The 113,490-nt window shown below is 65.8% G+C and carries 104 protein-coding genes, 6 tRNA genes, 1 other RNA gene and 1 riboswitch (1 of these 112 only partly in view); of the genes, 75 read left to right on the top strand and 36 right to left on the bottom strand.

The window, feature by feature from the left end; genetic code table 11:
* Both cysK and msrA read right to left on the bottom strand, forming a co-directional pair.
* Window positions 1-702, bottom strand: the 5' portion of a protein-coding gene (gene cysK, locus BACI348_RS12400) for a cysteine synthase A (RefSeq protein WP_159826224.1). The gene continues 234 nt to the left of window position 1, outside the view; 702 of the gene's 936 nt are visible here — the first part of the coding sequence; the start codon lies at window positions 700-702; its stop codon lies beyond the left edge, outside the window.
* A 66-nt stretch (window positions 703-768) separates the two neighbouring features.
* Window positions 769-1,293: a peptide-methionine (S)-S-oxide reductase MsrA gene (gene msrA, locus BACI348_RS12395; RefSeq protein WP_159826222.1), complete on the bottom strand. Its 525-nt coding sequence runs from the start codon at window positions 1,291-1,293 to the stop codon at window positions 769-771.
* A gap of 100 nt (window positions 1,294-1,393) precedes the next feature.
* On the opposite strand from msrA, the gene BACI348_RS12390 reads away from it, so the two are divergent.
* Together BACI348_RS12390 and BACI348_RS12385 are read left to right on the top strand one after the other, a co-directional pair.
* Entirely contained in the window at window positions 1,394-2,332 is a 939-nt protein-coding gene (locus BACI348_RS12390; protein WP_442858499.1) for a Nif3-like dinuclear metal center hexameric protein, read from the top strand.
* A gap of 96 nt (window positions 2,333-2,428) precedes the next feature.
* Entirely contained in the window at window positions 2,429-3,166 is a 738-nt protein-coding gene (locus tag BACI348_RS12385) for a zinc ribbon domain-containing protein (protein WP_159826221.1), read from the top strand.
* Between the two features lie 70 nt (window positions 3,167-3,236).
* Here BACI348_RS12385 and BACI348_RS12380 read toward each other — a convergent pair whose 3' ends face one another.
* Window positions 3,237-4,001 (bottom strand): YaaA family protein, encoded by a 765-nt coding sequence (locus tag BACI348_RS12380; RefSeq protein ID WP_159826220.1) that lies wholly within the window; start codon window positions 3,999-4,001, stop codon window positions 3,237-3,239.
* 56 nt (window positions 4,002-4,057) lie between these two features.
* Here BACI348_RS12380 and rnpB point away from each other — a divergent pair.
* The 5 genes from rnpB to BACI348_RS12355 all read left to right on the top strand — a co-directional run bounded on the left by rnpB (window position 4,058) and on the right by BACI348_RS12355 (window position 7,970).
* Window positions 4,058-4,450: RNase P RNA component class A (gene rnpB, locus BACI348_RS12375), an RNA gene on the top strand.
* A 117-nt stretch (window positions 4,451-4,567) separates the two neighbouring features.
* A complete protein-coding gene (locus BACI348_RS12370; RefSeq protein WP_236557547.1) occupies window positions 4,568-5,038 on the top strand; it encodes a TspO/MBR family protein in 471 nt (156 codons plus the stop codon).
* Between the two features lie 254 nt (window positions 5,039-5,292).
* Window positions 5,293-6,771: a glyceraldehyde-3-phosphate dehydrogenase gene (locus BACI348_RS12365; RefSeq protein WP_159826218.1), complete on the top strand. Its 1,479-nt coding sequence runs from the start codon at window positions 5,293-5,295 to the stop codon at window positions 6,769-6,771.
* Window positions 6,772-6,847: 76 nt separating this feature from the next.
* Window positions 6,848-7,057, top strand: coding sequence for a hypothetical protein (locus BACI348_RS12360; protein WP_159826217.1), 210 nt, complete (start codon window positions 6,848-6,850; stop codon window positions 7,055-7,057).
* A gap of 115 nt (window positions 7,058-7,172) precedes the next feature.
* Window positions 7,173-7,970 (top strand): HNH endonuclease family protein, encoded by a 798-nt coding sequence (locus BACI348_RS12355; protein WP_159826216.1) that lies wholly within the window; start codon window positions 7,173-7,175, stop codon window positions 7,968-7,970.
* Between the two features lie 35 nt (window positions 7,971-8,005).
* Here BACI348_RS12355 and def read toward each other — a convergent pair whose 3' ends face one another.
* The 3 genes from def to orn all read right to left on the bottom strand — a co-directional run bounded on the left by def (window position 8,006) and on the right by orn (window position 9,505).
* Window positions 8,006-8,578, bottom strand: coding sequence for a peptide deformylase (gene def, locus BACI348_RS12350; RefSeq protein ID WP_159826215.1), 573 nt, complete (start codon window positions 8,576-8,578; stop codon window positions 8,006-8,008).
* A gap of 94 nt (window positions 8,579-8,672) precedes the next feature.
* Window positions 8,673-8,747, bottom strand: a tRNA-His gene (locus tag BACI348_RS12345).
* Window positions 8,748-8,875: 128 nt separating this feature from the next.
* Window positions 8,876-9,505 (bottom strand): oligoribonuclease, encoded by a 630-nt coding sequence (orn, locus tag BACI348_RS12340; RefSeq protein ID WP_159826214.1) that lies wholly within the window; start codon window positions 9,503-9,505, stop codon window positions 8,876-8,878.
* 154 nt (window positions 9,506-9,659) lie between these two features.
* Between orn and mptB the strand changes: the two genes are divergently transcribed.
* Window positions 9,660-11,216 (top strand): polyprenol phosphomannose-dependent alpha 1,6 mannosyltransferase MptB, encoded by a 1,557-nt coding sequence (gene mptB, locus BACI348_RS12335; RefSeq protein ID WP_201298418.1) that lies wholly within the window; start codon window positions 9,660-9,662, stop codon window positions 11,214-11,216.
* Here the strand turns inward: mptB and BACI348_RS12330 are convergent.
* The gene (locus tag BACI348_RS12330) at window positions 11,209-11,892 is read right to left on the bottom strand and encodes a DNA alkylation repair protein (protein WP_159826212.1); all 684 of its coding nucleotides are present in this window, start codon (window positions 11,890-11,892) and stop codon (window positions 11,209-11,211) included. The genes mptB and BACI348_RS12330 overlap by 8 nt on opposite strands.
* 115 nt (window positions 11,893-12,007) lie before the next feature.
* Here BACI348_RS12330 and BACI348_RS12325 point away from each other — a divergent pair, with 115 nt between their 5' ends.
* Window positions 12,008-12,910: an aldose 1-epimerase family protein gene (locus tag BACI348_RS12325; RefSeq protein WP_159826210.1), complete on the top strand. Its 903-nt coding sequence runs from the start codon at window positions 12,008-12,010 to the stop codon at window positions 12,908-12,910.
* Window positions 12,911-12,978: 68 nt separating this feature from the next.
* Here the strand turns inward: BACI348_RS12325 and BACI348_RS12320 are convergent, their stop codons facing one another.
* Together BACI348_RS12320 and BACI348_RS12315 are read right to left on the bottom strand one after the other, a co-directional pair.
* A complete protein-coding gene (locus tag BACI348_RS12320; RefSeq protein ID WP_236557546.1) occupies window positions 12,979-13,704 on the bottom strand; it encodes an alpha/beta hydrolase in 726 nt (241 codons plus the stop codon).
* Between the two features lie 8 nt (window positions 13,705-13,712).
* Window positions 13,713-14,840, bottom strand: a complete 1,128-nt coding sequence (locus BACI348_RS12315) for a LacI family DNA-binding transcriptional regulator (protein ID WP_159826208.1) — start codon at window positions 14,838-14,840, stop codon at window positions 13,713-13,715.
* Between the two features lie 174 nt (window positions 14,841-15,014).
* Between BACI348_RS12315 and BACI348_RS12310 the strand changes: the two genes are divergently transcribed.
* The 3 genes from BACI348_RS12310 to BACI348_RS12300 are packed head-to-tail and all read left to right on the top strand — an operon-like array spanning window position 15,015 to window position 18,234.
* Entirely contained in the window at window positions 15,015-16,184 is a 1,170-nt protein-coding gene (locus BACI348_RS12310) for a Gfo/Idh/MocA family protein (protein ID WP_159826206.1), read from the top strand.
* Entirely contained in the window at window positions 16,184-17,398 is a 1,215-nt protein-coding gene (locus tag BACI348_RS12305; RefSeq protein ID WP_159826204.1) for a dihydrodipicolinate synthase family protein, read from the top strand. The genes BACI348_RS12310 and BACI348_RS12305 overlap by 1 nt, the downstream gene beginning before the upstream one ends.
* Window positions 17,395-18,234, top strand: a complete 840-nt coding sequence (locus tag BACI348_RS12300; protein WP_159826202.1) for a sugar phosphate isomerase/epimerase family protein — start codon at window positions 17,395-17,397, stop codon at window positions 18,232-18,234. Before BACI348_RS12305 ends, BACI348_RS12300 begins: the two co-directional genes overlap by 4 nt.
* Before the next feature lie 134 nt (window positions 18,235-18,368).
* Here the strand turns inward: BACI348_RS12300 and xylB are convergent, their stop codons facing one another.
* Window positions 18,369-19,787 (bottom strand): xylulokinase, encoded by a 1,419-nt coding sequence (gene xylB, locus BACI348_RS12295; protein WP_159826200.1) that lies wholly within the window; start codon window positions 19,785-19,787, stop codon window positions 18,369-18,371.
* 2 nt (window positions 19,788-19,789) lie between these two features.
* The gene (gene xylA / locus BACI348_RS12290) at window positions 19,790-20,977 is read right to left on the bottom strand and encodes a xylose isomerase (protein WP_159826198.1); all 1,188 of its coding nucleotides are present in this window, start codon (window positions 20,975-20,977) and stop codon (window positions 19,790-19,792) included.
* A 134-nt stretch (window positions 20,978-21,111) separates the two neighbouring features.
* On the opposite strand from xylA, the gene BACI348_RS12285 reads away from it, so the two are divergent.
* Window positions 21,112-22,341: an ROK family protein gene (locus tag BACI348_RS12285; protein ID WP_159826196.1), complete on the top strand. Its 1,230-nt coding sequence runs from the start codon at window positions 21,112-21,114 to the stop codon at window positions 22,339-22,341.
* Between the two features lie 123 nt (window positions 22,342-22,464).
* On the opposite strand, the gene BACI348_RS12280 is transcribed toward BACI348_RS12285, so the two are convergent.
* Window positions 22,465-22,540: transfer RNA gene (locus BACI348_RS12280), tRNA-Arg, on the bottom strand.
* Window positions 22,541-22,751: 211 nt separating this feature from the next.
* On the opposite strand from BACI348_RS12280, the gene BACI348_RS12275 reads away from it, so the two are divergent.
* The 3 genes from BACI348_RS12275 (at window position 22,752) to ettA (ending at window position 25,859) form a co-directional block, all read left to right on the top strand.
* The gene (locus tag BACI348_RS12275; protein ID WP_159826194.1) at window positions 22,752-23,312 is read left to right on the top strand and encodes a single-stranded DNA-binding protein; all 561 of its coding nucleotides are present in this window, start codon (window positions 22,752-22,754) and stop codon (window positions 23,310-23,312) included.
* A gap of 320 nt (window positions 23,313-23,632) precedes the next feature.
* Window positions 23,633-24,124, top strand: coding sequence for a DUF6993 domain-containing protein (locus BACI348_RS20700; RefSeq protein ID WP_236557545.1), 492 nt, complete (start codon window positions 23,633-23,635; stop codon window positions 24,122-24,124).
* 52 nt (window positions 24,125-24,176) lie between these two features.
* Entirely contained in the window at window positions 24,177-25,859 is a 1,683-nt protein-coding gene (gene ettA / locus BACI348_RS12265) for an energy-dependent translational throttle protein EttA (protein WP_159826190.1), read from the top strand.
* 91 nt (window positions 25,860-25,950) lie between these two features.
* Here ettA and BACI348_RS12260 read toward each other — a convergent pair whose 3' ends face one another.
* The gene (locus BACI348_RS12260; RefSeq protein WP_159826188.1) at window positions 25,951-26,931 is read right to left on the bottom strand and encodes an acyl-CoA thioesterase; all 981 of its coding nucleotides are present in this window, start codon (window positions 26,929-26,931) and stop codon (window positions 25,951-25,953) included.
* Window positions 26,932-26,994: 63 nt separating this feature from the next.
* Here BACI348_RS12260 and BACI348_RS12255 point away from each other — a divergent pair, with 63 nt between their 5' ends.
* Window positions 26,995-27,654, top strand: coding sequence for a DUF8185 domain-containing protein (locus BACI348_RS12255; RefSeq protein ID WP_159826186.1), 660 nt, complete (start codon window positions 26,995-26,997; stop codon window positions 27,652-27,654).
* Between the two features lie 25 nt (window positions 27,655-27,679).
* Here the strand turns inward: BACI348_RS12255 and BACI348_RS12250 are convergent, their stop codons facing one another.
* Complete coding sequence (locus tag BACI348_RS12250; RefSeq protein ID WP_159826184.1) at window positions 27,680-28,132, bottom strand: globin; 453 nt, start codon at window positions 28,130-28,132, stop codon at window positions 27,680-27,682.
* A 2-nt stretch (window positions 28,133-28,134) separates the two neighbouring features.
* The gene (locus BACI348_RS12245) at window positions 28,135-28,821 is read right to left on the bottom strand and encodes a mechanosensitive ion channel family protein (protein WP_159826182.1); all 687 of its coding nucleotides are present in this window, start codon (window positions 28,819-28,821) and stop codon (window positions 28,135-28,137) included.
* Between the two features lie 120 nt (window positions 28,822-28,941).
* Here BACI348_RS12245 and BACI348_RS12240 point away from each other — a divergent pair, with 120 nt between their 5' ends.
* Entirely contained in the window at window positions 28,942-29,937 is a 996-nt protein-coding gene (locus tag BACI348_RS12240; protein ID WP_159826180.1) for an NAD-dependent epimerase/dehydratase family protein, read from the top strand.
* On the opposite strand, the gene BACI348_RS12235 is transcribed toward BACI348_RS12240, so the two are convergent.
* Both BACI348_RS12235 and pepN read right to left on the bottom strand, forming a co-directional pair.
* Entirely contained in the window at window positions 29,934-30,428 is a 495-nt protein-coding gene (locus tag BACI348_RS12235; RefSeq protein WP_159826178.1) for an OsmC family protein, read from the bottom strand. The two genes, BACI348_RS12240 and BACI348_RS12235, sit on opposite strands and share 4 nt — an antisense overlap.
* Window positions 30,428-33,004 carry an aminopeptidase N gene (gene pepN, locus BACI348_RS12230; RefSeq protein ID WP_159826176.1) on the bottom strand — a complete coding sequence of 859 codons (2,577 nt, stop codon included), beginning with the start codon at window positions 33,002-33,004 and terminating at the stop codon, window positions 30,428-30,430. The genes BACI348_RS12235 and pepN overlap by 1 nt, the downstream gene beginning before the upstream one ends.
* A gap of 168 nt (window positions 33,005-33,172) precedes the next feature.
* On the opposite strand from pepN, the gene BACI348_RS12225 reads away from it, so the two are divergent.
* From BACI348_RS12225 to BACI348_RS12215, 3 genes are all read left to right on the top strand, one after another.
* Window positions 33,173-34,189 carry a hypothetical protein gene (locus BACI348_RS12225; protein WP_159826174.1) on the top strand — a complete coding sequence of 339 codons (1,017 nt, stop codon included), beginning with the start codon at window positions 33,173-33,175 and terminating at the stop codon, window positions 34,187-34,189.
* Between the two features lie 78 nt (window positions 34,190-34,267).
* A complete protein-coding gene (locus BACI348_RS12220) occupies window positions 34,268-34,762 on the top strand; it encodes a ribose-5-phosphate isomerase (protein WP_159826172.1) in 495 nt (164 codons plus the stop codon).
* Entirely contained in the window at window positions 34,762-35,694 is a 933-nt protein-coding gene (locus BACI348_RS12215) for an Fpg/Nei family DNA glycosylase (RefSeq protein WP_159826170.1), read from the top strand. Before BACI348_RS12220 ends, BACI348_RS12215 begins: the two co-directional genes overlap by 1 nt.
* Window positions 35,695-35,805: 111 nt before the next feature.
* Here BACI348_RS12215 and BACI348_RS12210 read toward each other — a convergent pair.
* Window positions 35,806-35,879: transfer RNA gene (locus BACI348_RS12210), tRNA-Gly, on the bottom strand.
* A gap of 154 nt (window positions 35,880-36,033) precedes the next feature.
* Here BACI348_RS12210 and BACI348_RS12205 point away from each other — a divergent pair.
* The 6 genes from BACI348_RS12205 (at window position 36,034) to BACI348_RS12180 (ending at window position 41,316) form a co-directional block, all read left to right on the top strand.
* A tRNA-Pro gene (locus tag BACI348_RS12205) sits at window positions 36,034-36,108 on the top strand.
* Window positions 36,109-36,189: 81 nt separating this feature from the next.
* The gene (gene tig / locus BACI348_RS12200) at window positions 36,190-37,593 is read left to right on the top strand and encodes a trigger factor (RefSeq protein ID WP_159826168.1); all 1,404 of its coding nucleotides are present in this window, start codon (window positions 36,190-36,192) and stop codon (window positions 37,591-37,593) included.
* Between the two features lie 235 nt (window positions 37,594-37,828).
* A complete protein-coding gene (locus tag BACI348_RS12195) occupies window positions 37,829-38,458 on the top strand; it encodes an ATP-dependent Clp protease proteolytic subunit (protein ID WP_159830057.1) in 630 nt (209 codons plus the stop codon).
* Window positions 38,459-38,494: 36 nt separating this feature from the next.
* The gene (locus tag BACI348_RS12190) at window positions 38,495-39,154 is read left to right on the top strand and encodes an ATP-dependent Clp protease proteolytic subunit (protein WP_018769476.1); all 660 of its coding nucleotides are present in this window, start codon (window positions 38,495-38,497) and stop codon (window positions 39,152-39,154) included.
* 175 nt (window positions 39,155-39,329) lie between these two features.
* Window positions 39,330-40,610, top strand: a complete 1,281-nt coding sequence (clpX, locus tag BACI348_RS12185; RefSeq protein ID WP_159826166.1) for an ATP-dependent Clp protease ATP-binding subunit ClpX — start codon at window positions 39,330-39,332, stop codon at window positions 40,608-40,610.
* Window positions 40,611-40,698: 88 nt separating this feature from the next.
* A complete protein-coding gene (locus BACI348_RS12180) occupies window positions 40,699-41,316 on the top strand; it encodes a mycothiol-dependent nitroreductase Rv2466c family protein (RefSeq protein WP_159826164.1) in 618 nt (205 codons plus the stop codon).
* Window positions 41,317-41,680: 364 nt separating this feature from the next.
* Here the strand turns inward: BACI348_RS12180 and valS are convergent, their stop codons facing one another.
* Entirely contained in the window at window positions 41,681-44,302 is a 2,622-nt protein-coding gene (gene valS, locus BACI348_RS12175; protein WP_159826162.1) for a valine--tRNA ligase, read from the bottom strand.
* 118 nt (window positions 44,303-44,420) lie between these two features.
* On the opposite strand from valS, the gene BACI348_RS12170 reads away from it, so the two are divergent.
* On the top strand, window positions 44,421-45,179 hold the full coding sequence (locus BACI348_RS12170; RefSeq protein WP_159826161.1) for an SDR family oxidoreductase: 759 nt from the start codon (window positions 44,421-44,423) through the stop codon (window positions 45,177-45,179).
* A gap of 3 nt (window positions 45,180-45,182) precedes the next feature.
* On the opposite strand, the gene BACI348_RS12165 is transcribed toward BACI348_RS12170, so the two are convergent.
* The gene (locus BACI348_RS12165; RefSeq protein WP_159826160.1) at window positions 45,183-46,247 is read right to left on the bottom strand and encodes an endonuclease/exonuclease/phosphatase family protein; all 1,065 of its coding nucleotides are present in this window, start codon (window positions 46,245-46,247) and stop codon (window positions 45,183-45,185) included.
* 325 nt (window positions 46,248-46,572) lie between these two features.
* On the opposite strand from BACI348_RS12165, the gene ileS reads away from it, so the two are divergent.
* Genes ileS through ndk form a run of 4 tightly spaced genes read left to right on the top strand, consistent with a single transcriptional unit; the run spans window position 46,573 to window position 52,174 of the window.
* Window positions 46,573-49,881 carry an isoleucine--tRNA ligase gene (gene ileS / locus BACI348_RS12160; protein WP_159826159.1) on the top strand — a complete coding sequence of 1,103 codons (3,309 nt, stop codon included), beginning with the start codon at window positions 46,573-46,575 and terminating at the stop codon, window positions 49,879-49,881.
* Between the two features lie 4 nt (window positions 49,882-49,885).
* Window positions 49,886-51,244: a bifunctional folylpolyglutamate synthase/dihydrofolate synthase gene (locus BACI348_RS12155; protein ID WP_159826158.1), complete on the top strand. Its 1,359-nt coding sequence runs from the start codon at window positions 49,886-49,888 to the stop codon at window positions 51,242-51,244.
* 3 nt (window positions 51,245-51,247) lie between these two features.
* Window positions 51,248-51,715 (top strand): DUF4233 domain-containing protein, encoded by a 468-nt coding sequence (locus BACI348_RS12150; RefSeq protein ID WP_159826157.1) that lies wholly within the window; start codon window positions 51,248-51,250, stop codon window positions 51,713-51,715.
* Window positions 51,716-51,754: 39 nt separating this feature from the next.
* Window positions 51,755-52,174: a nucleoside-diphosphate kinase gene (gene ndk, locus BACI348_RS12145; protein WP_159826156.1), complete on the top strand. Its 420-nt coding sequence runs from the start codon at window positions 51,755-51,757 to the stop codon at window positions 52,172-52,174.
* 101 nt (window positions 52,175-52,275) lie between these two features.
* Here ndk and BACI348_RS12140 read toward each other — a convergent pair whose 3' ends face one another.
* Window positions 52,276-52,959 (bottom strand): vitamin K epoxide reductase family protein, encoded by a 684-nt coding sequence (locus BACI348_RS12140; RefSeq protein ID WP_159826155.1) that lies wholly within the window; start codon window positions 52,957-52,959, stop codon window positions 52,276-52,278.
* Window positions 52,960-53,409: 450 nt separating this feature from the next.
* Between BACI348_RS12140 and BACI348_RS12135 the strand changes: the two genes are divergently transcribed.
* The 13 genes from BACI348_RS12135 (at window position 53,410) to BACI348_RS12075 (ending at window position 67,069) form a co-directional block, all read left to right on the top strand.
* The gene (locus tag BACI348_RS12135; RefSeq protein WP_159826154.1) at window positions 53,410-56,790 is read left to right on the top strand and encodes a ribonuclease E/G; all 3,381 of its coding nucleotides are present in this window, start codon (window positions 53,410-53,412) and stop codon (window positions 56,788-56,790) included.
* A 174-nt stretch (window positions 56,791-56,964) separates the two neighbouring features.
* A riboswitch (TPP riboswitch) is annotated at window positions 56,965-57,062 on the top strand.
* Between the two features lie 7 nt (window positions 57,063-57,069).
* On the top strand, window positions 57,070-58,602 hold the full coding sequence (gene thiD, locus BACI348_RS12130) for a bifunctional hydroxymethylpyrimidine kinase/phosphomethylpyrimidine kinase (protein WP_159826152.1): 1,533 nt from the start codon (window positions 57,070-57,072) through the stop codon (window positions 58,600-58,602).
* A 263-nt stretch (window positions 58,603-58,865) separates the two neighbouring features.
* The gene (rplU, locus tag BACI348_RS12125) at window positions 58,866-59,174 is read left to right on the top strand and encodes a 50S ribosomal protein L21 (protein WP_159830045.1); all 309 of its coding nucleotides are present in this window, start codon (window positions 58,866-58,868) and stop codon (window positions 59,172-59,174) included.
* A gap of 60 nt (window positions 59,175-59,234) precedes the next feature.
* Window positions 59,235-59,498, top strand: a complete 264-nt coding sequence (rpmA, locus tag BACI348_RS12120) for a 50S ribosomal protein L27 (protein ID WP_009372867.1) — start codon at window positions 59,235-59,237, stop codon at window positions 59,496-59,498.
* Between the two features lie 117 nt (window positions 59,499-59,615).
* Complete coding sequence (gene obgE / locus BACI348_RS12115) at window positions 59,616-61,205, top strand: GTPase ObgE (protein WP_159826150.1); 1,590 nt, start codon at window positions 59,616-59,618, stop codon at window positions 61,203-61,205.
* On the top strand, window positions 61,195-62,346 hold the full coding sequence (gene proB, locus BACI348_RS12110; RefSeq protein WP_159826148.1) for a glutamate 5-kinase: 1,152 nt from the start codon (window positions 61,195-61,197) through the stop codon (window positions 62,344-62,346). The genes obgE and proB overlap by 11 nt, the downstream gene beginning before the upstream one ends.
* A gap of 26 nt (window positions 62,347-62,372) precedes the next feature.
* Complete coding sequence (locus BACI348_RS12105; RefSeq protein WP_159826146.1) at window positions 62,373-63,755, top strand: glutamate-5-semialdehyde dehydrogenase; 1,383 nt, start codon at window positions 62,373-62,375, stop codon at window positions 63,753-63,755.
* Between the two features lie 76 nt (window positions 63,756-63,831).
* The gene (locus BACI348_RS12100) at window positions 63,832-64,065 is read left to right on the top strand and encodes a hypothetical protein (RefSeq protein WP_159826144.1); all 234 of its coding nucleotides are present in this window, start codon (window positions 63,832-63,834) and stop codon (window positions 64,063-64,065) included.
* A gap of 13 nt (window positions 64,066-64,078) precedes the next feature.
* A complete protein-coding gene (gene nadD / locus BACI348_RS12095; RefSeq protein ID WP_442858528.1) occupies window positions 64,079-64,735 on the top strand; it encodes a nicotinate-nucleotide adenylyltransferase in 657 nt (218 codons plus the stop codon).
* Window positions 64,736-64,742: 7 nt separating this feature from the next.
* A complete protein-coding gene (locus BACI348_RS12090) occupies window positions 64,743-66,176 on the top strand; it encodes a hypothetical protein (protein WP_159826142.1) in 1,434 nt (477 codons plus the stop codon).
* Between the two features lie 44 nt (window positions 66,177-66,220).
* Entirely contained in the window at window positions 66,221-66,622 is a 402-nt protein-coding gene (gene rsfS, locus BACI348_RS12085) for a ribosome silencing factor (RefSeq protein WP_159826140.1), read from the top strand.
* Window positions 66,623-66,738: 116 nt separating this feature from the next.
* Window positions 66,739-66,811 (top strand) — tRNA-Ala (locus tag BACI348_RS12080).
* Between the two features lie 185 nt (window positions 66,812-66,996).
* Window positions 66,997-67,069: transfer RNA gene (locus BACI348_RS12075), tRNA-Ala, on the top strand.
* Between the two features lie 166 nt (window positions 67,070-67,235).
* On the opposite strand, the gene BACI348_RS12070 is transcribed toward BACI348_RS12075, so the two are convergent.
* Window positions 67,236-68,567: a class I SAM-dependent methyltransferase gene (locus tag BACI348_RS12070; protein WP_159826138.1), complete on the bottom strand. Its 1,332-nt coding sequence runs from the start codon at window positions 68,565-68,567 to the stop codon at window positions 67,236-67,238.
* A 68-nt stretch (window positions 68,568-68,635) separates the two neighbouring features.
* Between BACI348_RS12070 and BACI348_RS12065 the strand changes: the two genes are divergently transcribed.
* The 6 genes from BACI348_RS12065 (at window position 68,636) to BACI348_RS12040 (ending at window position 75,559) form a co-directional block, all read left to right on the top strand.
* Complete coding sequence (locus BACI348_RS12065) at window positions 68,636-69,718, top strand: FAD-dependent oxidoreductase (RefSeq protein ID WP_159826136.1); 1,083 nt, start codon at window positions 68,636-68,638, stop codon at window positions 69,716-69,718.
* A 52-nt stretch (window positions 69,719-69,770) separates the two neighbouring features.
* Window positions 69,771-70,916 (top strand): class I SAM-dependent methyltransferase, encoded by a 1,146-nt coding sequence (locus tag BACI348_RS12060; RefSeq protein ID WP_159826134.1) that lies wholly within the window; start codon window positions 69,771-69,773, stop codon window positions 70,914-70,916.
* A gap of 214 nt (window positions 70,917-71,130) precedes the next feature.
* Window positions 71,131-72,333 (top strand): ROK family transcriptional regulator, encoded by a 1,203-nt coding sequence (locus BACI348_RS12055; RefSeq protein WP_159830041.1) that lies wholly within the window; start codon window positions 71,131-71,133, stop codon window positions 72,331-72,333.
* Between the two features lie 110 nt (window positions 72,334-72,443).
* Window positions 72,444-73,796 carry an extracellular solute-binding protein gene (locus BACI348_RS12050; RefSeq protein ID WP_159826132.1) on the top strand — a complete coding sequence of 451 codons (1,353 nt, stop codon included), beginning with the start codon at window positions 72,444-72,446 and terminating at the stop codon, window positions 73,794-73,796.
* Window positions 73,797-73,799: 3 nt separating this feature from the next.
* A complete protein-coding gene (locus BACI348_RS12045; protein ID WP_236557543.1) occupies window positions 73,800-74,681 on the top strand; it encodes a carbohydrate ABC transporter permease in 882 nt (293 codons plus the stop codon).
* A gap of 23 nt (window positions 74,682-74,704) precedes the next feature.
* The gene (locus tag BACI348_RS12040) at window positions 74,705-75,559 is read left to right on the top strand and encodes a carbohydrate ABC transporter permease (protein WP_159826130.1); all 855 of its coding nucleotides are present in this window, start codon (window positions 74,705-74,707) and stop codon (window positions 75,557-75,559) included.
* 49 nt (window positions 75,560-75,608) lie between these two features.
* Here the strand turns inward: BACI348_RS12040 and BACI348_RS12035 are convergent, their stop codons facing one another.
* Window positions 75,609-75,812, bottom strand: coding sequence for a hypothetical protein (locus BACI348_RS12035; protein ID WP_159826128.1), 204 nt, complete (start codon window positions 75,810-75,812; stop codon window positions 75,609-75,611).
* Between the two features lie 141 nt (window positions 75,813-75,953).
* Here BACI348_RS12035 and BACI348_RS12030 point away from each other — a divergent pair, with 141 nt between their 5' ends.
* From BACI348_RS12030 to metE, 8 genes are all read left to right on the top strand, one after another.
* Window positions 75,954-76,961 (top strand): AAA family ATPase, encoded by a 1,008-nt coding sequence (locus BACI348_RS12030; protein ID WP_159826126.1) that lies wholly within the window; start codon window positions 75,954-75,956, stop codon window positions 76,959-76,961.
* A gap of 9 nt (window positions 76,962-76,970) precedes the next feature.
* Window positions 76,971-77,843 (top strand): DUF58 domain-containing protein, encoded by an 873-nt coding sequence (locus tag BACI348_RS12025; protein ID WP_159826124.1) that lies wholly within the window; start codon window positions 76,971-76,973, stop codon window positions 77,841-77,843.
* On the top strand, window positions 77,833-78,300 hold the full coding sequence (locus BACI348_RS12020; RefSeq protein ID WP_159826122.1) for a hypothetical protein: 468 nt from the start codon (window positions 77,833-77,835) through the stop codon (window positions 78,298-78,300). Before BACI348_RS12025 ends, BACI348_RS12020 begins: the two co-directional genes overlap by 11 nt.
* Window positions 78,300-79,274: a vWA domain-containing protein gene (locus BACI348_RS12015; RefSeq protein WP_159830037.1), complete on the top strand. Its 975-nt coding sequence runs from the start codon at window positions 78,300-78,302 to the stop codon at window positions 79,272-79,274. Before BACI348_RS12020 ends, BACI348_RS12015 begins: the two co-directional genes overlap by 1 nt.
* Window positions 79,271-80,317 carry a vWA domain-containing protein gene (locus tag BACI348_RS12010; RefSeq protein WP_159826120.1) on the top strand — a complete coding sequence of 349 codons (1,047 nt, stop codon included), beginning with the start codon at window positions 79,271-79,273 and terminating at the stop codon, window positions 80,315-80,317. The genes BACI348_RS12015 and BACI348_RS12010 overlap by 4 nt, the downstream gene beginning before the upstream one ends.
* A complete protein-coding gene (locus tag BACI348_RS12005; RefSeq protein ID WP_236557542.1) occupies window positions 80,314-81,132 on the top strand; it encodes a hypothetical protein in 819 nt (272 codons plus the stop codon). Before BACI348_RS12010 ends, BACI348_RS12005 begins: the two co-directional genes overlap by 4 nt.
* 354 nt (window positions 81,133-81,486) lie before the next feature.
* On the top strand, window positions 81,487-82,452 hold the full coding sequence (locus tag BACI348_RS12000; RefSeq protein ID WP_159826118.1) for a methylenetetrahydrofolate reductase: 966 nt from the start codon (window positions 81,487-81,489) through the stop codon (window positions 82,450-82,452).
* An 87-nt stretch (window positions 82,453-82,539) separates the two neighbouring features.
* Window positions 82,540-84,870: a 5-methyltetrahydropteroyltriglutamate--homocysteine S-methyltransferase gene (metE, locus tag BACI348_RS11995; RefSeq protein ID WP_159826116.1), complete on the top strand. Its 2,331-nt coding sequence runs from the start codon at window positions 82,540-82,542 to the stop codon at window positions 84,868-84,870.
* Between the two features lie 63 nt (window positions 84,871-84,933).
* Here metE and BACI348_RS11990 read toward each other — a convergent pair whose 3' ends face one another.
* Window positions 84,934-85,440, bottom strand: a complete 507-nt coding sequence (locus BACI348_RS11990; protein ID WP_159826114.1) for a DUF2004 domain-containing protein — start codon at window positions 85,438-85,440, stop codon at window positions 84,934-84,936.
* 45 nt (window positions 85,441-85,485) lie between these two features.
* Window positions 85,486-86,403, bottom strand: a complete 918-nt coding sequence (locus BACI348_RS11985; protein ID WP_159826112.1) for a LysR family transcriptional regulator — start codon at window positions 86,401-86,403, stop codon at window positions 85,486-85,488.
* A 125-nt stretch (window positions 86,404-86,528) separates the two neighbouring features.
* Here BACI348_RS11985 and BACI348_RS11980 point away from each other — a divergent pair, with 125 nt between their 5' ends.
* From BACI348_RS11980 to nrdF, 7 genes are all read left to right on the top strand, one after another.
* Window positions 86,529-87,929 (top strand): NAD(P)/FAD-dependent oxidoreductase, encoded by a 1,401-nt coding sequence (locus BACI348_RS11980; protein WP_159826109.1) that lies wholly within the window; start codon window positions 86,529-86,531, stop codon window positions 87,927-87,929.
* A complete protein-coding gene (locus BACI348_RS11975) occupies window positions 87,926-88,651 on the top strand; it encodes a DUF1365 domain-containing protein (RefSeq protein WP_159826107.1) in 726 nt (241 codons plus the stop codon). The genes BACI348_RS11980 and BACI348_RS11975 overlap by 4 nt, the downstream gene beginning before the upstream one ends.
* On the top strand, window positions 88,648-90,060 hold the full coding sequence (locus tag BACI348_RS11970) for a class I SAM-dependent methyltransferase (protein ID WP_201298415.1): 1,413 nt from the start codon (window positions 88,648-88,650) through the stop codon (window positions 90,058-90,060). Before BACI348_RS11975 ends, BACI348_RS11970 begins: the two co-directional genes overlap by 4 nt.
* Window positions 90,061-90,450: 390 nt before the next feature.
* Window positions 90,451-90,696, top strand: a complete 246-nt coding sequence (nrdH, locus tag BACI348_RS11965) for a glutaredoxin-like protein NrdH (protein WP_050054847.1) — start codon at window positions 90,451-90,453, stop codon at window positions 90,694-90,696.
* Between the two features lie 52 nt (window positions 90,697-90,748).
* Window positions 90,749-91,279 carry a class Ib ribonucleoside-diphosphate reductase assembly flavoprotein NrdI gene (nrdI, locus tag BACI348_RS11960; protein WP_268892336.1) on the top strand — a complete coding sequence of 177 codons (531 nt, stop codon included), beginning with the start codon at window positions 90,749-90,751 and terminating at the stop codon, window positions 91,277-91,279.
* Window positions 91,280-91,299: 20 nt separating this feature from the next.
* A complete protein-coding gene (nrdE, locus tag BACI348_RS11955; protein ID WP_159830029.1) occupies window positions 91,300-93,420 on the top strand; it encodes a class 1b ribonucleoside-diphosphate reductase subunit alpha in 2,121 nt (706 codons plus the stop codon).
* A gap of 592 nt (window positions 93,421-94,012) precedes the next feature.
* Window positions 94,013-94,987 carry a class 1b ribonucleoside-diphosphate reductase subunit beta gene (gene nrdF, locus BACI348_RS11950; RefSeq protein WP_159826105.1) on the top strand — a complete coding sequence of 325 codons (975 nt, stop codon included), beginning with the start codon at window positions 94,013-94,015 and terminating at the stop codon, window positions 94,985-94,987.
* A 489-nt stretch (window positions 94,988-95,476) separates the two neighbouring features.
* On the opposite strand, the gene BACI348_RS11945 is transcribed toward nrdF, so the two are convergent.
* On the bottom strand, window positions 95,477-95,683 hold the full coding sequence (locus tag BACI348_RS11945; RefSeq protein ID WP_159826103.1) for a hypothetical protein: 207 nt from the start codon (window positions 95,681-95,683) through the stop codon (window positions 95,477-95,479).
* Window positions 95,684-95,909: 226 nt separating this feature from the next.
* On the opposite strand from BACI348_RS11945, the gene BACI348_RS11940 reads away from it, so the two are divergent.
* On the top strand, window positions 95,910-96,083 hold the full coding sequence (locus BACI348_RS11940) for a hypothetical protein (RefSeq protein ID WP_159826101.1): 174 nt from the start codon (window positions 95,910-95,912) through the stop codon (window positions 96,081-96,083).
* 55 nt (window positions 96,084-96,138) lie between these two features.
* Here BACI348_RS11940 and BACI348_RS11935 read toward each other — a convergent pair whose 3' ends face one another.
* On the bottom strand, window positions 96,139-96,522 hold the full coding sequence (locus BACI348_RS11935) for a cupredoxin domain-containing protein (protein ID WP_159826099.1): 384 nt from the start codon (window positions 96,520-96,522) through the stop codon (window positions 96,139-96,141).
* 347 nt (window positions 96,523-96,869) lie between these two features.
* Between BACI348_RS11935 and BACI348_RS11930 the strand changes: the two genes are divergently transcribed.
* Window positions 96,870-97,922, top strand: coding sequence for an MsnO8 family LLM class oxidoreductase (locus BACI348_RS11930; RefSeq protein ID WP_159826097.1), 1,053 nt, complete (start codon window positions 96,870-96,872; stop codon window positions 97,920-97,922).
* A gap of 82 nt (window positions 97,923-98,004) precedes the next feature.
* On the opposite strand, the gene BACI348_RS11925 is transcribed toward BACI348_RS11930, so the two are convergent.
* A complete protein-coding gene (locus BACI348_RS11925) occupies window positions 98,005-98,298 on the bottom strand; it encodes a hypothetical protein (RefSeq protein ID WP_159826095.1) in 294 nt (97 codons plus the stop codon).
* A 233-nt stretch (window positions 98,299-98,531) separates the two neighbouring features.
* Here BACI348_RS11925 and BACI348_RS11920 point away from each other — a divergent pair, with 233 nt between their 5' ends.
* The 4 genes from BACI348_RS11920 to BACI348_RS11905 all read left to right on the top strand — a co-directional run bounded on the left by BACI348_RS11920 (window position 98,532) and on the right by BACI348_RS11905 (window position 101,974).
* Window positions 98,532-99,116 carry a hypothetical protein gene (locus BACI348_RS11920; protein ID WP_159826093.1) on the top strand — a complete coding sequence of 195 codons (585 nt, stop codon included), beginning with the start codon at window positions 98,532-98,534 and terminating at the stop codon, window positions 99,114-99,116.
* Window positions 99,117-99,374: 258 nt separating this feature from the next.
* Window positions 99,375-100,154 carry an SDR family NAD(P)-dependent oxidoreductase gene (locus BACI348_RS11915; RefSeq protein WP_159826091.1) on the top strand — a complete coding sequence of 260 codons (780 nt, stop codon included), beginning with the start codon at window positions 99,375-99,377 and terminating at the stop codon, window positions 100,152-100,154.
* 84 nt (window positions 100,155-100,238) lie between these two features.
* Window positions 100,239-100,895, top strand: coding sequence for an SDR family oxidoreductase (locus BACI348_RS11910; RefSeq protein ID WP_159826089.1), 657 nt, complete (start codon window positions 100,239-100,241; stop codon window positions 100,893-100,895).
* 245 nt (window positions 100,896-101,140) lie between these two features.
* On the top strand, window positions 101,141-101,974 hold the full coding sequence (locus tag BACI348_RS11905) for an aldo/keto reductase (RefSeq protein WP_159826087.1): 834 nt from the start codon (window positions 101,141-101,143) through the stop codon (window positions 101,972-101,974).
* Here the strand turns inward: BACI348_RS11905 and BACI348_RS11900 are convergent.
* From BACI348_RS11900 to BACI348_RS11885, 4 genes are all read right to left on the bottom strand, one after another.
* Window positions 101,971-102,825, bottom strand: a complete 855-nt coding sequence (locus BACI348_RS11900; protein ID WP_159826085.1) for an SDR family NAD(P)-dependent oxidoreductase — start codon at window positions 102,823-102,825, stop codon at window positions 101,971-101,973. The genes BACI348_RS11905 and BACI348_RS11900 overlap by 4 nt on opposite strands.
* A gap of 154 nt (window positions 102,826-102,979) precedes the next feature.
* On the bottom strand, window positions 102,980-103,747 hold the full coding sequence (locus BACI348_RS11895) for an SCO1664 family protein (RefSeq protein ID WP_159826083.1): 768 nt from the start codon (window positions 103,745-103,747) through the stop codon (window positions 102,980-102,982).
* On the bottom strand, window positions 103,747-104,301 hold the full coding sequence (locus BACI348_RS11890) for a DUF3090 domain-containing protein (RefSeq protein WP_159826081.1): 555 nt from the start codon (window positions 104,299-104,301) through the stop codon (window positions 103,747-103,749). Before BACI348_RS11890 ends, BACI348_RS11895 begins: the two co-directional genes overlap by 1 nt.
* A gap of 23 nt (window positions 104,302-104,324) precedes the next feature.
* Window positions 104,325-105,017, bottom strand: a complete 693-nt coding sequence (locus BACI348_RS11885) for an MSMEG_4193 family putative phosphomutase (protein WP_159826079.1) — start codon at window positions 105,015-105,017, stop codon at window positions 104,325-104,327.
* Window positions 105,018-105,327: 310 nt separating this feature from the next.
* Here BACI348_RS11885 and BACI348_RS11880 point away from each other — a divergent pair, with 310 nt between their 5' ends.
* From BACI348_RS11880 to BACI348_RS11870, 3 genes are all read left to right on the top strand, one after another.
* A complete protein-coding gene (locus tag BACI348_RS11880) occupies window positions 105,328-107,097 on the top strand; it encodes an NAD(P)/FAD-dependent oxidoreductase (protein ID WP_159826077.1) in 1,770 nt (589 codons plus the stop codon).
* Window positions 107,081-107,947 (top strand): hypothetical protein, encoded by an 867-nt coding sequence (locus BACI348_RS11875; RefSeq protein ID WP_159826075.1) that lies wholly within the window; start codon window positions 107,081-107,083, stop codon window positions 107,945-107,947. Before BACI348_RS11880 ends, BACI348_RS11875 begins: the two co-directional genes overlap by 17 nt.
* Window positions 107,948-108,127: 180 nt before the next feature.
* Complete coding sequence (locus tag BACI348_RS11870; protein ID WP_236557541.1) at window positions 108,128-108,949, top strand: nuclease-related domain-containing protein; 822 nt, start codon at window positions 108,128-108,130, stop codon at window positions 108,947-108,949.
* 525 nt (window positions 108,950-109,474) lie between these two features.
* Here the strand turns inward: BACI348_RS11870 and BACI348_RS11865 are convergent.
* From BACI348_RS11865 to BACI348_RS11850, 4 genes are all read right to left on the bottom strand, one after another.
* Window positions 109,475-110,086: an NADPH-dependent FMN reductase gene (locus BACI348_RS11865; protein WP_159826073.1), complete on the bottom strand. Its 612-nt coding sequence runs from the start codon at window positions 110,084-110,086 to the stop codon at window positions 109,475-109,477.
* A 73-nt stretch (window positions 110,087-110,159) separates the two neighbouring features.
* Window positions 110,160-111,671: a glycoside hydrolase family 32 protein gene (locus BACI348_RS11860; RefSeq protein WP_159826071.1), complete on the bottom strand. Its 1,512-nt coding sequence runs from the start codon at window positions 111,669-111,671 to the stop codon at window positions 110,160-110,162.
* A 2-nt stretch (window positions 111,672-111,673) separates the two neighbouring features.
* Window positions 111,674-112,552, bottom strand: coding sequence for a carbohydrate ABC transporter permease (locus BACI348_RS11855; RefSeq protein WP_159826069.1), 879 nt, complete (start codon window positions 112,550-112,552; stop codon window positions 111,674-111,676).
* A gap of 1 nt (window position 112,553) precedes the next feature.
* The coding region (locus BACI348_RS11850; protein ID WP_236557540.1) for a carbohydrate ABC transporter permease at window positions 112,554-113,490 on the bottom strand (937 nt) is incomplete at its 5' end.

Genomic DNA, 113,490 nt, shown 5'->3' with positions numbered 1-113,490 from the left:
GTCCAGGATTTCGGGCACGAAGTTCGCGCCGATGCCTTGGATCTTGTGCGGGCCGGGTGCGCCGCCGTTGAGGATGGCGGAGTCCTTGGGCTCGACGGCCACGATCTGCACGCCGGGCTTGCGTTCCTTCAAGACCTGTCCGACGCCGGTGACGGTTCCGCCGGTGCCGACGCCGGCAACGAAGATGTCCACGGCGCCGTCGGTGTCGGCCCAGATTTCCTCAGCCGTGGTGTTGCGGTGGATCTCCGGGTTGGCCTCGTTGGCGAACTGCTGGGCCCAGATGGAGTTCTCGGTGTTGGCCACAATTTCCTGGGCCTTCTCGACAGCGCCGCGCATTCCCTCGGAACCCGGGGTCAGGACGATCTCGGCACCAAAGGCGCGAAGCATCACACGGCGCTCCGTGGACATGGTCTCCGGCATGGTGAGGATGACTTTGTAGCCCCGGGCGGCGCCCACCATGGCCAGGGCGATGCCGGTGTTGCCGGACGTACCTTCAACGATGGTTCCGCCGGGCTTCAGGGCGCCGGACTTCTCAGCGGCGTCCACGATGGCCACGCCGATGCGGTCCTTCACGCTGTTGGCCGGGTTGTAGAACTCGAGCTTGACGGCCACGGTGGCCCCCAGGCCTTCGCTGAGCCGGTTGAGCTTAACCAGCGGGGTGCCGCCGACCAGCTGCGTCACATCGTCATAAATCCGTGCCATGTAGATACGCCTATCTAGTAAGGGGTGAATACTGAGGTCAGCCTAACGAGGCCGCGTAACACCCCGCTAAGCGTTAAGCCACGCAGAGTAATATTTCCTCGCCTTTGCGAGCTTGGGGTTGATGATCACCTGGCAGTACCCCTGTTCCGGATGCTTTGCGTAGTAGTTCTGGTGGAATTCCTCGGCGACATAAAACCGGGGGAGACGCACCACTTCGGTGACGATGGGATGAGCCCACAACGCCTGGTTCCGTTCGATGGCCTCCTCGAACAGGACCTTCTCCTCGGTGGTTTCGTAGAACATGGACGAGCGGTACTGCGTTCCCACGTCGTACCCCTGCCGGTTGAGCGTTGTGGGGTCGTGCAGGGCAAAGAACATGTCCAGGATGACCTCCGCCGGGATGACATCTTCATCGAAGGTTACAGCCACCACCTCGGCGTGTCCGGTGGTGCCGTTGCAGACAGAGTAGTAGTCCGGGTTCGGATCGTGGCCCCCGGTGTAGCCGGACACTACGGAGCTGACGCCCTTGGTCTTCTGGTAAACAGCGTCAAGGCACCAAAAGCAGCCTCCGCCTAAAACGAAAGTTTTCATGACCTCTTCAATGGTTTGCGGCGCCGGATGATTCCCGCCTGTCCTGCGGCAACGCTTCAAAGGCGCTTCCCGGACGGCGCGATGGGGTAAAACTAAGACTATGGAACCTGTGGACACCGACGTTACCGGCCCGGAGAAACACGACGGCGAAAATCACGACGACGGTGCCCCCTCCGGCGAGGAGGCAACGGTTGAGCAGCCCCAGGCTCCCACGCTGGGTGAGCTTCTCCTGGCGGTGGAGGAACTGTGGCCGGAATCCCTGGCGGAGGACTGGGACGTGGTGGGCCTGGTGGCAGGGCACCCCTCCACTCCGGTGACCCGGGTGATGTTTGCCGTGGATCCCACCCTCGAGGTCATCGACGAAGCCGTGGCATGGGGTGCCGAACTGCTGATCACCCACCATCCGCTGCTGCTTAAGGGTGTCACCACTGTGGCAGCCACCACTCCGAAGGGAAGGGCCGTCCACCGGCTCATCGAGTCGGGAACCGCCCTTCTGACCGTACACACCAACGGTGATTCCGCCGTCGGCGGTGTTTCCGATGTCCTCGCGGACGCCCTCGGCCTCCAGGACGTCGCCCCGCTCACCGTCGCCGCGAACGGGCTCCCGGAAGAGGGGATCGGCCGCGTCGGCGACCTCGCGGACGCCATGACGCTGGGTGACTTTGCCGCCCGTGTCTTTGGCATCCTGCCCTCTGTGGCCGGGGGAGTGCGTGTCTCCGGGGACAAAGACGGCCTGGTGCGGCGGATTGCCGTCTGCGGCGGCGCGGGAGATTCGCTGTTTGATCAGGTGCGCGCCAGCAACGCCGATGTCTACGTCACTGCGGACCTGCGCCACCACCCCGCCTCGGAGGCCCGGGAGGCGGCCCTAAACGGCCGTCCGTACTTGGTGGACGTCTCGCATTTCGCCAGCGAGTGGCTGTGGCTGCCCGCCGCGGCGGCGGCGCTGGGCAACGTCCTCGCCGACCAGGGCCACGAGGTGGAAATCCAGGTCAGCACCACCAACAGCGATCCCTGGGACTTCATTCTGACTCCGGGCTAGGGGAGGCAGAAGCAGGGGAGTGGGCCAGGCGCTAGAGTCTAGGAAGCGCCGGTACGGTGCCCGGCTCCTGCCGGCAGGGAACAATCGGAGGTAACAGTGGCGAAGGCAGCACCGGCGGAACAGTTGAAGTTGCTTGAGCTGCAGGCGCTGGACGCCCGGCTCAAGTCGCTTTCAAACCGCCGCCGCACACTGGAGAACGATCCCCGGATCAAGGATCTGGAAGCCGCCCTTTCCGTGGCCAACGGTGAGCTGGGCGCCGCCAAGGTGGCTGTGCACGACGCCGAGGCCGAACTGAAGCGAGCCGAGGCGGACGTGGAGCAGGTTGCCTCCCGGATCGAGCGGGACGAGGCCAGGCTCAACAGCGGCACTGGCTTGTCCAAGGACCTCGTTGCCCTGCAAAAGGACATCGCATCCCTTAACAAACGCCGCTCGGACCTTGAGGACGTGGAACTTGAAGTCCTTGAGCGGCTTGACTCACTGCGCGCCAAACGGGCGGCCCAGCAGGCCATCGTGGACGACATCCAGGGGTCCTTCGGGGGGATCCGGACTGAACTCGATGCTGAGCTGGCTGAGGTGGAGGCGGAAGCCGGAGGCCTGCGCACCCGTCGGGCCGAATTCGCCGCCGGAATCGACGCGGGAATGCTGGCCATCTACGAAAAGACCCTGGCCAAGCGTGGTGTTGGCGCTGCCCGGCTGTTCCACGGCACGTCCGAGGCTTCGGGAATGAAGCTGAGCCCCGGCGACCTCGCCGAGATCAAGGCCGCCGCGGCCGACGACATCGTCTTCTGCCCGGACTCCGGCGCCATCCTGGTCCGCTCGGAGGAATGGGGCTGACCCAACCGGGTAGCGCCAAGTGACCCTTTAGAGGGTCAAACGACACCTGGTGCTGCCTGCTTGGGAGCAGTCAGCCCGGCAGGATGATGTTCAGCGCGTGCGGCTTCCGCGCTGAACCTTCCACCAGTTCGGCTTCCCATTTGTCGCGGGCGGCCTTCAGCAGGTCCGACGGCGTCGCAGGCGTTTTGCCCCGCCGCGCCAGCAGGTGCCGGGCCAGCTCACCGCGTGTGTGCTTGGCAAAGTGGCTCACCACCTTCCGGACCCCGTTGGCCTCGGTAAAAACATTCACGGTGACGGTCTGTGCCGCCGGCGGAGCCCACGCGGCCGCGTAAGTACTGGAACGGCAGTCCACCAGCAGGTGCCCGGCCACAGACTCAGCCAGCGCCTCCGAAAGTTGCGGCTTCCAGAATGAGGCGAGGCGGCCGACGTCGGGCAGTCCAGTCCCCATGGACAGGCGGTAGGCGGGAACGCTGTCGCTGAAGCGCAGGGCGCCCCACAGCGCCGAAATCACCAGCACGGACTCGTCGGCCTTGCGCCGCTGCGCCGGCGTCAGCGTCCTGTAGCCCAAAGCGTCATAAAGTACCCCGGAATAGATCTGGTGCGCCGGGGCGGCAGGTTCCACATGCAGACGGGTGTTCCGGTCGACGTCGTCCTTCAACGACGCGCCGACGCCCAGCAGGGCGAGGGCATCCTCGTGTGCGCTCACAGTACCGAGGGCGTCGAGCACTTTGGCCCGGTAAGTATTGAGCTGGGGGAAGCTGAGGGAAGGCCAGTCGACGGCGGATCCCCGGACCGCGGGTGTCTTGCCTTCGGAAGGGGGCAGCAGAATCAGCACCGTCCGATCCTACCGGCGCAGGGAAAGCAATCCGTCGCCGGTAGACTGTAACCGGATGGGTTGACCAGGCGGCCGCGCGTCACGCAAGTGGCTCGAGGAACGTCCGGGCTCCGCAGGGCAGGGTGGTGGGTAACGCCCACTCGGGGTAACCCGCAGGCCAGTGCCACAGAAAACAGACCGCCTGGGTCGCGCCGGTTTTGAAAGCGGCACGAAACAGGTAAGGGTGAAACGGTGGTGTAAGAGACCACCAGCTTCCCGGGTGACCGGGAAGGCTAGGTAAACCCCACCCGGAGCAAGGCCAGACAGGACACGTTTGAGGGCTGCCCGCCCGAGTGTCCGGGTAGGCCGCTGGAGGGCGCCGGCAACGGCGTTCGTAGATGGATGGCCGCTACTCCCGCACCGGCAACGGGGCGGGAACACAGAACCCGGCGTATCGGTCAACCCATCCACCCAGTCCGGTTTGACCTTGGACGCTGTGTTGGGGATGCTGAACCGTGCCCGCGAATACTGATGGACAATCCGCCCCCCGGTCCACATGGCGGCGCCTCCCGTCAACTGGGAGGCAAGTGTCCGCCCTGGCCGGGTTTCTGGCCATTTCCTATGCCGTGTGCATGCTGGCCTCGATCCCGATCATCCTGCATTCAGGCGGCTGGTTTGCCACCGCGGCCCGGGCGCCGTGGATGCCGTCCGGGGTGGTGTTCCGGATGGTGTGGACAGCGCTGTATGCCTGCATTGGCGTATCGGCCTGGCTGGTGTGGCGCAGGGGAGCGCTGGGAGGCCGTGTCCTGGGGTACTACGGGCTGCAAATGATGCTGAACCTGGCGTGGCCGTTTGTGTTCTTCGCCATGTTCCCTGTGCTCGGGTCCGTTGCCCTGTGGCTGGGCTTCGCCATCATCTGCGCACTGGCTTGCATCCTGGCCGTGCTGATTCTCCGGGTCGGCCCGGTCCATGCCTTGGCCGGGCTGCTGGTGCTGCCCTACTTTTCCTGGCTCATCTTTTCCGCCAGCCTCAACCTTTATATGGCCCTTCACAACTGATCCGGCCGCGGCGCCTGCCCTGTGTGAGTGATTTCACGCAGTCCGGGCCTTTCCCGGACAGTGCGCCAAATTAGAATAGACACAGGACGTAGGAGTTCTTCCGCCGGAGTTGCGTTCGCAGCCGGCGGTTTTTCTTTGACCACGATCCAGGCGCCTGGGGGCCGAACCCCGCAGGCGCCGGCGCCCCTGGACACCATCAGGTGGCCGACATCCGTGTACGAGGACGTACGCGGTGAACCAAGGAAGGTATTTCTGTGAGCCAGACGTCAGATTCTTGTCTTGATACGTGGATGGGCCGGGAGGCCCTCGCCGAGGCCATGATTCCGGTGATCGGCCGGCTGTACCGCGAAAACAACGTGGTGACCAGCATCCATGGCCGGAGCCTGATCAACAAGTCCACCATGAACATCCTTAAGGCGCACCGCTTTGCGCGCAGGATGAGCAAGGACGAACTGCTGTTGGAGGAGACCGCTCCCCTCCTGAACACCCTGGCCCAGCTGGAGCTCGGCGCGGCGGCGATCGATATCGCCCGGCTGAACCAGAAGTTCAAGGAAGAGGGCGGCGGCGCCACCCTGGAGGAATTCCTCCGCGAAGAGCTGGCCGAGATCGTGGGCAAGCGCGGCGGCGATGACCGCACCAGCACCGACGTTGTGCTCTACGGCTTTGGCCGCATCGGCCGGCTCCTGGCCCGCCTCCTGATCGAAAAGGCAGGCGGCGGCCACGGACTGCGGCTGCGTGCCATCGTAGTGCGCAGGGGTTCGGACAACGACCTCTCCAAGCGTGCCAGCCTGCTGCGCCGCGACTCGGTCCACGGCTCCTTCGAGGGCACCATCCGCATCGATGAGGCCGCCAACACCATCACCGCCAACGGCGTCCAGGTGCAGGTCATCTACTCGAACGACCCCGCCACCATCGACTACACCGCCTACGGCATCAGCAACGCCCTGCTGGTGGACAACACCGGCCGCTGGCGCGACGCCGAAGGCCTGTCCCAGCACCTGCAGAGCAAGGGCGTGGCACGGGTGCTGCTGACCGCGCCGGGCAAGGGCGACCTGAAGAACATCGTCCACGGCATCAACCACCGCAGCATCGAGGACACGGACCAGATTGTGTCCGCGGCGTCCTGCACCACCAACGCCATCACTCCGGTCCTGAAGGCCATCAACGACAAGTTCGGTGTCATCCACGGCCACGTCGAGACCGTCCACTCCTTCACCAACGACCAGAACCTGATCGACAACTTCCACAAGGGCGACCGCCGCGGCCGCTCGGCAGCCCTGAACATGGTGATCACCGAGACAGGCGCAGCCAAGGCCGTTGCGAAGGCCCTGCCGGAACTGCTGGGCAAGCTCACCGGCAGCTCCATCCGCGTCCCCACCCCCGATGTTTCGCTGGCCATCCTGAACCTGAGCCTGGAGAACGGGACCACCAAGGACGAGGTCAACAACTACCTGCGGGAGATGTCCCTGCACTCGGACCTGCGCAAGCAGATCGATTACATCGACTCGCCCGAAGTGGTTTCCACCGACTTCGTCGGTTCCCGCCGCGCCGGCATCGTGGACGGCCTCGCCACCGTGTCCACCGACAAGAACCTGGTGCTCTACGTCTGGTACGACAACGAGTTCGGCTACAGCTGCCAGGTGGTCCGGGTCATGGAGGAAATGGCTGGCGTCAACCCGCCGTCTTTCCCCGCCAAGGAATCAGCAGCAGCCCTGGCAGCCATCTCCGTCTGATCCACCCGCCGGGGTTCCCCCGGAATTCCCGGCTGATTCGCTGGAATCAGCCGGGAATCGGGACCACACTTGTGCCATGGAAAAAGAAACCACGATCCAGCACGAAACCACCCTGGAACACGCCCTCGATGTGGCCAGGGCCAACCACAAGGAAGCCGTACGGCTGCTTGAAGCCGCCCGGGCGGCCCACGCATCCGGCGACGTCAGTGCGGACAGGGTGCGCCAGCTTGAGGAACTCCTGGCCATTGCCGAGGAGGATCTTCGGCGGGTGACGCGGGAACAATAGCCGCCGCCCCATGTAACTCTTCACTTGCCCTGCACAGTGTGGATATCGCGGGGGATGCCAGGCGGGTGCCCTAGGCTCGTCTGGTGCATGACGTTACCGGAGGGGCAGGAGCCCCGTGACCGTGAGCTGGTCCGCCTACCGGCGTGCCCGCCGCCGTTCCGGGCAAGCGTGGGCAGTCCTGGCCGTGGCGGCCGTCTCGGTCCTTGCTGCCCTGTTCTGGTTCTTTACCGACGGGCAGTTCGCCGCGGCGGAGCCCGCCGCCTCCGGGCCCACGGAGGCGCCGGTCTTCGATCCGGCCTGGATGAAACCGGTAGTGCCGGTGCACCCAGTGCCCGGGGGCACCGCCATCGCCGCACTGGACGGCCTGGCCGTGAAGGGACGGGCGGCCAAGGACAACTACAACCGGGAAGCCTTTGGCCAGGCCTGGAAGGACGTTGACCGGAACGGCTGCGACACACGCAATGACATCCTGCGGCGGGACCTGGCCGGCGTGCTGTTCGTCGAAGGCTCCAAGTGCCGGGTTGCGGCAGGCTCTTTCCAGGAGCCCTACACCGGGCAGTTCGTGGATTTTCAGCGCGGCTCCGAAAGCAGCCGTGCCGTCCAGATTGACCACGTGGTAGCGCTTGGGGACGCCTGGCAAAAGGGTGCCCAGGGGCTTACTGCCGCGCAGCGGCAAGGCCTCGCCAACGATCCGCTGAACCTCATCGCCGCCGACGGTCCGGCGAACCAGCAGAAAAGCGCGGGGGACGCCGCCACCTGGCTGCCCAAAAACAAGTCGATCCGCTGCCACTACGTGGCGCGCCAGATTTCCGTCAAGGCTGCCTACGGCCTCTGGGTCACGGAAGCGGAGAAGGACGCCATGGAACGCGTCCTGGGATCCTGCCCGGAGCAGCGGACGGTGTCAGCCAACTAAACCCAGGCGCCGGAGGCGACGCCCCGACGTCGGGCCTAATGGCCAAACGGGTCAGGGTCCACGCCCGGCATCCATGTCAGCCCGGGAACTCCCCAGCCGCTCTTCTTCGCCAGCTTCAGGGCCTTGCGCGCATAGCGGTCCATCAGGCGGTTGACGTACAGCTTCCCGTCAAGGTGGTCGTACTCATGCTGGATGACCCGGGCGAACCAGCCCGTGGCCTCAAACTTGACCGGCTGGCCAAAACCGTCAAAACCCTCCACCCGCGCCCACTCGGCACGCTTGAGCGGATAGACCCCGCCGGGGAAGGACAGGCAACCCTCCTCTTCCTCGTCGGGATCAGGGACGGCGCCGGAGACCTTTGACAGCGTCAGGACGGGATTTACCAGCACGCCCGTGGGGGGAGCGTCGTCGTCATTGGCGTACTTGTAGACGAAAATCCGCTTCCCGACCCCCACCTGCGGGGCAGCAAGGCCCACACCGTTGGCGGCGTCATTGGTTTCGAACATGTCAGCGATCAGTGTCCGCAGCTCGTCGTCGAAGACCTCAACTTCGGAAGCCCGGCGGTGCAGTACAGGCTCTCCCCAGATGGTGATTGGCAGAACAGTCATCTCGCGGTCCTTACGGCGGTATCGAAGTGCAGAAGCAATTTTATGCAAAACAAAGGAGGCCGCACCGGATATCCGATACGGCCTCCTTGATGGAGGGTGAGCTACGGGGGTTGAACCCGCGACCTCCTGGACCACAACCAGGCGCTCTGCCAACTGAGCTAAGCCCACCATGCGCCCTGCAGATCTACCGGCTGACCGGCTCTCTGGAAAGGCAACTCAAATAGCTTACCTGCTCTTCAGGGGTGCTTCGTCCACTTTTGCCCATTTCACCAAAATTTCCGGCAAACGTGGCGCAGATTACGTTTCCGGCTGCTGCCCGTCCGCGGAAGCGGTGATGCGTTTGGCGATCTGCTGGGCGGTGGCGCTGTCCGGGCCGGGTGAGGGCACAAAGACCGCTTCCCGGTAGTAGCGCAGTTCGTCGATGGAGTCCTTGATGTCCCCCAGGGCCCGGTGGCCGCCCTTTTTCGCCGGCGACTGGAAATAGGCCCGGGCGAACCAGCGGCGGGAGAGTTCCTTGATGGTGCTGACGTCGATCACCCGGTAGTGCAGGTGGTCCACCACGGCCGGCATGTCGCGCGACAGGAAGACGCGGTCCGTCCCCACGGAGTTGCCGCCCAAGGGGGCCTTGCGTGGGTCCGGAACCCACTTGGAGATGTATTCCATAACGGCCGCCTCGGCCTCCGCCATGGTGGTGCCGTGGGGGAGTTCCTTGAGCAGGCCGGATTTGGTGTGCATGTCCCGGACGAAGTCGTTCATCTGGGCGAGGGCAGCGTCATCCGGTTTGATCACGACGTCAACGCCGTCGCCGAGGATGTTCAGTTCCGAGTCGGTGACCAGTGCGGCGACCTCGATCAGGGCATCGTTCTTGATGTCCAGGCCGGTCATTTCACAGTCGATCCAGACGATTCGTTCGTTAGATATAGGCACCGGACAAGCCTACCGTTACACCCCCGGACCGCCTGCCGGTGCTAGGATTTCGGGTACGCGGCGGGACAACTTGCTGTCGTTGTAACCCGCCTGCGCCGGCCATCCCGCCCGCCGGGCAGAATCGCGCAAACGCAAGAGATTGGACCATCCTGAGATGACGGCGCCTGTGCCTGCAGCGGGGGAACTGGCGGCCGCGGACTCTGCTGCAGCAGCCGGGGCCGACGTCGATAATCCCCGCTCTCCGCTCCTGGCCGGATTCGCGGGCTCGCTGTTTATGCTCATCGGATCCCTCGGCGTGGGCTGGCTTGCCCCCGTTTCCGAGTTGCGCAGGATGCCGCTGTTCATCTGGATGCGGGCCGAGGCGGCCGGCGTTGCCCTGTCCATCATCCTGCTCGCGGTGGGCGGGATGCTCCTGGTCCGCGCCTGGCTGCGGCTGGGCCAGCACATCAGGGTCTGGGGAGACCAGGCCCGCCAGGCCACCTTGATGGCAGTGGTGGCCTGGGGCCTGCCCATGATGTTCAGCGTCCCGCTGTTCAGCCGGGACGTGTACGCCTACATCGGGCAGGGCCGCCTGATGGTGGAAGGCTTCAACCCTTACGAGAACGGTATTTCGGCGCTGTCGAACTACTTCCAGCTGGGTGCGGACAAGATGTGGACCGAGGCCCCCGTACCCTATGGCCAGCTGTTCCTGTGGATCGAACAGTTCGTGGTGTGGTCCACCAACGTCCAGCCGGAGGCCAGCGTGATGCTGTTCCGGCTGGTGGCGCTGGCCGGAGTGGTTCTGTGCGTGATTTATGTGCCCAAGCTCGCCGAACTGCACGGAGTGAACCCGAACCGGGCATTGTGGCTGACGGCGGCCAACCCGCTGTTCCTCACCAACTTCATCGCCAGCGTCCACAACGACGCCCTCATGATCGGACTGGCCCTGGCCGGCCTCTACTACTCGGCCACCCGGCGCGTGGTCCGGGGCATTGTCCTGGTGACGCTCTCCATCGCCGTCAAGCCCATCACCATTGTGTTCCTGCCCTTCATTGGTCTCCTCTGGGCAGGGAAGAACGCAGGATGGCTTCGGAAGTTTGCCTTCTGGGGCCTGACGGCAGGCTTGAGCCTGGGGCTCCTGGCGGTGATGAGCCTGGTGAACGGCTTCGGTTTTGGCTGGATCAACGGGCTCTCCGCTCCGGGCAGCATCTTCATCTGGTACGCGCCGGTGGGGCTGATCGGCATGGTGGTGGCCTCGCTGGCCAATGCGTTCGGGGTGGACGGGTGGGTCCTCGCCGATTGGGTGTTCGACGCCGGGAAGCTGCTGGCCGTGGGCATCGTCGCCTGGCAGATCTTCCGCGGTGAGCACGACCGCCTCATCCGGCGCCTCACCCTGGCGTTTGCGGCGATCGTGGTGCTGGCCCCCATGATCCAGTCCTGGTATGTGGTGTGGCTTATTCCACTGTTCGCCGTGACAGGCATCCGCAATGACTGGCAGGTCAAGGCCCTGTACTTCGTAGTCTCGTTCTTTATGATTTATGCCATTTCGGACCAGCTGGAAGTCTTCCCGTACCTCCAGACGGCGGACCTGGGGCTGGCCCTTGCCCTGGCGCGTGTTGCCGCTGCCGTCACGGGGCTGCTGTTTGGCCTTTACCTGATTTTCTGGGACCCCCGCACCCGCAGCCTCTTCCGTAAGACCGGTGAACCGGTCCTCGAGCGGCCGGTCATTTAGCCAGGTTTTTCAGTGCCTCGCGGCGGGACAGCGGGCTGATGCAGTCCTGGTGTGCGGCCACAAAGTCCGCCACCCAGTCCGGTGCCGTTTTGGCGTACTCCCGCAGCGACCAGCCAATGGCTTTCCGGATGAAGAATTCGCGGTCAGCCAGGTTCGCTTCGATGACGCGGCGGAGCAGCTCCGGATCGGTGTTGGCTTTAGCCTTGAGCTGTGCGGTGAGGGAAGCGCGCCGGATCCAGAAATCCGGATCCGTGCTCCAGGCCAGGATGACGGCGGTCATGTAGGGCCGGTGGGCCTGCAGCAACGTACAGATGCGGCCGGCAACACCATCGGCGAAGTCCCACCACGCACCCTGGCGGATGATTTCCTCGTAGACCGGGAGCATCTCCAGATCCGTGGCCACCAGCCTGCCTGCGGTCAGGTCGATGGCGGCATACCGTTCCTCCCGGAATCCCGCAGCGCGCCAGAGTTCCAGGGCGGTGGCCCGGACCTGCTCCGCCGAGCCGAAGGGATGGCGGGCAACCGCCGCCGCAGCCAGTCGGCGCACCTCGGGTACCCGGACCCCTAGCGAGGGGAGCGTGGATTTCATGTACGCCTGCGCCCCGGCCGCCCGGGCCGGATCCGCCAGTCCGTGGAGCCCGCTGCGGATGGCCTCAAGGAGTTCCCGGTTCACCATCCTGCAACTTTAGCCATGGGGCGACCGCGGGACGGCCCGCCGGCGAATAAAACGCAGCTTTTCGCGCTACGATGTTTAGCGCTAACAATTCGAGATAGTTCACTGGAGGATTTCCATGCCGGGTACTGAGTACAGCATCGCCAGCGGCCACTACACCGCGGTGATCACGGCGCGGGGAGGGGCCCTCCGGGAACTCCGCCACGAGGGCCGGGACCTGGTGGTGGGCTTTGGCGCGGACGGGGAGATTCCTGACTATCGCGGAGTCATCTGCGCGCCGTGGCCCAACCGCCTTGCCGACGGCACCTACACGTACGCCGGCCGTGCATTCGAGGCGGACATCAATGAACCGGAGCGGGGATCGGCGCTGCATGGCCTGGCGATCGGGCGCCTCTGGGAAGTGCAGCAGGTTTCCAGTGACGAGGTGGTCCTGGTTTGCCGGATAGCTGCCGGCCCGGGATATCCGGGGGAGCTGGACCTTTCCGTCGCGTACAGGCTGACGGAGGACGGCCTGACCAGCACGGTGCGGACTGTGAACACCGGTACCGCAACTGCGCCGTATGGTGTTTGTCCCCACCCCTACCTGGTGGCGGGTCCGTCCGGACTGGATGAATGGTCGCTGGAGCTGCCGGCTTCGGAGTTCCTTGAGGTGACGGAGGACCGGTTGCTTCCCGTGGGTATGCGGAGCGTTGACCGGCACGGGTTCGACTTCAGGAGCCCCCGCCGGCTGGGCCAGGTCAGGATCGACCACGCATTCACCGGCATCATCCGCGGGACGGACGGGCGGGCACGTGTCCGCGTCCAGGATCCTGTGGGAACCGGTGTTGAGCTGGAATGGGGCCGCGAGTGGCCCTGGGTCCAGATCCACACGGCGGACAAGCCGGTGGGGCCGGACCGGCTCGGCCTGGCAGTTGAGCCGATGACCTGCCCGCCGGACGCCTTCAACTCCGGAACTGACCTGGTCCACCTGCAGCCTGGCCAGGCGCACTGCGCTGAATGGACCATCCGGGCGCTTGGCTAGCCCAAGAGCCGTCCAGGCCAGGAAACCGTCCGGGCCAGGAAATCGTCCGGGACGGAAAGCCTTCCGGGTCAGGAAGCCGTCCAACCCGCCCGGTCAAGCCAGCCGGCACAGAGGGTGGGCCATTGGTCGGCACCGGGCTGTTCCCCGGCCAGCCCCAGCCCGTGCCGGCCCTCGGGAAAGACGTGGAGTTCGGCGGACACCCCGGCGTTGAGCAGGGCCGCGGTGTAGGCCAGGCTGTGGCTGACCGGAACGGCTGCATCGTCGGCCGTGTGCCAGACAAATGCCGGCGGGGTTTCCGCCGTGACCCGCAGCTCAGCGGACAGTTCGGCCAGGAGGTCCGCCGACGGCGACGGGCCAACAAGGTTGTCCACGGAGCCCTGGTGGACGGCCTGGGTATAGGACACTACCGGGTAGCACAGCACCGTCAGGTCCGGGACTGCGCCGGGGACGTCGAGTGCGGCGTTGCCGGTGGCCACTGCCGTGGCGAGGGTGGCCGCGAGGTGTCCGCCCGCGGAAAACCCGAGCGCGCCGACGCGACGGGGATCAACAGCCAGGCGGTGCGCGCCGCCGCGGACCTTAAGCATTGCCTGTTTTGCATCCTCGAGGGGCGCCGGGTGCCGGTCGGGGGCTACCCGGTACCGCAGCACGAAAGCGTGGATTCCCAGCCCGGCCAGCCATTCAGCCACGGGCTCGGCCTCATGGTCTGCCTGGTGGCCATAGCCGCCGCCGGGGAGCACCAGTATGGCGGGCCGCTCCCCGGAGCCCGCACGGGAGGGCACTCCGGTCAGCTGCAACGCCACCCTCAGGTGGCCGTTTCGGTACTGCGCCGCAGCGTGACCTCGCCGGAAATTCGCTGCTGCCGCCCGGCGTCGTGCCCTTCCTCGGCGGAACCGGCACTCTCTTCGCCGTCCCGGTCAGTGCCGGCCGCGCCGGGAGCCGTGGCGCGGGTGGCCAGGCGCCCGATTTCTTCCAGGGGCAGGCGAACCGTGGAGAGGGCGGGGCGGAAGTCCCGGAGCGTTTCGATGTCGTCAAAACCGGCGATGGTGGCATCGCGCGGAATCCGCAGCCCCTGTTCGCGGAGGGCGGCTGCGGCACCGATGGCCATCACGTCATTGACGGCGAAGATGCACAGCTTTGAGGCGGCAGGCTCATCAGCGGACTCTGCCTGGCCGGCCTTGACCCGGTGGGCGAGCGTGAGGCCTGCCTCGTACCCGCCCGCACGGTTGAAGGAGGTGCGCAGGACTTTGGCGGGTTTGCGCCCCGCGGACGCCAGGCCTTCCTGGAAGCCGCGGATCCGGTCGTCGGAGGTGAACAGTCCTTCCGGTCCGCCGATGATCACAAAATCGCCATCCCACCCGGAGGCGAGCTGGCGCGCCAGTGCCGCGGCGAGCTCCTCGTTGGGCACGGCCACCACATGGTAGCCCTCCGGTGCCGTCGCGCCCACCACCGCGTGGCCCACCACTGCTACCCGGCCGCCGTTGCGGCAGTACCTGTCCAGCTCGGCAGCCAGCTCAGCATTTCCCTCCTGGTTTTCCGGCTGGGCGGAGCGGGAGCCTGCGATCACTATGGAATCAGCGCGGCGCGCGGCGAAAGCGGCAACTGCTTCCTTTTCCTCCGCCGGCGCTCCACCCGTGGTGGCGAGCAGGACCATCCTGCGCTGCTCGCGTGCGGCCTCCTGCACGCCCCTGGCGATGGCGGCGAAGTAGGGGTCCGCGATGTCGTGGACGATCAGGCCGATCAGCCCCGAGCTGGACTTTGCGAGGCCCTGGGCCTGGGCATTGGGGATGTATCCGAGCGAGTCGGCGGCCTGGCGGACCCGGTCGGCAATGTCCGGCCCCGGTTTGCGGGCGGAACCATTGAGGACCCGGCTGGCGGTGGCCGGAGACACCCCGGCCAGCCGCGCCACCTCGGTAAGGGTACTTGCAGCCACAGCGTCTCCTGATCGGCTTTGTAGGGTCATTAAGCGTAACCACATTATGGCAGTTTTCGGGCGGTGCTGGAAAGCGCTTGCCAATATGTCCGGCGGGGTGCATCATGGAGGTAGTGGGAATGCGCTTTCCCGATTCAGCTTGAGTAGAACTGCTCAACTCACCGTGGAGGACTTATGAGCTTCGAGACAAAAACAATCCGCATTGCCATGAACGGCATCACCGGCCGCATGGGCTACCGCCAGCACCTGCTGCGCTCGATCCTTCCCATCCGGGACGCCGGTGGCTTCACCCTGGAGGACGGCACGCGCGTCCAGGTTGAGCCCATCCTGGTGGGCCGCAACGAAGCCAAGATCCGTGAACTCGCCGAAAAGCACAAGGTCTCGGAGTGGAGTACGGACCTGGATGCCGTGATCAACGACCCCACTGTCGTCGTCGTCTTTGATGCCTCCATGACCAGCCTCCGAGCCGCAACCCTGAAGAAGGCCATGCAGGCCGGCAAGCACATCTTCACTGAAAAGCCCACGGCCGAGACCCTCGAGGAAGCCATTGAGCTGGCCCGGATCGGCAAGGACGCCGGCGTCACCGCCGGCGTTGTCCACGACAAGCTCTACCTGCCCGGCCTGGTCAAGCTCCGCCGCCTGGTGGACGAAGGCTTCTTCGGCCGCATCCTCTCCATCCGCGGCGAGTTCGGCTACTGGGTCTTCGAAGGTGACATCCAGGCAGCCCAGCGCCCGTCCTGGAACTACCGCAAAGAAGACGGCGGCGGAATGACCACGGACATGTTCTGCCACTGGAACTACGTCCTCGAAGGCATCATCGGCAAAGTCAAGAGCGTCAACGCCAAGACCGCCACCCACATCCCCGCCCGCTGGGACGAAGCAGGCAAGGAATACAAGGCCACCGCCGACGACGCCTCCTACGGCATCTTCGAACTCGAGACCCCGGGCGGCGACGAAGTCATCGGCCAGATCAACTCCTCCTGGGCCGTCCGCGTCTACCGCGACGAACTGGTGGAATTCCAGATCGACGGCACGCACGGCTCCGCCGTCGCCGGCTTGAACAAGTGCGTCGCCCAGCAGCGGGCCCACACCCCGAAGCCCGTCTGGAACCCGGACCTGCCCGTTACGGAGTCCTTCCGCGACCAGTGGCAGGCAGTCCCGGCCAACGCCGAGCTGGACAACGGCTTCAAGCTGCAGTGGGAAGAGTTCCTCCGCGACGTCGTCGCCGGCCGCGAGCACCGCTTCGGCCTGCTCTCCGCAGCCCGCGGCGTCCAGCTTGCCGAGCTCGGCCTGCAGTCCAACGACGAACGCCGCACCATCGACATCCCGGAGATCACCCTCTAATGACCTCACTCATCCTTCCCTCCCACGACGGCGGCACCCGGGAATACCGGCTCCAGGGTGCCACGTCCTGGGCACGCCCCACCGCCCCTCTCACGGCGCGCCGCGCCTACGCGGCAGCCCACGTGATCCCCGAGGTCCTGGCAGACAACACCCCCGGCGCCCCTGCCCGGCTCGACTGGGAAGCCACCATGGGCTACCGCCACGAGCTGTGGTCCTACGGCCTCGGTGTCGCGGACGCCATGGACACCGCCCAGCGCGGCATGGGCCTTGATTGGGCAGCCACCCAGCAGCTCATCAAGCGCACCGGTGTGGAAGCCGCCTCGGTAGTTTCATCCGGCAACGCGGCCACAGCCGGGAAGTCGGTCCGCGACCTCGTGTCCTGCGGCGCCGGCACCGACCAGCTGGACATCGACGCGCTGCCCGCCGGTGAAGCCGGCCTCAAGGCTGTCCTCGAGGCGTACCGCGAGCAGATCGCCGTGATCACCGAGGCCGGGCCCAAGATCATCATCATGGCCTCCCGCGCCCTCGCCAAGGTTGCCCGCGGTCCCGAAGACTACCTGAACGTCTACTCCACCCTGCTGCAGGAAGTGGACCAGCCGGTCATCCTCCACTGGCTCGGCACCATGTTCGACCCCGCCCTCGCCGGCTACTGGGGCTCCGGAGACGTCGCAACCGCCACCGACACGTTCCTGGGCCTCATCAAGGACAACGCGGCCAAGGTGGACGGCGTCAAGGTCTCGCTGCTCGATGCCGGCCACGAGGTGGCGCTCCGCGCGGCCCTCCCCGACGGCGTCCGCCTCTACACCGGCGACGACTTCAACTACCCCGAACTGATCGACGGTGACGGCAGCCACCACTCCGACGCCCTGCTGGGCATCTTCGCGGCGATCTACCCCGCCGCGTCGGTGGCACTGCAGAACTACGACGCCGGGAATCCAGCCAAGGCGCGCGAAATCCTGGACTCCACCCGGGAACTGGGCAAGCACATCTTCAGCGCCCCCACGTTCTACTACAAAACCGGGATCGCCTTTATGTCCTGGCTCAACGGCAAGCAGCAGGGCTTCCAGATGGTGGGCGGCCTGCACTCCGGCCGCTCTGTGTGCCACCTGGCAAAGACCTTTGAACTGGCGGACCAGGCCGGCCTGCTCCGCGACCCCGCGCTGGCTGCCTTCCGGATGTCCGACTACCTGCGCATTAACGGGGTGGGAGTTTGAGCGACTTTACCCGTCTGTCCATCAACAGCGCCACCACCAAGAAATGGACCCTCGCCCAAGTGGTTGACGGCTGCGTCAACGCCGGCATCCCCTCCATCGGACCCTGGCGGGACCGTGTGGAGGAAGCCGGCCTGGACAAGGCCGCGCGCCTGATCAAGGACGCGGGACTGCGGGTCTCGTCCCTGTGCCGCGGCGGGTTCCTCACGGCTGCCGACGCCGAGGGGCAGGCGGCCGCGCTCGCAGACAACCGGGCCGCCATCCTCGAAGCCGTTGCCCTGGACACCAAGGAGCTGTTCCTGGTGGTTGGTGGCCTGGCACCGGGGGAGAAGGACGTGGTGGCGGCACGCCGGCGCGTGGCGGACCGGCTTGCCGATCTGGTTCCCTTCGCCGCGGAAAACGGCGTCCGCCTGGTCCTGGAACCGCTGCACCCGATGTACGCTGCGGACCGTGCCCTGATTTCCACCCTGGGGCAGGCGCTGGACCTCGCGGCGCCGTTCGATGCCGCAACGGTGGGCGTCGCCGTCGACACCTTCCATGTCTGGTGGGATCCCGAACTGAAGGCGCAGATCGAGCGCGCCGGCCGGGAGAACCGCATTGCCTCCTACCAGGTGTGCGACTTCAACATGCCCATCGCCGCCGATCCGCTGCTCTCGCGCGGCTACATGGGCGACGGCGTGGTGGACTTCGCCACCATCGGCACCTGGGTGCGCGACGCGGGCTACACGGGTGACATCGAAGTCGAAATCTTCAATCAGGACATCTGGGACACGGACGGCAATACCGTCCTGGCCACGGTGAAGGAGCGCTACGCGGAGCTTGTCCTCCCGTACGCCTGACACTGCCCGGACTGGCCTGATCCGGACCGCGGGCTGCTGCCACGCTTTCCCAACATGGCTGCCGGCAGCCTGCGCCCTACCACCAAAAAGGACCCGGACCGCATCAGCGGTCCGGGTCCTTTCGGCTGTTGGTGTCAGGCGTACATGGAGGCGTACCGGCGGTATCGGGCCAGCACGCCGCCGTCGTCCTTCCCGGCAGGAAGGCCGACGGCGTCGAGCGCCCACTGCGGAAATTGTCCGGTGAGTGCGGCAGCTGCCTGGCGTGCGGCACCGTCGGCCACATATTCGCCCGGCCGCGGCACGGTGACGTCGATTCCCAGCAGTTGTGCAGTTGCCGACTGGACCGCGGTGGACTGTGCGCCGCCGCCCACCAGGATAATGCGCCGGGCTACCACGCCCTGTTCCTGCAGGGCGGCCAGGCCGTCCGCCAGCGAACAGACCACTCCCTCAACGGCGGCCCGCGCCAGGTTCGCCGGCGTGTAGTTGGCGCGGGTGATGCCGTGCAGGGATCCAGTGGCGTCAGGCAGGTTGGGCGTGCGCTCGCCGTCGAGATAGGGGACGAGGGTGAGTCCACCGGCTCCGGGTCCGGCGGACAGTGCCAGTTCATTGAACTCCGCGATGTCCACATCCAGCAGCGCGGCCGTGGCATCGAACACGCGGGTGGCGTTCAGCGTGCACACCAGCGGCAGGTAGTGTCCGGCGGCGTCGGCGAAGCCTGCCACCAGTCCTGACGGATCGGCGGCGGGCGCGTCCGCAACGGCGAAGACGGTCCCGGACGTGCCCAAGGACATCACCACGTCCCCAACGCCGGCACCCACCCCCAGCGCTGCCGCCGCGTTGTCACCGGCGCCGGCAGCCAGGAGGGCGCCGTCAGGAGTCTTGCCGGCCACGTCCAGCGGGCCCAGCACCTCGGGCAGCAGCGGAACGTGACCCAGCGAGGACGCCAGGACCTCGGGCAGGTACGTGCCGGCCGCCGTCGAAAAGTAGCCGGTGCCGGAGGCATCGGACCGGTCGGTTGCCAGCGACTCGAGGTTCCCCGGTCCGGAACCCGGGCCGTGGCCCGCCAGCCGCCAGGTCAGCCAGTCATGCGGCAGGCAGACGGCCGCCACCTTTGCCGCGTTCTCCGGCTCGTTTGCCGCCAGCCAGTGCAGCTTGGTCACCGTCAGCGACGCCACCGGGACGGTGCCCGTGGCGCCGGCCCAGTAGCGGGTGCCGGCAGCAGTATCGCCGTCTCCCGCGGCCCTGATCAGCTCCCCGGCGGCGCCGGCGCTGCGGGTGTCATTCCACAGCAGCGCCGGGCGGATCACCCGGCCCTCAGCGTCCAGGCAGACCATGCCGTGCTGCTGCCCGCCCACCGAGACCGCTGCCACGTCTTCCAGGCCGCCCGCCTGTTGCAGTGCTTCCTGCAGTGCGTCCCACCAGTGGTCGGGATGGACCTCCGAACCCTCCGGGTGGCTTGCCCTGCCCTCGCGGACCAGCGCTCCGGAGTCAGCGTCGCGGATCACCACCTTGCAGGACTGCGTGGAGCTGTCGATTCCTGCTACGAGGGCCATGGTCAGCGGGCGTTGAGCAGGTGTTCGATGGCGAGCTGGTTGAGGCGGACGAACGCGAAGGAGCGCTCGGCGGCCTTGTCGGCGTCGAAATCCTCGAACGCTGCGGCGTCCTTGAGCAGGTCCGCAGCGGTTTCGTCCGCAGCCAGGGTGGGTTCGGCGAGTTCTCCGACGCCGGATGCGGTCAGGGCTGCCTGGACCTCCGGGTCCGCCCGGAAGGCCAGGGCGCGTTCCTTGAGGAGCAGGTAGGTGGCCATGTTGGCCTTGGCGGATTCCCAGACGCCGTCGTAGCCGTCGGTACGGGAGGGCTTGTAGTCGAAGTGGCGCGGGCCCTCGTAACGGGGGCCGCCTTTGGGGAAGCCGTTTTCGAGCAGGTCCACGGTGAAGAACGCGCTGGTCAGGTCGCCGTGGCCGAAGACGAGGTCCTGGTCGTACTTGATGCCGCGCTGGCCGTTGAGGTCGATGTGGAAGAGCTTGCCGGCCCAGAGGGCCTGGGCGATCCCATGGGTGAAATTCAGCCCGGCCATCTGCTCGTGCCCGGTCTCGGGGTTCAGGCCCACGATGTCGCCGTGTTCGAGCTGGGCGATGAACGCGAGGCCGTGGCCCACGGTGGGCAGGAAGATGTCGCCCCGGGGTTCGTTCGGCTTGGGCTCCAGCGCGATGCGCAGGTTGTAGCCCTTGTCCTTGATGTAGGCCGCGGCGGTGTCCACCCCTTCCTTCATCCGGTCCAACGCTGCAGCGAGGTCCTTCGAACCGTCGTATTCGCTGCCTTCGCGGCCGCCCCACATCACAAAGGTTTCGGCGCCGAATTCGGCTGCGGAATCGATGTTGCGCAACACCTTGGACAGCGCGAAGCGGCGGATGGAGCGGTCGTTGGACGTGAAGCCGCCGTCCTTGAAGACCGGGTGGCTGAACAGGTTGGTGGTGACCATGGGGACCTTCAGGCCGGTTTCTGCCAGGGCTGCCTTGAAGTTCTTCAGGATCAGGTCACGCTCGGAAGCGGTGGCGTCGAAGGGGACCAGGTCGTTGTCGTGGAAGGTGATGCCGTACGCGCCGAGTTCGGCGAGTTTGTGGACGGCTTCCACCGGGTCGAGGGCTGCCCGGGTGGCGACACCGAACGGGTCAGCACCGGTCCAGCCAACAGTCCAGAGGCCGAAGGTGAACTTGTCGGCAGGGGTCGGGGTGAGGGTCATGATGCGTCCTTGCAGTCAGAATGCCGCAGCCTTTTGCGCGACTTAGTTTATTCATTGAACTATATAAGCGACGCTAGGCTAGGGTCAATAGCGACGGACACCTTTCGAAGCACTATTTATCCCAGGAGGCAGGCATGGCCAATACCGCAGCAGCACCTGCCCCGCCCGACGCCGGCGTGCCGGGAAGCATGGGCGACGTACGCAGGAGCAACCTCGCCCTTGTCCTGGGCAGGATTGCGCAGGCCCCGGCAGGGTCGCATCTGACCCGGGCACAGGTCGCGGGAGCCACAGGGCTGACCAAGGCCTCGGTGTCGAGCATTGTCCTGGACCTTCTTGGTACCGGAATCCTGCGCGAAATGGGGCTGAACTCCCATGGGGAACGTGGCCGGCCGGGAGTCGGCCTGGAGTTGAATCCGGCCCGCGGGGTGATAGGCATGGAAATCAACGTTGACTACATCGCCGCGGGCGTGACGGACCTTTCCGGGGCGGTGGTCCTGCAGGAAATCCGCGAGCGGGACAACCGGGAGAGTGAGAGCGCTCCGGTAATGGCCGCCCTCGCTGACCTCGCGGCGGAGGTCCGGAAGACTGCCCTCGAAAGGGGGGTGGAAGTCCTCGGGGGCGGACTGGCCGTTCCCGGACTTGTGGACGCGGGCAACGCCACTGTCATTGCCGCGCCAAACCTCGGCTGGCTGGACGTCGAACTCGACCTTGACCGGCTGCTGCCGAACCTGCCCTTGGGCGTGACCCTCTTTAATGAGGCCAATGCTGCCGCCCTCGCTGAGCTGGCCCGTGGACCCGCCGACAGGCGCGACTTCCTGTTCCTCTCCGGCGAGGTGGGCGTCGGTGGCGGCCTGGTCATCAGGTCGGAGCTTTTCACGGGCCCGGAAGGACATGCCGGCGAGGTGGGCCATATCGTGGTCGACCCCCAGGGCATCCTGTGCTCATGCGGCGGCACAGGCTGCCTGGAGACCATCGCGGGGCAGGACGCCATCTTCGCGGCTGCCGGCATTGACGCGAAAGGGCAGCCGAGGTCGGAGAGTATGTCCGCGCTGGTGGCTGCGCTCGCTGAGGGGAAGCCGGAAGCATTGCGCGCGGTCGAGGGGGCAGGGAGGTCACTCGGAGTGGCGGTAGCATCCACCGCCCGGGTGGTGAACATCCAGGCAGTGGTGCTCGGCGGCCACTTCGCCGTCCTGGAGCGGTGGCTTCGCCCTTCCCTCAGCGAAAGCCTGGCAAAGTACGCACCCGGAAAAGTCTTCCCCGACCACATCACCATCGCAGCCGTGGAAGAGGGCGGGGCGCTGCTGGGCGCCGCCGGGAGCGTGGTCCGTTCCCTGGTGGAAGCGCCGCACCGCCTGCAGCCCTAATATGGTCCCGCTCCGCGTTGCTCCATCGCTTATTGCTGGTTCGCTGCCCTTTTGGCGACTGTAAGTAGCATCCGGCAGAAAATGCTGAAACGCCCCGGTCCTTGGACCGGGGCGTTTCGCCATTGGTGCCCCAGGAGGGAATCGAACCCCCGACCGGCGGATTAGAAGGCCGCTGCTCTATCCCCTGAGCTACTGAGGCAGTTCCGGAGGTGAATTCCGGAGCCTCAAAAAGTTTACATTGCCCGCCGTCCGGGCGCCGTCATTTTGTGCGCGGCACCCACTGATCCTCCACAGGCCGCGGCGGGCCCGGGTTTTGCACATAGGCGGACTCCTGCCTGCCCCGCAGATTGCGCCAGGCCCATGCTGGTCTTGCCAGCTAGGGCAGAACCACATGGAGACAGGACATAGAGATGAACGACACCATAACGATCAAGGGCTTTGTTGCCACCGATATCACAAGCGGCACAACACCCGGGGGAGTGGCCACCGCCGAATTCCGGATCGCTTCCAACTCGCGTCGGCGCGACAAGGACGGACAGTGGGTGGACGGTCACACCAACTGGTTCACGGTCCAGGGTTACCGCCATCTCGCCGGCAACATGGGCTGCAGCATCCGGAAAGGCCATCCCGTCATCGTGGTGGGCACGCTGAGGATCCGCAGCTGGGAGAGGGACGGAAGGGTTTATTACTCGCACACCATTGATGCTGACGCCGTTGGGCATGACCTTACGCTGGGGACGGCCAACTTCACCCGGTCCTCCAAGAAGCCGCTCCTTTCGCTCGTGGAACCGGAGCCACCCCTCGACGCCAGCCGTCAGGCCGGGCAGGAAGGACCTTTTGATGAACCCGCGGACAGCGACGATGACAGCGCTGAGGGCGGAGATCCGGCTGCGGCCTATGTCGAGGACGCCAACGGCGACCTGCTCGCCCTCGACCTCGAAACGGGGGAGCTCGCCGACTCCCCGGTTTGAGGTGCCCCCTGTCAACGCCCCTGGGCTCCCTCGGCTCCTTGGCGGTCAGGGTTGCAGCACCCCCCGGCTGCACCCTGTCCGCCAAGGTCATGAACCCCAGGACGGAAAGCTGGTCTGTGGAGGCGTGGCAGAATGGCAGCATGCGGCTTACCCCTGACCACCGGCAGAACACCACAGCCGGTGCAGTGTCTGCCGCCCCTGCGGCTTCGGCAGCAGCGTTCCCGGCCGCTGCAGCTCAGGTCCCTGAAGCTCCAGTCCCTGCCGCAATCCGACGAGCAGCAGCCGATCGCACAGCTGTTTGGCCCACCGCCACACGCTGTTTGGTCCTGGCAACCGCCGCCGTCGCGCTGCTGGCGGGTTTGTCCGGGTGTGTTGGCGGAACGCCCCAAGTCCAGCATGATTCATCCGGACCGGCAACCGCGGCAGCATCAGCCGGTGCAGCTCCGGCAGCAACGGAAACCGGGGCTGCCGGACCACTGGCCGATGCATCCGGAGTGCCGTCCGCCATGGCAGCGGAGGCCGCCGCCACCGTCACGGTCACAAAGACCGTGACGGACGCGCTGGGAAGGCTGGCCGCGGGATCGCCAAAACCGGCCACCGCGCAGGTAACAGATGCCCTCACGGGGGCGGGGATCGCGCCGGCGTCGTTGCAGGTTTCGCAAAGCCGTACACCCACCGGCCTTGAAGCCGACGCCATCGAAGCCGCAGTCCTCCACGGAAAGGACTGCGTCATCGGGCAGGTCCGTGACGGCGCTGTCACGGTAACCGTCCTGCCGGTACTGGCCAGCGGCAAGTGCTTTGTAGGCTCCTGACCGTGCTGCACCGAATGTGAGATATGCCCGCCGACCCACTAGATTTGGAACCATGGCGGAATTTATCTACACAATGACCAAGGCCCGAAAAGCCGTTGGCGAAAAACTCATTCTTGACGACGTAAGCATGTCCTTCTTTCCCGGCGCCAAGATCGGTGTTGTGGGCCCGAACGGTGCCGGTAAGTCCACCATCCTGAAGATCATGGCCGGGCTGGACACCCCCTCCAACGGTGAGGCCCGGCTCAGCCCCGGCTACACCGTGGGCATCCTCCTTCAGGAACCACCCCTGAACGAAGAAAAAACCGTCCTGGGCAACGTCCAGGAAGGCGTGGGCGAGATCTACGGCAAGATCCAGCGCTTCAACGAAATCTCCGAGGAAATGGCCAGCCCCGACGCTGACTACGACACCCTTCTCGAGGAGATGGGGCAGCTGCAGGAAGCCATCGACGCCGCGGATGCGTGGGACCTGGACTCCCAGCTGGAACAGGCCATGGACGCCCTCCGCTGCCCGCCGGCCGACGCCGACGTCACCAACCTTTCCGGTGGTGAACGCCGCCGCGTAGCACTCTGCAAGCTGCTCCTGCAGAAGCCGGACCTGCTGCTCCTGGACGAGCCCACCAACCACCTGGACGCCGAAAGCGTGCTGTGGCTCGAACAGCACCTCTCCACCTACTCCGGCGCAGTCCTGGCCGTCACCCACGACCGGTACTTCCTGGACCACGTGGCCGAGTGGATCGCCGAAGTGGACCGCGGCCACCTCTACCCGTATGAGGGCAACTACTCCACCTACCTCGAAAAGAAGCGCGCCCGCCTGGAAATCCAGGGCAAGAAGGACGCCAAGCAGGCCAAACGGCTTGCCGAGGAACTGGATTGGGTGCGGTCCAACGCGAAAGGCCGCCAGACCAAGTCAAAGGCCCGCCTGGCCCGCTACGAGGAGATGGCCGCCGAGGCAGACCGGACCCGCAAGCTGGACTTCGAGGAAATCCAGATCCCGCCGGGACCCCGCCTGGGTGGCCTGGTGCTCGAGGCCAAGAACCTGCAGAAGGGCTTCGAGGACCGGACCCTGATCGACGGCCTGTCCTTCACCCTGCCCCGCAACGGCATCGTGGGCGTCATTGGTCCCAACGGCGTGGGCAAGACCACGCTGTTCAAGACCATTGTTGGCCTGGAGCCGCTCGACGGCGGCGACCTGAAGATCGGCGATTCGGTCAAGATCTCCTACGCTGACCAGAGCCGCGGCGGCATCGACCCCAACAAGACGCTGTGGGAAGTTGTCTCGGACGGCCTGGACTTCATCCAGGTGGGGCACGTGGAGATGCCGTCCCGCGCCTATGTTGCCGCCTTCGGCTTCAAGGGCCCGGACCAGCAGAAGAAGGCCGGTGTGCTCTCCGGCGGTGAGCGCAACCGCCTGAACCTCGCGCTCACCCTGAAGCAGGGCGGCAACCTGCTGCTCCTGGACGAACCCACCAACGACCTCGACGTCGAAACCCTCAGCAGCCTCGAAAACGCGCTGCTGGAATTCCCGGGCTGCGCCGTGGTGGTCTCCCACGACCGCTGGTTCCTGGACCGGGTGGCCACCCACATCCTCGCTTATGAAGGTGACGAGGAGAACCCCTCCAAGTGGTACTGGTTCGAGGGCAACTTCGAATCCTACGAGGAGAACAAGGTGGAGCGGCTGGGACCGGACGCGGCCAAGCCGCACCGCGTCACACACCGACGCCTCACCCGCGACTAAGCCTCACCCGCGACCAAGCAGCGGCAGAGCGAACAAACAACAGGCCGGCACCTTCGAAAGGTGCCGGCCTGTTGACGTTGAGGCCGCAATGTCAGTCCTTGGCCGCCTTGCGGATCTGGTGCTCCATCACCTTTGCCTGGAAGGCGCCCACCACTTTGTTCTTCAAGTCAGTGGGTACGCGGACCATCCCCTCCTGCGCCACGGACGCCACATGCTGCCCCGCCCGGTTGAAGATCTTGCCGGTGGCCAGCCCGCGGGCGCCTTGGGCGCTGGGCGATTCCTGCACGTAGAGCAGCCATTCGTCCACGCGGGCGGGCCGGTGCCACCACATGGCGTGGTCCAGGCTCGCGACGTTCATCCCCGGCGTGATCCAGCTCAGCCCGTGCCGCCGCAGGATGGACTCCAGCAGGGTGTAGTCGCTCGCGTACGCCAGCGCCGCCCGGTGCAGGTTGGGATTGTCCGGCATGGGACCAAAGGTCTTCATCCACACGGCGTTGCGTGCTTCCCTCTCGCCGTGGGCCGACACGTACAGCGGCGGATCAACGTGCCGGATGTCGAAGGGCCGTTCATAGGCCCAGTGCCTCGCCACCGGATGGTCGAATTTGCCCAGCAGGTCAGCGGTGCTGGGCAGGGACTCGGGGTCGGGAATGCCGCTGGGCATCGCCGATTCGTGCTCGATGCCTTCGTCTTCTCCCTGGAAGGAGGCGATCATCGACAGGATGGGCACGCCTTCCTGGTAGGCGTGGACCCGCCGGGCGGAGAAGGACCTGCCGTCCCGGAGGCGCTGCACCCCGAAGGTGATGGGCTTGTTCGCATCTCCCGGCCGCAGGAAGTAGCCGTGCATCGAATGCACAAAACGGTCCGGCGCCACCGTCCTGATGGACGCGATGAGTGACTGTGCCAGCACCTGGCCGCCGAACACCCGGTGGTGCGGCTGCTGCTGGGACGGGCCCAGGAAGATGTCCTCGTCCGTCCGGGCACCCTCCAGCTCACCAAGGTCGAGAAGGGTGATGAGCGATGAGGTGGGATCCGGGTCGGTAAGCGCCAGGATTTCAGCGTCGGCTTCTGTCATGGTTTGACTCTAGACGGCACCCCGGCACTGCTCAACAAAGGTCCAGCCGGTAGTGTTCTTGGTGTGTCTGATCTACTCACCTCGTCCTTCCGCTTCGCCGATCCCCGGGATCTCGCCGACCTGAAGACTTTTGCCACGCGGGCCAAGTCAATCGACGACGGCGCCATCCGGCTTCAGGCTGCAGGTTCCGTCCTCGCCGCATACGTCTGCGTACTGCGGCCACGGATTCTCGGCGAAGCGACGCCCACCATCCTGGGGCTGCGCACCATGGAACTGGCGGAGCCGTCCGGGGCGGACGTCACCGTCCCCCTGGCGGCGGTACTGGACCGCCTCGCCCGGGCAGGGGAGGACGACGTCGAGTTGCCGGTTCCGCCGTCCACCGTCACCGAATCCTGGACCGGGGTGGGCGCTCCCAGGAGCGGGTGGGAACTGCTGGGTTCGCGCAGCGACGCGGCGCTGCGGGATGCCGCAGAGGCCGGCATCGCAGAGGTGGCTGGAATGGTGCCGGACAAGCCCGGCGCCATCATGGTGAACAACGCCCGGGCCGCTGTCTGGGGCCGGCAACTTGATGAGACCGGGCTCCCGGCAGGTGCTGCCTTCGCGGCCTTCGCCCTGGGGTTCCTGGGCAACGGTGACCAGAAGCTCTACCGCGCCGGGCGCTGGTTCCGGCTGTCCGGTCCCCGCGGACACGTCCTGGCCCGGACGGGCAGCGGGCTGCTGTAGCAGCAAAGGTTCGGGCCGGCAGGCATCACTGAGCGGCCGGGCTGTTCACCATGGACAGGGCCGCACGCTCCATGTAGTCCCAAAGGGTTCCTTCGTAGAGCGGCGGCAGATCCAGGGCATCCACGGCGGCGCGCATGTGGAACAGCCAGCGGTCCTTCGCCTCCGGCGTGACCTTGAACGGCATGTGCCGCATCCGCAGCCGGGGGTGGCCGCGCTCTTCCCCGTACGTGGTGGGACCGCCCCAGTACTGCTCAAGGAACATCAGGAACCGCCGCTTGGCCGGGCCCAGGTCCTCTTCCGGGTACATGGGACGCAGCAGCGGATCCGTTGCCACGCCGTCGTAAAAGACGTCGATCAGCTTCACGAAGGTCTCGTGGCCGCCCACGGCGTCATAGAAGTTGTCGGTGTAGCCGGGCTGGCTGAACGGATCGTTCTGCATGAGCTGCCGGGGCCGCTGCGGTTCGACGGGGATGGTCATGGCTAGTCTCCGGCTTTCTGGTCAGTCTTTTTGTTCTCGGCGCCGTGGTCGCTGGCCTGGTCCGTGGTTCCATCGGCTGACTCGTGCAGGGGAACGTAGTTGCCCTGGGAACGGTTGCCCACGCGCAGGATCTCGCCGTTGCGCAGGTACCAGATGGCGCCGTCGTCGGACCGCACGCGGGTGATGCGCAGGCCCATGGACTCCACCACACCAACAACCTCACTGGTTTCGATAACGTCGCCGATGCCGTATTGGTCTTCAATGGTAATAAAAATCCCCGCCAGGAAGTCGCGGATGAGCTGCTGGGCGCCGAAACCGATGGCCACACCCAGGATGCCCACGCTGGTGAGCAGCGGGGCGATGTTGATGTCGAGGTTCTGCAGCACATACATACCTGTGATGATGACCACCAGTACCCCCACCACGCTGTTCAGCAGGGAGCCGATGGTTTCGGCCCGCTGTACGCGCCGTTCGTGGTCCAGGGCGCGCAGGGCCGGTGCAACCCACTTGAACGTGCGCGTCTTGAAGAAGTTGCTGCCCGACGCCACGCGCCGGGTGATTCGGGAGATGACGAAAGTGGCAACCAGCCACACCGCAACGCCCACGCCGAGGCTGATCACGATGCCCGTGATGCTCACCCCGTCCGGATCACTGGCGGCGGAAGGAAGGACCGACAACATACTGACCATAAGGGCGAATTACTCCTGGGGGTTTCCCGGCTGCGGCCGGGCTGCGGAGGCCGGGGCACCGGTTAAGCCCGGCGCGGAAGGCTCTGTTCTCCTTCAACCCTAGCGCCGTAGCGTGGCCGCATGCGCATTCTTGTCCTCGGCGGAACCGCCTTCCTGTCCGCAGAAATCGCCCGGCAGGCCCTGGCCGCCGGGCATGAGGTGACGTGCCTGGCCCGGGGCTCCGCGGCGGAACCGCCCGAAGGGACGGTGTGGCTGAAAGTGGACCGTTCGCTGGCCGCGAACGCCTACGGGGACGCGGCCAGGGGAGAGTGGGATGCCGTCGTCGAAGTGGCACGCAACCCTGTGCCCGCGTCGGCAGCCCTGCAGGCCCTCGCTCACCGCACGGCGCACTGGACGTTCGTCTCCAGCTGCTCCGTCTACGCAGATGCGTCCGTTCCCGGCACCGGGGAGGACTCAGCCCTCCTTCCCGCCTTGGGCCTGGGTACGCCCTCGACGCCGGAGAACTACGGCGGGTCCAAAGCAGCCATCGAGCTGGCAACCTTCCGGGCTGCGGCAGGCAAAGCCCATATCTGCCGTGCCGGACTGATTGGCGGACCGGGGGACGGCTCGGACCGCTACGGCTACTGGCCCGCCCGCTTCGCACGGGACCAGACGCCTGTCCTGGTACCGGACATCGATGCGCACCCGACGCAGGTAATCGACGTCCGCGATCTCGCTGCCTGGATCCTGCTGGCAGCGGAGCAGGGAATCACCGGCGCATTCAACGCACTCGGAGACCAGGTTCCCTTCGGCAAATACATCGACTCCGCCCGGCAGTTGGCAGGCCACACCGGCGAGGTGCTGCCCGCAGCGGAGCCCTGGCTGGCGGACCAGGGTGTGGACTACTGGGCGGGACCGGACTCCCTGCCGCTCTGGCTGCCGCCCGGGCATGAGGGGTTCATGGCCCGCAGCAACCGGGCAGCCGTGGAGGCCGGCCTGCGCCTCCGGCCTTGGCAGGAAACGCTGGCCGCCACGCTGGCTGACGAACGCGGACGCGGACTGCGCCGGCCCCGGAAGGCCGGCCTCACCCAGGAAACCGAGTCGCGGCTGGTAGCCGCCCTGCGGGGCGGCGCCTAAGCCGGATGGGCGGAGGGGCCCGCCACCAGCGTCTCGGGTGCATGTTCCACAGGAAAGTTCACGCTGCGCGCGATGAAGCAGACCTGGTTTGCCTCGTGGTGCAGCCGGCCGGCGAGCTCCACCTGGCCCGCGTCCGCCACCGTCACGCACGGGTGCAGCGTGACGGACTCGAACTGGCCGCTGCCGTCCCGGTTCAGGCGCATCAGCCCGGTAGCGTTGTCGCTGTACTCCGTCACCACCACGCCGTGCTTCACCGCCACATGCAGGTAGGACAGCATGTGGCATTGGGCCAGGGCAGCCAACAGCAGCTGTTCGGGGTTGTAGCGCTCCCGGTCGCCGTGGAACGTGGCATCCGCCGAGCCCTTGAGGACCGGCAGGCCCGCGATGAGCACGTCATGGTCCCGGGAGTAGCCGCGGTAGGACGACGTGCCATCGCCGAGGTTGCCGGTCCACTGGACGGTCAGCGCGTAGCGGTGCTCGGACAGGCCCATCAGGCAGGCACCGCCTCGCCGGGAAGCACGTCAGCCGCGCGGGCGCGCAGGGCCCGGGCAACGCCGTCGCGGTTCTCCAGCATCATGCGCCGCAGCGCGGCGCTTTCAGGCGGAAGCGACGCCAGGAAGGCGTCAGTCCGGTCCACGGTGGCCTGCGTGGTCAGCAACGAGGGGTAGAGCCCGACGACGATCTGCTGGGCGAGTGCGTGGGTGCGCGTTTCCACGATCCCCGGCACGGCCCGGAAGTACTTTTCGGCGTACGGCTCCAGCAGCGACCGGTCCAGGACCCGCATAAAGCCGTTGACCGCCGAGCCCTGGAGGGCGTTGGACAGTTCGCCCTTATCGACGATGGATTCCCAGGCCGCAGCTTTGGCCTCCGCAGTGGGTATGGCTGCCTTCGCCTGGGCCGCGGCGTTCTGTCCGCTCGACGTGTTGTCCCGTTCGAGCTCGGCGTCGATGCCGTCCTGGCCCAGCCGGCCGCCCACCACCAGCGATGTCACCAGCTCCCAGCGCAGGTCCTGGTCAACCGCCAGTCCGTCCAGGACCAGCGAACCGCCCAGGAGGCCCGCCACCTTGTCCAGCTGGGTTTCACTGCCGGCCAGCAGGGCAAAGGATTTCACGAACTGCAGCTGGGCGTCGGAGCCGCCGGGCACCTCGGAGGCCAGTTGCCAGAGCTTGTCCGCCGCAGCCTCCGTTGTGGCCTCCCGGTGCTCCCCGGCCACATAGAAGTTCAGCGTAGTGGCCAGCTGGCGGAGCTGGACCAGGATCACGGAGGAGTCCGTCTCCGCCGCGACGTTCGCGAGGATCAGCTCCACGTACCGGCGCGCCGGGGTCTCGCCGTCGCGGGCAGCATCCCAGGCGGAGTTCCACACCAGGGTCCGCGGCAGGCTCTGGCTGAAGTCCTTCAGGTGCGCGGTGGCCGTGGCCAGCGACTTTTCGTCCAGCCGCACCTTGGCGTAGGCGAGATCGTCATCGTTGACCAGGATGAGGTCCGGCTGGGCCAGGCCGGCAAGGGCGGGCACTTCGGTGCGTTCGCCGTCCACGTCCAGCTCCTCCCGGTGCACCCGCTCCAGCTTGCCGTCACCGTTCAGGTTGTAGAACCCCACGGCCAGCCGGTGCGGACGGATGGTGGGCCACTCCTCCACGGCGGACTGCACAATGGCGAAGGACGTGAGCCTGCCGTCTCCGTCCACGTCCAACTCGGGCTTGAGCGTGTTGACGCCGGCCGTTTCAAGCCATTGCCGTCCCCAGTCATCAAGGTCGCGGCCGCTGGCCTTCTCCAGCTCCACGAGGAGGTCCCGCAGTTCGGTGTTCTGCCAGGAGTGCTTGGCAAAGTACTCCCGCACACCGGCCATGAACTGCTCCGGTCCCACCCACGCCACGAGCTGGCGGAGGACAGAGGCGCCCTTGGCGTAGGTGATGCCGTCAAAGTTCACCTCGACGTCCTGTAGGTCGTTGATTTCGGCGAAGATCGGGTGTGTGGTGGGCAGCTGGTCCTGGCGGTAGGCCCACGACTTCTCTACGGAGGCGAACGTGGTCCAGGCGCTGGTGAAGGAAGTGGCCTCCACCGCCGCGAGGTGGGACATGTACTCGGCGAAGGACTCATTGAGCCAGAGGTCATTCCACCAGCGCATCGTCACGAGGTCGCCGAACCACATGTGGGCGAGCTCGTGCAGCACGGTGATGGCACGCCGTTCAATCTGCGCCCCGGTCACCTTGCTGCGGAAGACGTAGCCTTCGAGGATAGTCACGGCGCCGGCGTTCTCCATGGCTCCGGCGTTGAACTCCGGCACGAACAGCTGGTCGTACTTCTCGAACGGGTACGGGCAGCCGAACTGCGCCTCGAAGAATGCGAAGCCCTGCCGGGTCAGCGCGAAGATGTTCTCCGCGTCCAGGTACTGCATCAGCGATTTCCGGGCGAAGACCCCCAGGGGGATGACCCGCCCGTCGGAGCTGGTTACCTCGCTGCGCACGGACTGGTAAGGCCCGGCGATCAATGCGGTGACGTAGGAGGACAGCCGCGGGGTGGGGGCGAAAGACCAGACCGAGCGGGCGCCGCCGTCCTCCCCGGGCGTGGTCTCCACCGGTGCCGGGGTGGGGGCGTTGGAGATGAGGTCCCAGTGCGAGGGGGCGGTGACCGTGAAAGCGAAGGTGGCCTTGAGGTCCGGCTGCTCGAACACGGCGAACATCCGGCGCGAATCGGGAACCTCGAACTGCGTGTACAGGTAGACCTCGTTGTCCACCGGGTCCACGAAGCGGTGCAGGCCCTCGCCGGTGTTCATGTACGGTGCGTCGGCCACAATGGTGAGTTCGTTGTGTTCGGCGAGCTCCGGCAGTTGGATCCTGACGCCGTCGGACACCGTGGCAGGGTCCAGGCTGCGGCCGTTCAGCGTGACGCTGTGGACCGCCGACGTGATGGCGTCGATGAAGGTGGAGGTCCCGGGCCTGGCACTGAATGTCACCGTAGTGGTGCTGCCAAAGACCTTTCCGCCCCGGGTCAGGTCCAGGTTGACATCGTAGGACTCGACGGTGATCAGTTCGGCGCGCCCGCTGGCTTCAGCGCGCGTCAGATTCAAACCAGGCAAAGTGGGGCCTTTCGAAAGATTGGCAACTTCCGCTGGCGGTGCCCAGCGGCGGCATTTGTTCATTCTTGCATCCCCTCAGCGGGTGACAAGTTGCAGGGCTCACACGCGCCGCTGGACTGTTGCGGACTCACCGGCCGGCTGCGGGAGTAGCGTTAAATCATGGGCAAGTTCATGGAAGCGGTGGACACCAGGGCGTTACGGTTCGTGGCGGGGTTCCCGGTGCTGGTGGCGGTGGGGTTCGTCGTGTGCGCCTTCCTGCTTCGGCCGGACCTTCCCGAGCCGCTCGCCATCCGTTGGACGGACGACGGCGGTGCCTCCTTCGCGCCCTTCGGCACCTACGTGGCCGGGGGCGCGCTGATGATCGTTGCCGCCGGCTGGCTGGTCCTGTCCCAGGCACTGCCGGTCCGGAGGCCGGTGGTGATGCGCCGGATCATGATGGGAGCCGGCCTTTTCCTGACACTGTTCGTCACCAGCGTCCTGGCTGCAGGACTTATCGGCCAGGCTGGACTGGCGGACGCCCGTGATTCCAGCGTGGACATGATCGTCCTGGCGCTCGGCAGCGGGGCCGCTGTATCCCTGGGCGTGATCATCGCGTTCGTCTATAAAGCTGACCAGCAGTGGTCGCCCGATGACGACCGGGCATTGCAGCTTGCCATTGCGAGGGAGCTGGATCCGGACCTGTCCCGGGACAGCATCCGGCTGTGGGTGCACGCCCGCAGCTCGGTCTTTGTGATGATCGGCATCGCCTCGCTGTTTCCGGCCGCCCTGATCGCCATTGCCGTGCCTTGGCTCGGCGCGCTGCTGGTGGTCCTGGCCGTGATCGGCGCGGCGTTCCTGTGCGCACGGATCAAGGCGGACCGGCGCGGCTTGAAAGTGTTGCTGGCCGGTGTGGTGCCGGTGATGGACGTGCCCGCGGGCGCCATTTCGGCCGCCAGCGCGGCAGACGTGCGCGCGGCCGACTTTGGCGGGTGGGGCTACCGGCACCACAGTGGAACAGCGGCCATGCTCGTCAGCAGCGGTCCCGCCGTCGTGGTCAAGAAGACCGACGGGCAGCGGCTCGCGGTCAGCGGCGGGAGCCGGGACTCGGCCGCGCGGCTCGCGGAAGTCCTGACCCGGGTGGCGGCCAGGGCCCGCGACGGCGGCGCCGAACCCGCGGCAGGCCGGCCCGAGTCCTAGTATCCTTGTCCGTGTTGTCCTGACCCCGGCCTGCACCGTCCGTGCCGGCCGCCAGCGCCCACCGAACGGATTCTGCTCGTGACTTCTTCCCCTGCCTTCCCGCGGGTCCACATTGCCACCGACCACGCAGGCATGGAACTCAGCGCCCACCTCGTGACCCACCTGACCGCCAAGGGGTACGAGGTGGTGGACCACGGTCCCAAGGTCTACGACGCGCAGGATGACTACCCGTCGTTCTGCATCAAGGCGGCCCTCGCCGTGGTGGCGGACCAGCAGGCCGGCGTCCACGCCCTGGGAATCGTGCTGGGCGGGTCCGGCAACGGGGAACAGATTGCCGCCAACAAAGTGAAGGGCGTGCGGGCTGCCCTGGCCTGGAACCGCTCCACCGCGACCCTGGCCCGCGAGCACAACGATGCCAACGTGGTGGCCGTGGGCGGCCGCCAGCACTCTGTTGAGGAAGCCACGGAGCTGATCGAAGCCTTCCTGTCCGAGCCGTTCAGCGACGATGAGCGCCACGTGCGGCGGATCGGCAAGATCGCCGCCTACGAAACCACCGGCGAGGTCATCGAGTAGTGCCGGAGGGGCATACACTCCGGCGCCTCGCACGGCAGTTCGCGGACGTCTTCGGTGGCCAGCAGCTGGCGGTGTCCAGCCCCCAGGGCCGGTTCGCCGGCGGCGCGGCGCTGCTCGATGGGCACGTCCTGGTTGCGGCCGACTCCCACGGGAAGCACCTGTTCCTGCACTTTGACCACTCGCTGGTACTCCACGTCCACCTGGGCCTCTATGGAGCCTGGAGCTTCGGCGGCGACAGTACCTTCGCGGGCTCTTCGAGCATCGGCGCGCCGCGCCGGGTGGGGGAGCGGGAGAGTTTCGACGACGGCGCTGGTGGCCTCCCTTACGACGGTCCGCCGGCGCCCGTGGGGGCAGTGCGCGTCCGGCTGGTGGGCGCCAACGGCTGGGCGGACCTGCGCGGGGCCACCACCTGCGAAACCATCACCGCCGCCGAGGCCGAAGCGGTGCTGGGTCGGCTCGGGCCGGACCCTCTGCGCAACCGGCGGGGAGACGCCGGCCGCTTCATCGCCAACCTGCAAAGCCGCACGGCGCCGCTGGCCGCGCTGCTGATGGACCAGAAAGTCATCGCCGGGGTGGGAAACGTATACCGGGCCGAGGTCCTCTTCCGGCGGAGGCTGTACCCCTGGCTTCCGGGGAGCAACGTGGAGGAGACCGAGGCGCGGAAGCTGTGGCGCGACGTCGTCTCCGTCATGACCGACGGCGTGGCGGACGGGCGGATTATCACTACCACGCCAAGGTTCTGGGCCGGCCACGGGAAAGCCGCGGCACGTGCTGCCGCCGCCAGGACCGAGACGTACCCTGCCCGCGAGGATGCCCACTTCGTCTACAAACGCGACGGCCTGCCCTGCCGCGTCTGCCGGACTACGGTCCTGATCGCCGAACTGGTGGGCCGCAAGCTCTACTGGTGCCCGTCCTGCCAGCAGCCCGCCTGAACCCGGTGTAGCCGGAGGCCCACTGGACAGTCAGCCGTTAGGAAAGTCAGCCAACAATTAAGAAAGTCAGCCAACAATAAAAGGCCCCTCCGAAGAGGGGCCTTTTACTGTTGGAGGGGACGACGGGAATCGAACCCGCGTAATCAGTTTGGAAGACTGAGGCTTTACCATTAAGCTACGTCCCCGAAGGAAGATCCATTCAACCTGGTGCGCAAGCGCTGGGCCGGATGGGAACTTCGGGCTGGCTGTTCAAGCCGGATATAACTAAACCTAATCCATGGGCTACGTGTCAAATGTGCAAAGACGGCGCGTATCACCGTAGACTTGCCTGTGCACTTACGGGGTGTAGCTCAGCTTGGCTAGAGCGCCTGCTTTGGGAGCAGGAAGTCGCAGGTTCAAATCCTGTCACCCCGACTCTGCGGCCCGGACCTCTCGGCCTGGACAAAACATTGCGTTTGCAGAAACCCATCCAACAAACCCAGGAGTACTTAGACCGTGAAGAGCGCTGTCGAGAACCTCACCCCCACGCGGGTCAAGCTCAATGTTGAGGTCCCCTTTGAGGAATTGAAGCCCAGCATCGACTCGGCCTACAAGACCGTTGCTTCGCAGATCCAGGTCCCTGGTTTCCGTAAGGGCAAGGTCCCGGCAAAGCTGATCGACCAGCGCGTCGGCCGCGGCTACGTCCTGGAGACGGCCATCAACGAAGGCCTCAACGGCTGGTACCAGGCTGCCGTACAGGAATCCGGCATCCGCCCACTGAGCCGTCCCGAGGTTGAAATCACCGAGGTTCCGGACCCCTCCGCCACCGATGGCGGCCTGAAGTTCGCCGCCGAGGTTGACGTCCGCCCCGAGATCGAACTCCCGGACTACTCCGGCATCCAGGTCGAGGTTGCGGCGGCCGAGTCCTCCGACGAGGACGTTGACAAGGCCCTGGACGAACTCCGTGGCCGCTTCGGCACGTTGAAGCCCGCTGACCGCCCCGCGGGTGACGGCGACTTCCTCACCATCGACATCACCGCCAGCATCGACGGCGAAGAAGTCGACTCTGCTGCCGGCCTGTCCTACCAGGTTGGCGCCGGCACCATGCTCGAGGGCCTCGACGAAGCCGTCACCGGCCTGAGCGCCGACGAAGACGCCATCTTCGACACCACCCTGGTGGGCGGCGACCACGCAGGTGAAGCAGCCCAGGTCAAGGTGGTAGTCAAGGCCGTCAAGGAGCGCGAACTCCCCGAGGCCAACGACGACTTCGCCCAGCTCGCCTCCGAGTTCGACACCCTCGCCGAGCTCCGCGAGGACCTCGCCAAGCAGGCCGCCGACTCCAAGGTTGTTGAGCAGGGCGTCGAGGCCCGCGACAAGGTCCTGGACAAGCTCGTTGAGCTCGTCGAGGTTCCGGTTCCGGACTCCGTCGTCGAAGAGCAGCTCGACGCCCACTTCAAGGAGGGCAACGGCCACGGCGACGGCGAACACGACACCGAGGAACACCGTGAAGAGGTCCGGGCCAACACCGCCCGCGCCTTCCAGAACGAGATCATCCTCGACGCCATCGCGGAAAAGGAAGAAGTCAACGTCAGCCAGAACGAGCTGATCGACTACATCGTCACCACCGCCGGCCAGTACGGCATGGACCCCAACCAGTTCGCCCAGATCATTGATCAGAGCGGCCAGGTCCCCATGATGGTCTCCGAAGTCCGCCGCCGCAAGGCCCTGGCTGTTGTCCTGGGTCAGGCTACGGTGACCGACTCCGAAGGCAACGCAGTGGACCTCAGCGATTTCGTCCGTCCCGGCGGTGAAGAGGAAGCTCCCGCAGCCGAGGAAACTCCCGCTGTAGAGGCCGATGAAGCAACTGCCGATGCACCCGAGGCTGGAGCCGAGGAAGACAAGGCAGAGGCCAAGGCCTAGCCACGCCATAGAGCAGATGCGAACGGCCCCCGGATCCCAGGATCCGGGGGCCGTTTGCTTTGTGCCGGCAGCCCCCGGGGCCGTGCCCGCCGATCGTGCGCCGTCAGCGAACAGCCCACGGCGCGAGAACAAAACGTCAGTGAAACGGGTTAGTGTCCAAGTAGAGATTTTCAGTGATGTCACCGTCACCAGTGAGAGGTAAGTACACATGTCACAGCACGCAGAGGCCCCCCGGATGGCGACTGTCGATCCTGCAGCCCAGGACAACTACATCTACAACCGCCTCCTCAAGGAGCGGATCATCTGGCTGGGCTCAGAGGTGCGGGACGAGAACGCCAACGCCATCTGCTCGCAGCTGCTGCTCCTTTCCGCCGAAAACCCGGAAAAGGACATCTACCTTTACATCAACTCACCGGGCGGCTCGGTCACCGCAGGCATGGCCATCTACGACACCATGCAGTTCATCCCGAACGACGTCGTCACCGTGGCCACCGGCCTCGCCGCGTCGATGGGGCAGTTCCTGCTCTCCTCCGGGACCAAGGGCAAGCGCTACGCCACCCCCAACGCCCGCGTCCTGATGCACCAGCCCTCCGGCGGCATCGGCGGCACCGCCTCGGACATCAAGATCCAGGCAGAACTCATCCTGCACATGAAGAAGGTCATGGCGGAACTGACGGCCGAGCAGACCGGCCAGACCGTCGAGACCATCCTCAAGGACAACGACCGCGACAAGTGGTTCACGGCAGCCGAGGCCCTTGAATACGGGTTCTTCGACAAGATCGCCGCCCACGCCGGCTCGGTTGCCGGCGGCGGCGGTACGTCCAACAGCAACGGCGCCTCCGGCGAGACCCCCTCCGCGAACTAGACCGGCACAAGAACACTCAGATCAGGAGCAATTAAAATGAACTACAACTTCGGGTGGTCCGCCGGTAATCTTCCGTCCAGCCGCTACGTCCTGCCCCAGTTCGAAGAGCGCACCCCCTACGGCTTCAAGCGCCAGGACCCGTACACCAAGCTCTTCGAGGACCGCATCATCTTCCTCGGCGTCCAGGTGGACGACGCCTCCGCCGACGACATCATGGCCCAGCTGCTGGTGCTCGAGTCCACGGACCCGGACCGCGACATCACCCTGTACATCAACTCACCGGGTGGTTCCTTCACCGCCATGACGGCAATCTACGACACCATGCAGTACATCCGTCCGGAAATCCAGACGGTCTGCCTTGGGCAGGCAGCCAGCGCCGCCGCTGTCCTGCTGGCGGCCGGAACGCCCGGCAAGCGCCTGGCACTGCCGAACGCCCGTGTCCTGATCCACCAGCCCGCCCTGTCCGGCGGCCAGGGCGGCCAGGCCTCCGATCTGGAGATCCAGGCCGCGGAGGTCATGCGGATGCGGTCCTGGCTGGAAGACACCCTGGCGCACCATTCAGGGCGGACCTCCGAACAGGTCAACAACGACATCGAGCGCGACAAGATCCTGACCGCGGAAGAAGCCCAGGCGTACGGCCTGATCGACCAGGTCCTGGATTCCCGCAAGATCAAGCCGCAGGCCATCACCAGGTAGCGGTACAGCAAAGCGCCGGTGGCGCCAATCATTTGGCTCCACCGGCCTTTTCCTTCCACCCTCGGAAGCGAATGTGACCTAGAGTGGATGTTGTCACAACCGGTCCACGCAGGCTGGTGGAGATTCCAGCAACGGTGCAAGGCTGCCTGGCAGCAAGATACTAAGGGGTTCACATATGGCTCGGATTGGCGAGAGCACGGATCTGCTGAAGTGTTCTTTCTGCGGAAAGAGCCAGAAGCAGGTGCGGAAGCTCATTGCCGGGCCCGGTGTCTACATCTGTGATGAGTGCATTGAGCTTTGCAACGAAATCATCGAAGAGGAGCTTGCCGAAGTTGCAGATCTGGGCAGCTTCGAACTGCCCAAGCCGCGGGAGATTTTCGACTTCCTGCAGGAATACGTCATCGGCCAGGAGCCTGCCAAGCGCTCCCTCGCCGTCGCTGTCTACAACCACTACAAGCGGATCCAGGCGGGCCACGCGCCCAAGTCGGGCAGCCTCGCGGACGGCGGCCACCACGACGACGTCGAGATCGCCAAGTCCAACATCCTACTGATCGGTCCCACGGGCTGCGGAAAGACCTACCTGGCCCAGACGCTTGCCCGGCGCCTGAACGTCCCGTTCGCGGTGGCCGACGCCACGGCACTGACCGAGGCCGGCTACGTGGGTGAAGACGTGGAGAACATCCTCCTCAAACTCATCCAGGCCGCTGATTATGACGTCAAAAAGGCCGAGCAGGGAATTATCTACATCGACGAAATCGACAAGATTTCGCGCAAGAGCGAAAACCCCTCCATCACCCGCGATGTCTCGGGTGAGGGCGTCCAGCAGGCGCTCCTGAAGATCCTGGAAGGCACTGTTGCCTCTGTGCCTCCGCAGGGCGGCCGGAAGCACCCGCACCAGGAATTCATCCAGATCGACACCACCAATGTCCTGTTCATCGTGGCCGGTGCCTTCGCGGGCCTGGAGGAGATCATCGGATCCAGGTCCGGCCGGAAGGGGATCGGCTTCGGCGCCCCCCTCAACGACGCCAGCAAGAAGGTCGATTCCTACGGTGAAGTGATGCCGGAGGACCTGCTGAAGTTCGGGCTGATCCCGGAATTCATCGGCCGCCTCCCCGTGATCACCACGGTGTCCAACCTGGACCGTGACGCCCTAATACAGATTCTCTCCACGCCCAAGAACGCCCTGGTGAAGCAGTACCAGAAGATGTTCCAGATCGACGGCGTCGAGCTGGTCTTCGACGACACCGCCCTGGATGCCATTGCCGAACAGGCACTGGAACGCGGCACCGGCGCCCGCGGCCTGCGGGCCATCATGGAGGAAGTGCTCCTTCCCGTGATGTTCGATCTCCCCAGCCGTGAGGATGTGGCCAGCGTTGTGATCACCGAGGACGTGGTCCTTCGGGGCGCCGAACCCACCGTAGTCCCGCACGTCACCAAACGGCGTAAGTCGGCCTGATCCGGAATAAATCCGCCGCGCCGGTCGCTGTCTCCTTTGACGCGCCCGGTGCGCTTTTTCCCCGCAGACTTCCTTAAGGAGAACACCTGTGCCTGAAACCACGAGCAACAAAGCAGATTTCTGGTTTGACCCGATGTGCCCCTTCGCCTGGGTGACCTCCCGCTGGATCGGCGAGGTGGAAGGCGTCCGTGACATCGCCACCGAGTGGCACGTCATGAGCCTCGCCGTGCTGAACGAGGGCCGCGACGAGCTCCCCGAGCAATACCGGGAGTTCATGGCCAAGGCCTGGGCTCCCGTGCGTGTCATAGTGGCCGCGGCCGAGAAGCACGGCACGGAATACATCAAGCCGCTCTACGACGCCATGGGCACCAAGATCCACAACGAAGGCAACACGGACATCGCCGAAGTGATCTCCAAGTCGCTCGCGGAGGCAGGGCTTCCGGCGGAACTCGCCGCCGCTGGCCAGAGCGAGGAATTCGACCACCAGCTCCGTGCCAGCCACGAGGCCGGCATCTCCCTGGTCGGCCAGGACGTCGGCACGCCGGTGGTTGCCTTCAACGGCACCGCCTTCTTCGGACCCGTCCTGACCCGCATCCCGCGCGGCGAGGAAGCCGGCCGGATCTGGGACGCCACGGTGACCCTTGCGTCCTTCCCGTACTTCTTTGAGATCAAGCGCAGCCGCACCGAAAGCCCCGTCTTCAGCTAGGCCGAATCACTCCGCCGGACCACTGGTTGGGCGCATCAAAAGCCCCGGGAAAACTACTCTCATGTAGTTTTGCCGGGGCTCTTGTGCGCCCGAAACTGCCGGACAAGAATAGAGATTACCCACTTCGAAAGAAGCGGGACGCAGGGACCAAAGATTCAGTGACACTCATCTGACGCAGCCTTCGGCAAAGTGAGGTGATGGCTACCAGTGACGAGGTAGGAAGACCTGAAAATCCGAGGATCTTGCCAGATTGTCTTAGACGTCACGTGACAGTCGAAAAGTCGAAGCCCCACCAACGGCAAAACGCTGATGGGGCTTCCCCTTTGCCCTGAAACAGGTTGTTCCTGAATCAGTGCGCTGCCGGTCAGGCCTGTGCCGGCTCCTCAGTGGCAGCCAGCGACACATCGCTCACCGTCAGTTCGCCCTCGCCCACTACAAGGGTGATCTCGCGGGCGTTCGAAGCCGCCTTCAAGTCGGCAAGCCCGGCTTTCAGCTGCGAAGTGAGGGTCTCCGGAGCCGTGATGGTGGCGGACAGGACCTCAGTGCGCTGCTTGACCTTGGCTTCGGACTTGGCCTTGCGGACGCCGCTGAGGGCAACACCCACGGTGGCCAGCATGGTGGTGTCGCCGCCCGGGATGTCCAGCGGGGAAGGCCACTGGGCCCGGTGGACGGAACCATTCCGCCACCAGCCCCAGACCTCTTCGGTGGCGAAGGGCAGGAACGGAGCGAACAACCGCAGCAGGGTGTCCAGGCTGGTGGCCAGTGCAGCCAGGACCGAAGCCTGTTCTGCCTCGCCGGCGGCGCCGTAGGCCCGGTCCTTGATGAGCTCCACGTAGTCATCGGTGAACTGCCAGAAAAAGCTCTCGGTGATCTGCAGCGCGCGGGCGTAATCGTAGTTCTCGAACGCCTTGGTGGACTGCGCCACAACGTCGGCGAGCTGGGCGAGGACGGCCCGGTCCAGGGGGTTGGACAGCACGGAGAGGTCATCGGAAAGCACTGAGGCCTCGGTGGCGCCGAGGTTCAGCACGAACTTCGAGGCGTTCAGCAGCTTGATGGCCAGGCGCCGGCCGATCTTCATCTGGGCGATCTCGTAGGCGGTGTCCGCCCCGAGCTTCGCGGAAGCTGCCCAGTACCGGACGGCATCCGAACCGTATTCCTCCAGCACGTCGGTGGGGACCACCACATTGCCCTTGGACTTGGACATCTTCTTGCGGTCCGGGTCCAGGATCCAGCCGGAGATGGCGGCGTGCTTCCACGGTGCGCTGTTTTCCAGGGCGTCGGCGCGGACCACCGAGGAGAACAGCCAGGTCCGGATGATGTCGTGGCCCTGCGGGCGGACGTCAAACGGGAACACCTTGGCGAAAAGTTCCTCGTCGCGCTTCCAGCCACCCACTATGTTCGGCGTCAGCGAGGACGTGGCCCAGGTGTCGAGGATGTCGGCGTCGCCCGTGAATCCATGGGGTACGTCGCGCTGTGCCTCGTCGAAGCCGGGCGCGGCGTCCGCAGCGGGATCCACGGGGAGCTGCGCGTCGGACGGCACGATGGGGGAGTCGTAGTCCGGGTTACCGTCCGCGTCCAGCGGGTACCAGACCGGGATGGGTACACCGAAGAAGCGCTGGCGGGACACCAGCCAGTCACCGTTCAGGCCGGAGATCCAGTTTTCGTAGCGGGAGCGCATGAAGGCCGGGTGGAAGTCGATTTCCTGGCCGCGGGCGATCAACCGTTCGCGGCGGTCCTCGTCCCGGCCGCCGTTGCGGATGTACCACTGGCGGGAGGTGACAACCTCAAGGGGCTTGTCGCCTTTTTCGTAGAAGTTCACGGGGTGCATGATCTTCTTCGGCTCGCCCTCGAGCAGTTCGGCGGCGGTGAGGAGCTTCACCACCTCCTCCTTGGCGCTGAATACGGTCTTGCCGGCGATGGCGGCAAAGGCTTCGCGGCCGATGTCCGTGGTGATCCACTCGGGAGCCTCGCTGATGATCCGGCCGTCGCGGCCTACGATCGCCCTGGTGGGAAGCTGCAGTTCACGCCACCAGGTGACGTCTGTCAGGTCGCCGAAAGTACAAACCATCGCGATGCCGGAGCCCTTGTCGGCCTTGGCCAGCGGGTGGGCCTTCACTTCCACCTCGACGCCGAACACCGGGGACGTGACCTTCTTGCCGAACAGCGGCTGGTACCGTTCGTCGTCGGGGTTCGCCACCAGGGCCGCGCAGGCGGCCAGCAGTTCGGGACGGGTGGTCTCGATGTAGATCCGTTCTCCGTCTTCGGTGAAGAACGGGTAGCGGTAGTACGCGCCCGGAACCTCGCGGTCCTCGAGCTCCGCCTGGGCCACGGCGGTACGGAACGTGACGTCCCAGAGCGTGGGGGCCTCGGCCATGTAGGCGTCGCCCGCAGCAAGGTTGGCCAGGAACGCGCGCTGCGAGACTGCCCGTGAGTTGTCGTCGATGGTGCGGTACGTCAGTTCCCAGTCCACGGACAGGCCCAGCGTCTGGAAGAGGTTTTCGAAGACCTTCTCGTCCTCGACGGCGAGCTCTTCACACAGTTCGATGAAGTTCCGGCGGGAGACGACGTCGAAGTCCCGCTGGTTCTTGGCAGGCTGTGCCGGGGGCCGGTAGTCCGGGTTGTACGGGATGGCGGGATCGCAGCGCACACCGTAGTAGTTCTGCACCCGGCGCTCCGTGGGCAGGCCGTTGTCATCCCAGCCCATCGGGTAGAAGACATTCTTGCCGGTCATGCGCTGGTAGCGGGCCAGCACGTCGGTCTGCGTGTAGGAGAACATGTGTCCCACATGCAGCGATCCGGAGGCAGTGGGAGGGGGAGTGTCGATCGAGTAGACCTGCTCCCGGGTGGTGTCCGGGTTGAACTTGTAGGTCCCCTCCGCGAGCCAGCGCTGCGTGAGGGCAGCTTCGAGGCCCTCGAGGGCCGGCTTGTCCGGAACGTTGATGGGGGCGGTGGTGGGCGTGTCTGTACCCTGATTGTCTTCAGCCATCTGCCAATTGTTTCATGTCCGCGCACGTCCCCCTGCCCGGCGGGGCGTCCGCCGGCGGCTGGTCATCCGGGGAAACACACCCGCGTGACCCGCGGGCAGGGAAGGTTAGGGTGGTGCCATGACTTCGGACTCCCTGAAAAAGGCAGCATTGGTGACCGGCGCAAGCAGCGGAATCGGCGAGGCAACAGTCCGCGCCCTGGCTGCGGAAGGCTGGACAGTCTTCGCGGTGGCCCGCCGCGCGGAGCGGCTCGCGGCGCTGGAAGCCGAGACAGGCGCCGTCGGCATTCCTGCGGATATCTCCGCAGACGACGACGTGTCCCGGCTCCTTGCCCGGGTGACCGAAGCAGGGGGTATTGACACGCTGATCAACATCGCGGGCGGCGCCAGGGGAGCCGACAAGGTGGGCGCGGCCAGCACGGAGGACTGGGAGTGGATGTACCGGGTCAATGTGCTGGGCACCATGAAGCTCACCCGGGCCTTCCTGCCGATGCTCCGCGCCCACGGCGAGGGAACTGTGTTGAACTTGACCTCCACCGCCGGCCTGGCAGCCTACGAGGGCGGGGGCGGCTACAACGCCGCCAAGTTCGCCCAGCATGCCTTGACCGGGGCGCTGCGGCTGGAGGAAGCGGAAAACAACCTCCGCGTCATCGAAGTGGCCCCCGGCCTGGTGTACACCGAGGAGTTCGCACTGAACCGGCTCGGCGACCGGCAGGCCGCCGACAAGGTGTACCAGGGTGTGGAAAAGCCGCTCACCGCCGATGACGTGGCGGACGTGGTCCGGTACGCCGTAACGGCCCCGCACCACGTGAACCTGGACCAGATCGTGATCCGGCCGGTGGCCCAGGCCGCAAACCACAAGCTGATCCGCAAAGGCTGAGACTCAGGGCAGGAGCAGGCGCGCCACCACCGCTGCGTGGTCCGTCCCGGGCAGGGTGACCACGTCGAAGCCCGCCACTTTGATTCCGGGGCTGACCAGCACGTGGTCCAGGGCTGCGAAGGCGGGCGCCGGTGAGTTTGCCGGCCATGTGGGCGTCAGGCCCTTACCGGCGGTGGCTGCTGCGTCCGTCAGTCCCCGGGCAAGCAGGTCCCGGAATTCCCGGTGGTCCGCGGTCGCGTTGAAATCACCCAGGAGGATGGTGTGTCCGCCCTCCGGTGCAGCACGCCACAGCTCGCCCAGTTGCTGCAGTTCCGCCCGCCACATGGGTGTATGGCCGGGGTGCGGGGAGTCGACGTGCACCGCGGTGAGGTGGACCGGTGCGGAAACCTCCGGGACGTCGGCCCCTGCCCGGCTTTGGTAGAACGCCGAACCCGGAACCCGTTCAACCTGCTCCAGCGGGAACCGTGCGAAGAGTGCGCTGCCTGTACCGGCCCAGTCCACATCGAGGGCGCGGCCGGGCAGGACGGACGCCAGGCCGGCGTTATCCAGGGCCTCCAAAGCCGGCGGTGCCAGCTCCGGCAGGGCCAGCACGTCAACTTCGCGGTTCTTCACTTCCGCCATCAGGGCGGCTGCGTCGATTCCGGTGGAACCAACATTCAGCGCCATCACGGTGAGCGACCGCCCGGCCGGCGGGCTCCCCGCGGGCACCCCGGCCGGCAGGGCTGCCGACTGCGGTTGGCCGGCGGTCCCGGCCAAGGGCAGGACACGGTCCAGTACCAGGCCGAACTGGGCCACGAGCAAAGCCGCCGACAGGGCTGCCACGAGGGTCCGGCCCGGACGGGGACGGACGAGAGCTGCGACGACGGCGGCAGCCAGCGCGGCCGCCGTCGTGATGATTCCTGCAGGAAAGAAGGACACGAGCTGGATCCACGAGGTCCCGATGTCCCACGGAACCAGGCGGAGTACCAGCAGCACGGCACCGGGCGTGGCCAACACGGCGGCGGTCATCGACCACCAGGCTCCGCGGGGGCGCCGTCCGCCACGCCTTCCGGCGCCGTTCTTCTGCATACGCTCCATTATTGGTGGCCCGGCCGTGGAAATAGTAGACTCGAAAACGGCTACGACCCGGCAATCACCGGTGAGCTTCCGGAAGAACACGCCAACCTCCGTACCTGGGGCCGGCGCCAGTAGAACCGGACGGGTAAGCCCGTCACAGCAGTCAATGAGCGGCCGGAGCAGGACGGTTCCCCAGGGGACCGGCAGCGCCGGTAAGTGAGGTGGTACCGCGGTGAGCGTGGAGTCCGGAAGGACATCACGGCAGCCGTCCTCGCATCCTGAACGGAACGAAAGGCGCAAGCCGGCAGTTCGCCAAGCTCAACCCAGGATGTCGAGAATGACGTATTACCCCAAGGCCTCAGCCTCCGCCAGTGGCACGCGCGGCGTTTCCGCTTCCGTGAAGTTCCCGGAAATCGAAGAGCGCATCCTCAAGTACTGGGACCAGGACGGCACCTTCCAGGCCAGCATCGACCAGCGCAGCGCGGACGTCCCCGGCGGCGAACCCGGCAGCAACGAATTCGTTTTCTACGACGGGCCGCCGTTCGCCAACGGCCTGCCCCACTACGGCCACCTGCTGACCGGGTATGCCAAGGACCTGGTGGGCCGTTACCAGACCCAGCGCGGCAAGCGTGTGGAGCGCCGCTTCGGCTGGGACACCCATGGCCTGCCCGCAGAGCTGGAAGCCATGAAGCAGCTGGGCATGACGGACAAGACCCAGATCGAAGCCATGGGCATCGACAAGTTCAACGACGCCTGCCGCGCCTCCGTGATGAAGTATGCCGACGAATGGCGCAACTACGTCACCCGCCAGGCACGCTGGGTGGACTTCGACAACGACTACAAGACCCTCAACGTCGAATACATGGAGTCCGTCCTCTGGGCCTTCAAGCAGCTGCACGAGAAGGGCCGGACCTACAACGGCTACCGCGTGCTGCCCTACTGCTGGAAGGACGAGACGCCGCTGTCCAACCATGAGCTGCGCATGGACGACGACGTCTACAAGAACCGCCAGGACCAGACCGTCACTGTCACTTTCCCGATCCTGGTTGGGGAGTCTGAACTGTCCCGGCAACTGGCCGGCGTCCAGGCCCTCGCCTGGACCACCACCCCCTGGACCCTCCCCACGAACGCCGCGCTCGCCGTCGGACCTTCCATCACCTACGCCGTGCTGCCGGCCGGACCCAACGGCATCAAGGCCGCCGCCGCGGACGCACCCGTCACCGGCAGTTTCCTGCTGGCCGCCGACCTGTTGGCCAGCTACGCCAAGGACCTCGGGTACGACGATTTCGAGGCAGCGCAGGCGGCCGTCGTTTCCACCCACACCGGCGGGGAACTCGAAGGCCTGGCCTACCAGCCGCTGTGGCAGGACTTCGCCGACAACGAAAAGTACGGCATGGAAAACGCCTGGCGGATCCTGGTGGCCGACTACGTCACCACCACCGACGGCACCGGCATTGTCCATCAGGCGCCCGCCTACGGTGAAGACGACCAGAAGGTCTGCGAGGAAGCCGGCATCCCCGTGGTCCTCTCCGTTGACGAGGGCGCCAGGTTCCTGCCGCTGTTCAAGCACGGCGACCTGCACGACATTGTTGGGCTGCAGGTCTTTGAGGCGAACAAGCCCATCACCCAGGTGCTGCGCGCCCAGGGCCGCCTGGTCCGGCAGGCCAGTTACGAGCACAGCTACCCGCACTGCTGGCGGTGCCGCAACCCGCTGATCTACCGCGCCGTGTCCTCCTGGTACGTGGAGGTCACCAAGTTCAAGGACCGGATGTCCGAACTGAACCAGGAGATCAACTGGATCCCGGGCAACGTCAAGGACGGCCAGTTCGGCAAGTGGCTGGAAAACGCCCGTGACTGGTCCATCAGCCGCAACCGCTACTGGGGCAGCCCCATCCCCGTGTGGCAGTCCAGCGACCCCGAATACCCCCGCACGGACGTCTACGGCTCGCTGGCGGAGATCGAGGCGGACTTCGGCCGGCTGCCGCTGAACAACGACGGCCAGGTGGACCTGCACCGGCCCTTCATCGACGAGCTCACCAGGCCCAACCCGGACGACCCCCGCACCCCGGAAGAGGGCCAGTCCGTGATGCGCCGCGTGGAGGACGTCCTGGATGTCTGGTTCGACTCCGGCTCCATGCCGTACGGCCAGGTGCACTACCCGTTCCAGAACGAAGCATGGTTCGATACCCACAACCCGGCCGACTTCATCGTGGAGTACATCGGGCAGACCCGCGGCTGGTTCTACATGCTCCACATCCTCTCCACGGCCCTGTTCGACCGGCCCGCCTTCCGCAACGTCATCAGCCACGGCATCGTGCTGGGCTCTGACGGACAGAAAATGTCCAAGAGCCTGCGGAACTACCCGGACGTCTCCGAGGTGCTGGACCGGGATGGGTCCGACGCCATGCGCTGGTTCCTGATGTCCAGCCCCATCCTCCGCGGCGGCAACCTGGTGGTCACCGAGCAGGGCATCCGCGACGGCGTCCGCCAGGTGATCCTGCCGCTGTGGAATGTGTACAGCTTCTTCACGCTCTACACCAACGCCGCGGCCGGCGGGGCCGGTTATGAGGCGAAGCTCCGCTACGACGGTTACGCCGACACCCTGGACCAGTACCTGCTGGCCAACACCGGCGACCTGGTCCGCAACGTTACGGAGCAGCTGGACACCTACGACATCTCGGGTGCCTGTGATGAACTGCGCAGCTACCTGGACATGCTCACCAACTGGTACGTACGCCGGAGCCGGCAGCGCTTCTTCGACGAGGACCAGGACGCCTTCGATGCCCTGTTCACCGCGCTGGAGACGGTCACCCGCGTGGCTGCCTCGCTCCTGCCGCTGGTCTCCGAGGAGATCTGGCGCGGCCTCACCGGCGGCCGGTCCGTTCACCTGGCCGACTGGCCCGATGCCGCCCTCTTCCCGGCCAACCCTGGCCTGGTTGAGGCGATGGACAAGGTGCAGCAGATCTGCTCCACCGGCTCCTCGCTGCGCAAGGCAGCGAACCTGCGTGTCCGCCTGCCGCTGCAGGAACTGACCGTTGTGGCGCCCGGGGCCGATGCGCTGGGTAGCTTCGCCGCGGTCGTCGCGGACGAGCTCAACCTCCGTTCCGTCCGCCTGCTGGACGCCGCCACAGCCTCCCCCGAGGAGTTCGGCATCGAGCAGAAGCTGGTGGTCAACGCCCGCGCCGCCGGTCCGCGCCTGGGCAAGAATGTGCAGCTGGCCATCAAGGGTTCCAAGTCAGGTGACTGGTCAGTGTCCGACGACGGCGTGGTCACCGCGGGCGGGCTGCCGCTGGAACCGCAGGAGTACACGCTGGAGACAGTGGTTGCAGGGTCCGAAAGCGGCAGTGCCTCTGTTGCCGTGCTTCCGGGCGGCGGTTTCGTGGTCCTCAACACCGAAGTCACCCCGGAGCTGGAGGCCGAAGGCCTGGCCCGGGACATGGTCCGCGCCATCCAGCAGGCCCGCAAGGACGCCGGGCTGAATGTCAGCGACCGGATCCGGACTTCAGTGGCTGCCCCGCAGAACGTCGTCGACGCCCTGCTGGCGAACGTGGAACTGGTGAAGGGCGAAACCCTTTCCGTGGACCTCGCGGCAATACCCTCGGACGCCGCCGAACCGGCTGTCACCGTCGAAAAAGTAGAGGCCTGAATCCATGACGGATGAATTTTCGGTAGAGAGCGTCTACGCCGAACTGCTGGGCCGGGCGCCGGAAAACAAGATGGAGCCGCGGCTTGCCCCGCTGTTCCGGGCCATGGACGTGCTGGGCGAGCCCAACAAGGCATACCCGATCATCCATGTGACCGGGACGAACGGCAAGACCTCCACCGCACGCATGATCGAATCGGTCCTGCGGGCCCACGGCCTGAGCACCGGGCGGTACACCAGCCCACACCTGTCCAAGGTCACCGAGCGGATCAGCATCGACGGTGCACCCGTCCCGGATGAGACCTTCGTCCGGATCTGGGACGAAATCCGGCCGTACCTGCAGATTGTGGACTCGGAACTGGAGGCTGAGGGGCAGCCGCGGCTGACGTACTTCGAATGCCTGACCATCCTGGGCTTTGCCATCTTCGCCGACCAGCCCGTCAACGTGGCCGTCATTGAAGTGGGACTTGGCGGCATCACCGATGCCACCAACGTGGGGGACGGCCAGGTTTCGGTGGTCACGCCCATCTCCCTGGACCACACGGACCTGCTGGGGGACACCACCGAAGAGATCGCCTACGAGAAGGCAGGGATCATCAAGCCCGGCGGCTACCTCATCAGTGCCGCCCAGCCCCTTGACGCGGCCCAGGTCCTGCTGGAGAAGGCCAAGGAGGTGGGTGTTCCGTTCAAGTTCGAGGGAGTGGAGTTCCGCGTCGAATCCCGGACCGTTGCCGTCGGCGGCCAGATGGTCACCATCCAGGGCATCGCCGGCCGCTACCCGGACCTGCTGGTTCCGCTGCACGGGGCCCACCAGGCGCAGAATGCCGCCGTGGCCGTGGCAGCCCTGGAAGCCTTCTTCGGCGGCGAAAAGGAACTCGGTTTCGACGTGCTGCAGGAAGGTTTCGCCGCAGCCACGTCACCGGGCAGGCTCGAAGTTGTCCGCACGGCCCCCACCATCGTGGTGGACGCCGCCCACAACCCCGACGGCATCAAGGCTTCCGCCGCCGCGCTGCAGGAGGCATTTACATTCACGCGGCTTGTCCCGGTGGTGGGAATCCTGCGGGAAAAGGACGCCGAGGAGGTCCTTCGCCAGCTGAAGGAATCCCTGGGCGGCATGGCGGAGGAATACTGCTTCACGCAGTCCAACTCACCGCGGGCCATCCCGGCGGCCGAACTTGCCGAGCTGGCCATTGACCTGGGGTTCGGCGAGGACAACGTCCACATAGCCGAGCAGCTCGACGACGCCCTGGAGTGGGCCGTGGAGCGCGCCGAAGCCAACGACGACCTCTCCGGCGGCGTGCTGGTCACCGGCTCCATCACCCTGGTGGCCGAAGCCCGCATCCTGCTCGGGAAGACGGAGGCCTAGGCCGTGGCCAAACTGACCAAGGCCCAGCGCGAGTGGCGGCCGGGCATGCCCAAGAAGCGGCGTTCCACCAAAGTGATGTTCGCGTCCACGGTGCTGCTGCTGGAAGCCTTTGTAATGTTTTTCGCCACCCTCGCGGTCTTCGGGCTGCGCCGGGGTGAATTCCCGCCGGCACTGATCCTCGGTGTGGGCATCGCCCTGAGCGTGCTGATGATCCTTGCCTGCGCCTTCCTTTCCAAACCATGGGGCATTGGACTGGGCTGGCTCCTGCAACTGGTACTGATCCTCACCGGGATCTTCGAGCCCGCCATGTTCCTGGTGGGAGCACTGTTCGCCATCGCCTGGTGGTACGGGATCCGTACAGGCATCCGGCTGGACCGGGAAGCCGGCGAACGCGCCCGGGAGCAGGCCGCATGGGAAGCATCCCATCCGGACCAGGCCACCGGGCCGGGCCAGCAGCCCTCATCCCCGTAGACTTGACCCCGAAACCCATACCAACGCATTGGAGCAGTTGTGACTACTGAGCGCACACTCGTCCTCATCAAGCCCGACGGCGTCGCCCGCAACCTCACCGGCGCCATCCTGGCCCGGATTGAAGCCAAGGGGTACGCCCTGGCTGAACTGAAGAAGGTGGACGCCACCCGCGAACTGCTGGAGCAGCACTACGAGGAACACGTGGGCAAGCCTTTCTACGAGCCCCTGGTCGAATTCATGCTCAGCGGCCCTGTAGTGGCTGCCATCTTCGAAGGCCACCGCGTCATTGAAGGCTTCCGCTCGCTGGCCGGCACCACCGACCCCACCACTGCTGCCCCCGGGACCATCCGCGGCGATTTCGGCCGCGACTGGGGCCTGAAGGTCCAGCAGAACCTGGTGCACGGTTCGGACTCCACGGACTCCGCGGAGCGCGAAATCAAGATCTGGTTCCAGGGCTGACCGCTCCGGACACCTCACCGAAAAGACAGATAAGGCCGATGTTCTTCATGAACATCGGCCTTATCTTTTACTCTGCGGTCCGTTATGCCGCGGCAGCGGGCTTAGAACCCGGAGGTTCCCGCGAAAACCTGGATGAAGGCGAAGAAGATCGTGGCGGTAACGGCCACATAGAGCAACGCGGTGATGATCCAGCCGGAGTCGCCAATGACGCGGGCAACGTTCCCGGGTACCGGAATAACCCCGGCGGTGATGTTGCGGACGGTCACCCAGACGAAGAGCGGGATCATCGCCGCCCAGACGATCATGCAGAACGGGCAAAGGACGTGGATGGCGTAGAGGGCCTGGGACCAGAGCCACACCACAAAGGCAAACCCGAGGGTGACCCCGGCCTGCAGGCCCACCCAGTACCAGCGGGCGAACGTTGCCCCGGCCAGCAAGGCCATGCCCACGGTGATGATGATTGCGAAGGCGACGATCCCGATGAACATATTGGGGAAGCCGAAGAGGGAGCTCTGCCACGTCTTCATCACCTCGCCGCAGGAGATCCAGGGATTCACATCACACACAGTGACGTGGTTCGGATCCTTCAGGACTTCGAGCTTTTCCAGGACCAGGGTTCCGGAGGCCAACCAGCCGACGATACCCGTGATCACCAGCAGCCAGCCGAACGGCCGGTTCCGGGTCATGGCTGGAACAGCTCCTGCTGGGCTGACGGCCGGACCGGCGTCCTGGTTCAGGCTCCGTTCCGGCACGGGCGTGCCGCTCAGGGGGGAGATGCTGGGCATTTGTGTGGCGTCCTTTTCATCCGGTGCTCCTTGCCCTGATTGTAACGCCGCAGGCTGGAAGGACTATCCGGGCGCAGGGACGGGACAAACGGCATCCGCCCGGCGTCCGCGGCGATTTACCCGGGGTGTGAGAGAATGAACGTGGCTGGAGGCCGAACCACATTCGGACTCCGGTCCGGTGGCTTGTTCCCAAGACCGCCAATGATGAGCAGGGCAGGCATCGGTTCCACCGAAGCAGTCTCCCGCTCCATTGGGCGGCACCTGGTTGTGGCACGTAGAACAACGGGTTTTTAGAACATCCTGCCGGCCCCCACGGGCTGCCGCACCCCACTGCCGGTGCGAACCTGGGGGTATCCACTTGACTTCTGTCAGCGCCTGCGGGTTTTGACAATATGTGCCCCAATGGGTGCCGGATGTGGCGGTACGTCAGGGGCAGGAGTGTTGCCACATATGGATAATGAACAAGTTTCAGCCGTTAACGAGGATGCAGCGGCCACGGAGGCCGAAGTACCGAAGAAAGCCACCAGGACCCGGCGGAAAGCCGCGCCGAAGGCTGATGACGCACTGATTCCCGTGCCCGTTGCCGAGGAAGCAGGCGCCGAGGCAGACGCCAACGAAGCAGGCGCCGAGGCAGCTGAGGTAAAGGTCCCCGCCCGGCGCTCCCGCTCCCGCAAGAAGGTTGACGCGGCTGAACCGCTTCCGGCCTTTGCCGACGAAACAGCCCCGCAGGACACCGCCGCTGCCCAGGCCACGGAAAAAGTAGAGGCAACTCCCGAGCCTGCCGTGGAAGCCGCCGCAGAGGCTGAGCCCGAGGCGAAGCCGGTCCGGCGCCGCCGGGTGGCCACCCGTAAGACCTCTGCGCCGGTTGCAGAAGAAGCCGCACCGGTTGCAGCGGAAGCCGCCCCCGGGGCAGCAGCCGAATCGCCGGCAGCCGGATCCGCCGTGGCAGTGCCCGTGGCGGCGGAAGCTGCGGCTGCTGACGCCGTGGCCGCCCCGGTTGTCGTTGAAGCCGTAGAGGCTCCGGCCGATGAAGATGCCGCAGAAGAGCCCGCAGCGGAACAAACAGTAGAACCTGCAGCGGAACAAGCAGCCGGGGAACCAACCACCGGGAAGGCACCCGCCGCGCCGGCCAGCCCCTTCGGTTCCCTGTTCCTGGAACCCGCTTCCCCCACGTCCGTGCTGTTCCAGGCCCCGGACCTGAGCACCGTGGTTCGGCCGGCGCCTGCCGCCGCCGTGGAAGCAGCTGAGGAGGAGACCGAGGACGGCGACACCGATGAGGCCAACGGACGCCGCCGGCGCCGGGGCCGCGGACGCCGCAACCGGGGCCGACCCGGCGAGCGTGAAGACGCCGACCTTGAAGGCGGCGAGGAAGCCGACGTCGATGCCTCCGAGGACGCCGACGAGGACACTGCGGGGCAGGCCGAAGACGGCGTGACGTCCCGCCGTCGCCGCCGCCGTCGCCGCGGTGACCAGGACCTCGAACTGACGGGCGGCGGAGAAGACGACCCGCCCAACACCGTCACCCGCGTCCGCGCGCCCCGCGCGGTCAGCGAACCCGCAGTCAGCAACCGGGTCACCAGCGTCAAAGGTTCCACCCGCCTTGAAGCGAAGAAGCAGCGCCGGCGTGAGTCCCGCGACACCGGCCGCCGCCGCACCGTGATCACCGAAGCCGAGTTCCTGGCCCGCCGCGAGTCGGTGGACCGGCAGATGATCGTCCGCCAGCGCGACGACAGAATCCAGATCGCCGTCCTCGAAGACGGCGTCCTGGCCGAGCATTTTGTCTCCAAGACGCAGCAGGACTCCCTGATCGGCAACGTCTACCTGGGCAAGGTCCAGAACGTGCTGCCGTCCATGGAAGCCGCCTTCGTGGACATCGGACGAGGCCGCAACGCCGTCCTCTACGCCGGTGAGGTCAACTGGGAAGCCGTGAACCTTGAGGGCAAGCAGCGCCGCATCGAAAACGCGCTCAAGTCCGGCGACACCGTCCTGGTCCAGGTGACCAAGGACCCCGTGGGCCACAAGGGTGCCCGCCTGACCAGCCAGATTTCGCTGCCCGGCCGCTACCTGGTGTACGTCCCGGGCGGTTCGATGACCGGCATTTCACGCAAGCTGCCCGACGTCGAACGCAACCGCCTCAAGCGCATCCTGAAGGACCGCCTCCCGGAGCAGGCCGGCGTGATTGTCCGCACCGCCGCGGAGGGAGCGTCCGAAGAGGAACTGACGCACGATATCAACCGGCTGCGCGCCCAGTGGGAAGGGATCGAGGGCCAGTCGAAGTCCACCAAGATCCTTGCCCCGGAACTGCTGTACGGGGAACCGGACCTCACCATCAAGGTGGTCCGCGATGTGTTCAATGAGGACTTCTCCAAGCTGATCGTTTCCGGCGAGGAAGCGTGGGACACCATCGAGGCCTACGTCACCTACGTGGCGCCGGACCTGGTGGGCCGCCTCGAGAAGTGGACCAAGGACCAGGACATCTTCTCCGCCTGGCGCATCGACGAGCAGATCCACAAGGCCCTGGAACGCAAGGTCTTCCTGCCCTCCGGCGGTTCGCTGGTGATCGACCGCACCGAAGCCATGACCGTGGTTGACGTCAACACCGGCAAGTTCACCGGCAGCGGCGGCAACCTTGAAGAGACCGTCACCAAAAACAACCTCGAGGCTGCCGAGGAAGTGGTCCGCCAGCTCCGCCTGCGCGATATCGGCGGCATCATCGTCATCGACTTCATCGACATGGTCCTGGAATCCAACCGCGACCTCGTGCTGCGCCGCCTGGTGGAATGCCTGGGACGCGATCGCACCAAGCACCAGGTCGCAGAGGTCACCTCGCTGGGCCTGGTGCAGATGACCCGCAAGCGGATGGGCACCGGCCTGTTGGAAGTATTCGGCGAGCAGTGTGAAGCCTGCGCCGGCCGCGGCATCGTCACCCATGACGATCCCGTGGAACACCGCCGCGCCAACATCGTGGCCGCCGAACACCACGTGCAGCGGTCGGACAGCCGGCCGGAGGCGCGCAGCGAGGGCCACCGCCCGGACAGCCTGCGCCCGGAGAACAACCAGGCCGGTACCCGCCCGGACCGCAAGCGGCGCCGGGGCCGCGGCCAGCAGCCCGAACCCGCACCGGCTCCTGCCGTGCAGGTCCACACCGTCCACCCGGAGCCCTCGGATGCCGAGCGGCACGCCAAGGCGGAGGCCACCAGGCTTGCCCTGGCCAACATCGCTGCCGCGGCGCATGCAGCCCACCTGCACGATGACGAAGTGGCGGCAGCCAAGCAGGCGGCCGGGGAGAAGCTGCCCGCACCGCCGGCTGTTGAAAAGCGCGACGCCGATACCCGTCCGGCTGCCGTGCTCACCTTCGGCGGCGAGAAGGTGGCCTTGCCGTTCGTTGAGCACGCTGAGGAGGAGCAGCCGCGGCCGGCCCTGACACTGGACCGGCTCGCTGAAGCCTTCGCGCACCTGGGACAGCCCGCCACCGAACCGGAAACACAGCCCGAACCCGGTGCCCCGGCCGAAGCTGCGCAGAAGCCCCAGGCGGAGCCGGCGCAGCAGGCCCCGCGCGTGGAGCCGCGTGCTGAAGCACCTGAAAAGGACTACAGCGACCACACGCTGGAGCAGTCGCGGACCCGGCGGCCACGGCGCCACCGCAGTGCCAGCCGCGCCCAGGGAGCTGCCAACGAAACCACCGTGGAGCAGCACGAAAACGTTGCGGCAGCCAGCACGGGCCATTCCCATGAGGCCAAGGCTCCCGGGGCGGCTGCCGAAAAACAGGCTCCCAAGGCCGCCGAGGCGCCCATCATCCTCGGCGTCGGGGTTCCGGCTTCGGAGCTCTAAGGGAGTCAGCAGGACCCGACGCATGAGCACGAAAATGCCCGGCTGGCCACAAACAGTGGCCGGCCGGGCATTTTCGTTGCGGCAAAGCCGCATCGACTGCAGGCGCGGGTGAAGGCCGCGGGGTGGTCGTACTCTGTCACCTTCGGACTGTTGCCGCCAAAAAAGCTAGGCTGGGGAACCGACACGGGGTGCCGCGCAGAGGGCCGGCTGAGATCCACACCCGTTGAACCTGTCCGGCTAGCACCGGCGAAGGGATGTCTCTTGTCTGCGACTCTTGCAATGCCCACTGCCACCCCATCAGCATCCCCGGCAGCCTTCCCGCCGCCCGCCGCCCCGGGCCGCCCAGTACCGCGGGTGCTGTCCATTGCCGGTTCCGACCCGTCCGGCGGCGCCGGAATCCAGGCCGACCTCAAAAGCATTGCGGCATTCGGCGGCTACGGGATGGCTGCCATCACGGCCCTCACCGCCCAGAACACCCACGGTGTCCGGTCCGTCCACGTACCGCCTGCCCAATTCCTGGCCGCGCAGCTCGAGGCCGTCAGCGACGACATCGACATTGACGCCGTCAAGATCGGCATGCTCGGCAGCGCTGAGGTGATCGAAGAGGTGCGGGACTGGCTGCGCAAGGTCCGTCCCGCCGTCGTGGTCCTGGACCCGGTGATGGTGGCCACCAGCGGTGACCGGCTCCTGCAGCAGTCCGCCGAGGCAGCACTGCGTGAGCTCCTGCCGCTCGCCCACCTCATCACGCCCAACCTGGCTGAGCTCGCGATGCTGGTGGGCGGGGACGTACAGCAGGACTGGGCCGGGGCCCTGGAACAGGGCCGCCGGCTTTCCGCCGCCACCGGGGCTACGGTACTCGTCAAGGGCGGCCACCTCGACGGCGGCGACTGCCCGGATGCCTTGGTCAACACCGCGGGCCTGCTGTCCGCGGAAGTGGTGGTCCTGGAGGGGGAGCGGGTGCCCACCCGCAACAGCCACGGCACCGGGTGTTCGCTGTCCTCCGCGATGGCCACCGCCCAGGCGCGGCTGGGGGACTGGGAGGCCTCCCTCCGCGAAGTCAAGCCCTGGCTGTCGGGGGCGCTGGAAGCGTCCGGCACGCTGGAGGTGGGAACAGGCAACGGCCCGGTCCACCACTTCCACCACCTGCCGCCGCATCCCTCCGAAGGCAGCTTCGCTGCCCTGCTGTGGACGCAGGCCCGGCAGGACCTGGACGATATCTACGCCCTGGACTTCATCCGCGGGCTGGTCTCCGGCAGCCTGCAGGAACAGGAGTTCGCGTACTACCTTTCACAGGACGCCATTTACCTCAACGGCTATTCACGCGTGCTGGCCAGGGCGAGTGCCCTGGCGCCCACGGAGGCCGAACAGCTCTTTTGGGCAGGGTCCGCGAGCCAGTGCCTGGAGGTCGAGTCGGAACTGCACCGCTCCTGGTTGAGCACGCGTAGTGTCCGGCCGGAGCTTGGCCCGGTAACAAAGTCCTACGTTGACCACCTGACGGCCGCGTCCGCGTCGGGCAGTTATGCGGTGCTGGCGGCAGCGGTGCTGCCCTGCTTCTGGCTGTACGCGGAGGTGGGCGCAACACTCCATGCCCGCTTCCTCGCCGCCGGAGAACCCGCCGGGCACCCGTACGCGGCCTGGCTGCGCACGTACGCTGATGAAGGCTTCGCCGCTGCCACCCGCCAGGCCATCGCGATCGTGGATGCGGCGGGGCGCCGGGCCTCAGCCGCGGACCGGGAGGCGATGATGACGGCGTTCAAGCAGTCATGCCGGCTGGAAGTGGACTTCTTCGACGCGCCGCGGCTGTACTCCTGAACAGGGGCCGGCCAACGGACCGGTACTATTGTGGGGCAGGGTGCGGACGCCGGACCTGGACTGTGGTACCTATCACAGCAACCCGCCGGGAACCAGCCTCATTTGCGGCCGAAGACAAAATTAGCGTAATCTAGATCTTCGGTGCTTACGCCAACACTTGGGTTATGACCCCACGGCGTTGAGGCACAGCGAGAAACCAGGCTTTTGATAGTCGGTTCCGCACGCAAATTTAGTTATAGACGTCGAGAGAAGTGAGTTCCCAAGTGGTGTACGCGATTGTCCGCGCAGGCGGCCGCCAAGAGAAGGTTTCCGTTGGAGACTTCGTTACCCTGAACCGCGTCGCCGGTGGAGCTGGCAGCACGATTCAGCTGCCCGCACTGCTCCTGGTTGATGGTGACAAAGTCACCACCGCCGCTGCTGACCTGGCCAAGGTAACTGTTACAGCTGAGATCCTGAACGACCTCCGTGGTCCTAAGATTGTGATCCAGAAGTTCAAGAACAAGACCGGTTACAAGAAGCGCCAGGGTCACCGCCAGGAACTGACCAAGGTCAAGATCACCGGCATCAAGTAACCACCGGTTACTGTTCAGGTTTTTCAGCAGATTCTCCAGAATTAAAGGCAGGCATTTCAGATGGCACATAAAAAGGGCGCGAGCTCCACTCGCAACGGTCGTGATTCCAACGCTCAGTACCTCGGCGTGAAGCGCTTCGGCGGCCAGGTTGTTTCCGCAGGCGAAATCATCGTCCGCCAGCGCGGCACCCACTTCCACCCGGGCGCCGGCGTTGGCCGTGGCGGCGACGACACCCTGTTCGCACTGACCCCGGGAGCCGTTGAGTTCGGCACCCGCCGCGGTCGTCGCGTCGTCAACATCGTTGCTGCTGCAGCTGCAGAGTAACAAACAGTTCTGAAGCGGTGGAGCGGGCCAGATGGTCCGCTCCACTGTTCTTTTAACCGCATTACAATCGTTTTGGCGCCAGCGGCGCCAAAAGAAAACAGCACTGAGGAGATCCACGTGGCCAGCTTTGTAGACCGGGTAGTACTGCATGTATCCGGCGGTACCGGCGGCCACGGGTGCGTCTCCGTCCACCGTGAGAAGTTCAAGCCGCTGGGCGGTCCCGACGGCGGCAACGGCGGCAACGGCGGCGACGTCATCCTCCGCGTTGACCACCAGACCACCACCCTCCTTGACTACCACCACGCGCCCCACCGCCACGCCACCAACGGCGGCCCGGGCATGGGTGACTGGCGCGGCGGGAAGAACGGCGAAACCCTGATCCTGCCCGTCCCGGACGGCACAGTGGTCAAGTCCAAAGACGGCGCTGTCCTCGCGGACCTCGTGGGCGAAGGAGCCGAGTACGTGGCGGCGGCAGGCGGCATCGGCGGCCTGGGCAACGCGGCGCTTTCCTCGCAGAAGCGCCGGGCACCCGGATTCGCCCTGCTCGGCATCGAGGGCGAATCCAGCGATATCATCCTCGAGCTCAAGTCGATCGCGGACATCGCGCTGGTGGGTTTCCCGTCCGCCGGCAAGTCCAGCCTCATCGCCGCCATGTCCGCGGCGCGCCCCAAAATCGCCGACTACCCCTTCACGACCCTGGTACCCAACCTCGGGGTGGTCCAGGCCGGGGACGTCCGCTTCACCATCGCCGACGTCCCGGGCCTGATCGAAGGCGCCAGCGAAGGCAGGGGACTGGGCCACCACTTCCTGCGCCACGTGGAGCGCTGCGCGGCCCTGGTCCACGTCCTTGACTGCGGCACCCTCGAATCGGACCGCGACCCCCTCTCCGATCTGGCCATCATCGAGGCCGAGCTGGAAAAGTACGCCGTGGACATGAGCTACGCCGGGCAGGACGGGGAAGTTGTTCCGCTCAACCACCGCCCCCGCCTTGTGGCGTTGAACAAAGTGGACCTGCCTGACGGCAAGGACATGGCCGAGTTTGTGCGGCCTGAACTTGAATCCCGCGGCTTCCAGGTATTTGAGGTGTCAGCCACCAGCCATGAGGGCCTGCGCCAGCTCGGCTTCGCCATGGCCGGGATCGTCAAGGCCGCCCGTGATGCGGTGGCAGCGGCTCCGCCCAAGGTCCAGCCCGCCGTGCTGCGCCCGCGCGCCGTCAACGAATCCGGCTTCAAGATCCGCCGGGAAGAGAAGGGCCTCGAGCCGCTGTTCCGCGTCCTCGGCGAAAAGCCCGTGCGCTGGGTCAAGCAGACGGACTTCACCAACGAGGAAGCCATCGGCTACCTTGCGGACAGGCTCGCCAAGCTCGGTGTGGAGACTGAACTGTTCAAGCAGGGCGCCAAGCCGGGCGACACCGTGGTCATCGGCGAGGACGACGGTGTCGTCTTCGACTGGGAGCCCACCATGATGGCCGGCGCGGAGCTCCTCGCGTCGCCGCGCGGCACCGACGTCCGCTTCGCCGACATCGGCGACCGCCCCACCCGCGGACAGAAGCGCGAAGAGCAGCAGGAACGCAAGGATGCCAAGGCCGCCGCCCGTGCCGAGCTGGAAGCGGAACGCAAGGCCGGCATCTGGACCGAGTCCGTGAGCAGCCGCCGCGTGGCCAAGCCCCTCAAGGAGAGTGGACTGGACGCAGGCGATGAGTTCTAGGGCTGCAGCGGCGGAACCGCTCACCCGTTCCGTGGACAGGAGCGTGCTCGCCAACGCGGGCCGGATCGTGGTCAAGGTGGGGTCATCCTCCCTGACCAGCATCAAGGGCGGTATCTCCGAAGAGTCACTGAGAGCCCTCGCGGATGCCCTGGCCGCCAAGCGCAACACCGGCACGGAGATCATCCTGGTGTCCTCCGGCGCCATCGCCGCGGGCCTGGCCCCCTTGGGCCTGGCGAAGCGCCCTCGCGACCTCGCCACCCAGCAGGCCGCCGCGAGTGTGGGCCAGGGCCTGCTGATGGCGCGCTACACCCAGGCTTTCGGTGCGCACGGCGTGACTGTCAGCCAGGTGCTTCTCACTGCCGATGACCTGATGCGCCGCAGCCAGCACACCAACGCGTTCCGCGCCCTGGACCGGCTCCTTAATCTGGGCGTGGTGCCGGTGGTCAACGAAAACGACACCGTGGCCACCCATGAGATCCGTTTTGGCGACAACGACCGCCTGGCGGCCCTGGTGGCGCACCTGGTCCGGGCCGATGCACTCGTGCTGCTGTCCGACGTCGACTCCTTGTACGACGGGCCGCCGTCCCTGGGCGCCAAAAGGATCCCGCTCGTTGCGGGACCCCGCGACCTGGAAGGCGTATCCATCGGGAAAACCGGCAAAGCCGGAGTGGGCACCGGCGGCATGCAGACCAAAGTGGAGGCAGCCACCATGGCCGCCGGTTCCGGGATCCATGCCCTGGTCACCTCAACACCCAACGCTGCTGCGGCGCTGAACGGCGAGGACGTAGGAACCTGGTTCACCGTCAATGGCGCCCGCAAGCCCGTCCGCCTGCTCTGGCTCGCGCACGTGGCGTCCGTACAGGGCCGGCTTGTGCTGGACGACGGCGCCGTGAAGGCTGTACGCCACCACCGCACCTCGCTGCTCCCGGCGGGTATCTCCGCCGTGCACGGCGATTTTGAAGCGGGCGACGCCGTCGAAATAGCAAGTGCCGACGGCACTGTGGTGGCGCGCGGGCTGGTCAACTACTCGTCTGCCGAACTCCCGCAGATGCTGGGCCGCTCCACCCGCGACCTCGGCGAGTCCCTTGGCAGCGGCTACGACCGCGAAGTTGTTCATGCAGACGACCTGGTGCTGGTTTGAGCTCCGGGCTCGCCTAAACTTGGAACATGACTGAGGCCCTGATCCACACCACTGCCGAAAACTCCGGAGACACCGCTGCCGCTTCCACGGCGCAGCCGGCCGGCTTCCCCGCAGCCCAGGTGCCGGCCGGGGCTCCGGTGTCCGGCGGCGCCGATGTCCAAGCGGCGGTCTACGCCCTCGCGGACCGTTCCCGTCATGCCGCCCGGCGGATGGCCATGGCCAACCGTGCCTGGAAAGACCGCGCCCTGCGTGCAGTGGGTACGGCTCTCGAGGCGAATACTGCGGCCATTCTCGCCGCCAACGCCAAGGACGTCGCCGCAGGCAAGGCCAATGGAACCTCCGCTGCCATGCTGGACCGGCTGACGCTGACGGAGGCACGGATCGCGGGCCTCGTCGCTGCCCTGGAGAACCTGGCCAACCTGCCGGATCCCGTGGGCAACGTGGTCCGTGGGCAGACCCTTCCCAACGGGCTCCGCCTGCGGCAGGTCAACGTGCCCATGGGCGTGGTGGCCGCCATCTACGAAGCCCGGCCCAACGTCACCGTGGACATCGCAGGGCTTGCCCTCAAGAGCGGCAACGCCGTCATCCTGCGCGGCGGCAGCGCGGCGGAAGCAACCAACGAAGTCCTGGTCCGCGTCCTGCGCGAGGCCCTGGATTCCGTCGGCCTGCCCGCCGACGCAGTGCAGACGGTGGACCAGTACGGGCGCGCCGGGGCCAACGTCCTCATGCGTGCCCGCGGCAAGGTGGACGTGCTGATTCCCCGCGGCGGCCGCGACCTCATCCAGACCGTAGTCACCAACTCCGCCGTTCCGGTGATAGAGACGGGGGAGGGGAACGTGCACATCTTTATTGACGAGTCAGCAGGCGAAGAGATGGCCGTGGAGATCCTCCTGAACGCCAAGACCCAGCGCCCCAGTGTGTGCAACACGGTGGAGACCCTGCTGGTGCACTCCGGCTCCACGGTGCTGCCCGCCGTCGCCGCCGCCCTGAGCAAGGCAGGCGTCCGGCTGCACACCGACGAACGCATCCGCGCCGCCCTGCCCGCGTCGATCGAGACGGAGCCGGCCACTGACGAGGACTGGGGCACCGAGTACATGGACCTCGACCTCGCCGTGGCCATGGTGGACAGCCTGGACGAGGCCGTGCAGCACATCCGTACCTGGACCACGGGGCACACCGAGGCGATCCTCACCAACAACCTGTCCAACGCCGAGCGTTTCATCGCCGAAGTGGACTCCGCCGCCGTGATCGTCAACGCCTCCACCCGCTTCACCGACGGCGGGGAACTGGGCCTTGGCGCCGAGGTGGGCATTTCCACGCAGAAGCTGCACGCCCGCGGCCCGATGGGCCTCACCGAACTGACCACCACCAAGTGGATCGTGCAGGGCGAGGGCCAGGTCCGCGGGTAGCAACGCGGTAACATAGACCAGAAGTCGCAAAACGGCGGAGCTTTCCGCTGCCACAATCCTTGAGCTAGGGGAGAACATGCTGTTCCAGCAGATTGCCGCAACTGTCGCCGAAGGCGGAGAACACGAAGAGCTCGCGCCGCTGTGGGCTGAACCGTGGGTCTTCGGGGTGTCCATTTTCGCGATACTGCTGGTCATGATGTTCATCACCCTCTCCTACACCAACCTCGGCAAGCGTCACTCGGTCACCGAGGAGCACGCGGATCCGCACCGCCAGCACCCGAACAAGCACGACCACGGGCAGGGCCACTAACATTTCCCGCGCTCTGCACCGTAACGGTGCCAACGGCAGGCTGCGGCTGGGCGTGATGGGCGGGACGTTTGATCCCATCCATCACGGCCACCTCGTGGCAGCCAGCGAAGTGGCCGCCGAGTTCGATTTGGACGAGGTGGTTTTTGTTCCCACGGGCCAGCCGTGGCAGAAGTCCCACAAGCAGGTCAGCGAGCCTGAGCACCGGTACCTCATGACCGTGATTGCCACGGCCTCCAACCCGAGGTTTACGGTCAGCCGGGTGGATGTTGACCGTCCGGGTCCCACGTACACCATCGACACCCTGCGCGATCTCCGTGCCCAGCGCCCGGAAGCGGACCTGTTCTTCATTACAGGAGCGGACGCGCTCGCGCAGATCCTGTCCTGGAAAGACATCGACGAACTGTGGTCACTTGCGCACTTCGTCGGCGTCACCAGGCCTGGACACGTACTGGACGGCATGGGACGCGAGGACGTCAGCCTGCTTGAGGTGCCGGCCATGGCCATCTCCTCCACGGACTGCCGTGTCCGCATCGCCGCGAACAATCCTGTCTGGTACCTCGTTCCTGACGGGGTGGTCCAGTACATCGCCAAGTATGGTCTTTACCTGGAAGACCCGGCAGGCGGGAATGCTCACACTTCCGAAGCAAGCGAACCAGCCAGCACTGAATGAGTTCTCAATGAGTCAGGAACAGCCCCCCATCCCCAGCCGCCGGGAACTCCGGAAGGCCAGGGATGCACAGCAGTCATCCGGGTCCGCAGGCACGGATCAGCTTTCGCCTGCCATAAAACAGCCCGCGGCAAGCCGGCCGGCCCCGGACGCAGGTGCTGCCGGCGCCAATGCCTCCAGCGCCGCCGCCCCGGGGGCGAAGTCCCCGCGTAACCCTTCCCCTGTACCGGAACAGACACACACCCAGCGGTCTTCCCAAATCCGCGCCCGGGACCGTGCCGCGCTGCGGACCCTCAAGGAACTCGAAGAAAAAGAGGGCCAGCTCGCAGCAGGCGGTCCGCCCACTCGGCGCCAACTCCGCCTGCAGCAGCTCAAAGAGCAGGCGTTGACGGCGGCCAACCCCATCGTGGCGCCCGCCGTTGCCGCCACCACTGCGCCGGGAGCCCGTCCCCTCGAGGGGCAACCCGGGCAGCAGGAATCCCCCGAGGAGAAAAAACCCAAGGTTCCCGGGAGCGCCGCTGCGCCCGCCCGCACTTTTGCCGCTCCCGAGGGAATGACCGTTGAACAGGCGCTGGCGGCGAGGTCCCTGCTCGCTGAGCAGGCCAAGAACCAGATCGCCAAGATGGAGCACATCGCTTCCCTGGATCCGGAAGCGGTGGACCCGGAGATCCTGGCGGAACAGATCGCACTGGCCGAACGTGCCGCCGTGATAAACCGCCGGGCCATGGCCCGGCAGAAGCTGGCCGAACAAGCCGGTGTGCCGGTCGCGGGCCAGGAACCACTTCCCGGCCAGGAAATCGTGCCTGGGCAGGAACCGGTCCCGGCCCCGGAGACGGGACCCGGCAAGAAGCCTGGACCCGGCAAGAAGCCTGGACCCGGCAAGAGGCCGCCGCAGGGCCAGCAAAAGCCCTCACAGCAAGGGACGTCTGCTGCCGGTCAACGGCCGGGTCCGTCAGCCGCCAGCAACCTGGCCATGGTCACCCCGCTGGAATTCGTCCAGGTGCCTGGAGTGGACCGGCCGGTGATGAAGCCGCCGGCAACATCCCATGTTCCGGTCACCACCCGGCCCGGCACCAAGGTCCCGCCTGCGGCCGGCACCAAAAAGCGGCGCCCCGCAGCCGGTGCGCGGACAGCTGCCTCCGATGCCGGAACCGGCCGCTCGCAGGTCATTGCCCGCGCCGAAGCCGCTGCCCGGGCGGCCGCCCGCCCCAGGCCTGCGGTACAGCCGCCGGCAGCGGTGGCCAGTGGCGACTCCGAGGACGTCTTCGAGGACCTGCCACGCATCCCGGCCCGGTCCGCCCATGGGCTTGATCCCCTCGATGCCGCCACGGCCGGCCTTGCCCGCGCCAACCGTAACCGGATGCTGCAGTTCTGCGTCCTGGCTTTCGGGATCCTGGCCCTGATCTCCGGCATTGTGCTGATCATCAGCGGCATGTCCCACTGACCGGTCCGGCCCGGCACCACACTTATAAACCAACAAGGAGTCCCGTGACTGCATCAGAATCATCCGTCATCACAGCCCGCGCCGCCGCCAAAGCAGCCGCGGACAAGATTGCCCAGGACATCGTGGCGCTGGATGTGAGCGAGCGCCTCGCCCTGGCCGACGTTTTCCTCATCGCTTCGGCGCCCAGCGAGCGGCAGGTCAACGCCATCGTTGACGGCATCGAGGAAGAACTCGCCAAGCAGGACCTGCGGCCAGTGCGCCGCGAAGGCCGTTCCGGCGGTCGTTGGGTTCTGCTGGACTACTCGGACATCGTCATCCACGTCCAGCACGAGGAAGACCGCGTGTTCTACGCGCTCGAGCGCCTCTGGAAGGACTGCCCCGTGGTGGACCTGCAGCTCGGCGACGACACCTCGGCCAAGGCGCCCGCAGGCTCCGACGCGGAGTAACATCCGCGGAACCACGCGGAATATGCCCGATTTGGAATTTTCGGAATTGCTGTTCTAAGATATTTGAGTTGCTTCGGGGAAACCCGGAAGAAAAGCTCGCAGAGCAGCAACAATTCGGGGCTGTGGCGCAGCTGGTAGCGCACCTGCATGGCATGCAGGGGGTCAGGGGTTCGAGTCCCCTCAGCTCCACCGATAATCCGCCGGAATCATCTGATTCCGGCGGATTTTTTGGTTTCCGGTGATTCCATCCAAGGGCCGGGACAGTGACGGCAGCCCGCGAAGACACGTCCAACGGCGCCGATTGGCGCGCCGGGCGAAAGTGCATTAAGCTGATCAGGTTGCTTCGGCGGGACACCGCAAAGGCAGCAAAGTTCGGGGCTGTGGCGCAGCTGGTAGCGCACCTGCATGGCATGCAGGGGGTCAGGGGTTCGAGTCCCCTCAGCTCCACCGGTAAGGGAACCATCCTGCGGGATGGTTCCCTTTTTCGTTAGTGATCGGCAGGGCTTCGGGCTTGCTTGCAAATCCTTGCCTTGAAGATTTGGATCCGCGGACAAGCTGAGGAACCTGGCTGAGGAACCTCGGGGACCCCGCGGAGAGGGCACTCCCGGCTGCCTTACAGCCAGCGCGTCCGGCGCAGCGGCGGCGGATCTCCGCCCGGCCGCTGGACCAGGACCTGGTTCACGCCGGTCAGCCCGTTCTCAAAACCCAGGGCACTGGAAGCCATGTACAGCCGCCATACCCGGGCCCGGCCCAGGCTCGTCAGCTTCGACGCCTCGTCCCAGTGCTCCTCCAGCCTGCTGACCCACGCCCTCAGGGTAAGGGCGTAGTGCCGGCGGAGGGCCTCAACATCCAGGATCTCGAAACCCGCGGATTCCAGGGCCAGTGACATCGCGCCCAGGCTGATCATCTCGCCGTCGGGAAACACGTACCGGGGGATAAACGAGTCGGGATCGGGGTCGGTGGGGCCGGCGTTCCAGGAAATGGCGTGGTTCAGTAACCGGCCGCCGGGGCGCAGCAGGTTGAACAAGGCGGCCGTGTACCGGGGCATCTCCACCCGGCCCACATGCTCCGACATTCCGATCGAGCTGACCGCGTCGAAGGGCCCATCCCGGACATCCCGGTAATCCTGCACCCGGATGTCCACATGTTCCGTGAGACCGGCTTCCGCCGCTCGTTTGCGCGCCAGGATGGCCTGCTCGTTGGACAGGGTCACCCCCACCACGGTGACACCGTACTTGGCAGCCGCGTGCAGTGCGAAGCTGCCCCACCCGCAACCAACGTCCAGCACGCGCATCCCTGCCGTGAGCCCCAGCTTGCGGCACACCAAGTCCAGTTTTGCTTCCTGGGCCGCATCCAGGCCATCGGCCAGCGCCGCACCGGAGGGCACCTGTCCGTCCCCGCTGCCGGGCCAGGCGTCTTCGGGCCACACAGCGCAGGAGTACACCATGGACGGCCCCAGCACCAGAGAATAGAAGTCGTTGCCCACGTCGTAGTGGTGGGAGATGGCAGCCGCATCGCGGCGCCGCGAGTGCACACGGCCCTTCGTTGCGATGCGCGCTTCCTCCGGCGGGGGAGCGGGGTTGGGTCCCAGCGCTCCCAACCTCACGGCCGTGCGGAACAGCGTCCACAGTTCACCGGCGCTGAGCGGCTTGAACGGACCGGGTTCAGCGAACTTGCCGGCCGAACTCAGCGCAGTGAAGGCGGCAAAAATGTCTCCTGGAGCATCAATGTCACCCGAAACGTAGGCGCGGCTAAGGCCCAACTGCCCGGGAGACCAAAGGATCCGCCGTAACGCGCGCCGGGAATGGAATTCCAGCACGGGCGCCCCTTCCGGTCCGGCCTCCGAGCCGTCCCACGCCCGGAGCCGGAGCGGGATTTCCGGGGTGCCGAGCACAATCGCCAAGGCCTTTGCGAGCCGATCTGCATTCCCGTTTCTGGTGGTCATGGCCGTCCTCCCTGTGTCCTTGGGGCCAACACTAAGGGAGGGACACCCCGCGCGACTATCATGGGTGGGTGAATTCTCCCCGCGCCGACGTTGTTGTTATCGGCGCTGGCCAGGCGGGGCTTTCGGCCGCGTTCCATCTTCAGCGCCGCGGGCTGGATTTCGTAGTGCTCGACGCCGAGGAGGGTCCGGGCGGTGCGTGGCGCCACCGGTGGAAGAGCCTTCGGATGGCAACCGTCAACGGCATCAGCGATCTTCCCGGCATCGCCAAACCCGCCGTGGACCCGCGGGAGCCGAGCTCGGAGTTCCTCACGCGCTACTTCCGCGAATATGAGCAGGAGCTGGGACTTTCGGTCCGGCGCCCGGTCCAGGTCCGGTCCGTCAGCCGCGAAGACGGCAATCCCGCCGGCAGGCTGCTGGTCAGCACGTCCGCCGGGGACTGGAGCGCCGCAGCGGTGATTAACGCCACCGGCACCTGGACCCGGCCGTTCTGGCCGATCTATCCCGGGCAGTCGACTTTCCGCGGCAGGCAGCTGCACGTGGCAGACTACGTTTCTGCCGACGAGTTCGTGGGCAAGCACGTCATCGTGGTGGGCGGCGGGATCTCCGCGGTAGGCCTCCTGGACGAAATTTCCCTCGTCACCACCACCAGCTGGTTTACCCGGCGGGAGCCGGTGTGGCGGGACGCCGAATTTGATGCCAAGGCCGGGCACGACGCCGTCGCCCTCGTCGAAGAGCGGGTCCGCCAAGGCCTGCCGCCGCAAAGCGTGGTTTCCGTCACAGGGCTGATCTGGACGCCGTCCCTCCGGGCGGCGGCTGCACGCGGTGCCCTCAACCGGCAGCCCATGTTCACCGCCATAGAGCCCGACGGCGTCCGGCTGGCGGACGGGAGCCACCTGGCTGCGGACGTCATCCTGTGGGCTACGGGTTTCCGCGCGGAACTGGAACACCTTGCCCCGCTCCACCTCCGGGGACCGGGCGGGGGAATCGTGATGGACGGAACGCAGGTAGCGGGCGAACCGCGCGTCCATTTGGTGGGCTACGGCCCGTCGTCATCCACCATTGGCGCGAACCGCGCCGGACGGGCCGCGGTGGCCGCCATCCTGAAGCTCCCCGGAATCCGCCCCACTGACGGCACGGTAAATTGGGGCTGACCGTCTGGAACCCGGACGGAAGTTTCCAACAGGAGAAGGCGGCTGGAACCAGGTGGCAGTAGAGAGTCTCGACGACGTCCTCCCGAAGCTTCGGCGCAGGCCGGACGTGGAAGCACCCAACCTGCAGGCCTGGGACGCCACCGACCGCCTGCTCCTCGACACCGCGGCGGAACTGATGCGGCCGGGACTCGGCCTGACGGTGATCGGCGACCGCTACGGCGCGCTGACCCTCGGCGCGCTGGCGGTGCTCGATCCCGGGGCCTTGAAGGTGCACCAGGACCTCATCACCGGTGAGCAGGCCCTGCGCCTGAACGCTGCCGAGGTCCTGGGCAATGCCGGCGCCGGCTTCACCCAACTGCCCCTTGGCCCGGAGCTGCTCGAGGGTGCCGGACTGGTCCTGCTGCAGCTGCCCAAGACCCTGGCCGAACTGGACCAGATTGCTGAGGCCGTGGTGCGCCACGCCGGGCCGGACGTGGTGCTCCTCGCCGGAGGCCGGGTCAAGCACATGTCACTGGGGATGAACGCCGTCCTGGAACGCCACTTCAGCTCCGTGACACCCCAGCTGGCCCGGCAGAAATCGCGTGTCATCGCAGCCAGCGGTCCCCGCGGGGCGGGCGGCCCGGAGCGCTTCCCGATCATCGAGCACCTCGCCGAAATCGAGCTGGACGTTGCTGCCCAGGGTGCGGTCTTCGCCGGACCGAAGCTGGACATCGGCACCCGGTTCCTGCTGACGTTCGTGCCCTCCATGCGCGCCGCTCAGCACGCCATCGACCTTGGCTGCGGAACCGGCATCCTGGCTGCCATGTATGCCAGGCAGCACCCGGGCTCAACTGTCACCGCCACGGACCAGTCAGCTGCGGCAGTCGCGTCCGCGCTGGCAACGGCCGGCATCAACGGCCTCGCCGGGCAGGTCCGTGTCCTGCAGGATGACGCCATGGCCACGCTTGCGGCAGGCATCGCTGACCTGATCCTCCTCAATCCGCCGTTCCACGTGGGCGCCGGGGTGCATGCCGGAGCGGGCCTGAAGCTCATCGAAGCAGCAGGCCGCGTGCTGGCTCCCGGCGGTGAACTATGGACCGTGTTCAACCGCCACCTGGCCTATTTCCCGGCACTGGAACGGCACGTCGGTCCCACGGTGGTGAAAGGCCAAAACTCCAAATTCACTGTGACCTTGAGCACGCGCCGAGGCCTCCGGTGACCTGTTTGAAACCATTGCCGCGGCAGCGAACTGCCCCGCGCCGCAGCCCACTGCGCTTTCCCGCACGAAGCGCCGCGCCGCCGGCCGCTCCTATGGGTCTGTGCCGGTGGGTAACGTACGATTCAGACATCAGTAACTATGTGCCGAACACGAAGGGGACGCCGTGACTGAGATCCGTCAATCCTCACCGAGGCGCGGCACCAACCTGCCCCGGATGGGCGATTTCAACCTCACGGTGATCCTGGACGCCATCCGCCGGTCCTCGGGCGGGCTGAGCCGGGTGGAACTCGCACAGATCGTGGGACTGTCACCGCAGACCATCTCGAACATTTCCCGCCGCCTCCTGGACCAGAACCTCATTGTCGAGGCCGGCAAGGAGGGCAGCGGCCCGGGTAAACCCCGCACCATCCTCCGCCTTAATCCCCGTGGAATGTTCGCCGTCGGCGTCCATCTTGACCCCGCCGTCACCACCTTTGTGGTCCTGGACCTGGTGGGTGCGGTGGTGCAGCATTCCCGCATCGATACGCCCGGCGGGAACGATCCCTCCGCGGTCATTTCCACCATCGCGGCGGAGATCTCCCAGCTGGTGGAACAGTCCGGTGTGGACCGGGACCGGATCGCAGGCCTCGGCGTGGCGGCCCCCGGGCCCATCGACCTGGACAACGGCACTGTGGTCGATCCGCCGCTGCTGCCCGGCTGGGACCGGGTGGAACTGCGCAACGCCCTCTCAGAGGCCACTGGATATTCCGTCCTGGTGGACAAGGATGTCACCAGCGCAGCCGTGGCCGAGACCTGGGCCGGTGGTCCCAGCGGAGCGGGCAGTTTCATTTTTATGTACATGGGTACCGGCATCGGCTGCGGGATCGTGCTCAACGACGAAGTGGTCCGGGGCACATCCGGCAACGCCGGCGAAATCGGCCACATTATGGTGGACCCGGACGGCCCGCCCTGTGACTGCGGCCTGCGCGGCTGTGTCAAGTCCTCCTGCATCCCGCAGGTCCTGGTGGCCGAGGCTGAGGCAGCCGGCATCCTGGACGGGTCCCGGTCCGGTAACAGCGGCGCCGAAATCCAGCAGAGCTTCTCCCGGCTGTGCGAACTTGCCGATGCGGGCGACGAACGCGCACTGGCCATCATCGATAAGTCCGCGGTACTGGTGGCCCGTGCGGTGTCGGTGGTCACCAATACCTTGGACGTTGAGCGGGTGGTTTTTGGCGGGCCTTTCTGGAGCCGCCTGGCCGAGCGCTATCTCGAGAAGGTGCCCCCGCTGCTGGACGCCAACAGCGCAGCCCGGCTGATCCACCCCATCGAGGTGGTGGGGACCGGGGTAGGCGAAGACGTCGGCGCCATCGGCGCGGCCTCGCTGGTCCTGGAACACACCCTGGCGCCGCGCGCACAGAGGCTGCTCCTGGAGAGCTGAGGGGCCAGCCCGCCCTTGTCCGGGGCCGGACACCCATCTAACATTTGCGTATTGCCGCGGCTGGGGCCCGCTGACAAAGGGGTCCGCAGCCTTCGATTGAATGGAGCACCATGCGTCGCCCGGCCCTGAAGAGCATGTCCCTGATTGCTTCCGCGCTTATTATCCTCACGGCGTGCACGCCGGAGTCCCCCGAGAGCAGCTCGAAGACCCTGAAGGTGGTGTACCAGAAAACGGATTCCTTCACCGCCCTGGAGACCATGTTCCAAACCGCCAAGCAGGAATTCGAGGCGGCCAACCAGGGCGTCACTGTTGAACTGCAGCCCATCCAGGGAAACGACGACGACTACGGGACCAAGCTGGCCCTTGCCCTCAGGTCGCCGTCCACCGCGCCGGACGTCTTTTACGAGGACACGTTCAAGGTCCGCTCCGACGTCGACGCCGGTTACCTCCTGAAGCTGGACAGCCACCTTGACGGCTGGGCGGACTGGGCAAAGTTCGACGACGGCGCCAAGGCGGCGGGCCGTGCGGACGACGGCGGAACGTACGCTGTGCCGCTGGGCACCGACACGCGGGCCATCTGGTACAACAAAAAGGTCTTCGAAGCCGCCGGGATCAGCCTTCCCTGGCAGCCGCACAGCTGGCAGGACATCCTGGACACCGCCCGGAAGATCAAAGCTGACGATCCCTCTGTCATCCCCTTCAACATGTACGCCGGGAAAGCTACCGGGGAGGGCACCGTGATGCAGGGCTTCTACGAACTGCTGTACGGCACCGGCGCCACCCTCTACGACGAGGAGTCCGGGAAGTGGGTGGTGGGCTCTGCCGGTTTCAAGGATTCGCTCGGCTTCCTCAAGACCCTTTATGGCGAGGGGCTGGCCGTGTCGCCTGCCGAGGCCCTCGATGCGAACGTCTGGAAAAAGGTTTTCGGCGAGTGGTTCCCCAACGGAAAGCTGGGTGCAACCGTGGAAGGTTCCTACTCGCCGTCGTTCTGGCAGGACGGCGGAAGCTACGAATGGCCCGGCTACGCGCAGGACATGGCCGTTGCCCCATTCCCCACGCAGGACGGCGGCGCCCCGGGAGCCGTAAGCATGTCCGGTGGCTGGACGCTGGCTGTTGGGGCCGGGACCAAGGAACCGGACCTCGCGTTCAAGTTCCTGAGCACGGCGCTCAACCGGGACAACTCGCTGAAATTCACGCTCGACAGTTCGCAGATCGCGGTCCGGAGCGACGTTGCGGGGGACGCCGGCTACCAGGCGGCAAATCCGTTTGTGAAGGACGTCTCCGGACTCGTCTCCGTCACCCGTTACCGGCCGGCCACGTCCGACTATCCGCGCATCTCTGCCGCAGTCCAGGAGGCTACGGAGGTTGTGATCACCGGCGCCAAGTCGCCCGAACAGGCGGCTGCGGACTATGACGCGGCCGTCACGGAGATCGTGGGCGGCGACAAGACCGTCCGGAAGTAAGCGGTGCCCGCCCGATTGCGGGGACGCGGGCTGCTGCGCTACCTGCCCCTCCTGCCTGCCGTCTTACTCCTGCTGGTTTTCCTGGCCGGTCCGGTGTTCTGGGCCTTCCAGGCGTCCTTTACGAACACCGGGTTGACGGGCCGGCACGCCCGCAACCCTGAGTGGGTGGGGCTGGACAACTACCAGCGGTTGCTGCTGGATCCGGTGTTTCCCCTGTCGCTGGGGCTGACAGTGCTGTTCGTGGCAGGGTCTGCCGTCCTGGGCCAGAACCTGCTGGGGCTTGCCCTCGCAGTCCTGATGCGGCGCGCGCGCCGGAGCGTGTCCGCGCTGGTGGGCACGGCGGTGGTGGCAGCGTGGGTGCTGCCCGAGATCGTGGCCGCCTTCGCCGCCTACGCCTACTTCAGCCGGGACGGCACGCTGAACCAGTTGCTCGGCGGCCTGGGAATGGGCCGGCCGGACTGGCTTTACTCCTGGCCGATGGTGGCGGTGGTGCTTGCGAATGTCTGGCGGGGCACGGCCTTTTCCATGCTGGTGTACCGCGCGGCACTGAACGACATCCCCACGGAAGTAGCCGAAGCCGCCCAGGTGGACGGCGCCGGCGGCTGGCAGCGGCTCGCGTTCATCACGCTGCCCATGATCCGCAGGAGCATCGCCACCAACCTGATGCTGATCACGCTGCAGACGCTCGCTGTATTCACGCTGGTCTGGGTGATGACCGCCGGCGGGCCGGCCAACGCCAGCACCACTTTGCCGGTCCTGGCCTACCAGGAGGCCTTCAAATTCGGGGATATCGGGTACGGAACGGCGGTGGCCTCGGTGTTGCTCCTCATCGGCGCGGTGTTCGGTGTTGGCTATATCCGGCTGCTGCGGGAGGAAAAGCAGTGACCGCGCCGGCAAGGGCGTCCAGGGTGGCGCCTTCCAGTGGAACCGCCAACCCGGTCAGGCCGCGGGACCGCCGCAGCAGTCCCGCCGACGTTGCCCTGCTGGTCCTGGGTGCCTGTTTTGTGCTGCCGCTGCTCTGGCTGGTCCTGGCTTCCCTTGACGCGGGTGCAGGCCACGAGACCAAGGTTCCGGCCGCGCTGACACTGGACAACTTTGCCGCCGTGCTGACTCCCGGGCTGTTGCTGCAGCCGCTGTGGAACAGCCTGCTCCTTTCGGCCGGGACTGCCACTGTCACCATGGCGGCCGCCGTGCTGGCCGCGTACCCGCTCTCCCGCTACCGCTCCCGGTTCAACACCCCGTTCATGTACGCGGTGCTCCTCGGGACCTGCCTGCCCATCACGGCGATCATGGTGCCGGTCTATGGTCTCTTCGTCCAGCTGGAGCTGCTGGATTCGGTGCCGGCCACCATGCTGTTTATGGCCGCCACGGCCCTGCCGATGGCCATCTGGATGACCAGGAACTTCATGGACGCCGTGCCGGTGTCCCTGGAGGAAGCGGCCTGGGTGGACGGCGCCTCCAGGATGACGGCGCTCCGGACCATCGTCCTGCCGCTGATGCGCCAGGGGCTGGGCGTGGTGTTCATTTTTGTGTTCATCCAGGCCTGGGGAAACTTCTTCGTCCCGTTTGTGCTGCTCCTGTCCGAGGCGAAGCAGCCCGCGGCGGTGTCCATCTTCAGCTTCTTCGGACAGCACGGCGCAGTTGCGTACGGCCAGCTGGCCGCCTTCTCCATCCTGTACTCACTGCCGGTGCTGGCCCTGTACGTCATTGTGGCCAGGGGCGCCGGCAACTCATTTGCGATGTCGGGCGCGGTCAGGGGCTGAGCCGCGCGGGAGCACGGCAGGCGCACGGGCCGCCCATCCGGGAAGCTGCCTAGTCGATGTCCTCAACAACCACCCCGTATGGGATGCTGTCGTCGAGGTGTGCCTGATGGCCGGTTGAGCCAGGGTTGTAAACAACCCGGACTCCATGAAGCTTGTCCGCGGCTGACTGCTGCAGGACAGGCCTGACAGTGTTGATGAACATCTCGCTTTTGTCCGCGAGAAAGTCCTTGTAACTGGCTGGAAGCTCACTCATGTCAAAAGGATAGACCTGGGCAGCCGCGGTGGGGAGAGGTCCCCATTGCCCGGGCCTGCGCGCCGGTCTTGGATAGGATGGCGGCGGAATGTGGTCCGGCCGGAACGCACGCCCAACACAGCCACCAGGGGGGGAACCGCAGTGCTTCAGACCAGCTCGTCCACAAGGATCGAACCGGCGGAGCTGGCACGGGCGCAGCAGGTTGCCGCCAACATCTCCCGGAGCTTCGAGGCGAAAATGGTGGGGCAGTCCCGGCTGCGCGAATCGCTGCTGGTGGGCCTGCTGGCCGGCGGGCACATCCTGCTGGAAAGCGTTCCGGGCCTGGCCAAAACCACTGCAGCGCAGACCGTCGCCGAAGCCATCAGCGCCGAGTTCCGGCGGATCCAGTGCACCCCGGACCTACTGCCCAGCGACATCGTGGGGACCCAGATCTACGACGCCGCCAAGGGAACCTTCGTCACGCAGCTTGGGCCGGTGCACGCCAACATCGTGCTGCTGGATGAGATCAACCGCTCCAGCGCCAAGACCCAGAGCGCCATGCTGGAGGCCATGCAGGAACGGCAGACGTCCATTGGCGGCCGGGAGTACCGGCTGCCGTCCCCGTTCCTGGTCCTGGCCACCCAGAACCCGATCGAGCAAGAAGGCACCTATCTGCTTCCGGAGGCCCAGATGGACCGCTTTATGCTCAAGGACGTCCTGGACTATCCCTCGCCGGCTGAGGAAGCAGAAATCATCCGCCGGATAGATGCCGGGGTTTTCACCGACGAGCAGAAACCGGCGGCCGCGGCCTCCCTGGATGCTGTGGTCCGGGTCCAGGACGTGGTGAAGCGCATCTACATCGATCCGGCCGTGATCAACTACATCGTGGGGCTGGTCTACGTCACCCGCAACGCGCAGCAGTACATCGATCCGCGGCTGGCAGGCTTCATCGAGTTCGGTGCCAGTCCGCGCGCCAGCATCGCCTTCAGCCAGGCCGCCCGTGCGGTGGCGCTCCTGCAGGGCCGCGACCATGTCATCCCCGAGGACGTTAAGTCGCTGGCCCACCGCGTCCTGCGGCACCGGCTCATGCTGAACTTCGAGGCCGTGGCTGAGCAGGTCCCGGTGGAAACGGTGATCGACGCCGTCGTCGCCGCCGTCCAGACGCCCTGAGGACGAAAGATGACCAGGCTCCTGTACCGGGTGAAGTCGAGGATGGCCATCTTCGCGCACCGCAAGGCCCGGGGAATGCTCGACGGCGAATACGGTTCCGTGTTTCGCGGCCGCAGCCTGGACTTTGATGACCTCCGCGCCTACGTTCCGGGCGACGAGGTGCGCGACCTTGACTGGAAGGCGACCGCACGCCATGGTTCGCCGCTGATCAAGAGGTACGTGGCCGTACGGCGGCAGACAGTCCTGCTCATCACCGATACCGGCCGCAACATGGCAGCAGAAGCAGCGGGCGGCGAAACCAAGAAGGACATCGCCGTTATGGCGTTGGGGGTCATGGGGTACCTTGCCCACCGCCACGGCGACATCGTGGGCCTGGTGTGCGGTGACGCCGACCGCACCACATCCGTTCCTGCCAAAAGCGGCGAGGCGCACCTCGAACGGCTCCTGCGCCACGTCCACGCCAGTGCCACGCCCGATTCCGCCGCCAGCCGGCTGGAGGACCAGCTGGAGCATGTGGCCCGCACCATCAAGGGTAGGTTCCTGCTGTTCGTGGTGGCGGACGAAATAGCGGCCACCCCGCCGCTGGCGCGGCTGCTCCGCCGGCTCCGGGCGCAGCACGAGATCCTGTGGCTCACTGTCCGCGACGCCCAGCTCACGGCAGAAGCTCGGTGGTACAGCGTGCACGATGCCTCGCCACTGTTGGGCCACCTCGCCGGAGCTCCCGGCGTGGCCGCAGCCTACGCCCGGGCAGAGCTGGTCAGGGACGCCGGGCGGAAGGACATGCTGCGCCGGGCAGGGATCACCGAGGGCTCGGTCAGCGAAAGCCAGGACGTCATCGCCGGGCTGTTCGCACTCCTGGAAAGGCACCGGCGTGCAGGCTGAACCTGAACTCCTCGGCCCGCTGCCATACAGCCCGCTGTGGACCTGGGCCGGGCTTGCCCTGCTGCTCCTGGTGGCTGCCTGGTACACCTTCGTTTTTGCCAGTACCCGGCCACCCCGCCAGAAGGCAACAGCGGTACCAGCCCCGCTCACGGACCTGCCGGCCCTCCGGGCGGCATACCTGCAGCGGATCACCGATGTGGAGCAGGAAGCGTCCGCGGGGAACGTCAGCGCCCGTGCGGCCCATCAACAGATCAGCCTCCTGTTCCGCCGATTCGTCCGCGACGCCACCGGGGTGGACGCGCCGAGGATGACCCGCGCCGACCTCGCAAGGCACCCCCTGGCTTCTGCTGCGGCGGCCGTCGGCGCGCTGTACCCCGGCGAGTTCGGGCCTGAACCCCTGCCCGCCGTCGCCGTCTCTGCCATGATGGCCCGTGAGGCGGTGCGGACGTGGAGCTGATGTCCTGGTGGCTGGTTCCTTTGGGCGCTGCCACGGCAGGGGTTGCAGCCTGGGCGGCATTGCGTCCGGGCCGGAGGAACAACGCACGACGGCGGCCGGCAGCCCACGTAGAAAGGCTTACCCAGCTGCCCGAGTACCAGGCAGCCTTGCGCCGGTACCGCCGCTGGTTGGCGGTTGCGACCATCGCCTGCGGCACCCTGCTGGCCTCAACCCTGCTGGCCGCCGCCCGGCCGGTGGGCATCGACACCATCAACCCGGAGCAGCACAACCGCGACATCGTCCTCTGCCTGGACGCCTCCGGATCCATGAGCAGCGCAGACGCAGAGGTGGTGGACGTGTTCGCCCGGCTGGCCGCAGACTTCAAAGGCGAACGCATAGGCCTCACCATTTTCGACAGCACAGCCATCCAGGTTTTCCCCCTCACCGACGACTACGAGTACGCCCGGGACCAGCTCACCCTGGCGCGCGACGCCTTCAACGGAAAACCCGGCACGTCCGGGTTCCTGGACGGCACCTGGAGCGGCCGCGGCTCATCGCTGATCGGGGACGGCCTGGCTTCCTGCGTCACCAGCTTCCCGCCCGGCCGGGAACAGCGCTCGCGGTCGGTAGTCCTGGCAACAGACAACTTCGTTTCCGGGGATCCGATCATGACGCTCCAGGAAGCGGCGGGACTCGCGAAGGAACGCGCCGTGCGTGTTTATGCACTGCATCCGGGAGACCTGGACTACGGACCGGACGCCCACCAGCCCGGGGCGCAACTCCGCGCAGCAGCCGAACTCAGCGGCGGGGCCTATCACGCCCTCGACAACCCGGAGGCAGTGCCTGGCATTGTGCAGGCCGTACAGGCAACCGAGGCCACTGCCCTCGGAGGTGCCCCGCGGGCAGTTGCCACCGAGGTGCCCGACCTGCCATTGGCCCTTGCGCTCCTGTCCGGCCTCGTGCTTGCCATAGCCTCCTGGCGGCTCCGGCCATGACGCTGCAGCCCATCCTGCCCGGGTGGCTCCTCCTGCCGGTTGTCGCGGCCGCGCTCGTTTTCCTTGGCTGGCGGATCCTTTCCGAACGGCGGCATCCAGGCGGCCGGACGCGGATACGCAGCGCCCTGCTGGTGCTGCTCCTCCTGGCGGCGGCCCTCCGGCCCGGGATCCCCGGAGGTTCTGCCCACGCCGCCACCTCGGACCTGAACGTGTTCTTTGTTGTGGACACCACCAGCAGCATGGTGGCCGTGGACTACGGCAACGCTGCTCCACGCCTGGACGGCGTCCGCCAGGACGTCATGGCCATCGCCGGGGAACTGCCGGGTGCCCGTTTTTCCGTGATCACCTTTGACACCGAAGCCCACGTCAGGATGCCCCTGACTACAGATACGACAGCGCTGGAAACCATCACTGCCATCCTCCAGCCGCAGGTTACGGCCTTTGCCAAGGGCAGCAGCATCACTGCCGCCCGCAAAGTGCTCGCGGACCGCCTGGCCGCCGCGAAGGACAGCCACCCCGATCGGCCCCGGCTTGTCTTCTACTTCGGTGACGGCGAACAAACCAGCGGGAAGGGGCCGGAGCCCATCAAAATGGACGGCGGCATGGTCGCCGGGGGAGCGGTGCTGGGTTACGGAACCGCCGCCGGCGGACGCATGAAGGAAAATACCGGGCTGGAGTCCGACGGCGATGCCCGCTACATCCAGGACAGCACCGGGGGTGCGCCGGGGGATGCCGTGTCCGTCATCGATGAGGACAGGCTCCGGGAGATCGCAGTCCAGTTGGAGGTACCGTATGTGCACCGGTCAGCCGGGGATGCTCTTCCGGCCATGATGCAGCAGGCGCGGCCCGGCGCCCTGGAACGCGCTGCCGACGACGGCACCCTTGGAGGCCGGATGGAGTTCTACTGGTTCTTCGCCGCCGGAGCCTTTGCCCTGGGCCTGGCTGCGATGATGGGCATCATCCGGCAGCTGCGCGACCTTAGGCCCGCGCCCCGGCCCCAACGGAAGGAAGCCGACAGCCAAGCAAAGGAGACGGTCCGGTGACCGGCCTCAAGCCTGTGGTGTCCAGGCCGGGCCGCGGTGTTGGCCGCGGCGACTCCGGCGCCGGCAGCCCGGACAGCAGTATCACCCTCGCCGTCCGGAAGGACGGGCTCCGGAGGAGGCTGTTGGTGTGGTCGGCTGTGCCCGCGCTGCTGGTGCTGTGCATCGCGGCAAAACTCCTCAGCCTCGGCCCCCTCGCCGGGCACGCCGCCCACGCCTTTGATGCCAAGGACGCGGCAGGCGCCGGAATGGCCGCGAAGGCGCTTCAGCCTGGAAATATGGTGGAGCGGCACAAGGCGCCGTTCGCCGCCGGGGACGCCGAGGCGCTCGCCGGCGACTATGCGGCCGCGCGGTTGCGGTTCGAGGAAGCCCTGGGGCTGGTCCCGGACGCGCAGGCCGGCTCGCCGGATGCGTGCGTCATCCGGCTCAACCTGGTGCTGGCCATTGAGCGTCTCGGCGACGAAAAATCACGTCAGGACGGTCCCGCGCAGGCCGCTGCCCTGTTTTCCGAAGCGCTGGAAGCGGCGGGCGCGGCGCCGGAGGGCTGCTTCGGCGCAGGTGGTGCCGACGGTGCGGGCGACAAGCTGACCCAGGCTGAAGGGCGGCTCAAGGAAAAACTCGAGGCAGCCACAGCCAACTCCGACGGACAGGGCTCTGCGGCGGGGGAGGATGCGCCGGATGAGCCGAAGGCCCAAGACCAGCTGGAACAGCTGGAAGATCGCGCCCGCGAATCCCAGCGCGAACGCAACAGCGGGCGGGAACGCAAGGAGTACCTCGAGGACTCAAGGTCTTCCGCCGGCCCGGACCGTCCCTGGTGAGACCCAAAGGCGGCGCCACCGCTACCTGGCCTCGAAGCGAAGAATATTCTGCCGGTGGGCGAAACAAGGCGTAAATATGCGTCTTAATTCGGGGCTCAACTTGAATGCTCCTCCGGCCGCTCCTAGAGTTCTATACAAGTTACCGCGGTAACGTGTCAGCGATCCTCCGTAGCGGAGGGTGTGGGTGCCCCCATGTGGGCCTGACATTTGCTCACGGACAACTTCATTCCAGGCGTAACAGTCGCGGTTGCGCCCTTGTGGAGTTCTCTCGTGTTCCCCAAACTCAAATTCATTGCCGGTTCCCCGTCCAGTTTCTGACAGGGAAACCCCAATGGCCCAAAGCCAAGGATGCAAATGTCGCCACCAAGCCTCATTGACACACACCCGAATCTCTCCGACGCCGCCCCGGTGGCACTTTCCTACGAGCTCTTCCCGCCCCGTTCGCCGGCCGCCGCGGAAACTCTCTGGACGACCATCCGGGAATTGGAAACCACCGGGCCCGATTACGTCTCCGTCACCTATGGCGCCAGCGGCTCCAACCGGGACACCGCCGTCGAACTCATCAACCGGCTCCTGCTCGAAACCACCCTCCGGCCGCTGGCCCACCTGACCTGCGTTGGCAACACGCCCCAGGAACTCGCGGGGATCATCGGCGAACTGCTGGATATCGGGGTGCGGGGCATCCTTGCCCTGCGCGGGGATCTTCCGAAGGACGGCGGCCAACCGGCGGCCGGATCACTGCGGTACGCCCAGGACCTGATCGAACTCATCCGCCGGGTGGAACAGCGCCGTTCGGCACTGCTCTGCGCCGGAAAGATCGCCGTGGGCGTGGCGGCGTACCCCACGCGCCATCCGGAGTCACCGAGCGAGGAGCACGACGTTGAGGTGCTGCTTGCCAAGCAGCGTTCAGGCGCGGACTTCGCTATCACGCAGGTGTTCTTCGAAACCGAGCAGTACGCGGATCTCCTCGCCAGGGCACGGCGTGCCGGCGTCACCATCCCCATCATCCCGGGCGTTATGCCGCTCACCAGCCTGCGCCGGCTGACGCGGCTGGGTGAACTGGCGGGCGTGGAGCCGGCACCCAGGCTGATGGAACGCCTGGCCGCCGCGGACAACGACATCGAACGGCTGCACATCGGCGTCGACGCCACCGTTGACCTAGCGAATGCCGCCCTCGATGCCGGCGCGCCTGGCATCCACCTTTACACGTTCAACGAACACCAAAGTGCGCTGGAAGTGCTGGACAAGCTCGCACTCCCGCGACACCAGCGCTCCGGTGCGCGGCACGACGCCCGCGCGCGGCGCCAGCTCGCCAGCTGAATATTTTCTGCGGATTAGCCGCACTGCCATAGGCCCAAGCTCTGCAGCCTGAACTTTGGAACCAGCTTCTACCTAAGGAAATTTGCCATGCCAGAAAACAACACGCCCTTCCCGTCCGCCTCCCTCCTGGGCTACCCGCGCATCGGCCGCCGCCGCGAACTCAAGAAGGCCGTTGAAGCCTACTGGGCCGGCAAGATCGACGCCGCGGCCCTGGGTGCTGCCGCGAAGGACATCCAGCTGACCATCGCCAAGCGACTGCAGGAGCTCGGCCTGACCGAAGCCGCCGCCGTTCCGGGCGCTTTCTCGTACTACGACCAGGTCCTGGACACCACCGCCCACCTGGGCGCTGTTCCGGCACGTTTCGGCAACCTCCTCAACGCTGACGGGCAGCTGGACATCGACGGCTACTTCACGCTGGCCCGCGGCAACAAGGAACAGCAGCCGCTGGAAATGACCAAGTGGTTCGACACCAACTACCATTACCTGGTCCCGGAAGTCGGCCCCGAGACCGGGTTCAGCCTCGCCTCCACTGCCAAGGTTGAGGAGTTCGCGTTCGCCTTCGCCAACGGCATCGAGACCCGCCCGTACATCGTTGGCCCGGTCACCTACCTGCTGCTGTCCAAGGCCTCCGACGACGCCCCCGCCGGCTTCGCCCCGCTGACCCGCCTCGAGGACATCCTGCCCGTTTACGTGCAGCTGCTCGAGAAGCTCGCCGCCGCCGGTGCGGGCTGGGTCCAGCTCGACGAGCCTGCACTGGTGGTTTACCAGGACACCCCGGCCGCCGAAATCGAAGCAGCCGTGGCCCGTGCCTACGAGGTGCTCACCGCTGCTGCCAACCGCCCGCAGATCCTCGTTTCCTCCCCGTACGGTTCGCTCGACGGCCAGCTGGGCACCCTCGCTGCCACCAACATCGAGGCCCTGCACATCGACGTCTTCAAGGGCGCCGTTCCTTCTGCCGCGGCCCTCGCCGGACTGGGCAGCAAGACCCTGGTTGCCGGCGTCGTTGACGGCCACAACATCTGGCGCAACGACCTCGCCGCATCGGCCGCGAAGCTGGATGCGCTGAAGGAAGCCGCCGGCAAGCTGGCCGTCTCCACCTCCACCTCCACTCAGCACGTCCCGCACGACGTCGCCGAGGAAACCGCCCTGCCCGAGCAGCTCCGCAGCTGGCTTGCCTTCTCCGACCAGAAGGCAGTGGAGGTCAAGACCCTGGCCGCCTACCTGGCAGATCCCACATCTGCCCAGGCTGCCATCGACGAGGCAACCGCAGTGATCGCCTCCCGTGCCACGGCCGAAGGCGTGCGCCGCGCAGACGTCCGTGCCCGCACCGAGGCCCTGACTGCAGCCGACTTCTCCCGCTCCGAGTACTCCGTCCGCGAAGCCGCGCAGGAAGAGGCACTGCACCTGCCGCCGCTGCCCACCACCACCATCGGCTCCTTCCCGCAGACGTCCGAGATCCGCTCGGCACGTGCCCGCAACAACAAGGGCGATCTCACCAACGAGCAGTACGAAAAGCTCATGAAGGACGAGATCAAGCGCGTCGTGGACCTGCAGGAAGAGCTCGGTTACGACGTCCTGGTGCACGGCGAGCCCGAGCGCAACGACATGGTGCAGTACTTCGCCGAGAACCTGGAAGGCTTCGACGTCACTGTCCACGGCTGGGTCCAGTCCTACGGTTCGCGCTGCACCCGTCCGTCCATCCTGTGGGGCGACGTGACCCGCACCGCCCCCATCACGGTGGCCTGGGCCGAGTACGCGCAGTCCCTGACCAGCAAGCCGATGAAGGGCATGCTCACCGGTCCGGTCACCATCCTGGCCTGGTCCTTCGTCCGCGACGACCAGCCGCTGGCCGAGACCGCCAACCAGGTTGGCCTGGCATTGCGCGATGAGATCGCAGACCTCGAAGCCGCAGGCATCAAGATCATCCAGGTGGACGAGCCCGCCCTGCGCGAGCTCCTCCCGCTGCGCAAGGCAGACCACGCCGACTACCTGAAGTGGTCCGTGGACTCCTTCCGCCTGGCCACCGCCGGTGCTGCCGACGCCACCCAGATCCACACCCACCTCTGCTACTCAGAGTTCGGCGTGATCATCGACGCGATCGACGGCCTCGACGCCGACGTCACCTCCATCGAGGCCGCACGGTCCCGCATGGAAGTTGTGCACGACCTCGAGTCCCACGGCTTCGGCCGCGGTGTGGGTCCGGGCGTCTACGACATCCACTCGCCGCGCGTTCCCGGTACCGGGGAAGTCACCGAGCTGCTCAGCACCGCGGTGAAGCACGTCCCGTCCCGCCAGCTCTGGGTCAACCCGGACTGCGGCCTGAAGACCCGCGGCTACGCCGAGACCGAGGAATCCCTGCGCAACCTGGTGGAGGCCACCAAGGCGGTCCGCGCCGGCCTGCTGGAAGCTGCCAAGTAGGTTCACAATGATGACGGCGGCCGGTCACCTCACGTGACCGGCCGCCGTCGTTAAGTATCCAGTTCAGGATTCCCAGACGATTTCGTCGTCCACTACGCCGTCTTCATCGGCGGAGGCCACCAGGACCTCATCGGTAAAGTGCTCGCCCAGCGTGAAGTCCATCACGAAGTAACGCTCCGGCTGGCCGGGGTAGATTCCCACATGGCCGAGTTTGAGTGCTTTGAGGAAGACGTCGTTGGTGAGCTGGCTGCGGTCCTCCACCCCAAAAATCTTATGCAGATGCTCATCTTTGAGCGCGTTGCAGTGGAAGTGGAGGTACTCCTGCGGGCTGGTGCCTTCCTGCTCCAGTTCCTCGGCGATCATGTCCCGCACCTCATCCACGAGTTCGGGCAGGAAACGCAGGCGGTAGTCCACCTTGCGCAGGGCGGCCTCGTCGAAGTGGTCGTGGGCGGTGATGTTCAGGTCGAGTTCCAGCGGATGGCCACGCAGTTCGTGTTTCGCGGCGACGAAGTGATCCCTGCCGTGGTTGAGCTCAATCTCTCCAAAGTGCTGGCTCGCTACCTTGTTCATAGTTTCAACATAGACCCGAACAGCGGTGCATTCCAGCGTTCAGGCCTAATTCACCGCCTTGCGCATCCCCGCGAAGGTCTCGGCCAGCAGGTCAACAAACAGCTGCACACGGGCGGTTTTCCGGTCATTGATCAGCAGCGCGAAAACGTTGCGCGCCAGCCGGATTTCAGGGACGTCCAGCACCACCACCCCGGCGGGCTTGTTGCGCAGGGCGAGCTCCGGGACGAGCGCTGCGCCAAGGCCGGCCGCCGCCATTTCGAGGCTGGCGGTGAAGTCATCGCTGTGGGCCACCACCCGGGGATGCAGGTTGCAGCCGGCGAAGAGGCGTTCAATCACCATGGCGTCGCTGGTGCCGGGGTGGTGCATGATCCAGGGCATCTCGGACAGGTGGTCGGCTGCCACTTTCGCGTCGGCACGGAAGCCCCAGCCGGCGGGCAGTACCACGCGGTAGTCGTCGTCACCGATCCATTGCCTGTTGATGGTGTTGGGCCAGGCGAAGCCGGTTTGGCCCACCTGGAAGACCACCGCCACGTCCAGGTCGCCGCCGGCGCGCAGCCCCTGGATGGTCTGGCCGGGCTCAGCGACGGAGACCCTCAGGTCGATGCCCAGGTTCTTCCATGTGGGGTTCTTCAGGATCCGCGGCAGGACGAACGTGGCGAGGCTGGGGAAGATGCCGAGCCTCAGTTCCTGGTGTGCCGAATCCTGAGTTTTGGAGGCGGCGGCCATCAGCGCCTCGATGTCCGTGAGCACCTTGGCAGCGTGCCGGGTCATGACGACGGCGGCTTCCGTAGGAACCACGCTGCGCGCGCTGCGCTGGAAGAGGACGACGCCGGTGTCCCGTTCCAGCGCGGACATCTGTTGGGAGACGGCCGAGGCAGTGTAGCCCAGCGTCGACGCGGCGGCCGTGAACGAGCCAAGCCGCGTAACTTCCAGGAGGGTCTTCAGGTGCACCGGATTTACCACCAGCCCACAGTACTCTGCCGGTTCCTGCCGAAGAAGCTGCAGCACCCACCCATCCGGCCGCCGAAGGGCACCGAATTGCCCTCTGTATAGCCATCACTGGCAAATGTTCAGCAGAGGAGCATGAAGTGGCACCTGACCCAGCATCAAGCGGAGGCGGACGACGGCGGGTGGCCGTCATTGGCAGCGGCATCGCCGGCCTGACGGCCGCCTATGTCCTCAACCGCCAGGACGACGTCACCCTCTTCGAAGCGGACTCGCGGCTGGGCGGGCACGCCCACACGCATGACATGCCGCAGCCGGACGGCTCCGTGCTTGGCGTGGATACCGGCTTCATCGTCCACAACGAACGGACGTACCCCACCCTGCTGAGGCTGTTTGCCGAGCTGGGAGTGGAAACCCAGGATTCTGAAATGAGCATGTCCATCCGCTGCGACGGCTGCGGCCTCGAGTACGCGGGAGCGCGCGACGGCGGCCGCGGAATTATCGCCCGCCCGTCCAGCCTGCTGCGGGGCCGCTACCTGCTGATGCTGCTGGAAGTAATGCGTTTCTACCGGAGGGCCAGGGCGCTGCTGAAGACGGCGCCTGTCGCCGCCGTCAGCCCGGATGTGGCGGTTCCCGAACTGACCCTCGGTGAGTTCCTGGACCGCGAGAACTTCAGCCCCTACTTCATATCCCACTTCATGACACCGGTGGTCAGCGCCGTCTGGTCCTGCGATCCCACCACGGCTCTGGCCTACCCGGCCCGCTACCTCTTCACCTTCCTGGGCCACCACGGGATGCTGGGCGTCAAGGATTCCCCGCAATGGCGGACTGTCACCGGCGGCTCGGCCCGGTACGTGGAGAAGCTCGCCGCCACCCTCGCGGATGTCCGGCTCAATACGCCCGTCACGGCACTCCGGCGGCACGCACTCGGAGTCGAACTGGTGACGGAATCCGGCGTGGAGGACTTCGAGGCAGTGGTGATTGCCACACACCCGACGCAGGCCCTCGGGTTCCTGCCCGATGCCACGCCGGCGGAGAAGGAAGCGCTGGGCGGGATGCCGTACTCAGTGAATCACACGGTGTTCCACCGCGACCCCGCCGTCCTGCCGGCCGCCGACAACGCGAAAGCATCCTGGAACTATCGCCTGCCGTCCTGCGACTCCCGGCCGGACAGGGTCCTGGTCAGCTATGACCTCACGCGGCTGCAGCGGCTGAGCCCCGGGGACGGCAGGCCGTACCTGGTAAGCCTGGGGGAGTCCGGACTCATCGCCGACCACACCGTGCTGGAACGCATGGTGTACGAACACCCGCAGTACACGCCGGAGTCGCTTCGCGCCCAGCAGGCAATCGCCGCGCTCAGCGACCACCGGATCGCTTATGCCGGCGCCTACCTTGGCTGGGGTTTCCACGAAGACGGTGCACTGTCCGGGGTGCGGGCAGCGGAATTGCTGGGCCGCTCCTGGCCGGTTGCCGTGCCTGCTGATCCGATTGAGTCCCCGGACGGCGGGGAGCGGGAGCTTCTTTCCGCGGCGGAGCCTGCATGAGCGCAGCGATTTACCGCACCTCCATCTCGCATGTGCGGCGCACCCCGTTGAAGAACGCCTTCACGTACCGCAGCTACAGCTGGTTTGTGGACGTGGACCATCTGCCGCGCCTTCCGTTCCTCCTCCGGCCGCTGGCTGTGTTCCGCTCCGGCGACCATCTGGGCGATCCTGAGTCCAGCCTTCGCAGCAACGTGGAACGGTACCTGCGCACGCAAGGTATAGAGCCTGACGGCGGCCCCATCCACATGCTGACCAGCGCCCGAGTCTTTGGGTACGTCTTCAACCCGCTGACGCTTTTCTGGTGCTACCGCTCCAACAGAGAGCTTGAGTGCGTGGTCGCCGAAGTCCACAACACGTACGGGGAACGCCACTGCTACCTGCTCCGGACCGACGCGGCCGGGCGAGCCTCCGTTCCGAAGGCTTTTTACGTTTCACCGTTCAACGACGTGGACGGTCAATACCGGATGAAGCTGCCCGCGCCCGATGACCGGCTGGCCGTGTCGATCGTCCTGGAGCGCGAGGGCCACCGGCCGTTCGTGGCCAGCATGGACGGAAAACGCCGGCGCGCTACAACCCGGAACATCCTGGCGGCGGCGCTCGCCGTCCCGGCCGCACCGCTGCTGGTATCCGCCCTCATCCGGGTCCAGGGCATTACACTCTGGGCAAGACGCCTGCCCGTCGTCGCCAGACCACATCACCCCTCACAGGAGGCAGTTCAATGACAATGACGGAGCACAACGAGACGCCTGCACCTCCGCTTCGGGGGAAGCCCAGGGACCAGGCTGCAGGCAAGGCCACCCGCCCGGCGCCGGACCAAGGCGCCATGCACCTGGCCGCAGCCTGGGGCCGGACGGAAGTGCCGGCGTCGCCCGCCATCATCGATCCGGACCTGTGGCCGGGAGTGGCCCAACCGCCGTCGGGAGCCAAAGCCGCCGTTGCCGGGAAGGCGGCAGGCCTCCTCTTTAAAGGGGCAGTAAAACGCCTGCCCCTGCGGGTGGAATACCCGGACGGCTCGGTGCTGGGGACGGGCGGCCCGGATGCGCCGGTGATGGTGATGGTCCGGCCGGAGGCATTCGAAACCCGCATCGGGGACAACGGGCTGATCGGACTGGGCGAGTCCTTTATGGCCGGGGACTGGGAGGCCACCGACCTGGCGGGCGTCCTGGAGGTCTTCGCCTCATCGGTGGACACGCTGATTCCCGCGCCGCTGCAGAAGCTACGCAGCCTGTACCTGCCGCGCACCCCGCGGCAGGAACGCAACGCCGAGCAGAACACGCGCAGCAACATCTCCCGGCACTACGACTTGTCCAACGATCTGTTTTCCAATTTCCTCGACTCCACCATGAGCTACTCCTCAGCTCTGTTTGGGCCTGGGGCGGGGCCACTGACTTCCGTGGGGTGGGATGCCCTGGCGGAAGCGCAGCAGGCAAAAATTGACAGGTTGCTGGACAAAGCCGGTGTCGGAGCCGGCACGCGGCTACTGGAAATCGGCACGGGCTGGGGTGAGCTGGCTCTCCGCGCAGCGGCCCGCGGTGCCACCGTCTACAGCGTCACGCTCTCCAGCGAGCAGCAGGCACTTGCGCAGGAGCGGATTGCTGCCGCCGGCTTCGCGGACCGGGTGACCGTGGCGCTGCAGGACTACCGGGCGGTGGAAGGCGAGTACGATGCCGTGGTGTCCGTGGAGATGGTCGAGGCCGTGGGGTACGAGTACTGGCCCATCTACTTCCAAACCATCGACCGGGTCCTGGCGCCGGGCGGGAAGGTTGCCATCCAGGCGATCACCATGCCGCACGGCCGGATGCTCGCCACCCGGAACGCCTACACCTGGGTCCACAAATACATCTTCCCCGGCGGGTTCCTGCCGTCCGTCCGGGCCATCGAGGGCGTGACGCAGCAGCACACCACCTTGCGTGTGCGCGAGCGGATGGGCATGGGGGACCACTACGCGGCCACCCTGCGGCTGTGGGAAGAGCGGTTCCTGGAGCGTGCACCCGAGGTGGCAGAACTGGGTTTCGACGCGGTGTTCCAGCGGATGTGGCTTTTCTACCTTTGCTACTCGCGCGCCGGATTCCAGTCGGGCTACCTGGACGTGCAGCAGATCGTGCTGGACCGCCGGGAGGTCCAGCTCTAGCAGCCCGCGGCCTTCGGGCGGTACGGCACTGCCGGCGCGCGCCGTCGTCGTGCGTTTGATCACTTCAAGGGGTTCCGAAGGTCACTTCGGAGCCCCTTTTTGGTGCCCCCGGCCTTTCGGGCAGCAGGCGCGACACGCCGTCTTTTCCACGACACGCTGGGCGTTAAATGTGGCTAAGTACTCCACAGGGTGTGGATTCCGTCCTTAAAAACTGCGGAATTACGGACATTTTGACGGCACCTCCCTGTGGATTAAAAGTGCATTAAATGACATACTTGTAATACATCATCTTGGGGTTCCAAAGCGCCGCCTGCACTAGATGTAGTATCTACATACAGCTTGGGCGGGAACACCGGACGAGCAAGTTTTCCAGAAAAGGGGACAGGAACCATGACCGTAACGGTTTACACCAAGCCTGCTTGTGTTCAGTGCAACGCCACCTACCGGGCCCTCGACAAGAAGGGCATCGCCTACCAGAGCGTTGACATCTCCCAGGATGCCGAGGCCCTCGAGCGCCTGAAGGCACTGGGTTACATGCAGGCCCCCGTTGTGGTCACGGACCAGGACCACTGGTCAGGGTTCCGTCCCGACAAGATCGAGGAACTGGCGCTCTCCGCCGTTTCCTCCGTGGCCTAAGGGGCCGCACCCTTTTCCTGCCGGCAACCGTCAATTAGCTGAGGTGACTCCCATGGCAGCACCAGCAGCACAGAAATCGTACAAGGCGCAGCGAACCCACGGAACGCAGCCATTCCACGCGGCTCAGCGCGTGGAAGCTGCGGAACCGGTTCCCGCGGTTGTTACCGGCAGCCAGCTCATCTACTTTTCCTCGGCGTCCGAGAACACCAGCCGCTTCGTGTCGAAGCTTGGCTGTGAGGCGGCCCGGATTCCGCTGCTCCCCAAGGATGCACCCCTCCTTGCCACCCGCCCGTTTGTGCTGGTGGTGCCAACGTATGGCGGCACCGGGGGAGAGGGGTCGGTTCCAAAGCAGGTCATCCGGTTCCTGAACAACCCGCAGAACAGGCAGCTGATCCGCGGAGTCATCGGGGCCGGCAACACAAACTTCGGGGACAACTACTGCATGGCGGGGGACATCATCGCCGCCAAATGCGGGATACCCCACCTCTATAGATTCGAACTTATGGGAACGCCGGAAGACGTCACCCGGGTCAACCAAGGATTGGATACGTTTTGGACACGACTGTCGCAGACACAGAAGTAACCAGGGCCCAGAAGCCCGAGATGCCCGCTGCCTACAAGGGCCTGGGCTACCACGAGCTGAACGCCATGCTGAACCTCTATGGTCCCAGCGGCGAGATCCAGTTCGAGGCGGACCGCGAGGCTGCCCACCAGTACTTCCTGCAGCACGTGAACAACAACACCGTGTTCTTCCATGACCTGGAAGAGAAGCTCGAATACCTGGTCAAGAACGACTACTACGAGCGCGAAACCCTCGACCAGTACACGATGAACTTTATCCGTGACCTGTTCAACCGCGCCTACAAGAAGAAGTTCCGGTTCGAGACCTTCCTGGGCGCGTTCAAGTTCTACACCTCGTACACCCTGAAGACGTTTGACGGCAAGCGTTTCCTGGAGCGCTACGAGGACCGCGTGTGCATGGTTGCCCTGCACCTGGCCCGCGGCAACGAGCAGCTCGCCCTGCAGATGGTGGACGAAATCATCGAGGGCCGCTTCCAGCCGGCCACCCCCACGTTCCTGAACGCGGGCAAGAAGCAGCGCGGCGAGCTGGTTTCCTGCTTCCTGCTGCGTATCGAAGACAACATGGAGTCGATCGGCCGCTCCATCAACTCCGCCCTGCAGCTGTCCAAGCGCGGCGGCGGCGTGGCGTTCGCGCTGACCAACATCCGCGAAGTCGGCGCCCCGATCAAGCAGATCGAGAACCAGTCCTCCGGCGTTATCCCCGTGATGAAGCTCCTCGAAGACAGCTTCTCCTACGCCAACCAGCTCGGTGCCCGCCAGGGTGCCGGTGCCGTGTACCTGCACGCGCACCACCCGGACATCTACCGCTTCCTGGACACCAAGCGCGAGAATGCGGACGAGAAGATCCGCATTAAGACCCTCTCACTTGGCGTTGTCATCCCGGACATCACGTTTGAGCTGGCCAAGAAGGACGAGGACATGTACCTGTTCTCGCCGTACGACGTTGAGCGCGTCTACGGCATGCCGTTCTCCGACGTCTCCGTCACCGAGAAGTACTACGAGATGGTGGACGATTCCCGGATCAAGAAGACCAAGATCAAGGCCCGCGAGTTCTTCCAGACGCTCGCCGAGATCCAGTTCGAATCCGGCTACCCGTACATCATGTTCGAGGACACCGTTAACCGGGAGAACCCGATCGACGGCAAGATCATCATGTCCAACCTGTGCTCGGAAATCCTCCAGGTTTCCCAGCCCACCACGTACCACGATGACCTGTCCTACGCGGACACCGGCAAGGACATCTCCTGCAACCTGGGCTCGCTGAACATCGCCAAGACCATGGACAGCCCGGACTTCGGCCTGACCATCGAGACGGCCATCCGCTCGCTCTCGGCCGTGTCCGACATGTCCAACATCACCTCGGTGCCGTCCATCGCCAAGGGCAACGACCAGAGCCACGCCATCGGCCTGGGCCAGATGAACCTGCACGGCTACCTGGCACGTGAGCGGGTCCACTACGGGTCCGAAGAGGGCCTGGACTTCACCAACATCTACTTCTACTCGGTGGTGTACCACGCCGTCCGCGCCTCGAACCTGCTGGCCATCGAGACCGGCCGGACCTTCGGCGGCTTCGAGAAGTCCAAGTACGCCTCCGGCGAGTTCTTCGACAAGTACACGGAGCAGGAGTGGGTGCCGCAGACCGACAAGGTCCGCGAGCTGTTCAAGAACGTGCACATCCCCACGCAGGCTGACTGGCTGGCGCTGAAGGCGTCCGTCATGGAGCACGGCATCTACAACCAGAACCTGCAGGCTGTCCCGCCCACCGGCTCGATCTCCTACATCAACAACTCCACCTCATCCATCCACCCGGTGGCGTCCAAGATCGAGATCCGCAAGGAAGGCAAGCTGGGCCGCGTGTACTACCCGGCGCCGTACCTCACCAACGACAACCTGGAGTACTACCAGGACGCGTACGAGATCGGCTACGAGAAGGTCATCGACACCTACGCCGCCGCCACCCAGCACGTGGACCAGGGCCTGTCCCTGACGCTGTTCTTCAAGGACACCGCCACCACGCGCGACATCAACAAGGCCCAGATCTACGCCTGGAAGAAGGGCATCAAGACCATCTACTACATCCGCCTCCGCCAGCTCGCGCTGGAAGGGACCGAGGTGGAGGGCTGCGTCAGCTGCATGCTGTAGCTTCAACCAGACCGTGACAGTACGACGGCGGGCAGCCGCCCACCGTCGTATAGGCCCAGTTCAAAGATTCAGACTTAAAAGACTGAGGAGTCATGCGTCAACATGACTCCTCAAGAATCTCGCTTACGAGACATTCCAAAAATACGATCTCTGGAGTGTCGAATGTATCAGGGATGTTGGATCCACGTCCAACCCCAGAGCGAGATTCGATAGCTGACAAAAATGCCAGCTATGAATCAACAGCCGAGCATTCGGCAGAAAGGGGCCCAAGTGCCTCAGAAGATCTCAAGAGATGCCCGTACTGGTGAGTTTGTCTCGCCCGCGACTGCACGGCGGCGTCCAGCCTCGACGACAACCGAATTCGTGGGGGCTGGAACTTCAAACACCCGGGTTGTTAACCGTTCGGCGGGAAACGGGCAGTTCGTAACTGACGCGGCGGCCAAGCGGAACCCCGGTGGCACCATAAACCAGCGGGTCTAGGCTCGGCCCTAGTTGTGTGGGTGCCGAGGACGAGGGCACCCACACAACCATCTAGAATTGAACATGCACGGAGGCCTGCTCCCGTGAACAGCCATAAGGTGGAGGACGCAAATTGACCGATAAGCTCAAACTTCTGAGCCATGTTGAGGCGATCAACTGGAACCGCATCCAGGACGACAAAGACGTCGACGTCTGGAACCGACTCGTCAATAACTTCTGGCTGCCCGAAAAGGTGCCGCTGTCCAACGACGTCCAGTCGTGGAACACACTGACGCCGGCGGAGCAGCAGCTCACCATGCGCGTCTTCACTGGCCTGACCCTGCTGGACACCATCCAGGGCACCGTGGGCGCCGTATCGCTGATACCGGATGCGCTCACGCCGCACGAGGAAGCCGTCTACACGAACATCGCCTTTATGGAGTCGGTGCACGCCAAGAGCTACTCCTCCATCTTCTCCACGCTGGCCTCCACCAAGGAGATCGACGAGGCGTTCCGCTGGTCCACCGAGAACGAGAACCTTCAGAAGAAGGCCCAGATCGTGATGGACTACTACCAGGGTGACGATCCCCTGAAGCGCAAAGTGGCGTCCACGCTGCTGGAGAGCTTCCTGTTCTACTCGGGCTTCTACCTGCCCATGTACTGGTCTTCACGGGCCAAGCTGACGAACACGGCTGACCTGATCCGCCTGATCATCCGCGACGAGGCCGTGCACGGCTACTACATCGGCTACAAGTTCCAGCGTGCCCTGGAAACGGTGTCCGAGGAGCGTCGCCAGGAGATCAAGGACTACACGTTCGAGCTGCTGTTCGAGCTGTACGAGAACGAAGTCCAGTACACGCACGATCTCTACGACGGTGTTGGCCTGGCCGAGGACGTCAAGAAGTTCCTGCACTACAACGCCAACAAGGCCCTGATGAACCTGGGCTACGAGGCGATGTTCCCGGCGTCCGTCACCGACGTGAACCCGGCGATCCTTTCGGCCCTGTCACCGAACGCTGACGAGAACCACGACTTCTTCTCGGGCTCGGGTTCGTCCTACGTGATCGGCAAGGCCGTCAACACCGAGGATGAGGACTGGGACTTCTAGTTCTTCTTCTTTATCGCCTGTGACGTGAACGTCTAGTCGCGACTTTGGCAAAGTTTGCGTGACTTTTGAAAACGTACTCACGACTCAGTTGTGCATGAGATTGCCCACATTCCGAGCCGCTTACTCCAAGATCTCAGCCAGCTCCGCAAATCACAGTTGGCCAACTACCGTGAAACGTGGCCATCTAAGTTGGGAAATGGCCAAGTACCGTGGACTTTAGCGTGTTGAGACAAAAAAGCCCCGATCAGGTGACCCGGTCGGGGCTTTCTTGCTGTTGCGGTGGCAGGTGGAGTGTTAGGGCCGAGACGCTGCGATCTCAGCGCGCAGCTTCATGAGGGAGAGGCCGAGATGGTTCTCGCCTTTGCCCTGGTGGCGGGGCAGGTGCAGGCGCCCCAGATGGTGTTGTGTCAGTGATTGGATTCGATGATCTCGGCTGTTCCCGTCTCCAAAAGTTATTCAGTCCGAGAACCGCCGGGCCACACCTCCGGGTCATTCGTCCGGACCGACGTCATACTCATATGCGTCCTGGGCGGCCTTGAGGTCGTCATACGCGACGACCCAGACCCTGCCCTTGGGTGTGAGCTGGTCCACCCCGGTGGCATCGAGCTCGGCGATTTCCCGGCGGTAGTCTGCCGCGGCCATGCGTTCCGTGTCCACGGCCAGGCGCACGGCCTCTTCCAAGGCTGCTTTGTCCATGGGACTAGGCTCGCATGCCAGGCCCTCGAATTCCAGAGCCGGGGATCGCCCCTTCAGCGCCCGTCCGGCGACAGCTGCCCGCCTGATTCAGGCCGCTCTCGGCGGAGGTGGCCTTCCGGTAAAGGGACGGAAGTCGTCCCGATCGGGTCCGTAGAAAGCTCTGGGAGCAGCCAAAGCCGCGCGCTAGCATTGGTTCCCCAATCCCGACGCGGAGAGGAACGATGAAGTGAAGATAGAGATAACCGACAACGAGGCTGAGGACCTGGCAGGATACGTCCGCTGGCTGGCCGGCGCTAGTGACGGACCCAGCGCCGAACAGGCGATCCGGGAAGCGGTCACGGAGGTGCGATCCAATCTGGAGGCGCAGGTCGTCGCGCGAGCGATTCTGACGCTCAAGTGAGGCCCTGGCCCGCCGCATGACGAGCCTGGACTTAGCCACCCTTGTCGTAGCGCGCTCACTTAACTGTCAGCGACCCTTTCATCCTTGGGTGATAGGTGCAGTGGAAGGGGTAGTTGCCAGGCGTTGCCGGGGCCGTGAACGTGGCCGTCCCGCCATTGCCCGCGACGTCCACATCGAACGTTCCGCCGGGATCGGCCGTCACGGTATGCCTTGCGGAATCCAGATTGGTCACCGTGACCACGGCACGCGGGGACACCGTGACCGGTGCCCCATAGTCGAAGTCCTTGATAGCCATGCTGTTGGGCGCGGGGGTGGTCACGACCGGGGGGCCTACCGTTCCTTCCGGCTTGGGAGGGGATCCACCACCGCCGGCGCAGGCGCCCACCCCGAGCAGGACCGTCACCAATAGGAGCGATCCGCGTACCTTGCCAGTCTTCATGGCTACCGTCCTCGCTGGGAAGGGGGCGTTGGAAGAAGAGTTCCTCCTCTCCATTCTCCGCCCGCTGCGGCGAAATGGTCCGGTCCGCTCCTGCTCCGCAACGCCCGGTGCTTGCTGCCGAACAGTACCCAGCGGCGCCGTGACCCTCACAACGTGACCCTCACAACTAGCGACGTCGGGCCGCGACGACTGGGCGACCACTTCATGGCTAAAGACGCCGTGACTAGGTTCCCAGCGGTGCTCGACATCTTGTGGGCAGGCTGAGAACTCCGCTTGTCGGCGGACCCGGACTTTCGCACCCGCGTTCCGAAGCGGAATTCTTCCCCGCCCGGAGTGGTTCCAGCAGTATGGCCCTTCCCCTTCCCCGGATTTCCATTCTCGACCGTGCCAACGCCCGGGACGGGTTTCCTGCTGCGGACGCCCTGAACCGGGTGCTGGAGCGGGCTGAGCGGGCCGAGGAATGGGGTTACCATCGCTTTTGGGTCGCGGAGCATCACGCAGTGCCAGGCATCGCCGGTTCCGTTCCGGCCGTGCTGATGGCGGCCGTTGCGGCCCGGACGCACTCCATCAGGGTTGGTTCAGGGGGCATTATGCTTCCCAACCACCAACCACTCGTGGTGGCCGAACAGGCGGCCACGCTGGAGGCTCTGCATCCCGGGCGGATCGACTTGGGCGTTGGCCGGTCTGTCGGTTTCACCCCGGCGATCCGGGATGCGCTGCGTGCCGGGAAACAGGACGCGGACCGGTTTGAAGAGGAGCTGGCCCAACTGCTTGCCTACCTGTCCGGCGCCGCGTCCATCACTGCCCGGCCGCAGAACGATTCGGCTACGCCGGTATTCGTGCTGGCCACCGGTGCGGGAATCGATATTGCAGCCCGTGCCGGCCTGGCTGTGGTGTTGGGCGGGCCAGCCGTGTTCAGGACGGATCAGAACGGCACCCTCCCGGCGCTGGAAAGGTATCGCTCACAGTTCCGTCCATCACGATGGTTTGAGCGGCCCTCTATCCTGGTTTCCGCCAACGTAGCGGTGGCGGCCACCCGCCAGGCGGCGAGGGAACTGCTTCTGCCCGAAGCGGTGGCGTTGGCCCGCTCCAGGACCACCGGCGAATTCGCTGCCTTGGCGCCCGTGGGGCCGGCCGAGTGGGCCGGACTGACTCTCCGGGAAAAGGAAGCGGTCGAAAGGAGCCTGTCCACATCGATCTACGGCACAGCCTCCGAGGTGCGGACCCAAGTCCGGCACCTGCTCGCGGCCTCCGGAGCTGACGAGTTGCTGATCACCGGCGGAGCCTTCGACGTCATGGCACAGACGGAATCCGATCGCCTTCTGGCCGGGCTCTTCGCCCAAGACGGGCGCCGCAGCACCGACGCCGTGGATTCCCGGCACCCCATGACGCTCACCTGACGTGCCGCCACCGAGCGCCCTCCCAGGGCGCGCGGCCATACCGGGCCTGGCCCGGTCCTGGGGATGGGCTGCGGTGGGGGAGCTACTGCTCGGCGCCGCCGTGCAGGGGGTCGTCGCTGGCGTCGCTGTCTGGTGTTGCGCCGAGGTCCTCCGGGGGCAGGTCGATATTCCCGATCGCCACGGACATATTAGGCATTCCGGGGACGCTGTAAGTATCCGGAAAGACGCCGTGGGCTTGTTCCTCGATCAGGGCTTCCTCTTCGCTGAAGCGGATCTCGTTCGCTTCAGCGCCGATGTCGCCCGGGAGGTCCTCGCTGAACTTTGACGGGTTCGGAACTATAAAGCCGTTGAAGCTGTCATCACTGCTGCCACTCATTGGTTCAGCCTTTCGTAAGCCCCAACCCCTTCAGCGTATGCCCGGCAGCTCAGATATGACCCGGCCGCAACCGGGCAACTTTCAGGATCGCCGGAGAGAGGCAGGGCTAATGCGCACGCCGGCAATGTTGCACTTGGATGGCCTCTTTGATGAGGGTTTGCATGGAGCTGTTTTGGTATTGACTACGACGGCGCACCGGCGGATCGTGGGCTACCGGCGGAAGGAATCCTACCGTGAGCAACTACATTGTGCGTGCCCTGAAGTTCACTTGTGTCGCCGACACCGGGCCCGATTGGGGCGGGACCGACGACCCGTACTGGATTTTCACGGCTCTTGACCCCGGCGCGCAACAGACCAAGACCACGCGGTCGGGAGTCTTCGCCGAAGTGTCCCCTGGCGGGACCCGGCTGTTTCCGCCAAACAGTGTGGTTTGGCCGAAACAAGGGGACATCGACGGTGCCCCGGGTCCTATCGCCCTCAGCATCCAACTCTGGGAGGAGGATCAAGGCAATGCGGAAGCGACCCGGAAAAAGACCGAACAGGAGTTGTCCGCCATTGGACACCTGCCGCAGCTTACGGACTGGGCCGCCCAGGTGGCGAGCGTCGTGGGATTAGCTGTCGTCGGCGCCGTCGAGGACGAGGTCATGGGAGCCAAAACATTCCTTCTCCAGCAGTCCAGGCTCGGAAAGCTGCTCAAAAATCCGGGAGATTCCTACGTTGAACGGTTCCTGTTCGGAGGGAACACGGGCGACCTCCTGTTCGAAGTGGCGGGGATACCGGACTATGAACTCTTTCTGCAGGTCGAAAGGGTGACCTGAGAGCCGACCGCAGCCGGCACTTCAAGCGCTGCGAGTTCCACGCCGTGTGGGAAAAGCCGTCCGGTCGGGGTGGTTGGCTGTCTCACCGCCGACCGCATCGTCCCACCCGCGGAAAACGCGCAGGCTGCAGTGCCTGAACAAAGTTGGGCCAGACCGTCATCGGCGCGAAAGTCCCACTTATAAATCAGCTGTTGCCACAGGCCCCCTGCAAGCAGATAGTGGAGGGAATTCACGGCTCCGCGGCAGGAGACAGCGACCATGGCGAACAACGGGAATCCGGCCCACGGATTGCTTGAGGGCAAGACCGCCATGATCTACGGCGGGGGCGGGGCGATCGGCGGAGCCGTGGCGAAGGCATTCGCCGCCGAAGGGGCAATGCTCCACCTCGCAGGGCGCACCGAGTCGACACTGCAGAAAGTAGCCCGGGACATCGAGAAGGCGGGCGGCAGGGCCGAGACCGCCGTCGTCGATGCCCTCAATGAAGAGCAGGTGGACGCCTTTGTGGACCGGGTGGCGAGGAAAAGCGAGTCGATCGATGTCTCCTTCAACTTGATCTCCTATGGCGACATCCAGCAGCCGCTGATGGAGATAGATGTTGATGACTTCACCTTTCCCATCACTGTAGCCACGCGCACCCACTTCCTCACCACCCGCGCGGCGGCGACCCATATGATCAAGCAAGGCTCCGGCGTCGTACTGATGTTCGGCGGTTCCGGACCGCAGACGCTCCCCGGGCTGGGCGGGTTCAAGGTTGCCCTGGACGCGTTGGAGGGACTGCGCCGGCAGTGGGCGATCGAGTTGGGCCCGCACGGCGTGCGCGTGGTCACCATGGTGACCGGCGGAATCATCGAGACCATTCCGTGGCAGGCAGAAGGCCGCGCGGAGATCGAGGAGGGAATCAAGAAGGCCTCGCTCCTGAACCGCACCACCACCCTGGAGGATGTCGGGAGCGCGGCATGCTTCATAGCCTCTGACAAGGCGGCGGCCGTAACAAATGCCACGGTCAACATCTCCAGCGGGGCGATCCCGGACTACTAGGACTTCCCGTAGTTCGGACGCCGCCGGATCTGGTAGCGCAAGGGGTGCCGCGACGCCGGGACCAAGGACAGGATGGGTCTATCGATGCGAATCGCAATCATCGGCGGCCACGGAAAAGTGGCCAGGGAACTCTCCAAGGTCCTGACTGCGGACGGGCAGGAGGTCACTGCCATCTTCCGCAACCCGGAACATACGTCCGACGTCGAGGCCACCGGCGCAACCCCCGTTGTCCTGGACGTGGAGAACGCGACGACGGCGAAAATCGCCGAGGCGCTCTCCGGTCACGACGCCGTCGTATGGTCAGCCGGTGCCGGCGGCGGAAACCCCGCGAGGACCTACGCCGTGGACCGTGACGCCGCGATCCGCTCCATGGACGCCGCTGCCCAGTCCCGCGTCGGCCGCTACGTCATGGTGTCCTATCTTGGAGCCGGACCGGACCACGGAGTGCCGCAGGACAACCCCTTCTTCCACTACGCGGAGGCCAAGGCGGCCGCTGACTCCTACCTTCGCGGCACCAGCCTTGACTGGACCATCCTTGGCCCAGGCGCGCTCACGGACAAGCCGGGCAGCGGGCTGATAGACGTCCACGTCAATGAGACCTGGCAGGCTGCCGAAACCAGCCGCGCCAACGTTGCCCTCGTCGCTGCGGCCGTGCTGGAGCTGCCCGCCGCGGTCGGCCGGACTGTCGGGTTCCGTGACGGCAGCCAGCCCATCGCTGCAGCCCTGGCGACGGTGGCCTAACCCATTCGGGGAAAGCGGGCACGTGGAGCATCCGGGAATCACCGGGACGCAGAAGCCGCACGGCGCCGATCCCGGACTTTGGGCACCTATCACGTCCTGATCCGGGGGAGTACATTGAACAAACACGTTGCTGCCGGGTAGGGGCACTGTCCGTGCAGCCAGCAGCACCACCCGACCATCCGGCAGTATCAACCGGCGGGCATGCGTCCCACTACTGGAACGGGCATTTTCTGACGGGAGTTACGATGCGCGAGATACTTCTTCCGTCCGGTGAAGCTGTTCCGGTGCTCGGGATCGGAACGTGGGGAATGGGTGAGGACCCTGGCAGCGCCGCCCGGGAGACGGCGGCGATCCAGATGGCCCTAGACCTTGGGATGTCCGTGGTGGATACCGCCGAGATGTATGGCAACGGCGCCGCCGAGGAACTCGTTGGCAGGGCGCTGGCAGGGCGCCGCAACGAGGCGTTCCTGGTCACCAAGGTCCTGCCGCATCACGCCACGCTGCGCGGAACCGTCGCCGCTTGCGAGGGCAGTCTGCGGCGCTTGGGGACGGACAGTATCGACCTGTATCTGCTGCATTGGCGGGGCACTGTTCCGTTGGCCGAAACGCTCGAAGCCTTTGAATCCCTGCAACGCGCCGGGAAGATCCGGCACTGGGGCGTCAGCAACCTCGACGTGGCGGACATGGAAGAGCTTTTGCGCCTGCCCGGCGGACAGAAGGTCGCAACAGACCAGGTGGTGTACAACCTGACCCGCCGGGGCATTGAGTTCGATCTGCTGCCCGGGTGCACCGGGCGGGGCATCCCGGTGATGGCGTACTCGCCCCTGGAACAGGGCAGAATGCTGGACGATCCCGTGCTGGTCCGCATCGCAACTGAACACGGTGTCAGCCCCGCACAGATCGCCCTCGCCTGGGTGCTCAGGCAGCCGCTCGTCCTGGCGATTCCGAAAACCTCAAGTCCGCAGCATGTCCGGGAATGCCATCATGCCCTCGACGTTCGGCTCACGCCCCGCGACCTGGCTGACCTGGATCGCGCCCATCCTCCGCCCACCCGCAAGCGGGCGCTCGAAGTGATCTAGCGGCGCCTTCGGGAACTCCATTCCGGAGACTGGTTGGCCCAGCCAGCATCCTCGAGCGCACCTGCGGCTGCCCGTTCCGGCGTAAGGGTGTTGTCCCAGCGCGCCGCATCCAGACGGGTGCCCGTTATGTCCGCAGAGTCCTCCGACGCGAGCCATAGCAGCGGCTCGATCATCACTTCGGGCCGCAGTAATTGACGGCGCACAGCCTCCGATACGCCGTCGGGGATCATGCCTGTGTCCGTCGCGCCGCCGGGCAGCAGGCCGTTGACTGTGACTCCCGATCCGGCGAGGTCCTGTGCCCAGATCATAGTTTCGGATTCGAGCGCGGCCTTGGTTGGGCCGTATGGCGAAAAGCCGGCGCGCCGCATTGTGTCGTGGTTCATCGTGATATTGATAATGCGGCCCCAGCGCTGGCGCAGCATGTGAGGCACGGCTGCCTTGGCCATGAGGAACGGACCGTTGACGTTGGTGTCGACGATAGTCCGCCAAGTGTCGCTATCGACTTCCCAGAACCGCGTAGGTTCGGTCAGGAAGGTTGGGCTCACGTACTTCATGCCGCGTCCGGCGTTGTTGACCAGGATGTGAAGCCCGCCGAAGGCAGCGAGTGCTTCGTCGACCAAGCGTCGGCAGTCGGCCTCCCGGGTCACGTCCGCTTGCAGCGCCAGCACGCGGCGAGTGCCGAGCATCACGTTGATCTTATCTGCGACCTTGCGGATCTCTTCCGCCTCTCGCGCGGCCGAGACGACGACGCTGGCGCCGGCGCGCGCCAAACCGAGAGTCATCGCCTGCCCGAGTCCGCGTCCGCCGCCCGTAACGATGGCAGCCTTGCCCTCTAAAAGTGGCGTCTTCATTTCTGCCTCCGTTATGTAACGTCGCGACGTGCAGGCGGGGCTACATCGTACATCCCTTGGCGATGACCCCTTCGCGGCGTCTCGCCGCACTTGGGGCCGCAACACGTGCTTGGCCGACTGCTGCACCAAAGGTGATGCCGTACGCCGTCCTTTTCTAGAACAGCGGCCAGGGCACCGAGGGCATCTCACCGCTTGGAGCCGGGAACCGCCCTGCCAAACGCAACCGTGCGCAGCGCGCGGCGAGTGAAACGATTTCTTCGGCGCTGAGCAGGTTCGCCAGGTTTCGGCCCAGCTCACCGTGCAGTCCGTCGATGACACGATCGATGCCGTCGCTTTCCTGGTCGGTCAGTGTGTCTCCCAGCCACCCCCACAGCACGGTGCGCAGCTTGTGGTCGCGGTGAAAGGTGAGCCCATGGTCCACGCCGTGCCGGTGTCCGCCTGACATGGCAAGGATGTGATCGCCTTTGCGGTCAGCGTTGTTGACGACGACGTCGAACACCGCCATGCGTCTGAGTTCCGGCGTGTCCTCGTGTATGAGGGCGACCATCCGCCCCTTCTCGTCCTGACCCTCGAGGACTTGTTTCCACCCGCTGTCCGGTACGTCGTCCGCCGCAACGAGATCCACCGCGTTCTGGTCGGGGTCAGTCTCCTGCCACAGTTGGACCATTCCTTTGCCCAAGGGACCATCGCGGAGCCAGGTGCGTGGCACCACGTTCCAGCCGAGGACCTCGGAAACCAGGTAGGCGGCGACCTCCCGGTGGGCAAGGAAGCCGTCGGGAAAATCCCACAGCGGTTTCTCTCCGGCTATCGGCTTATAAACGACCGTGGTGTCGCCGATGCTGCCTACAAAAGTGGCGTTTGACGCCGTCGTGATGCGCCCGGTGAGCGTCAGTTCGCCAGTCAGGAGGTCGGGTGCCGGCATCAGACCTCGGGCAGGGTGCAGACGTGCCCGTCGGCATCCACGGGATAACCGCACAGGGGGCAGGCGGGACGCCCGGCGCCCACCACTTCCCGGGTCCGCTTGGCGAACGCGCGGGCAGTGCCAACCGGCATCCGCACCAGCAACATTTCGGGCGCCTCAACGTCGTTCTCATCGAGTGAATCGCCGTTGTCATCAGTATCGACATCGGTGATCGGGTATGCCTCTATCACCACCTGCGCCGTCGTCGGGTCCCAACCCAAGGTCATGGCACCGGTCCGGAACTGCTCCTCGACCCCCTCCAGCTGGTCATTGTCGACAAGTTCAACGGGCGTACCTGCAGGAATGCTGAAGGGATTGCCCTCGAGGGTGATGAGCTGATCGAGGATTTCGTCAATCTTCTCAGCGAGCTGGGCCGACTGCTGCTTTTCCAGGGCGATGCTGACCATTTGCCTGCCTGTGCGTACCTGCAGGTAGAACGTTCGTGCCCCAGGCGCGCCGATGGTGCCGATGACGACCCGGTCAGGCCAGGAAAACTCGTGAACAAGTGTGGGCATGTCAGTATTTTAGGCACATGAGGCTAGCGCGCCGATTGCCCTGCGCCGCCGCCCACCGGTGCATCGCCGGAGTTGATGCCGTTCGATAGCCACGATAAATCCCCCGCGTCGGAGTTCGTCGCGTAGACGCTCGGACGAACAGCACCATAGTGCACGATCGAAACGGAGGCAGGGCCCACGTTGATGCGCTGGAACAGGTCGAGGTGCATACCGAGCGCGTCGGCGAGGATGGCTTTGATGATGTCACCGTGACTCACCGCCACCCACACCGCCCCCGCCCCGTACTCGGCCTCAAAGGCTGCATCGTGGCGTCGAATGGCTGCTACCGACCGAGCCTGCATCGCCGCCATGGATTCACCACCGGGAAAAACGACGGTGGACGGCTGCGACTGCACAGCTGCCCACAGGTCTTCGGCCGCGAGATCACTGAGCATGCGGCCTTGCCACTGCCCGTAGTCGCACTCAGTGAGGTCAGGATCGGTGGGCGCTTGAGGATTGCCCGCCTGGCGGTCGAGGATGAGCCGGGCAGTTTGCTGGCAACGCTCGAGGGGGCTCGATACGACTCCAGCCAGGGGCACCACTGCGAGTCGGTTTCCTGTAAAAGCTGCCTGCTCGCGCCCTACCTGGTCCAGACTGACGCCGGCCGCCCGACCCGCCAGCAGGCCGGCCGCGTTGGCTGTGGTGCGGCCGTGCCGCACGAGAATAACTGTCGCCATGCACCCAGCCTATCTACCCGCTCGATGGCCGTGCTTACCCCCAGGGACATTGCGGGCGGCGGCGAAGGTGCAGCCACCATCCCGGGCCATCACCTCCCAGGCATTCCAGGCACCCTGTTCCACCGGGTGTTGCGGTGAGTCCACTGGGTGTTGCGGTGAGGCTGATTCCCGACGCAGGGCTGTCCTCCATAGGGGTACGATTCAGCCCGGACCGAACTACCTTTCGGAGTCCACGCGACCCCTTGTCCCCAATGTCCCGGCGCGAGTATCGTGGGCGCCACCGAACCCTTGAACCGGAAAGACGGCGGCCATGGATCACTCGGTTCCGGTCATGCTGATTGCCACCCCAGACCCGACCTCCCGGCGAATTCTTGGAGATGAGTTACGTCGACGCTACGGTGCCGACTACGAGGTGCTGACCTGCGCCGGCCACGCCCACGGGCGGGCGGTGCTTGAGGGGCTCCGGCGCTGGGACCGCCAGGTCGCCCTCATCCTCGGGTGCTACGGACCGGCTGATCGGGGAGGACTCGATTTCCTGCGGCGTGCTTATGGCTTCCACCCGGCCGCCAAGCGTGCCGTTGTGGTGACATGGGGCGACTTCGCCAGCGCCCCTACTGTATTCCGCGCCATTGCCCAAGGGTATGCGGAATTGGTGATCATACGACCCGAACGATCGCGTGACGAAGAGTTCCACGGGGCGATCGCCGACGCCCTCGATGACTGGCACCTGGCCCAGGGTGTCGGGTTCGAGGCGGTCCGGCTGATCGGGGAGGTAGGCGACGAGAGAACGCATATGTTGCGCGACTCCCTCAACCGGAACCACATTCCGGTGGGCTTCCACCCGGTCGGGTCCGAGATGGCCGAACGCACCTTGGAGAGCCTGGGCCTGCGCAATCCAGTGCTGCCGGTCATGGTGCTGGAGTTCACGGCTCCCCCCATTGTCCTTGAGAACCCCAGTGACCTGGAGATCGCCGAAGCGATGGGAGTGACGCGTCCCCCGCCGGCGGACAAAATCTTCGATGTGGTGGTGGTGGGGGCCGGCCCCTCCGGTCTCGCGGCCGCCGTGTATTCCTCCTCCGAGGGCCTCTCCACCATGGTGGTGGAGGGAGAAGCTGTGGGAGGACAGGCCGGCACCAGCTCCTTGATCCGCAACTACCCGGGCTTCTCCCGCGGCGTGAGCGGCGCCCACCTGGCCTACCGGTCATTTCACCAGGCCTGGACTTTGGGCACGGACTTCCTGTTCCTGCGGAAGGTGGACGGGCTCGGGCTGGATGGAGAACTGTACGCAGTGTCGATTTCCGATGGCAGTGCGGTGCGGTGCCGCACAGTGGTTGTCGCCACCGGGGTGGATTACCGTCGCCTCGGCATACCTCAGTTGGAAGATCTGGTGGGCAGGGGCGTCTTCTACGGGGCCACAGTCTCCGAGGCGCCCTCAATGACTGGAAAACACGTCTGTGTGGTGGGTGGCGGCAACTCGGCAGGGCAGGCAGTTCTGCACCTCGCGAAGTACGCGAGGAAGGTGACACTGCTGGTGCGCGGACCCACTCTGTCAGCCAGTATGTCGGAGTACCTGATCTCCCAACTTGAGGCCACCCGGAACGTTGCGATCCGCTACAACACCAGGATCGTGGGGGCCCGCGACCAGGACGGATTCCTTGCCGCGGTCAAGGTCGCGTCGTCGGTAGCCGCGGACGCAGCCCCGGGCGAAGAGATCGAAGCGGGCGGCTTGTTCGTGCTGATTGGTTCGGTGCCCCGGACCTCCTGGCTGCCCGAAACCGTACAGCGTGACCAGGCCGGTTTTCTGCGCACGGGCGTCGGCCAGGATGTCGCTGACGCCGGCCCAGCCGGGACTGGGAGACCGCCACTGGCACTGGAAACCAGCATGCCCGGCATATTCGCAATCGGCGACGTGCGGGCCGGTTCGATCAAGAGAGTGGCGACAGCTGTGGGGGACGGCGCCACCGTGGTTTCGATGCTTCATGCCTGCCTGGCCGAGACCCGGGGGCCTGCCGGTCACCCCGCCGGCCGTGGTGAGGCAGCCCCGCCTAAGGAGCGGCCAGGTGATGTCCGCCCCGACTGAGCTCACACCGTTGATTGCGCCGATGCGGTGGCTGCTCTACGTCGCTGCCTTCCTGGTGTTCCTTGCCGGGCTGGTGCTGTTTGTGTTCCCGCTCCGGACTGCGGACTGGTTCGCCTGGACAGTCAATCCGCCCATGACTGCCGTTTTCCTCGGTGCAGCCTATTGGTCGGCCGCCGGCCTCGAGGTGACGGGCGCCCGCTCGGCGGGCTGGGAATCAGCGAGGCTGGCCGTGTGGCCGGTGTTCGTTTTCACAACCCTGACCCTCGGAGTCACGCTGCTTCATCTCGATCGCTTCCACCTGTGGCCGGGCAATGCCGTTCTCGCCCAGGTAGCCACATGGGCATGGTTGGCAATCTATGCCGTCGTGCCCGTGGCGATGGTGGTGATCAGCTGGATGCAGCTCCGGTCCCTGCGTCCAGGCCCAAGGCCCGTGACAGTGGGCCGGCCAGTGCTGCCCCTTGCGCTCCGGATGCTCCTGACGGGCATCGCCGGAGTGCTGCTGCTATATGGCATAGCGCTCCTTGCGGCACCCGTTCAGGCCGCGACCTGGTGGCCGTGGCAGCTGTCCGAGCTTACAGCGAGGGCGATTGGTGCGTGGCTGATCGGTCTTGGGTGGGTGGCCGCGCAGGGCCAGTCGGGCCGCGACCTCCGCACCGTCCGCCCCGTTGCCCTGACCTCAGTCGCTTTCGTCATTCTGCAGGCGCTTGCCCTGCTGCGGTATGGCAGTGCCCTCACTTGGCCGAGCGCACCTGCGATCGGCTTCGTGACCGTACTGCTTGCCATCGGCGTGGCCGGTGGATGGGCACTCGCACTGTCCCGTTCGCCGGTTGCCCGGACCGGAACTGCCTGAGCGGCGTTCCCCCAGTGGAAGCCATCCGAGGCTGGCCGCCACCTGTGGGTCCCCTTCCGCAAGAAGTGCGCCACGTTGAGCAAGGATTCCGGCAAGATTCGGGCGGTGCCCTGTCAGTCGCCGTCAGCCTCAGGTCTCGCGCCCTAAGCTCTGGAACATGCGACTTTTGAGCGGCCGGCCATGACCTTCGAACGCACTCCTATGCTCCTGGGCGGGCGGGTGCCCGGCCAGGCCGTTATGGAGGAACTGATCGCGGTCCAAAGCCTTGCGCGCCCCCGTACCTGGCTCCAGCGACTGTTCGGCTCCAGTCCTCTCAGTCCTGAGAGCCAGCCTTGGTACAAAGGAGCTCTCGGCGAGATTGCGGTCGGGCGGATCCTTGAGCAGCTGGGCCCGGAGTGGTTGGTGCTGCACGCCATTCCGGTAGGGAAAGGTTCTACGGACATCGACCATGTGCTCGTGGGCCCGGCCGGGGTCTTCACTGTCAACACGAAGAACCACTCGGGCCAACCCGTCTGGGTAGCCGGCCGGACACTCATGGTGGCAGGCAAGAAGACACGCCATCTTTACAACGCCGCCTTCGAGGCGTCGCGGGCGTCGAAGCTCCTCGGCGCCGCCGTGGGCACCGCCGTCGACGTCACCCCCGTGGTTGTGGTGGTGGATCCCAAGAGCCTGACGATCAGGTCCCAACCTGAGCAGGTTGTGGTAGTCAGGGACAGGCAGCTCCTTCAGTGGCTCGGGCGTCGAAGGCGCGAGCTGGGACCGTCAGAGATGGGTCGGATCGCCGCTGCCGCCGTTCTTGCAAGCACGTGGCACCGAAAGCCGAGCCCAGCGGGCGATCCGGAGGCCCTGCAACACAGTTTCAGTGAGCTCCGGCTGCTGGTGGAGCAGGCCCGACGGCGGCGGGCAGCTTGGGCGCTTAGCGTTCCGGTTACCGGACTGCTGATGTTGGCCAACGCGGGCAACATGGCGGCAGCCATCGTGCAATCCCTCACCGGAAGGTGACGCTGACACGCATCTCCGGGGGGTCCTGCCCATAAACGAACAGAACCGCCACCGAGCCGCGGCGGAGGGATGGCTGAGCTGTCCGAACCCGACGCTGTCATGGAACCGGTGGTTGAGCCTGTCCGAACCCGAGCTGGGGACTGCAACTCCGGTGGTTGAGTGTGCCGAAACCGGGTGTGGCCGTGTTCAGCCGTGGGCGTGCAGGAACCTCTCGAGTCCGTCTTCTCCTGGCGAGAGCCTGGTGTAGATGAAGTCCGGTGGGCCGCCGGTCACTCCCAGGGGCGGGGTAAGGACGTGGTGGGGCCAGTGGGGTGGTTCCCAGTCCTGGTGTTCGCTTTTGTAGTGCCTGCCGGTGGGGGAGGTCCAGCCNCGCCGGCAACATCCTGGAACCGGAAGCTGTCCCCGCCCGGTAGCCGGTTCCTCCCCGCCCGGTAGCCGGTTCCTCCCCGCCCGGTAGCAGGTCCTCCCCGTCGGCATCACGGGGAGGACTTCACTGCCTCGCCTGGAACAGGCACCGAACGAGTGTCAGGCGCTCAAGTTCGGCCGCGCTCCGGGGTCTTCGTCGCCGGACTGGTCGAGTTCGGGGCGAAGTACTTTCAGGGCGCCGGCCCAGGCAACCACCTGGTCGAACAATACCGGCAGGACCTTCTCCGCCCCTTCGGAGGGCTTGAAGGTCCGGTAGTTTTCAAACTCGGCGGCGAAGGGCAGCGCCGCCTGGGCCCGTACATCGGCCAGCTGCAGCTCGCCAGCGACGGCCCGCAGCTGTTCCACCGCCCGGATGCCTCCGGCGCTGCCGTAGCTGACAAAAGCGGCAGCTTTGTTGTTCCACTCCTTGTACAGGTAATCCAGCGCATTCTTCAGTGCAGCCGGGATGGAATGGTTGTACTCGCCGGTCACAAAAATGTACCCGTCGAACTGCTCCACCGCCCGGGCCCAGTTCCTGGTGTGTTCATGATGATATTGGCCCCGGGACGGCGGAACCGGCTCATCGAGCAGCGGCAGATCAAAGTCGGCAACGTCGAGGAAATCGAACCTTGCGTCAGTGCGCTCCCGCGCCCGCGAGTACACCCAGTCAGCTACAGCCTTGCCCAGTCGTGACGGCCGGGTGCTGCCCAGCACAATGGCGATGCGGATCATGGCAGGTCAACCCCTTTCACAGCCAGTTACCTGACATGATTCACAACATGTACGGCGCCGGAATGCTTCCGGATCAGCGCCCGACGACGTCGAGCGCCACGAGGTGCGCGCCCTCACCTTCGGCGAAGATCGCCAGAGCCGTGCCAGCCTCTGCGGGGAACACCAGGTCCGTGATCGTGGCGAGCCCGTCCTGGGCGAAGACCTCCACCGAGCACCGGTCCAGGTAGATCCGCAGCCGAAGACGGCCCTCCTGCAACGGCACGGCCACCGATTCCACGGACGAAAAGGCTTCGTGGAAGTCCACATGCCCGGATTCCCGCCGGTCCAGCCGCAGCATCCCGTCGGCGGTGTCGTAGCGGATGAGCGTGCGCTGGTCATCGCCGGCGCGGAGAACCAGCCCAACGCCGGCAGCCGTACCCGGCCGGAACTCAACATCGAGCCGGGCCACGGACGCCGGCGTCGGGAGTTCCATAAGTCCGGATGCCATGGGCTTCGCGTCAAGCCGGAAGGCCTCCGCGTCCAGGCCGGCCAACGGATCGATGGCCTCCTGCCGCAGCACCACTGCGCCGTCCACCCGGGTCAGCGAAACCTCCCGGGGCAACGACATCGCACTCCGCCAGCCCCCGGTAGGCGTCTGGCGCGCGTAGTCCCAGTTGTTCATCCAGCCGATCATGATCCGCCGGCCGTCCGGCACATTGCCGAACGAGACAGCTGCGTAGTAGTCGCGCCCCCAGTCGAGCCACCGGTAGTCCCGCATCCGGCTGTCATCCTGTTGGAGGCCCTCGGTAACGGTCGTCTCCGAACGGAACGCCACGCCGTCGAACGCTCCCACGAAGTACTGCCCCGCTGAGCCGCCGGCGATGCCGCCCGGGTTGATGTTCACGATCAGGACCCATTTCGAGTCACCGGTTCCGTCCACAGGAAGCTCGAACAAGTCCGGGCATTCCCAGACGCCGCCGGTGGCATTGGCAGGGCCGAAGGTGCTCAGCTGCTCCCACGCTTTAAGGTCGACGGACTTGTAGAGCACCACCTGGCGCTGCACCGCCTCTACGGCGACCATTACCCAGTAACTGCCCGCGTCGCCGTCGTACCAGAAAACCTTGGGGTCGCGGAAGTCCGTGGACGCACGGTCCAGGACGGGATTGCCGTGATACTTGGTCCACGTCCGGCCCTCATCCAGGCTGTACGCCAGGGACTGCGCCTGCCGGCCGGCCAACGGGGCGGCCTCGCTGTACGCGCTGGTGTAGATGGCTACCAGTGGGGGATTCGCAAGCGTGCCGAAACCGGTGGTGTTGTGCTCATCGAACACCGCCGAGCCGGAGAAGATGGCCTCGTGCCCGTCGCAAGGGATGGCCACCGGCTGCTCCTCCCAGTGGAGCAGGTCCCGGGAAGTGGCATGGCCCCAGGACATGTTGCCCCAGTCCGGGCCGAACGGGTTGTGCTGGTAGAAGAGGTGGTAGGTGCCGTTGAGGTACACCAGGCCGTTGGGATCATTGAGCCAGTTGCGCTCTGCAGTGTAGTGGAACTCAGGCCGGTAGCGGTCGGTGGCGGCCACCGTGGGAAGCGCCGTCGTCAGTGAATTCATGGTCAGCCCTTCACGCCGCTGGAGGCGATGCTGTTGACGAACGAGCGCTGGAAGGCGATGAACAGCACCACCACCGGAACGGTGATGAGGGAAGCGTAAGCCATCACTTCACCCCAGGAAACGTTCAGCTGGAAGAAGTACTGGATGCCGATCATTACGGGCCGCAGTTCCTCGGACTGGACCACCATCAGCGGCCACAAGTAGGAGTTCCAGGCCGGCAGGAAGGTCAGGATAGCCACCGTTGCCGTCGCGGGTCCGGACAGCGGCATCACCACCTGGCGGTAGATCTTGAACCAGCCGGCGCCGTCGATGCGGGCGGCCTCGTCCAGTTCCTTGGGAATGGACTCGAAGTACTGGTGGAACAGGTAGACGGAGAAGGCGTTGGCGATGAAGGGGATGATCTGCACCTGGTAGGTGTCCAGCCAGCCCTTGGAGAACTCAAGGCTAAAGCCGTTCAGCTCGAAGTAGGGGAGCTGGTTGACCCACCACACCAGCGGCAGCGCCAGGGTCTGGAAAGGCACGATCAGGGTGGCCAGGATGGCCGTGAACACGATCTTCTTGCCCCGCACCTGCATGCGGGACAGGGCGAAGGCGCAGAGGCTGTTGACGAAGATGCCCAGGATCACCGTGACGGCGGAGACGCCCACCGAGTTGAGCAGGAACCGTGCGGCGGGGACACGGTCAAAGACGGCCGCGTAGTTGTCGAACGAGATGTTGCCGATGGGCAGGAATGCGGCCAGGGAGGACATGTCGCCGAAGATCTGCTGGTCCGGCTTCAGCGATGAGACCAGCATAAAAACAATGGGGAAGGCGGCCACGACGGCGAAGAGGATGCGCACCAGCATGGCGCCGGCGCTTCGGAGGAGCAGTTGGTTTTTCATGTCAGTCTTTCTCCCGGGTGAGGTAGCGCTGCACCGCGGAGACAATCAGGACGAGGACGAAGAACACCAGTGAGATGGCGGAGGCGTAGGAGGTCTCCTGCTGCCGGTAGCCGGACTGGACGGCCTCGTAAATGATGGTGGTGGTGGAGTCCATGGGCCCGCCCTGGGTCATCACGCTGATCTGGTCGAACAGGCCAAGGGCCTGGATGGTGATGGTGACCAGCACCAGGCTGCGGGTGTGGAACAGGCCCGGCCAGGTGACGTAGCGGAACTGCTGCCAGCGGCTGGTGCCGTCCAGCTGGGACGCCTCGTACAGCTCGCCCGAGATGCCCTGCAGCCCGGCGAGCCAGATGATCATGTGGAAACCGGCCGCCTGCCAGATGGACAGGATGATGATGGCCGGCATGGCCGTGTTGGGGTCGCCCAGCCAGTCCGGGCCGTCAATCAGGCCGAAGCTGACGGCGGCGAGGATCTCGTTGATCAAGCCGTCCTTGCGGTACATAAACAGCCACAGCAGGGAGACCACCACCATGGAGGTGACCACGGGCAGGAAGTACACAGTGCGGAAGAAGTTCACGCCGCGGAACTTCTTGTTGATCAGCAGAGCCATGACCAGGGCCAGGCCGGACTGCACGGGGACGATCACCACGGTGAAGTAGGCGACGTTGAGCAGCGCCCGGTAGAACGTGGGGTCCGTGAACAGACGGGCGAAGTTGTCCACACCCACGAATTCCACCGGCCGCGGCGAGATGAGCCGCGCATTGGTGAAGGCCAGGCCGAAGCCCAGGATAGCCGGGATGAAGATAAAGGCCAGCAGGAGCACCGCTGCCGGGGCGATCATGCCCCAGCCGCTGAGCTGCTCGCGGCGGAAGCCGGGCCGCCGGTGGGCAGCGGGTTTGGCGTTCGACGGCGGTGTGGCGGCGTGGGTGCCGGAAGGG

It is taken from the genome of Arthrobacter sp. 9AX (assembly GCF_902506095.1).
In the GTDB taxonomy this organism is placed as follows: domain Bacteria; phylum Actinomycetota; class Actinomycetes; order Actinomycetales; family Micrococcaceae; genus Arthrobacter.
This window is presented reverse-complemented; position numbering and strand designations above follow the sequence as displayed.

Excerpts from the sequence above, each read along its gene's own strand:
- BACI348_RS11875 (WP_159826075.1), top strand. The coding sequence starts at position 107,081 with ATGTCCGCCCCGACTGAGCTCACACCGTTGATTGCGCCGATGCGGTGG.
- BACI348_RS12250 (WP_159826184.1), bottom strand. The coding sequence starts at position 28,132 with ATGACCATCCCCGTCGAACCGCAGCGGCCCCGGCAGCTCATGCAGAAC.
- BACI348_RS12225 (WP_159826174.1), top strand. The coding sequence starts at position 33,173 with ATGGGCAAGTTCATGGAAGCGGTGGACACCAGGGCGTTACGGTTCGTG.
- BACI348_RS12195 (WP_159830057.1), top strand. The coding sequence starts at position 37,829 with ATGGCGACTGTCGATCCTGCAGCCCAGGACAACTACATCTACAACCGC.
- BACI348_RS11935 (WP_159826099.1), bottom strand. The coding sequence starts at position 96,522 with ATGAAGACTGGCAAGGTACGCGGATCGCTCCTATTGGTGACGGTCCTG.
- BACI348_RS11890 (WP_159826081.1), bottom strand. The coding sequence starts at position 104,301 with ATGCCCACACTTGTTCACGAGTTTTCCTGGCCTGACCGGGTCGTCATC.
- BACI348_RS11905 (WP_159826087.1), top strand. The coding sequence starts at position 101,141 with ATGCGCGAGATACTTCTTCCGTCCGGTGAAGCTGTTCCGGTGCTCGGG.
- BACI348_RS12050 (WP_159826132.1), top strand. The coding sequence starts at position 72,444 with ATGCGTCGCCCGGCCCTGAAGAGCATGTCCCTGATTGCTTCCGCGCTT.
- BACI348_RS12235 (WP_159826178.1), bottom strand. The coding sequence starts at position 30,428 with ATGGGCCTGTCCGAGCACCGCTACGCGCTGACCGTCCAGTGGACCGGC.
- BACI348_RS12310 (WP_159826206.1), top strand. The coding sequence starts at position 15,015 with ATGAGCTTCGAGACAAAAACAATCCGCATTGCCATGAACGGCATCACC.
- BACI348_RS11855 (WP_159826069.1), bottom strand. The coding sequence starts at position 112,552 with ATGAAAAACCAACTGCTCCTCCGAAGCGCCGGCGCCATGCTGGTGCGC.
- BACI348_RS12330 (WP_159826212.1), bottom strand. The coding sequence starts at position 11,892 with ATGGTGAACCGGGAACTCCTTGAGGCCATCCGCAGCGGGCTCCACGGA.
- BACI348_RS12010 (WP_159826120.1), top strand. The coding sequence starts at position 79,271 with ATGACGCTGCAGCCCATCCTGCCCGGGTGGCTCCTCCTGCCGGTTGTC.
- ettA (WP_159826190.1), top strand. The coding sequence starts at position 24,177 with ATGGCGGAATTTATCTACACAATGACCAAGGCCCGAAAAGCCGTTGGC.
- rpmA (WP_009372867.1), top strand. The coding sequence starts at position 59,235 with ATGGCACATAAAAAGGGCGCGAGCTCCACTCGCAACGGTCGTGATTCC.
- BACI348_RS12170 (WP_159826161.1), top strand. The coding sequence starts at position 44,421 with ATGACTTCGGACTCCCTGAAAAAGGCAGCATTGGTGACCGGCGCAAGC.
- BACI348_RS12165 (WP_159826160.1), bottom strand. The coding sequence starts at position 46,247 with ATGCAGAAGAACGGCGCCGGAAGGCGTGGCGGACGGCGCCCCCGCGGA.
- BACI348_RS12285 (WP_159826196.1), top strand. The coding sequence starts at position 21,112 with ATGGCCAATACCGCAGCAGCACCTGCCCCGCCCGACGCCGGCGTGCCG.
- BACI348_RS12155 (WP_159826158.1), top strand. The coding sequence starts at position 49,886 with ATGACGGATGAATTTTCGGTAGAGAGCGTCTACGCCGAACTGCTGGGC.
- BACI348_RS12260 (WP_159826188.1), bottom strand. The coding sequence starts at position 26,931 with ATGACAGAAGCCGACGCTGAAATCCTGGCGCTTACCGACCCGGATCCC.
- BACI348_RS12140 (WP_159826155.1), bottom strand. The coding sequence starts at position 52,959 with ATGCCCAGCATCTCCCCCCTGAGCGGCACGCCCGTGCCGGAACGGAGC.
- BACI348_RS12305 (WP_159826204.1), top strand. The coding sequence starts at position 16,184 with ATGACCTCACTCATCCTTCCCTCCCACGACGGCGGCACCCGGGAATAC.
- metE (WP_159826116.1), top strand. The coding sequence starts at position 82,540 with ATGCCAGAAAACAACACGCCCTTCCCGTCCGCCTCCCTCCTGGGCTAC.
- BACI348_RS11925 (WP_159826095.1), bottom strand. The coding sequence starts at position 98,298 with ATGAGTGGCAGCAGTGATGACAGCTTCAACGGCTTTATAGTTCCGAAC.
- proB (WP_159826148.1), top strand. The coding sequence starts at position 61,195 with ATGAGTTCTAGGGCTGCAGCGGCGGAACCGCTCACCCGTTCCGTGGAC.
- BACI348_RS12390 (WP_442858499.1), top strand. The coding sequence starts at position 1,394 with ATGGAACCTGTGGACACCGACGTTACCGGCCCGGAGAAACACGACGGC.
- BACI348_RS11885 (WP_159826079.1), bottom strand. The coding sequence starts at position 105,017 with ATGGCGACAGTTATTCTCGTGCGGCACGGCCGCACCACAGCCAACGCG.
- BACI348_RS12090 (WP_159826142.1), top strand. The coding sequence starts at position 64,743 with ATGAGTCAGGAACAGCCCCCCATCCCCAGCCGCCGGGAACTCCGGAAG.
- valS (WP_159826162.1), bottom strand. The coding sequence starts at position 44,302 with ATGGCTGAAGACAATCAGGGTACAGACACGCCCACCACCGCCCCCATC.
- BACI348_RS11880 (WP_159826077.1), top strand. The coding sequence starts at position 105,328 with ATGGATCACTCGGTTCCGGTCATGCTGATTGCCACCCCAGACCCGACC.
- ileS (WP_159826159.1), top strand. The coding sequence starts at position 46,573 with ATGACGTATTACCCCAAGGCCTCAGCCTCCGCCAGTGGCACGCGCGGC.
- mptB (WP_201298418.1), top strand. The coding sequence starts at position 9,660 with ATGACGGCGCCTGTGCCTGCAGCGGGGGAACTGGCGGCCGCGGACTCT.
- BACI348_RS12190 (WP_018769476.1), top strand. The coding sequence starts at position 38,495 with ATGAACTACAACTTCGGGTGGTCCGCCGGTAATCTTCCGTCCAGCCGC.
- BACI348_RS11930 (WP_159826097.1), top strand. The coding sequence starts at position 96,870 with ATGGCCCTTCCCCTTCCCCGGATTTCCATTCTCGACCGTGCCAACGCC.
- BACI348_RS11865 (WP_159826073.1), bottom strand. The coding sequence starts at position 110,086 with ATGATCCGCATCGCCATTGTGCTGGGCAGCACCCGGCCGTCACGACTG.
- BACI348_RS12360 (WP_159826217.1), top strand. The coding sequence starts at position 6,848 with ATGGAAAAAGAAACCACGATCCAGCACGAAACCACCCTGGAACACGCC.
- BACI348_RS11975 (WP_159826107.1), top strand. The coding sequence starts at position 87,926 with ATGAGCGCAGCGATTTACCGCACCTCCATCTCGCATGTGCGGCGCACC.
- BACI348_RS12015 (WP_159830037.1), top strand. The coding sequence starts at position 78,300 with ATGTCCTGGTGGCTGGTTCCTTTGGGCGCTGCCACGGCAGGGGTTGCA.
- BACI348_RS12070 (WP_159826138.1), bottom strand. The coding sequence starts at position 68,567 with ATGACCACCAGAAACGGGAATGCAGATCGGCTCGCAAAGGCCTTGGCG.
- BACI348_RS11900 (WP_159826085.1), bottom strand. The coding sequence starts at position 102,825 with ATGAAGACGCCACTTTTAGAGGGCAAGGCTGCCATCGTTACGGGCGGC.
- msrA (WP_159826222.1), bottom strand. The coding sequence starts at position 1,293 with ATGAAAACTTTCGTTTTAGGCGGAGGCTGCTTTTGGTGCCTTGACGCT.
- def (WP_159826215.1), bottom strand. The coding sequence starts at position 8,578 with ATGACTGTTCTGCCAATCACCATCTGGGGAGAGCCTGTACTGCACCGC.
- BACI348_RS11870 (WP_236557541.1), top strand. The coding sequence starts at position 108,128 with ATGACCTTCGAACGCACTCCTATGCTCCTGGGCGGGCGGGTGCCCGGC.
- BACI348_RS12055 (WP_159830041.1), top strand. The coding sequence starts at position 71,131 with ATGGGCGATTTCAACCTCACGGTGATCCTGGACGCCATCCGCCGGTCC.
- BACI348_RS11915 (WP_159826091.1), top strand. The coding sequence starts at position 99,375 with ATGGCGAACAACGGGAATCCGGCCCACGGATTGCTTGAGGGCAAGACC.
- BACI348_RS12275 (WP_159826194.1), top strand. The coding sequence starts at position 22,752 with ATGAACGACACCATAACGATCAAGGGCTTTGTTGCCACCGATATCACA.
- BACI348_RS11910 (WP_159826089.1), top strand. The coding sequence starts at position 100,239 with ATGCGAATCGCAATCATCGGCGGCCACGGAAAAGTGGCCAGGGAACTC.
- BACI348_RS12325 (WP_159826210.1), top strand. The coding sequence starts at position 12,008 with ATGCCGGGTACTGAGTACAGCATCGCCAGCGGCCACTACACCGCGGTG.
- BACI348_RS11990 (WP_159826114.1), bottom strand. The coding sequence starts at position 85,440 with ATGAACAAGGTAGCGAGCCAGCACTTTGGAGAGATTGAGCTCAACCAC.
- BACI348_RS12035 (WP_159826128.1), bottom strand. The coding sequence starts at position 75,812 with ATGAGTGAGCTTCCAGCCAGTTACAAGGACTTTCTCGCGGACAAAAGC.
- nrdH (WP_050054847.1), top strand. The coding sequence starts at position 90,451 with ATGACCGTAACGGTTTACACCAAGCCTGCTTGTGTTCAGTGCAACGCC.
- BACI348_RS12100 (WP_159826144.1), top strand. The coding sequence starts at position 63,832 with ATGCTGTTCCAGCAGATTGCCGCAACTGTCGCCGAAGGCGGAGAACAC.
- BACI348_RS11860 (WP_159826071.1), bottom strand. The coding sequence starts at position 111,671 with ATGAATTCACTGACGACGGCGCTTCCCACGGTGGCCGCCACCGACCGC.
- nrdI (WP_268892336.1), top strand. The coding sequence starts at position 90,749 with ATGGCAGCACCAGCAGCACAGAAATCGTACAAGGCGCAGCGAACCCAC.
- nrdE (WP_159830029.1), top strand. The coding sequence starts at position 91,300 with ATGCCCGCTGCCTACAAGGGCCTGGGCTACCACGAGCTGAACGCCATG.
- BACI348_RS12000 (WP_159826118.1), top strand. The coding sequence starts at position 81,487 with ATGTCGCCACCAAGCCTCATTGACACACACCCGAATCTCTCCGACGCC.
- xylB (WP_159826200.1), bottom strand. The coding sequence starts at position 19,787 with ATGGCCCTCGTAGCAGGAATCGACAGCTCCACGCAGTCCTGCAAGGTG.
- xylA (WP_159826198.1), bottom strand. The coding sequence starts at position 20,977 with ATGACCCTCACCCCGACCCCTGCCGACAAGTTCACCTTCGGCCTCTGG.
- BACI348_RS11895 (WP_159826083.1), bottom strand. The coding sequence starts at position 103,747 with ATGCCGGCACCCGACCTCCTGACTGGCGAACTGACGCTCACCGGGCGC.
- BACI348_RS12025 (WP_159826124.1), top strand. The coding sequence starts at position 76,971 with ATGACCAGGCTCCTGTACCGGGTGAAGTCGAGGATGGCCATCTTCGCG.
- BACI348_RS12240 (WP_159826180.1), top strand. The coding sequence starts at position 28,942 with ATGCGCATTCTTGTCCTCGGCGGAACCGCCTTCCTGTCCGCAGAAATC.
- BACI348_RS11945 (WP_159826103.1), bottom strand. The coding sequence starts at position 95,683 with ATGGACAAAGCAGCCTTGGAAGAGGCCGTGCGCCTGGCCGTGGACACG.
- BACI348_RS11970 (WP_201298415.1), top strand. The coding sequence starts at position 88,648 with ATGACAATGACGGAGCACAACGAGACGCCTGCACCTCCGCTTCGGGGG.
- BACI348_RS12135 (WP_159826154.1), top strand. The coding sequence starts at position 53,410 with ATGGATAATGAACAAGTTTCAGCCGTTAACGAGGATGCAGCGGCCACG.
- BACI348_RS12245 (WP_159826182.1), bottom strand. The coding sequence starts at position 28,821 with ATGGTCAGTATGTTGTCGGTCCTTCCTTCCGCCGCCAGTGATCCGGAC.
- BACI348_RS12105 (WP_159826146.1), top strand. The coding sequence starts at position 62,373 with ATGACTGAGGCCCTGATCCACACCACTGCCGAAAACTCCGGAGACACC.
- clpX (WP_159826166.1), top strand. The coding sequence starts at position 39,330 with ATGGCTCGGATTGGCGAGAGCACGGATCTGCTGAAGTGTTCTTTCTGC.
- thiD (WP_159826152.1), top strand. The coding sequence starts at position 57,070 with ATGCCCACTGCCACCCCATCAGCATCCCCGGCAGCCTTCCCGCCGCCC.